General features: G+C 71.6%; 108 protein-coding genes and 1 pseudogene (1 of these 109 only partly in view). 56 read left to right on the top strand and 53 right to left on the bottom strand.

From position 1 onward, the window contains the following. Positions 1–94, bottom strand: the beginning of a protein-coding gene (locus tag NAG42_RS14210) for a hypothetical protein (protein WP_250030701.1). Its footprint begins 158 nt before the window's first position; the window shows 94 of its 252 coding nt (coding positions 1–94); the start codon lies at positions 92–94; its stop codon lies off the left edge, out of view. Positions 95–245: 151 nt separating this feature from the next. Between NAG42_RS14210 and NAG42_RS14205 the strand changes: the two genes are divergently transcribed. Together NAG42_RS14205 and NAG42_RS14200 are read left to right on the top strand one after the other, a co-directional pair. Next, positions 246–686 carry a hypothetical protein gene (locus NAG42_RS14205; protein WP_250030700.1) on the top strand — a complete coding sequence of 147 codons (441 nt, stop codon included), beginning with the start codon at positions 246–248 and terminating at the stop codon, positions 684–686. Then, entirely contained in the window at positions 683–988 is a 306-nt protein-coding gene (locus tag NAG42_RS14200) for a transcriptional regulator (protein WP_250030699.1), read from the top strand. Before NAG42_RS14205 ends, NAG42_RS14200 begins: the two co-directional genes overlap by 4 nt. Here NAG42_RS14200 and NAG42_RS14195 read toward each other — a convergent pair. Then, on the bottom strand, positions 972–3578 hold the full coding sequence (locus tag NAG42_RS14195) for an MGH1-like glycoside hydrolase domain-containing protein (RefSeq protein ID WP_250030698.1): 2607 nt from the start codon (positions 3576–3578) through the stop codon (positions 972–974). The two genes, NAG42_RS14200 and NAG42_RS14195, sit on opposite strands and share 17 nt — an antisense overlap. A gap of 152 nt (positions 3579–3730) precedes the next feature. Next, positions 3731–6697: a sensor histidine kinase gene (locus NAG42_RS14190; RefSeq protein ID WP_250030697.1), complete on the bottom strand. Its 2967-nt coding sequence runs from the start codon at positions 6695–6697 to the stop codon at positions 3731–3733. A 278-nt stretch (positions 6698–6975) separates the two neighbouring features. Between NAG42_RS14190 and NAG42_RS14185 the strand changes: the two genes are divergently transcribed. Further along, positions 6976–8352: an FAD-dependent oxidoreductase gene (locus tag NAG42_RS14185; RefSeq protein WP_250030898.1), complete on the top strand. Its 1377-nt coding sequence runs from the start codon at positions 6976–6978 to the stop codon at positions 8350–8352. An 18-nt stretch (positions 8353–8370) separates the two neighbouring features. Here the strand turns inward: NAG42_RS14185 and NAG42_RS14180 are convergent, their stop codons facing one another. Then, entirely contained in the window at positions 8371–9201 is an 831-nt protein-coding gene (locus tag NAG42_RS14180; RefSeq protein ID WP_250030696.1) for a metal-dependent hydrolase, read from the bottom strand. A 69-nt stretch (positions 9202–9270) separates the two neighbouring features. Next, a complete protein-coding gene (locus tag NAG42_RS14175) occupies positions 9271–9774 on the bottom strand; it encodes a DUF1707 SHOCT-like domain-containing protein (protein ID WP_250030695.1) in 504 nt (167 codons plus the stop codon). A 214-nt stretch (positions 9775–9988) separates the two neighbouring features. On the opposite strand from NAG42_RS14175, the gene NAG42_RS14170 reads away from it, so the two are divergent. Beyond that, positions 9989–11386, top strand: coding sequence for a sensor histidine kinase (locus NAG42_RS14170; RefSeq protein WP_250030694.1), 1398 nt, complete (start codon positions 9989–9991; stop codon positions 11384–11386). Further along, entirely contained in the window at positions 11383–12057 is a 675-nt protein-coding gene (locus NAG42_RS14165; RefSeq protein ID WP_250030693.1) for a response regulator transcription factor, read from the top strand. Before NAG42_RS14170 ends, NAG42_RS14165 begins: the two co-directional genes overlap by 4 nt. Before the next feature lie 63 nt (positions 12058–12120). Here the strand turns inward: NAG42_RS14165 and NAG42_RS14160 are convergent, their stop codons facing one another. Both NAG42_RS14160 and NAG42_RS14155 read right to left on the bottom strand, forming a co-directional pair. Further along, entirely contained in the window at positions 12121–12360 is a 240-nt protein-coding gene (locus NAG42_RS14160) for a FitA-like ribbon-helix-helix domain-containing protein (protein WP_250030692.1), read from the bottom strand. A 108-nt stretch (positions 12361–12468) separates the two neighbouring features. Continuing rightward, on the bottom strand, positions 12469–15111 hold the full coding sequence (locus NAG42_RS14155) for an ATP-binding protein (protein ID WP_250030691.1): 2643 nt from the start codon (positions 15109–15111) through the stop codon (positions 12469–12471). Between the two features lie 89 nt (positions 15112–15200). Between NAG42_RS14155 and NAG42_RS14150 the strand changes: the two genes are divergently transcribed. The 4 genes from NAG42_RS14150 (at position 15201) to NAG42_RS14135 (ending at position 18816) form a co-directional block, all read left to right on the top strand. Then, a complete protein-coding gene (locus NAG42_RS14150) occupies positions 15201–15830 on the top strand; it encodes a hypothetical protein (protein ID WP_250030690.1) in 630 nt (209 codons plus the stop codon). A gap of 51 nt (positions 15831–15881) precedes the next feature. Beyond that, on the top strand, positions 15882–16931 hold the full coding sequence (locus NAG42_RS14145) for a glycoside hydrolase family 43 protein (RefSeq protein ID WP_250030689.1): 1050 nt from the start codon (positions 15882–15884) through the stop codon (positions 16929–16931). A gap of 105 nt (positions 16932–17036) precedes the next feature. Further along, positions 17037–18485 carry a beta-1,3-glucanase family protein gene (locus tag NAG42_RS14140; protein ID WP_284045279.1) on the top strand — a complete coding sequence of 483 codons (1449 nt, stop codon included), beginning with the start codon at positions 17037–17039 and terminating at the stop codon, positions 18483–18485. Between the two features lie 145 nt (positions 18486–18630). Beyond that, the gene (locus NAG42_RS14135; protein ID WP_250030688.1) at positions 18631–18816 is read left to right on the top strand and encodes a hypothetical protein; all 186 of its coding nucleotides are present in this window, start codon (positions 18631–18633) and stop codon (positions 18814–18816) included. A gap of 51 nt (positions 18817–18867) precedes the next feature. Here NAG42_RS14135 and NAG42_RS14130 read toward each other — a convergent pair whose 3' ends face one another. The 3 genes from NAG42_RS14130 to NAG42_RS14120 form a co-directional block, all read right to left on the bottom strand. After that, positions 18868–20043, bottom strand: a complete 1176-nt coding sequence (locus tag NAG42_RS14130; protein WP_250030687.1) for a serine hydrolase domain-containing protein — start codon at positions 20041–20043, stop codon at positions 18868–18870. 166 nt (positions 20044–20209) lie between these two features. Next, positions 20210–20770, bottom strand: a complete 561-nt coding sequence (locus NAG42_RS14125) for a hypothetical protein (RefSeq protein WP_250030686.1) — start codon at positions 20768–20770, stop codon at positions 20210–20212. A gap of 10 nt (positions 20771–20780) precedes the next feature. Continuing rightward, positions 20781–21914, bottom strand: coding sequence for a zinc-dependent alcohol dehydrogenase (locus tag NAG42_RS14120; protein ID WP_250030685.1), 1134 nt, complete (start codon positions 21912–21914; stop codon positions 20781–20783). 178 nt (positions 21915–22092) lie between these two features. Here NAG42_RS14120 and NAG42_RS14115 point away from each other — a divergent pair, with 178 nt between their 5' ends. Further along, the gene (locus NAG42_RS14115; RefSeq protein WP_308201153.1) at positions 22093–22902 is read left to right on the top strand and encodes a DUF4142 domain-containing protein; all 810 of its coding nucleotides are present in this window, start codon (positions 22093–22095) and stop codon (positions 22900–22902) included. 29 nt (positions 22903–22931) lie between these two features. Next, positions 22932–23474, top strand: a complete 543-nt coding sequence (locus tag NAG42_RS14110; protein ID WP_250030684.1) for a hypothetical protein — start codon at positions 22932–22934, stop codon at positions 23472–23474. Positions 23475–23477: 3 nt separating this feature from the next. Here the strand turns inward: NAG42_RS14110 and NAG42_RS14105 are convergent, their stop codons facing one another. From NAG42_RS14105 to NAG42_RS14090, 4 genes are all read right to left on the bottom strand, one after another. Then, positions 23478–23810, bottom strand: coding sequence for a gamma-glutamylcyclotransferase family protein (locus tag NAG42_RS14105; RefSeq protein WP_250030683.1), 333 nt, complete (start codon positions 23808–23810; stop codon positions 23478–23480). Continuing rightward, positions 23810–24223: a rhodanese-like domain-containing protein gene (locus tag NAG42_RS14100; RefSeq protein ID WP_250030682.1), complete on the bottom strand. Its 414-nt coding sequence runs from the start codon at positions 24221–24223 to the stop codon at positions 23810–23812. Before NAG42_RS14100 ends, NAG42_RS14105 begins: the two co-directional genes overlap by 1 nt. A 17-nt stretch (positions 24224–24240) precedes the next feature. Beyond that, positions 24241–27894: a methionine synthase gene (gene metH, locus NAG42_RS14095; RefSeq protein WP_250030681.1), complete on the bottom strand. Its 3654-nt coding sequence runs from the start codon at positions 27892–27894 to the stop codon at positions 24241–24243. A 168-nt stretch (positions 27895–28062) separates the two neighbouring features. After that, entirely contained in the window at positions 28063–29742 is a 1680-nt protein-coding gene (locus NAG42_RS14090) for a bifunctional 3'-5' exonuclease/DNA polymerase (RefSeq protein ID WP_250030680.1), read from the bottom strand. On the opposite strand from NAG42_RS14090, the gene NAG42_RS14085 reads away from it, so the two are divergent. Continuing rightward, positions 29627–30769, top strand: coding sequence for an NAD(P)-dependent oxidoreductase (locus tag NAG42_RS14085; protein WP_284045278.1), 1143 nt, complete (start codon positions 29627–29629; stop codon positions 30767–30769). The two genes, NAG42_RS14090 and NAG42_RS14085, sit on opposite strands and share 116 nt — an antisense overlap. A gap of 4 nt (positions 30770–30773) precedes the next feature. Here the strand turns inward: NAG42_RS14085 and NAG42_RS14080 are convergent, their stop codons facing one another. Then, positions 30774–31934, bottom strand: coding sequence for a methyl-accepting chemotaxis protein (locus tag NAG42_RS14080; RefSeq protein ID WP_250030678.1), 1161 nt, complete (start codon positions 31932–31934; stop codon positions 30774–30776). 256 nt (positions 31935–32190) lie between these two features. Next, entirely contained in the window at positions 32191–33048 is an 858-nt protein-coding gene (locus tag NAG42_RS14075) for an aldo/keto reductase (protein ID WP_250030677.1), read from the bottom strand. A 166-nt stretch (positions 33049–33214) separates the two neighbouring features. On the opposite strand from NAG42_RS14075, the gene NAG42_RS14070 reads away from it, so the two are divergent. Continuing rightward, a complete protein-coding gene (locus NAG42_RS14070) occupies positions 33215–33919 on the top strand; it encodes a hypothetical protein (RefSeq protein WP_250030676.1) in 705 nt (234 codons plus the stop codon). On the opposite strand, the gene mgrA is transcribed toward NAG42_RS14070, so the two are convergent. Further along, positions 33920–34909, bottom strand: a complete 990-nt coding sequence (mgrA, locus tag NAG42_RS14065; RefSeq protein WP_250030896.1) for an L-glyceraldehyde 3-phosphate reductase — start codon at positions 34907–34909, stop codon at positions 33920–33922. Between the two features lie 186 nt (positions 34910–35095). On the opposite strand from mgrA, the gene NAG42_RS14060 reads away from it, so the two are divergent. The 4 genes from NAG42_RS14060 to NAG42_RS14045 all read left to right on the top strand — a co-directional run bounded on the left by NAG42_RS14060 (position 35096) and on the right by NAG42_RS14045 (position 39831). Then, positions 35096–35779 (top strand): hypothetical protein, encoded by a 684-nt coding sequence (locus tag NAG42_RS14060; RefSeq protein WP_250030675.1) that lies wholly within the window; start codon positions 35096–35098, stop codon positions 35777–35779. A 5-nt stretch (positions 35780–35784) separates the two neighbouring features. After that, positions 35785–36906 (top strand): 5-methyltetrahydropteroyltriglutamate--homocysteine S-methyltransferase, encoded by a 1122-nt coding sequence (locus tag NAG42_RS14055; protein ID WP_250030674.1) that lies wholly within the window; start codon positions 35785–35787, stop codon positions 36904–36906. An 18-nt stretch (positions 36907–36924) separates the two neighbouring features. Continuing rightward, entirely contained in the window at positions 36925–39549 is a 2625-nt protein-coding gene (locus tag NAG42_RS44880) for a LuxR C-terminal-related transcriptional regulator (protein WP_308201151.1), read from the top strand. 90 nt (positions 39550–39639) lie between these two features. Next, a complete protein-coding gene (locus NAG42_RS14045) occupies positions 39640–39831 on the top strand; it encodes a hypothetical protein (RefSeq protein ID WP_250030673.1) in 192 nt (63 codons plus the stop codon). Positions 39832–39890: 59 nt separating this feature from the next. Here NAG42_RS14045 and NAG42_RS14040 read toward each other — a convergent pair whose 3' ends face one another. The 8 genes from NAG42_RS14040 to murD form a co-directional block, all read right to left on the bottom strand. Continuing rightward, positions 39891–40796: a carbohydrate ABC transporter permease gene (locus NAG42_RS14040; protein WP_250030672.1), complete on the bottom strand. Its 906-nt coding sequence runs from the start codon at positions 40794–40796 to the stop codon at positions 39891–39893. A gap of 18 nt (positions 40797–40814) precedes the next feature. Continuing rightward, positions 40815–41723, bottom strand: coding sequence for a carbohydrate ABC transporter permease (locus NAG42_RS14035; protein ID WP_250030671.1), 909 nt, complete (start codon positions 41721–41723; stop codon positions 40815–40817). Between the two features lie 46 nt (positions 41724–41769). After that, entirely contained in the window at positions 41770–43206 is a 1437-nt protein-coding gene (ngcE, locus tag NAG42_RS14030) for an N-acetylglucosamine/diacetylchitobiose ABC transporter substrate-binding protein (protein WP_250030670.1), read from the bottom strand. Between the two features lie 49 nt (positions 43207–43255). Next, entirely contained in the window at positions 43256–44170 is a 915-nt protein-coding gene (locus NAG42_RS14025) for a carbohydrate ABC transporter permease (protein WP_250030669.1), read from the bottom strand. Beyond that, the gene (locus tag NAG42_RS14020) at positions 44170–45159 is read right to left on the bottom strand and encodes a carbohydrate ABC transporter permease (protein ID WP_250030668.1); all 990 of its coding nucleotides are present in this window, start codon (positions 45157–45159) and stop codon (positions 44170–44172) included. Before NAG42_RS14020 ends, NAG42_RS14025 begins: the two co-directional genes overlap by 1 nt. 71 nt (positions 45160–45230) lie before the next feature. Continuing rightward, complete coding sequence (locus NAG42_RS14015; RefSeq protein WP_250030667.1) at positions 45231–46544, bottom strand: extracellular solute-binding protein; 1314 nt, start codon at positions 46542–46544, stop codon at positions 45231–45233. 42 nt (positions 46545–46586) lie between these two features. Further along, a complete protein-coding gene (locus NAG42_RS14010) occupies positions 46587–47570 on the bottom strand; it encodes a MurR/RpiR family transcriptional regulator (protein ID WP_250030666.1) in 984 nt (327 codons plus the stop codon). A gap of 621 nt (positions 47571–48191) precedes the next feature. Further along, positions 48192–49541 (bottom strand): UDP-N-acetylmuramoyl-L-alanine--D-glutamate ligase, encoded by a 1350-nt coding sequence (gene murD, locus NAG42_RS14005; RefSeq protein WP_250030665.1) that lies wholly within the window; start codon positions 49539–49541, stop codon positions 48192–48194. A gap of 63 nt (positions 49542–49604) precedes the next feature. Between murD and NAG42_RS14000 the strand changes: the two genes are divergently transcribed. Both NAG42_RS14000 and NAG42_RS13995 read left to right on the top strand, forming a co-directional pair. Next, positions 49605–50912, top strand: coding sequence for a MurL-like N-terminal domain-containing (locus tag NAG42_RS14000; RefSeq protein ID WP_498370592.1), 1308 nt, complete (start codon positions 49605–49607; stop codon positions 50910–50912). A 227-nt stretch (positions 50913–51139) separates the two neighbouring features. Next, positions 51140–51559, top strand: coding sequence for a cupin domain-containing protein (locus NAG42_RS13995; protein WP_250030664.1), 420 nt, complete (start codon positions 51140–51142; stop codon positions 51557–51559). A gap of 744 nt (positions 51560–52303) precedes the next feature. Here NAG42_RS13995 and NAG42_RS13990 read toward each other — a convergent pair. Then, positions 52304–53788: an FAD-binding oxidoreductase gene (locus tag NAG42_RS13990; protein ID WP_250030663.1), complete on the bottom strand. Its 1485-nt coding sequence runs from the start codon at positions 53786–53788 to the stop codon at positions 52304–52306. 993 nt (positions 53789–54781) lie between these two features. Here NAG42_RS13990 and NAG42_RS13985 point away from each other — a divergent pair. Then, positions 54782–54922 carry a hypothetical protein gene (locus NAG42_RS13985; protein ID WP_250030662.1) on the top strand — a complete coding sequence of 47 codons (141 nt, stop codon included), beginning with the start codon at positions 54782–54784 and terminating at the stop codon, positions 54920–54922. Positions 54923–55187: 265 nt separating this feature from the next. Here NAG42_RS13985 and NAG42_RS13980 read toward each other — a convergent pair whose 3' ends face one another. Next, positions 55188–56324 carry a MalY/PatB family protein gene (locus NAG42_RS13980; RefSeq protein WP_250030661.1) on the bottom strand — a complete coding sequence of 379 codons (1137 nt, stop codon included), beginning with the start codon at positions 56322–56324 and terminating at the stop codon, positions 55188–55190. Between the two features lie 148 nt (positions 56325–56472). Between NAG42_RS13980 and NAG42_RS13975 the strand changes: the two genes are divergently transcribed. The 3 genes from NAG42_RS13975 to NAG42_RS13965 all read left to right on the top strand — a co-directional run bounded on the left by NAG42_RS13975 (position 56473) and on the right by NAG42_RS13965 (position 58744). Next, positions 56473–57138, top strand: coding sequence for a hypothetical protein (locus NAG42_RS13975; protein WP_250030660.1), 666 nt, complete (start codon positions 56473–56475; stop codon positions 57136–57138). A gap of 206 nt (positions 57139–57344) precedes the next feature. Further along, on the top strand, positions 57345–57932 hold the full coding sequence (locus tag NAG42_RS13970; RefSeq protein ID WP_250030659.1) for a dihydrofolate reductase family protein: 588 nt from the start codon (positions 57345–57347) through the stop codon (positions 57930–57932). Positions 57933–57946: 14 nt separating this feature from the next. Continuing rightward, complete coding sequence (locus tag NAG42_RS13965) at positions 57947–58744, top strand: TrmH family RNA methyltransferase (RefSeq protein ID WP_250030894.1); 798 nt, start codon at positions 57947–57949, stop codon at positions 58742–58744. A 120-nt stretch (positions 58745–58864) separates the two neighbouring features. Here NAG42_RS13965 and NAG42_RS13960 read toward each other — a convergent pair whose 3' ends face one another. Beyond that, positions 58865–59983, bottom strand: coding sequence for an SPFH domain-containing protein (locus tag NAG42_RS13960; protein WP_250030658.1), 1119 nt, complete (start codon positions 59981–59983; stop codon positions 58865–58867). Positions 59984–59994: 11 nt separating this feature from the next. Continuing rightward, positions 59995–60444, bottom strand: a complete 450-nt coding sequence (locus tag NAG42_RS13955; protein ID WP_250030657.1) for an NfeD family protein — start codon at positions 60442–60444, stop codon at positions 59995–59997. Positions 60445–60600: 156 nt separating this feature from the next. Here NAG42_RS13955 and NAG42_RS13950 point away from each other — a divergent pair, with 156 nt between their 5' ends. After that, entirely contained in the window at positions 60601–61905 is a 1305-nt protein-coding gene (locus NAG42_RS13950) for a serine hydrolase domain-containing protein (protein WP_250030656.1), read from the top strand. Here the strand turns inward: NAG42_RS13950 and NAG42_RS13945 are convergent. Beyond that, the gene (locus tag NAG42_RS13945) at positions 61877–62788 is read right to left on the bottom strand and encodes a DMT family transporter (protein WP_250030655.1); all 912 of its coding nucleotides are present in this window, start codon (positions 62786–62788) and stop codon (positions 61877–61879) included. The genes NAG42_RS13950 and NAG42_RS13945 overlap by 29 nt on opposite strands. A gap of 66 nt (positions 62789–62854) precedes the next feature. On the opposite strand from NAG42_RS13945, the gene pdxR reads away from it, so the two are divergent. Continuing rightward, complete coding sequence (pdxR, locus tag NAG42_RS13940; RefSeq protein WP_250030654.1) at positions 62855–64243, top strand: MocR-like pyridoxine biosynthesis transcription factor PdxR; 1389 nt, start codon at positions 62855–62857, stop codon at positions 64241–64243. On the opposite strand, the gene NAG42_RS13935 is transcribed toward pdxR, so the two are convergent. Next, positions 64230–65030: a DUF3097 domain-containing protein gene (locus tag NAG42_RS13935; protein WP_250030653.1), complete on the bottom strand. Its 801-nt coding sequence runs from the start codon at positions 65028–65030 to the stop codon at positions 64230–64232. The genes pdxR and NAG42_RS13935 overlap by 14 nt on opposite strands. Before the next feature lie 89 nt (positions 65031–65119). Here NAG42_RS13935 and NAG42_RS13930 point away from each other — a divergent pair, with 89 nt between their 5' ends. Further along, positions 65120–65902: an Rv1486c family protein gene (locus tag NAG42_RS13930; RefSeq protein ID WP_250030652.1), complete on the top strand. Its 783-nt coding sequence runs from the start codon at positions 65120–65122 to the stop codon at positions 65900–65902. Beyond that, entirely contained in the window at positions 65895–66395 is a 501-nt protein-coding gene (locus NAG42_RS13925; protein WP_250030651.1) for an NUDIX domain-containing protein, read from the top strand. The genes NAG42_RS13930 and NAG42_RS13925 overlap by 8 nt, the downstream gene beginning before the upstream one ends. Here the strand turns inward: NAG42_RS13925 and NAG42_RS13920 are convergent. Beyond that, on the bottom strand, positions 66373–66777 hold the full coding sequence (locus NAG42_RS13920) for an NUDIX hydrolase (RefSeq protein WP_250030650.1): 405 nt from the start codon (positions 66775–66777) through the stop codon (positions 66373–66375). The two genes, NAG42_RS13925 and NAG42_RS13920, sit on opposite strands and share 23 nt — an antisense overlap. Before the next feature lie 55 nt (positions 66778–66832). Here NAG42_RS13920 and NAG42_RS13915 point away from each other — a divergent pair, with 55 nt between their 5' ends. Then, entirely contained in the window at positions 66833–67366 is a 534-nt protein-coding gene (locus NAG42_RS13915) for a GNAT family N-acetyltransferase (protein WP_250030649.1), read from the top strand. On the opposite strand, the gene NAG42_RS13910 is transcribed toward NAG42_RS13915, so the two are convergent. Beyond that, complete coding sequence (locus tag NAG42_RS13910) at positions 67336–68565, bottom strand: MFS transporter (protein WP_250030648.1); 1230 nt, start codon at positions 68563–68565, stop codon at positions 67336–67338. The genes NAG42_RS13915 and NAG42_RS13910 overlap by 31 nt on opposite strands. A 120-nt stretch (positions 68566–68685) precedes the next feature. Between NAG42_RS13910 and NAG42_RS13905 the strand changes: the two genes are divergently transcribed. Then, on the top strand, positions 68686–68994 hold the full coding sequence (locus NAG42_RS13905) for a hypothetical protein (RefSeq protein WP_250030647.1): 309 nt from the start codon (positions 68686–68688) through the stop codon (positions 68992–68994). Here the strand turns inward: NAG42_RS13905 and NAG42_RS13900 are convergent. Next, a complete protein-coding gene (locus NAG42_RS13900; protein ID WP_250030646.1) occupies positions 68978–69817 on the bottom strand; it encodes a L,D-transpeptidase in 840 nt (279 codons plus the stop codon). The genes NAG42_RS13905 and NAG42_RS13900 overlap by 17 nt on opposite strands. Before the next feature lie 43 nt (positions 69818–69860). Here NAG42_RS13900 and NAG42_RS13895 point away from each other — a divergent pair, with 43 nt between their 5' ends. Continuing rightward, complete coding sequence (locus tag NAG42_RS13895; protein WP_250030645.1) at positions 69861–70388, top strand: alpha/beta hydrolase; 528 nt, start codon at positions 69861–69863, stop codon at positions 70386–70388. Here the strand turns inward: NAG42_RS13895 and NAG42_RS13890 are convergent. The 5 genes from NAG42_RS13890 to fabG form a co-directional block, all read right to left on the bottom strand. Then, on the bottom strand, positions 70378–70776 hold the full coding sequence (locus NAG42_RS13890; RefSeq protein ID WP_250030644.1) for an MmcQ/YjbR family DNA-binding protein: 399 nt from the start codon (positions 70774–70776) through the stop codon (positions 70378–70380). The genes NAG42_RS13895 and NAG42_RS13890 overlap by 11 nt on opposite strands. A 3-nt stretch (positions 70777–70779) precedes the next feature. Continuing rightward, positions 70780–71559 (bottom strand): HAD-IIA family hydrolase, encoded by a 780-nt coding sequence (locus tag NAG42_RS13885; protein ID WP_250030643.1) that lies wholly within the window; start codon positions 71557–71559, stop codon positions 70780–70782. Next, positions 71559–72572, bottom strand: coding sequence for a ferrochelatase (locus NAG42_RS13880; protein WP_250030642.1), 1014 nt, complete (start codon positions 72570–72572; stop codon positions 71559–71561). The genes NAG42_RS13885 and NAG42_RS13880 overlap by 1 nt, the downstream gene beginning before the upstream one ends. 88 nt (positions 72573–72660) lie before the next feature. Beyond that, positions 72661–73428, bottom strand: a complete 768-nt coding sequence (gene fabI / locus NAG42_RS13875) for an enoyl-ACP reductase FabI (protein WP_250030641.1) — start codon at positions 73426–73428, stop codon at positions 72661–72663. A gap of 26 nt (positions 73429–73454) precedes the next feature. Then, positions 73455–74171: a 3-oxoacyl-ACP reductase FabG gene (fabG, locus tag NAG42_RS13870; protein WP_250030640.1), complete on the bottom strand. Its 717-nt coding sequence runs from the start codon at positions 74169–74171 to the stop codon at positions 73455–73457. Between the two features lie 72 nt (positions 74172–74243). Here fabG and NAG42_RS13865 point away from each other — a divergent pair, with 72 nt between their 5' ends. The 3 genes from NAG42_RS13865 to NAG42_RS13855 all read left to right on the top strand — a co-directional run bounded on the left by NAG42_RS13865 (position 74244) and on the right by NAG42_RS13855 (position 77260). Beyond that, a complete protein-coding gene (locus NAG42_RS13865; protein ID WP_250030639.1) occupies positions 74244–75653 on the top strand; it encodes a sensor histidine kinase in 1410 nt (469 codons plus the stop codon). After that, the gene (locus NAG42_RS13860) at positions 75650–76300 is read left to right on the top strand and encodes a response regulator (protein WP_250030638.1); all 651 of its coding nucleotides are present in this window, start codon (positions 75650–75652) and stop codon (positions 76298–76300) included. The genes NAG42_RS13865 and NAG42_RS13860 overlap by 4 nt, the downstream gene beginning before the upstream one ends. A 63-nt stretch (positions 76301–76363) precedes the next feature. After that, positions 76364–77260: an alpha/beta hydrolase gene (locus NAG42_RS13855; protein ID WP_250030637.1), complete on the top strand. Its 897-nt coding sequence runs from the start codon at positions 76364–76366 to the stop codon at positions 77258–77260. 396 nt (positions 77261–77656) lie between these two features. Here the strand turns inward: NAG42_RS13855 and NAG42_RS13850 are convergent, their stop codons facing one another. From NAG42_RS13850 to NAG42_RS13840, 3 genes are read right to left on the bottom strand one after another with little or no spacing between them, the layout of a single operon-like run. Next, complete coding sequence (locus NAG42_RS13850; protein ID WP_250030636.1) at positions 77657–78607, bottom strand: VWA domain-containing protein; 951 nt, start codon at positions 78605–78607, stop codon at positions 77657–77659. Then, the gene (locus tag NAG42_RS13845; protein ID WP_250030635.1) at positions 78604–79698 is read right to left on the bottom strand and encodes a DUF58 domain-containing protein; all 1095 of its coding nucleotides are present in this window, start codon (positions 79696–79698) and stop codon (positions 78604–78606) included. The genes NAG42_RS13850 and NAG42_RS13845 overlap by 4 nt, the downstream gene beginning before the upstream one ends. After that, complete coding sequence (locus tag NAG42_RS13840; protein ID WP_250030634.1) at positions 79680–80798, bottom strand: AAA family ATPase; 1119 nt, start codon at positions 80796–80798, stop codon at positions 79680–79682. Before NAG42_RS13840 ends, NAG42_RS13845 begins: the two co-directional genes overlap by 19 nt. A 270-nt stretch (positions 80799–81068) precedes the next feature. Between NAG42_RS13840 and NAG42_RS13835 the strand changes: the two genes are divergently transcribed. Genes NAG42_RS13835 through NAG42_RS13820 form a run of 4 tightly spaced genes read left to right on the top strand, consistent with a single transcriptional unit; the run spans position 81069 to position 83557 of the window. Beyond that, positions 81069–81290: a hypothetical protein gene (locus NAG42_RS13835; protein WP_250030633.1), complete on the top strand. Its 222-nt coding sequence runs from the start codon at positions 81069–81071 to the stop codon at positions 81288–81290. Positions 81291–81299: 9 nt separating this feature from the next. Beyond that, on the top strand, positions 81300–81794 hold the full coding sequence (locus tag NAG42_RS13830; RefSeq protein WP_250030632.1) for a PH domain-containing protein: 495 nt from the start codon (positions 81300–81302) through the stop codon (positions 81792–81794). Next, entirely contained in the window at positions 81791–83158 is a 1368-nt protein-coding gene (locus tag NAG42_RS13825) for a PH domain-containing protein (protein WP_250030631.1), read from the top strand. Before NAG42_RS13830 ends, NAG42_RS13825 begins: the two co-directional genes overlap by 4 nt. A 9-nt stretch (positions 83159–83167) precedes the next feature. Beyond that, positions 83168–83557 (top strand): thioesterase family protein, encoded by a 390-nt coding sequence (locus NAG42_RS13820; protein WP_250030630.1) that lies wholly within the window; start codon positions 83168–83170, stop codon positions 83555–83557. Here the strand turns inward: NAG42_RS13820 and NAG42_RS13815 are convergent. Further along, a complete protein-coding gene (locus NAG42_RS13815) occupies positions 83554–84489 on the bottom strand; it encodes a carbohydrate kinase family protein (RefSeq protein WP_250030629.1) in 936 nt (311 codons plus the stop codon). The genes NAG42_RS13820 and NAG42_RS13815 overlap by 4 nt on opposite strands. 96 nt (positions 84490–84585) lie before the next feature. Between NAG42_RS13815 and NAG42_RS13810 the strand changes: the two genes are divergently transcribed. Further along, positions 84586–85233 carry a superoxide dismutase family protein gene (locus NAG42_RS13810; RefSeq protein ID WP_250030628.1) on the top strand — a complete coding sequence of 216 codons (648 nt, stop codon included), beginning with the start codon at positions 84586–84588 and terminating at the stop codon, positions 85231–85233. Positions 85234–85283: 50 nt separating this feature from the next. Next, complete coding sequence (locus tag NAG42_RS13805; protein WP_250030627.1) at positions 85284–86753, top strand: aminopeptidase P family protein; 1470 nt, start codon at positions 85284–85286, stop codon at positions 86751–86753. Here NAG42_RS13805 and NAG42_RS13800 read toward each other — a convergent pair. Next, complete coding sequence (locus tag NAG42_RS13800; RefSeq protein ID WP_250030626.1) at positions 86750–87226, bottom strand: hypothetical protein; 477 nt, start codon at positions 87224–87226, stop codon at positions 86750–86752. The genes NAG42_RS13805 and NAG42_RS13800 overlap by 4 nt on opposite strands. A gap of 153 nt (positions 87227–87379) precedes the next feature. Here NAG42_RS13800 and NAG42_RS13795 point away from each other — a divergent pair, with 153 nt between their 5' ends. After that, the gene (locus NAG42_RS13795) at positions 87380–87799 is read left to right on the top strand and encodes a YciI family protein (RefSeq protein ID WP_250030625.1); all 420 of its coding nucleotides are present in this window, start codon (positions 87380–87382) and stop codon (positions 87797–87799) included. After that, entirely contained in the window at positions 87796–89025 is a 1230-nt protein-coding gene (locus NAG42_RS13790) for an RNA polymerase sigma factor (protein WP_250030624.1), read from the top strand. The genes NAG42_RS13795 and NAG42_RS13790 overlap by 4 nt, the downstream gene beginning before the upstream one ends. An 11-nt stretch (positions 89026–89036) precedes the next feature. Here NAG42_RS13790 and NAG42_RS13785 read toward each other — a convergent pair whose 3' ends face one another. From NAG42_RS13785 to NAG42_RS13775, 3 genes and pseudogenes are all read right to left on the bottom strand, one after another. Next, the gene (locus NAG42_RS13785) at positions 89037–89789 is read right to left on the bottom strand and encodes a class I SAM-dependent methyltransferase (RefSeq protein WP_250030893.1); all 753 of its coding nucleotides are present in this window, start codon (positions 89787–89789) and stop codon (positions 89037–89039) included. 96 nt (positions 89790–89885) lie between these two features. Further along, positions 89886–92720 (bottom strand): annotated as a pseudogene (gene pulA / locus NAG42_RS13780) (pullulanase-type alpha-1,6-glucosidase); the annotation flags it as partial. A 56-nt stretch (positions 92721–92776) separates the two neighbouring features. Next, complete coding sequence (locus tag NAG42_RS13775) at positions 92777–93166, bottom strand: DUF6841 family protein (protein ID WP_250030623.1); 390 nt, start codon at positions 93164–93166, stop codon at positions 92777–92779. 184 nt (positions 93167–93350) lie between these two features. Here NAG42_RS13775 and acnA point away from each other — a divergent pair, with 184 nt between their 5' ends. The 7 genes from acnA (at position 93351) to NAG42_RS13740 (ending at position 100482) form a co-directional block, all read left to right on the top strand. Then, a complete protein-coding gene (gene acnA / locus NAG42_RS13770; RefSeq protein ID WP_250030892.1) occupies positions 93351–96128 on the top strand; it encodes an aconitate hydratase AcnA in 2778 nt (925 codons plus the stop codon). A 99-nt stretch (positions 96129–96227) separates the two neighbouring features. Continuing rightward, positions 96228–96644, top strand: coding sequence for a pantetheine-phosphate adenylyltransferase (gene coaD, locus NAG42_RS13765; RefSeq protein WP_250030622.1), 417 nt, complete (start codon positions 96228–96230; stop codon positions 96642–96644). A 194-nt stretch (positions 96645–96838) separates the two neighbouring features. Continuing rightward, the gene (locus NAG42_RS13760) at positions 96839–97378 is read left to right on the top strand and encodes a sigma-70 family RNA polymerase sigma factor (RefSeq protein ID WP_250030621.1); all 540 of its coding nucleotides are present in this window, start codon (positions 96839–96841) and stop codon (positions 97376–97378) included. Next, positions 97375–98430: a hypothetical protein gene (locus NAG42_RS13755; protein WP_250030620.1), complete on the top strand. Its 1056-nt coding sequence runs from the start codon at positions 97375–97377 to the stop codon at positions 98428–98430. The genes NAG42_RS13760 and NAG42_RS13755 overlap by 4 nt, the downstream gene beginning before the upstream one ends. Beyond that, complete coding sequence (locus NAG42_RS13750) at positions 98427–99323, top strand: ABC transporter ATP-binding protein (RefSeq protein ID WP_250030619.1); 897 nt, start codon at positions 98427–98429, stop codon at positions 99321–99323. Before NAG42_RS13755 ends, NAG42_RS13750 begins: the two co-directional genes overlap by 4 nt. Next, positions 99320–100162 carry a DUF2705 family protein gene (locus NAG42_RS13745; RefSeq protein WP_250030618.1) on the top strand — a complete coding sequence of 281 codons (843 nt, stop codon included), beginning with the start codon at positions 99320–99322 and terminating at the stop codon, positions 100160–100162. Before NAG42_RS13750 ends, NAG42_RS13745 begins: the two co-directional genes overlap by 4 nt. A gap of 74 nt (positions 100163–100236) precedes the next feature. Then, the gene (locus tag NAG42_RS13740; protein WP_250030617.1) at positions 100237–100482 is read left to right on the top strand and encodes a DUF2630 family protein; all 246 of its coding nucleotides are present in this window, start codon (positions 100237–100239) and stop codon (positions 100480–100482) included. 58 nt (positions 100483–100540) lie between these two features. Here the strand turns inward: NAG42_RS13740 and NAG42_RS13735 are convergent, their stop codons facing one another. Then, a complete protein-coding gene (locus NAG42_RS13735; RefSeq protein WP_438872404.1) occupies positions 100541–101458 on the bottom strand; it encodes a serine protein kinase RIO in 918 nt (305 codons plus the stop codon). Between the two features lie 145 nt (positions 101459–101603). Further along, positions 101604–102257 (bottom strand): HAD family hydrolase, encoded by a 654-nt coding sequence (locus NAG42_RS13730; RefSeq protein ID WP_250030616.1) that lies wholly within the window; start codon positions 102255–102257, stop codon positions 101604–101606. A gap of 163 nt (positions 102258–102420) precedes the next feature. Here NAG42_RS13730 and NAG42_RS13725 point away from each other — a divergent pair, with 163 nt between their 5' ends. The 4 genes from NAG42_RS13725 (at position 102421) to NAG42_RS13710 (ending at position 105217) form a co-directional block, all read left to right on the top strand. Next, positions 102421–102999 carry a TetR/AcrR family transcriptional regulator gene (locus NAG42_RS13725; RefSeq protein WP_250030615.1) on the top strand — a complete coding sequence of 193 codons (579 nt, stop codon included), beginning with the start codon at positions 102421–102423 and terminating at the stop codon, positions 102997–102999. 67 nt (positions 103000–103066) lie between these two features. Then, complete coding sequence (locus NAG42_RS13720) at positions 103067–103966, top strand: TIGR04222 domain-containing membrane protein (RefSeq protein WP_250030614.1); 900 nt, start codon at positions 103067–103069, stop codon at positions 103964–103966. Then, on the top strand, positions 103959–104777 hold the full coding sequence (locus NAG42_RS13715) for an MbnB/TglH/ChrH family RiPP precursor modification enzyme (RefSeq protein ID WP_250030613.1): 819 nt from the start codon (positions 103959–103961) through the stop codon (positions 104775–104777). The genes NAG42_RS13720 and NAG42_RS13715 overlap by 8 nt, the downstream gene beginning before the upstream one ends. Then, a complete protein-coding gene (locus tag NAG42_RS13710) occupies positions 104774–105217 on the top strand; it encodes an SCO6045 C-terminal-like domain-containing protein (RefSeq protein ID WP_250030612.1) in 444 nt (147 codons plus the stop codon). Before NAG42_RS13715 ends, NAG42_RS13710 begins: the two co-directional genes overlap by 4 nt. 47 nt (positions 105218–105264) lie before the next feature. Here NAG42_RS13710 and NAG42_RS13705 read toward each other — a convergent pair whose 3' ends face one another. After that, positions 105265–105633, bottom strand: coding sequence for a nuclear transport factor 2 family protein (locus NAG42_RS13705; protein WP_250030611.1), 369 nt, complete (start codon positions 105631–105633; stop codon positions 105265–105267). A 119-nt stretch (positions 105634–105752) separates the two neighbouring features. Between NAG42_RS13705 and NAG42_RS13700 the strand changes: the two genes are divergently transcribed. The 4 genes from NAG42_RS13700 (at position 105753) to NAG42_RS13685 (ending at position 108695) form a co-directional block, all read left to right on the top strand. Then, positions 105753–106502 carry a helix-turn-helix domain-containing protein gene (locus tag NAG42_RS13700; RefSeq protein ID WP_250030610.1) on the top strand — a complete coding sequence of 250 codons (750 nt, stop codon included), beginning with the start codon at positions 105753–105755 and terminating at the stop codon, positions 106500–106502. Positions 106503–106566: 64 nt separating this feature from the next. After that, positions 106567–107325 (top strand): SDR family oxidoreductase, encoded by a 759-nt coding sequence (locus NAG42_RS13695; protein WP_250030609.1) that lies wholly within the window; start codon positions 106567–106569, stop codon positions 107323–107325. Between the two features lie 236 nt (positions 107326–107561). After that, the gene (mug, locus tag NAG42_RS13690; protein ID WP_250030608.1) at positions 107562–108107 is read left to right on the top strand and encodes a G/U mismatch-specific DNA glycosylase; all 546 of its coding nucleotides are present in this window, start codon (positions 107562–107564) and stop codon (positions 108105–108107) included. A gap of 30 nt (positions 108108–108137) precedes the next feature. After that, positions 108138–108695, top strand: coding sequence for a TIGR03086 family metal-binding protein (locus NAG42_RS13685; protein ID WP_250030607.1), 558 nt, complete (start codon positions 108138–108140; stop codon positions 108693–108695). 120 nt (positions 108696–108815) lie between these two features. Here the strand turns inward: NAG42_RS13685 and NAG42_RS13680 are convergent, their stop codons facing one another. From NAG42_RS13680 to NAG42_RS13670, 3 genes are all read right to left on the bottom strand, one after another. After that, positions 108816–110747, bottom strand: a complete 1932-nt coding sequence (locus NAG42_RS13680) for an ABC transporter ATP-binding protein (RefSeq protein ID WP_250030606.1) — start codon at positions 110745–110747, stop codon at positions 108816–108818. Between the two features lie 80 nt (positions 110748–110827). Continuing rightward, positions 110828–111613 (bottom strand): enoyl-CoA hydratase/isomerase family protein, encoded by a 786-nt coding sequence (locus NAG42_RS13675; protein WP_250030605.1) that lies wholly within the window; start codon positions 111611–111613, stop codon positions 110828–110830. Further along, complete coding sequence (locus tag NAG42_RS13670) at positions 111610–111837, bottom strand: helix-turn-helix domain-containing protein (protein WP_127501473.1); 228 nt, start codon at positions 111835–111837, stop codon at positions 111610–111612. The genes NAG42_RS13675 and NAG42_RS13670 overlap by 4 nt, the downstream gene beginning before the upstream one ends. Positions 111838–112183: the final 346 nt, after the last annotated feature.

Genomic DNA, 112183 nt, shown 5'->3' with positions numbered 1-112183 from the left:
AGAAGACCGCCACGGCGGCGAAAACGAACGCGATGATCGTGCACACGCGGGCACCGGTCATGCTGCCACTGCGGCGGGTCGTCACCTGAGTCATCGGATTCCCTTTCCCCGTAACGATTTACTGATGTCCTGTGTGTACCCCGGCGGCCGGCGCGAGAAACCCGCGGCCGACTGTTGCCGTCACGGAAAGAGTTCTGATAGTTTCCTCCATGGAAACAGTTGGACTTCTCTCCGGGAGGCAGCACATGGACATCGACGAGGCCTCGAACGCTCTGGCCGAGATCGAGAAGCGCCGGCAGGAGACGCTCGACCGGGGCGGCCCTCTGCACATCCCGGCCTGGTTCACCTATGGCGGCGCGGCTGCGCTGGCCCTCGCCTGGGCCGGCTCCGACGTGACCCGGCCGGCGTCGACGGTGATGACGGCCGCCGGCTTCGTGGCGGTCCTGTCGCTGGCCTGGGCACTGGAGCGCTCCACCGGCATCCGCCTGCGGATGTCGAGTCTCCGGTTGGCGCCGATCCTGCTCTTCGGGGTCGCGGTGGTCGGCACGGGGATCGTCATCGGCACGATTCTGCGCCTGCTCGACGTCCCCGTCGCCGGCACGATCAGCGGCCTGGCGGCCGGCGCGGTGTGGGTGGCGGCCATGGGGCGTACGCAGGCGGCGGCCACCCGGCGGCGGCCGGCATGAGCTCGCTGCATCCGCCGGGCTTCAACGAGCTGCTGCACGCGCCGGTGCGGCTGACCATCGTGTCGCTGCTCGCGCCGGCCGTCCACGTCGAGTTCGGCTATCTGCGCGAGGCCACCGGGCTCAGCGACTCGGCGCTCAGCAAGCAGATCGGCACGCTGCAGGAGGCCGGCTACGTCGAGTTGCACCGGAACGGCCGCCGCGCCACCGTGGCGCTCACCGCCGGGGGCCGGGAGGCTCTCCGGGCCCACGGGGCAGCCCTGCGGGCGCTGCTGGGCGAGAGCTTCGTCAGCGGCGCAGGGTGAGGATCAGGTCGACGACCAGGGCGGTCCAGCCGGTCTGGTGCCAGGCCCCGAGGCCGGCGCCGTTGTCGCCGTGGAAGTACTCGGGGAAGACGATCAGGTCCTTCCAGTCGGGGTGGGACTGCAGGATCTCGCTGGCGCCGTAGATGGGGCGCCGGCCGTCCGGGCCGGGCAGGAAGAGGGAGATCAGGCGGCGCGAGATGTCGTCGGCCACGTCGGCCAGCGGCATCTTGCGTTGCGAGCCGGTCGGGTACTCGGCCTTCATGTCGTCGCCGAAGAAGTCCGCGTACTCCCGCAGGGCCTCGATGAGCAGGTAGTTGACCGGCATCCAGACCGGGCCGCGCCAGTTCGAGTTGCCGCCGAACAGCCCGCTCGTGCTCTCGGCGGGCTCATAGCCGACCGTGAAGTCCGACCCGCCCAGCGAGACGGTGAACGGTTTCTCCAGGTGACTGCGGGACAAGGTCCGGATCCCGTACGCCGAGAGGAACTCCTCCGGGTCGAGCATGCGGGCCAGGATCCGCAGCAGCTGGTCCTGCCCGACCATGGCCAGCAGGCGCTGCTGGACACCCTGGGCCGACAGCCGGCGGGCGCTGATCACGTCGGCGTACTCCCCCTGCGACGCCTGCAGCCACCGCAGCCGGGCGTGAAGCTCGGGCAGCCGGTCGAGGGTCGTCTTGGTCAGCCGGGTGGTGGCGGCCAGCGGCAGCAGCCCGACGATCGAGCGCACCTTGAGCGGCAGCTTGTGCCCGTCGGGCAGGCGCAGCTGGTCGTAGAAGAAGCAGTCCTCGTCGTCCCACAGGCCCTGCCGGTAGGCCGCCTCGGCGATGTACGCGAAGTGCTCGAAGAACTTCGTCGCCATGTCCTCGTAGGTGCGGTCGTGCAGCGCGAGCCGGATCGCCATGTCGAGCAGGTTGAGCGCGTACATCGCCATCCAGCCCGTGCCGTCGGACTGCTCCAGCACACCGGCGACCGGCAGCGCCGCCGACCGGTCGAACGGGCCCACGTTGTCGAGCCCGAGGAAGCCGCCCTCGAACACGTTGTTGCCGCCCACGTCCTTGCGGTTGACCCACCAGGTGAAGTTGAGCAGCAGCTTGTGCATGACGCGGCCCAGGAAGTCGTGGTCGCGCCCGCCGTCGATCTCGAACACGCGCAGCGCCGCCCAGGCGTGCACCGGCGGATTCACGTCCCCGAAGGCCCACTCGTACGCGGGAATCTGACCGTTGGGGTGCATGTACCACTCGCGGAGCAGCAACAGCAGCTGGGACTTGGCGAAGGACGGGTCGACCCGGGCGATCGAGACACAGTGGAACGCCAGATCCCAGGCGGCGTACCAGGGGTACTCCCACGGGTCGGGCATCGAGATGACGTCGAAGCTGTTCATGTGCCACCAGGCGTTGTTGCGCCCGTAGCGCCGGCCCGGGGGCGGCGGGGCCGAGCCGGGGTCGCCGGTGAGCCACTGCTTCACGTCGAAGTGGTAGAACTGCTTGCCCCACATCAGCCCGGCGATGCCCTGGCGGGCCACGGTGGCCTCCTCGGGCGAGGCCCCGGCCGGGATCACCTCGGCGAAGTAGTCGTCGGCCTCGGCTTTGCGGCCGCGCATGACGTACGCCCAGTCGTCGCCCAGGTCGAGGCCGTCGATCGGGTCGTCGTCCTGGGTCAGGCGCAGCCGGATGGTCCGGCTCTCCCCCGGCCCGAGCGTGAGCACGTAATGCAGCGCGCCCTTGGTGCCCACCCCGGCCGGGTTGACCGTCGGTGCCCCCGCGACGACGTGGTCGTTGATCCCGTCCTTGGGGAACAAGCTCTTGCCGGGCTGGCCCCACAGCCGCTGCGCGTTGGTCTCGTTGTCGCACAGCAGCGCGGCGGCCTCGCCCTCCCCTTCGAGCACCAGGTGGCCGAGCGTGCGGTGGGCGCCGGCGAGGCGGCCCGGGCGCCCGGTCAGGCTGGGCACGGGACGGTTGGGCAGGCCCCACGACCAGGTGTTGCGGAACCAGAGCGTCGGCAGCACGTGCAGGGTGGCCTCGTCGGGGCCGCGGTTGGCGACGGTGACGGCGACGCACAGGTCGCGGGGGGAGGCCTTGGCGTAGTCGACGGTCACCACCCAGAAGCGGTCGTCGTCGAAGACCCCGGTGTCGACCAGTTCGTACTCGGCCTCGGCGCGGGAGCGCTGCCCGTTGACGCGCACCAGTTCGTCGTACGGGAAAGGGTCTTGCGGATAGTGGTAGCGCCAGCTCATCCACGAGTGGGTGGGCGTGGAGTCCTGATACCACCAGTACTCCTTGGCGTCCTCGCCGTGGTTGCCGCCGTCGCCGCCGAGGCCGAACATGCGCTCCTTGAGGATCGGGTCCTGCCCGTTCCACAGGGCGAGCGCGAAGCAGAACGTCTGCCGCTCGTCACAGACCCCGGCCATGCCGTCGTCGTTCCACCGGTAGGCCCGGGAGCGCGCATGGTCGTGCGGGAAGTAGTCCCAGGCGGTGCCGTGCTCGCTGTAGTCCTCGCGAACCGTGCCCCACGCCCGCTCAGCCAGGTAGGGCCCCCAGGCCCGCCACGGCTGCTCGCCCGAGTCGGCCTGCGCCAGCCGTAAGCGCTCCGCCACGCCCTGCCTCACCCCCGTCAGCCGTCGACCACCATCAGCGTGCCACTGCCGTGTGTCACATGTGTTGACACAGCCGATTGTGCACGACAACAGGGGGTCAGCCGACGTCAGTACAGCGTGCCCGGACGATCACCCCAAACGGGCACGAACGACTACCGCTGACGCTCGTCGAAGGTGAGCTCCGACGCCGGCAGGGACAGCGCGAACTCCGTACCGCCGCCGGCCGCCGGCCGGGCCGTGAGCGAGCCACCGTGGGCGTCGATGATCGCCTTGGTGACGGCCAGGCCCAGACCCGTGCCCTTGATGCCGGCCTTCTGGGCGTTGCTGGCCCGGAAGAAGCGGCTGAACAGGTGCGGGTACTGCTCGGCGGGGATGCCGATGCCGTTGTCGCTGATCGTGATCACCACGGCGTCACCGTCGTGCTCGGCGGTCACCGACACCGTGCCGCCCTCGGGCGTGTACTTGACGGCGTTGGAGATCAGGTTGTCCAGGGCCTGGCGCAGGCGCTGGGCGTCGGCCAGCACGTCGAGCTCGGGTTTGATCGCCGCGTTCAGGGTCAGCTTCTTGGCGGCGGCGCTGAGGTGGTGGCTGTAGAGCACGTCGCGCAGCACGGTGTCGGCCGCCATCGGGGACGGGTCGATGCTGATGTGGCCGGCGTCCAGCCGGGCCAGGTCGAGCAGGTCGTCCACCAGCCCCTGCAGGTGCCGGGTGGTCCGCTCGACGACGGTGGCGTGCTTGCGCTCGGCGCCGGCCAGCACCGGGCTCTCGAGCAGGACCTCGGTGTACGCCTTGATGACGCCCACCGGGTTGCGGAGTTCGTGGATGACGACAGCGGACAGCTCGTCCTTCATCCGGTCGAGCTCGCGCAGCTTCTCGACCTGCTCACGCTCCTGGTCGAGCAGGCGCTCGCGCTGCTCGGAGAGCTCGTGGCGCTCGGTCACGTCGGTCGAGAGGCCGTCGACCAGGAACCGCTCACCCTCGAAGCGCGCGGCGGCGCGGGTCCAGATCCAGCGGACCACACCGTCCAGACCAACGACCCGGCACTCCATCTCGGCGTGCTCACCGTCGAGCAGCTTCCGGTTGAACTCGGCCAGGATCTCCAGGTCGTCCCGATGAGTCTGGTCGGCCAGGATGACCGGTTCCGAGATCGTGACCGGGCCGCCGAAGACCGCCGCGCCGTTCGGGCTGGCGTAGACCAGCCGCGGCTCGCCGCCGCCGGCCACCTCGACGGTCCAGACGTAGTCGTTGACCTGCGCGACGATCCGGTCGAAGTTGCGCCGGGCGTCGGCCAGGGCCAGCGACATGTCCTCGGCCCAGCGGCGCTCGACGAAGCGGCCCAGGTGAGCGGCGGCCGCGTCGAGCATCTGCACGGTGTCGGAGTCGAACGGCAGATCCTGGTCGGTGTAGAAGGCGAGCACGCCCAGGGTCCGCCGGCCGGAGCGCACCGGCACGCCGACCGCCACCCGCATGCCGACCTCGTGCAGCGTCGCGCGCCCCTGGTCGACCATGTCGGTCGGCATCTCGCTGGTGTCCCACCACACCTCACCGTTGCGGGCCCAGACCAGCCCGGGCAGGCCCTCACCCATCACGAAGGTGAGCGCGTCGTCGCCGGTGAAGGCGGACAGGTCCCGGTCCCCGGTGGTGTGCGAGCTGTGCCGCACGATCGACTTGCGGTCCTCGGTGACCTGCCAGTACTCCCCGCACAGCCAGCCGAGCGACTTGGTGATGGCGGCGACCGCCTCGATGCCGGCGTCCTTGGCGTTGGTGGCCTCGGAGAGGACCTGCGCCACCGCGTGCCGGGCGCGGCGCAGCTCCTCGGCCCGGTGCGCCTCGGTGATGTCGTGGAAGGCCACGACGGCGCCGAGCCGGCGGTGGTCGCCGGTCTCGATCGGCCGGCCGTTGGTGACGAACCGGCGCCACGAGTCCGGCGTCTTGACCAGCATCTGCCGGCCCTCGACGATCTCACCGGCGTGGGCCCGGGTCAGCGGCATGTCCGTCACCAGCGTGCGGCCGTCCGGCTCGTACACCGGGAAGGCGGCCAGCCAGTCGTCGACCGGCGTGTCGGGCGTGGTCTCCCGGCCGGTGAGAGTCCGGGCGGCCCGGTTGAGCAGGGTCATCCGGCCGTCGACGTCGCAGGCCGCGATGCCGACGTCGACGCTGTCGAGCACGGCCTCGAGGAAGGCGTGCTCCTCGTCGAGCTTCTTGCGGTGCTGCTCCATCTCGTTGGTGGCGACGAGACGCCCGGTGATGTCGTGCACGAACGCGTGGCAGACCGGGCCACCGGGCTCGGCCACGACCTGCAGCGTCATCTCGGCCGGGAACTCGCGGCCGGTGCTGGTCAGCGCGGCGATCCGCAGGTGCTGCCCGGAGAGCTGGGAGTCGCCGGTGGCCCGGACCCGCGTCAGGCCGGCCAGGTGGTCGGCCCGGAAGCGCTCGGGGATGATCAGGTCGGCGACGTTGCGGCCCACCGCGTAGGCGACCGGATATCCGAACATCCGCTCGGCGGCGCCGTTCCAGGCGAGCACCTCGCCGGTCAGGTCGGTCGAGATGTACGCGTCGTGGGTCGCGCCCAGCACCGCGCTCAGCCGGGCCGACGAGATCTCCTGCTCGGCCCGGGCCAGCCGCAGCGCCACCTCGGACTCGGCCGACTCGGCCAGGTCGCGCAGCACGGCCAGGTCGTCGCGGCTCCACTGGCGCGGCACCGAGTCGGCCACACAGAACGACCCGAGCACGTAGCCGTCGGGCGAGCGCAGCGGCACGCCGGCGTAGGCGATCGCGCTGTAGTCGCCGATCGCCGGACTGTCGTGCAGGCGGGCGTCGAGCCGGGCGTCGGGCACGACCAGCGCGGCCTGGTCCTCGACGACGTACTTGCAGTACGAGTGGGACAGCGGGGTCTGCCGGGTCTCGGCGAGCTCACCGGTCAGGCCGTACGCGCTCGCGAAGCGCTGCCGGTCCTCGTCGACCAGCGACACGAGGGCGGTGGGCGCTTCGAGCATGCGGGCGGCCAGCTTGGTCAGCCGGTCGAGCGCGTGCACGTCCTGGGATTCGAGCAGGCCGGTGGCCCGCAGCGCCCGCAGGCGCCCGGAGCTCGGCGGCGACGTACCCGGTGAGTTCAGCACGGAGCTTGGTATCGGTACCGCCGTCGCCTACTTGAGGCAAGCCGGCCGGGACTGGACGGGGCACTGCCCGGGCCGATAGCTTGCAGCTGACCGTGACCGGCCCGAGGAGGTGAGACCCATGACCGCTGTATCGATGTGGGTGCTCCCCCTGCCGTCACGGCCGGGCGATTGACATAGGTGTCGCCGGGAGCGCCTCCCCCACCGGGCACTCCCGAAAGGCACCACCTGTGCACTCTGTTGTCGACGTGATCATTGCCGGATGCGGACCGGCCGGCGCGATGCTGGCCGCCGAGCTCCGGCTCCACGACGTCCGGGTCCTCGTCCTGGAGAAAGACACCGAACCCACGTCCGCCGTCCGCATCGTCGGTCTGCACATCCGCAGTCTCGAGCTGATGGCGATGCGCGGGCTGCTGGACCCCCTGCTCGTGAAGGGACGGCGTCGTCCGGCCGGCGCCTACTTCGCCGCCATCGACAAGCCCGCGCCCGCGGGCCTGGATCCGGCCTACGCCTTCCTGCTGGGCATCCCGCAACCAGTGGTCGTCCGTCTGCTCGAGGACCACGCGACAGCGCTCGGCGCGGAGATCCGGCGCGGGTGCCCGGTGACCGGCCTAGACCAGGACGAGGACGGCGTGACCGTCCGGACGGCCGACGGCGAAACGCTGCGCGCCCGCTATCTCGTCGGCTGTGACGGCGCGCGCAGCACGGTACGCAAACTCGCCGGCATCAGTTTCGACGGCGAGCCCGCGCGCACAGAGACGCTGATGGGCGAGGTGGAGGCGAGCGCGCCGCCGGCCGAGATCGCGGCCACCGTGGCCGAGATCCGCCGGACCGATCAGCGGCTTGTCGTCGGACCCGCGGGCGCCGGCGTCTATCGGGTCATCGTCCCGGCCGCGGAAGTCAGCGACCGGGCCGAGCCACCCACCCTGGAAGAGTTCCGGCGCCAGTTGCGGGCCCTCGCCGGAACCGACTTCGGCGTGCACTCCGCGCGCTGGCTGTCCCGCTTCGGCGACGCCACCCGCCTGGCCGGCCAGTACCGGGCCGGGCGGGTGCTGCTGGCCGGCGACGCAGCCCACATCCACCCGCCCATCGGCGGGCAGGGCCTCAACCTGGGCCTGCAGGACGCCGTCAACCTCGGCTGGAAACTGGCCGGGCGGATCCGCGGCTGGGCGCCGGACCGGCTGCTCGACACCTATCAGGCCGAGCGCCGCCCGGTGGCCGAGGACGTACTGGACAACACCCGCGCGCAGACGGAGCTGCTGTCGCCCGGGCCGGGCCCCCGGGCCGTCCGCCGGCTGCTCACCGAGCTGATGGACTTCGACGAGGTCAACCACCACCTGCTCGAGAAGATCACCGCGATCGGTGTCCGCTACGACTTCGGACCGGGCCCCGACCTGCTCGGCCGCCGCCAGCCCGACCTCGACCTGCGACCGGGCCGCCTCTACGGCCTGCTGCACCGCGGCCGGGGTCTCCTGCTGGACCGCACCGCCCGGCTGACCACCGGCGGCCGCCCGGACCGGGTCGACCACCTGGCCGACCCCACCGCACCCTTGGACGCTCCGGCCGTCCTGCTCCGGCCCGACGGCCACGTCGCCTGGATCGGCGACGACCAGGCGGACCTGGACGACCACCTCGCCCGCTGGTTCGGCTCCGTCTGACGCCGGCCGCGGGGGCTGTCAGCGGCCCCCGCGGCCGGCCCAGGCCTCGGGCGCGATCTGCTGGAGCAGACCCGGCGCGTAGATGCCGGCGATGGCCAGCAGCGAGATGATGATGAAAGCGCTTCGCAGCACGACCGTCTCGACCTTGCCGCCGACCTTGACCGCCATGCCGTTGGGCACGCCGACCATCCGCCACAGCCGGCGCCCGGTGGGTATCGGCCACAGGATCGGCACGCCGGCCGAGGTGATGATGTCGCCCAGCAGGTGCACGAAGCAGCCGACCGCGACCGCGAACCCCAGCATCGGGTAGCCCCGGTCGCCCGGCAGGTTGGCCACGGTGAAGAAGGCGATCACGGCCGAGCAGATCGTGACGATGACCCAGCCCGCCCGCTGGGCCCACTGGTCGAACAGTCCCCGCAGGGCCAGACCGGCCATGAAGAACACGATGCCGATGACCGCCCACTTGCCGTAGTGCCCGGCCAGCCACGTCGTGCCCCAGCCGACCAGCGCCGCGAACGGCAGGGTGTGGGTGAACGTGCGGTGCCCGTTGGTGCGCCGCGGGTCGCGGCTGAGCCGGGTCGCCGTATAGATGCCCAGCGAGACCTTCTCGATCACCTCGGCCACGAAGAGGGAGAACACCCCGAACGTCCGGGCGACGGTCGCGCCGCCCTGGTTGCGGGTCACCTTGCCGGACAGGTCCAGGTCGGGCAGCAGCGCGCCGCCGGCACACACCAGGGTGCCGACGGCGACGGCCAGGGGCGACTGCTCGTACCCGGCGAAATGGTCCAGGGCCCAGGTGCCGGCCAACCAGGCGGTCGCCCCCGAAAGAGCGTGCGACGGACCCATCATGCGAGTGTTGCCCTCCCCGAGCTGAACAGCGCTGAAACTAAGTCAACCTGTCAGAGCGGGGCCGGTTGATCAACAACCTCGATGTCCACTGTGGAAACGCGGGTGACCGCCCCAGCCGGGGGCGTTCCACGGCGCGACACCGTGACCGAGGCTGTACTCGGCCTGCCAGCGGCGGTACCGCGCGTGCTTGAAGAAGCCGATGACCAGGAAGGTCAGCGGAATGGCGGGCCAGAAGAACTGCGCCCCCGAGATGATCCACAAACCGGTCAGGATCATCGCGATCGAGACGATGATCCCGGCGTGCCGGCGCAGGCCCCGGCGTGTCGCGTCCCGGGCCTCGGGAGTGTTGGCGAGGGCACTCAGGCCTCCGCCGGGCAGGTCGGCGGTGAGCGGGCCGAGCTCGTCGCGGAACTTCGAGGCGTACGCCCGGGCCAGCCGCTCCTCGCCCTCGGTCAGGTCGAGCCGGCCCTCGGTCATCGCGGCCCGCAGGATCTCGGCGACCTGCTCACGCTCCTTGTCGGAGGTCCGCATCCGCTTGGTGGCGGTGGACCAGGTCGAGTCATCGGGTTGCATCGCATCCTCCTCGGTCGTGTTCCCAGCATCGGCTTTCGCCCGGCGCGGGGCGTCGGCCCGGCGGAGCATCTTCCGGGCGGCCTCCGGGAGGGTTCCGGCCCTCCGGCGTACGACCGGGGGCGCACGACCTCGACCCGGAGTACTACGCCGGGAGTACCGGAAACCCACCCGTGCACCGATGCCCACCGGCCCCGCGTGCCGTAGCTTCGGCAGCGTGAGACACACGCACGGGCCGCCGATGCCGCCCTGGGCGCGGGACAACCGCACCGGGCGGTTCCCCGGGCCGGCGTCGATCCCCGGGCACCCCCGCGGGCCGGGCGCCGGCGCGGCGATCGGTGCCGGGCTGTTCCAGGCGCTGGGGGCCAAGCAGCAGGCCGGCCAGGGGCACCTCCTCGTCACCATGCGGCCCGCGCTCTACCTGTTGCTGCTGGTCGGGCCGGTCGCGCTGCTCCTGCGCCGGCGCTACCCGGTCGCGGTGTTCGTGCTCGCCGCGGCCACCTCGCTCGGCTTCGCGACGGTCGCCCAGCCGCACTGGTTCTGGGCGGTCGCGCCGATCGTCGCGCTGTTCAACCTGGCCTGCCGCGGGCGGCGCACCGCCGCGCTGATCAGCGCCGGGGCGGCCTATGCGGTCTATCTGCTGGTGTTCTGGATCTTCCCCGGTCAGCTCGGGCTCCCGGCCGGCACCCGCCCCGGGCTGCGTGAGGTGCTGCTGCTCGGTCTCGCGCTGGGCGCCACGATCTTCCTGGGCGGTGCCGCCAAGATCCGCGCCGAGCAGATGGCCCAGACGATGAAGGTGCGGGCCGAGCGCGAGCGGGCCGAGCAGGAGCAGCAGCGTCGTCAGGCGTCCGAGGAGAGGCTGCGCATCGCCCGCGAGCTGCACGACGTGATCGGCCACCACCTGTCGCTGATCAACGTGCAGGCCGGCGTGGGCCTGCACCTGATGGACAGCCGCCCCGAGCAGGCCCGCGAGGCCCTCTCGGCGATCAAGACGGCCAGTTCGGAGGCGTTGCGGGAGGTGCGTTCGGTGCTGGGCGCGCTGCGCACCGAGGACGAGGCGGCGCCGAGACAGCCGGCGCTGGGCCTGAGCCGCCTGGACGATCTGACCGCCGACGCCGGCCTGCCGGTCGCCACCAAGGTGACCGGCGAGGTGCGCGCGCTGCCGGCCGAGGTCGACCGGGCGGCCTACCGCATCGTGCAGGAGGCGCTGACCAACGTCCGCCGTCACGCCGGTCAGGGCGCGACCGCCGCCGTCTCGGTCGACTACCTGCCCACCGCCCTGCACCTGGCGATCCGCAACGACACGGCGAACGCGCCGGCCCCGGCCGAGGGCGGCCCGCCCGGCACGGGCATCGCGGGGATGCGCGCCCGGGCCCAGAGCCTGGGCGGCACGCTCGAGGCGGGCCCGGTGCCCGACGGCTTCCTGGTCTCGGTCCTGCTACCGACCGGCGACGAGCCACCCCCGGCCCGGGATGAGCATGCGGCAGCCCGGGACGAGCATGCGGCAGCCCGGGACGAGCGCGCGGCGGCCGGGGAAGCACGCGCCGCGGCCGGAGATGGACGGGCGGCGGCGACCTCCGCCGAGTGCGCGCGGAGCGAAGGAGCGACGGAGTGATCTCGATAGTGCTGGCGGACGACCAGCTTCTCGTCCGCGCCGGTTTCCGGGCGCTGCTCAACGCCGAGCCCGACATCGAGGTGGTGGGCGAGGCCGCCGACGGCCTGGAGGCGGTGGCCCAGGCTCAGAAGACCAAGCCCGACGTCGTCCTCATGGACATCCGCATGCCCGGCGTCGACGGGCTCGAGGCCACCCGCCGGATAGCCGCCGACCCGTCCCTCACCGGCACCCGCGTGGTCATCCTGACGACGTTCGAGCTCGACGAGTACGTCTTCGAGGCGCTGCGGCTGGGCGCCTCCGGCTTCCTGGTCAAGGACACCGAGCCGGTCGAGCTGATCCGCGGCGTCCGAGCCGTGGCCGCCGGCGACGGTCTGCTCTCACCCGGCGTGACCCGCCGCGTGATCGGCGAGTTCGCCGGCGGCACCCACGGCCGCTCCGCCGCCACCCCACCGGCCACCCTCGACCACCTGACCGACCGCGAACGCGAGGTCCTGGTCCTGGTGGCCGAGGGCCTCTCCAACGACGAGATAGCCGCCCGCCTGGTGATCAGCCCGGCCACCGCCAAGACCCACGTCAGCCGCACGATGATCAAGCTAGGCGCCCGCGACCGGGCCCAACTGGTCGTCTACGCCTACGAGGCAGGCCTGATCCGCCCCGGCTGGCTGGCCTGACCGCCCTCCGCGCGGGCCTCGGCCGGCTCGGCGCACCTGAGCTCCGCCCCGGCATCGAGGACATCAACACCCGGCGCGGCCGGGCGCCCGCACCGCGGCCGGCAGATCGAGCTCGACTCCGCCGAGCTGAGTGAACCGGTCGGCGAGAGCAGTGAACAGATCGGTGTCCGGCACGTAGCCATCGACCGCCGCAGTCAGAATGCTACGGATCTCAGCCTCCAACGACCTGCCGTGCCGCTCGGCACGAAGGCGAAGCTTCTCGTGCACCGAGTCGTCCAGATCACTGATGCCCAGCATCTCCATACTCACCCGCCGCCGTCCGCTCTTGATGACAGCAAGACTGGCGCCGTGACAAGGTCGGCCTCTGGAGACGACGACGATGTGCGTACCGCTCGGAGGCTACGGGGCCGGTCAGACGGTCAGTTGCTGGACGGCTGCTTCCAGCGAGGTGGCCGACGCCGTACGAAAGGCTTGGGCCACGCCGTCGGGGGTGAGGGCGTTGCGGGCGCGGTGTTCGGCGTCCTCGCGGTCGGCGATCTCGTCGGGGGTGAAGATCGGGGAGCCCAGGTCGGCGCGCTCGCGGTCGGCCACGGCCAGCAGGGTCAGGCCGGGCAGCGGGTCACCGGCGAGGATCGACAGCTGGGCCAGGCCCTCCAGCGCGTCGAGCTGGCCCTCGGCTATGCCCAGGTCGGCGTAGATGCGCAGGGCTCGGCGCATGTAGTCGCCGGACTCGCCGAGGCGGCCGCGGCGGCGGGTCACGATGCCCAGGTTGGTCAGGGCGGCCGCCTCCCCACGCTGCTCGCCGACCTCGCGGAAGCGGGCCAGCGCCCGCTCGAACAACGGCTCCGCCTCGTCCAGGCGGTCCTGGCAGCGCAGGGTGCCGGCGGTGTTGTTCAGGGTGGCGGCGATCGCTCGCACGGCGCCCGCCTTCTCGGCCAGCGCGAGTCCCTCGTACCCGAAAGCCAGCGAAGCCTCGTAGTCGTGCTGGGCCTGGGCCGTGATCGACAGGTTGTTGAGCGCGGCGATCGCGCCGGGGCCGTCGGCGAGCTCGCGGAACACCGCCAGCGCCTGCTCACCCAGCTCGCGGGCCGCGGGCAGGTCGCCGGAGTTACGGGCGAGTGAGGCAGCCGCCCGTAACGCCTGACCCCGCAACGGTGTCGGGTCGGCCGGCACGGCTTCGAGCGCGCGGCCCAGCCACGACCGGCCCTCGGCCATCCGGCCGGTCACCCACCAGTACCACCACATGCCGGCCGCGATGCGCAGGCCCTGCTCGGCCTGGCCGTGCTCGAGCGACCAGGTCAGGGCGGCCTGGATGTTGTCGTAGTCGTCGGCCGTGGTGGCCAGCCAGCGGGTGTGGGCCGGGCCGTCGGTGGGCGGCGCGACGGCCAGCTGTCCGACCCGCAGGGCCACGTGCCGCTCGCGGGCCGGGTCGTCCTCGGCCAGGCGGTCCAGCGCGTACTCGCGCAGCGTCTCGATCAGGGCGTACCGGCCGTGGCGTCGCTCCACCATGGAACGCTCGACCAGCCTGGTCAGCGGGTTCAGGGCGTCGGCGCCCGCGACGGCGGAGGCGGCGGCCAGGTCGAAGCTGCCGGCGAAGACCCCCAGCCGGACGAGCAGCTGCTGCTGGCCGGCGTCGAGCAGGTCGAAGCCCCAGTCGATCGCCGCCCGCATGGTCTGGTGCCGGGGCACCGGCGAGGTGCCGACCAGCAGCTCGAGCCGGCGGTCGAGCCGGACCATGATCTCGGACAGGGCGAGGGCCCGCAGCCGGGCCGCGGCGAGCTCGATCGCCAGCGGCAGGCCGTCGAGCCGGCGGCACAGCTCGGCCACGACCGGTGCCTCGCCGGGTTGCAACCCGGCCCCGCCGCGGGCGGCGGTGACCCGGTCGGTGAACAGCCGCACCGCGTCCGGCGTGCCCAGGCCCTCCAGCGAGAACACCACCTCGCCGGCCAGGCCGAGCGGCTCCCGGCTGGTGGCGACGACCCGGATGCCGGGCACGGCCGGCAGCAGGTCGTGGACGAACCGGGCGGCGGCGGCGCGGACGTGCTCGCAGTTGTCCAGCACCAGCAGGGTCCGGCCGGCCAGGTGCCGGGCCAGCACGTCGAGCACCGGCACACCCTGCTCCTCGCGGGCGCCGGTGGCGGCGGCGACGCGTTCGGCCAGCAGCTCGGTGGTCAGACCGGCCAGCTCGACGATGTGCACGGTCTCGTACTCGGACGTGATCTCGCGGGCCAGCTCGACCGACAGCCGGGTCTTGCCGCAGCCACCGGGCCCGGTGACGGTGAGCAGCCGGGCCCCGCCGAGCAGGTCGATCACCCGGTCGAGCTCGGCCCGCCGGCCGATGAACCGGTTGCGGGACCCGGGCAGTCCGGGCGCCGGCCGGTCGAGGGTCGGGTCGCCGCGCCGGATCGCCTCGGCCAGGGCGGTCGGCGCGGGGCGGGGCGTCGTCCCGTAGTCGGCCAGGGCCAGCACGGTCCGCTCGTAGAGCTCGAGGGCGGCACCGGCCCGTCCGGCCCGGTACAGCGCCAGCATGAGCCGCTCGACCAGGGGCTCGGCGACCGGCTCGGCGGCCACCCAGCCGCTCAGCTCGGCCACCACCGGGCGGGCCGCGGCCAGTTCCCGGTCGGCCCACCGCAGCCGCGCGGCCAGCAGCGCCTCGGTCAGCCGGGCCGATGCCGCCGCCACGATCGGACCGCTGCCACCGCCCTCGAAGGCGGGCCCGCGCCAGAGTGCGAGCGCCTCGTCCAGCGCGTCGCCGGCCACCCGGGCGGTGAACTCGTCCGCGTCCGAGGGCGCGCGCAGCCGGTAGCCGCCCGGCGTCGTCTCCAGCACGGCGCCGACGATCTTGCGCAGCCCGGAGACGTGCACCTGCAGGGCGCCGGCCGCCGTGGGCGGGACCTCGCCCGGCCACAGCTCGGCGATCAGCCGCTCGGCCGAGACCGGGTGCCCGGCCGCCGCGATCAGCACGGCGAGCAGGGCCCGCATGCGGGGCGGCAGCGGCACGGCGGCGCCGTCGCCGTCGAGCGCCCGGACCGGGCCGAGGACCTCGAAGCGCATGCGTCTCCGCTTCTTAAGCGTTCCTTCAGTGCCGGCCCTCAGGCTAGCGGCGCTGATCAATGAGCTCATCGGGCAAGGGACGGAAAGAAATGACCAGGGGTAGGAAGCGGGTGGCGGCGCTCGCGCTGGCCGGTCTCATGGCCACAGCCGGCTGCGGCAGCACCGAGGCGTCCGGCGAGTCCGGCGACACGGGCATGACGGTGGGTGATCTGCACACCGAGGTCAGTGTGGAGGTGACCGGGGCGGTCGCGCTGAAGGGCACCAGCTTCGCGCCGATGGCGACGAACAACGGCGTCGACTACGAGTCCTGCGAGCAGTACGGCGGTGGGGAGTCCGACGACGAGGGCCGCAAGTATTTCGTCCTGCCGCAGATGCTGACCGAGCCGGTCGCCGGCCGGCGGGTCTTCGTGGGCGCGATGGTCGAGGACTACCTGGGGGCGGGCACGTACGGCCGGGGCACGCTGACCGACACGGGCAGCCCGCCCGGGATCAGCTTCGACGGCACCCTCTACTTCACCCAGAGCAACACCACCAGCGAGGTGACCACCGACGGCAGGGGCGGCGGGTCGTGGACCTTCACCGAGCTGTCCGTCCAGAACGACGACGGCACCACGGGTGGCGGCGGCCCCGGCGGTCTCCGGGCGGATCACGTGGTCCTGTCAGGAGTAAGCGTTGCCCGTTGGCGCCGACTCGCGCGTTCACAGTTGACAACGTTGTAACAAGAAATGGACTCTCGGGACATCCCCATCCCCTCATCCCCGGGAATCCCCATGAGAAATCGCTATCTGGCCGTGGCGGCCGCGCTCGTGCTGGCCGCCACGCTCGCCACCGCCACCCGTGCCGAGGCCGGGCAGACCCCTTTGCGGGCGGCCGATCCGAGCGTGTTGCGCGTTGGCGGCACGTACATCTCGGTCCAGTCGACCGGCGCGGGCATCGCCGTGCGGCAGGCCTCGTCGACCGACGGGCTCGCCGCGGCGCCCGCCCGTCAGGTCTGGAGCGACACCCGCAACCTGGGCGAGGTGTGGGCGCCCGAGATCACCACCGACGCCGGGCGTTACTACATCTACTTCTCGGCCGGCCGTGGCTCCGCCCATCGGATGTACGTGATCAGCTCGGCCGCCGCCGCGAGCGGTTACACCGCCGAGACGCGGATGGCGCTGCCGGACGACCGGTGGGCCATCGACGGTGCGATGTTCGTCTTCAACGGGCAGCGCTTCTTCGTCTGGTCGGGCTGGGCCGGCACCACCAACGTCGAGCAGAACCTCTATCTGGCCCGGATGAGCAGCCCGACCACGACCACCGGCGCGCGGTACGTGATCTCGCAGCCCCGGGAGAGCTGGGAACGGGTGGTCGGCAACCCGTTCATCAACGAGGGACCCGAGCCGATCCGCGACCCCAACGGGCAGCTGCACATCGTCTACTCGGCCAACGGCAGCTGGAGCGACCAGTACTGCCTGGCCGACCTCCGGCTGCGGGCGGGCGGCGACCCCACGTACGTCTGGGACTGGTACAAGTCGAACGGCTGCCAGTTCGGCTCGAACCGGGCCACCATGATGGCCGGCTGGGATCCGACGCTGTCCGCCAACGGGCCCGGTCACCACACGTTCGTACTGCTCAACGGCGACATCGCCACGAGCCCGCCGGCCGGTCCGCGGTTCCCGATGATGTATCACGCGGTTCCGAAGGGCACGCCGTACGCCTGGGAGAACCGCTACTGGTACACCGGCACCTTCGCCTGGTGGGGCAACAGCACCTACACCAGGGCGAACGTGCCCGGCGCGACGTCCAGCACGGGGTTCGGGCTCAAGTTCTTCGAGTGAGCGTTCGGGCACCGTTCGATCGGTTCCATTGACAACTGTTAACTTTCCAAAACATTCTGCGAGAGCGCTCTCATCCCCCGGAGCCAGCAGAGTCAAGGAGCCGACTTGCGTAAACGAACCGCATGGCTGAGCGCGGTGGCGGCCCTGGCCGTCGCCGTGCCCGTCGCCGCGGTGGCGATGCCCGCCTCGGCGGCGTCACCCGCCATCCTCCCCGTCACCGTCACCAACAACACCGGCCGCGGCGACGCGGTCCACCTCTACGTCATCGGCGTCATGAACGGCCGCTGGGGCTCGGTGAACAGCGGCGGCACGTTCACGCCGTGGCCCGCCGGCGGCCTTCCGCCGACCCCGGCCCCGGACGTGTCGATGCCCGGCCCGGGCAACGGCGGCAGCACGACGATCCGCATCCCCAAGGGCTTGTCCGGCCGCGTCTACCTGGCGATGCGCGACAAGATCAAGTTCTTCATCACCCCGGACGGCTTCGTGCAGCCCGCGCCCTGGGCGCCCGGCGACCCCAACTTCAACACCCTCTTCGACACCAGCGAGTTCACCTTCAACGACTCCGGGCTGTGGCTGAACAGCTCGCAGGTCGACTTCTTCGGCATCCCGCACGCGGTCACCGTCACCAACGGCGCCGGGCAGACCAAGCGCACCGGCGACGTGGTCAACGACGGCCGCAACAAGGTCATCAACGCGATCAAGGCGCAGCCGGGCTGGGAGCGGTCGGTCATCACCCGCTCCGACGGCACGGTGCTGCGGGTGCTCGCGCCGGGCAAGGCCACCGACGCCGGCCTCTTCCCGGCCAACTACCTCGACGCGTACATCACCTCGGCCTTCGCCTCGTACACCAACCGGACCCTGACCGTGCAGCCGCGGCAGGCCGAGCCCAACCGCAAGTTCTTCGGGCGCACCGTGGGTAACACCCTGCGGTTCACCGACAGCTCGGGCGCCGAGGTGGCGACGGTCGACAAGCCCAGCACGGCCAACGTCTGGGGTTGCGACGGCGTCTTCAACGCACCCAACGTGGCGCCGTTCATCCAGAGCGAGGTCCGGCGCACCATCTGCACGGCGCTCGTGCGGGGCACGCTCGGCACGTCGACGGTCGAGCCCGTGTACGACGCGAACGCCTTCTACAAGAACGCCGCACCCAACCACTACTCACGGATCATCCACGCCAACATGGCCGACGGTAAGGCCTACGGCTTCGCGTACGACGATGTCGGCGGCTTCGAGTCGCTGGTCAACGACGGCGACCCGCAGCGGGCGGGCATCATCATGAGCCCGTTCGGCGCCGGTGGGAACCCGCCCACCCAGCCGCCGGCGACCACCCCGCCGACCACCGCACCGCCGACCACCCGCCCGCCGGCGACGACCCCGCCGACGACCCCGCCCACGACGCAGCCGCCGGCCGGCACCACCTGGGCCGCCGGCACCCCGTACGCCGTGGGTCAGGTCGTGACCTACAACGGGGTCCGATACCAGTGCCGGCAGGCGCACACCTCGCTGCCGGGCTGGGAACCGCCGAACGTCCTGGCGCTCTGGCTGCCCCTCTGAGATCCACCCGCACCACTCTCGTGACGACGGGCCGTCCGGTCCGTCGTCACGACGTGGGGACACGCCGGGCATCACCGTTTCGGTTGATGCATTCGGTCGCTCGACGGCGCATCATTGGCGGTCCGTAGATCGAGAAAGTGTGCCCATGTTCAAGACCGCCGACACCGACGCCCGTCTCACCCTCGCGAACGAGATCGCCGCGCTCCTGCGCGCCGAGTACGTCGCCAGCGGAGACCGCGCCTACCTGCGAGCCGCCACCATTGCCCTGAGCAAGGCGCGGCCCGCGGGCACTCCCCACTCCGACGAATTGTCGGCGGTCTTCTCCTCCTGACAAGCGCTCGCCCGGTGCCCAGCCTCGCGGCGGGCACCGGGCGGGCGCCGGTCAGCAGATGACGTCGTTCACCAGCCGGATGATCCGGTTGTCCACGGCCGCCGAGCGGGCCTCGTCGGCCAGCCCGGTGGTCCGGTAGAGCACCACGGCCCGGTCACCCGGGCCGGTGACGCCGTTGAAGGTGCTCGTGCCCACGACGTCACCGGGGTGACCCCAGAAGCCGCCGCACGCGTTCGGCACCCAGAAGATCCCGAGCCCGTACCGGATGCCCGGCAGCAGATCCTGCATGCCGTCGGCGAGCACGGTCCGGTGCATCTGGGCGGCCTGCGCCGGCCGCAGCAATTCGCCGCGCTGCACCGCGCGCCAGAACCGGGTCAGGTCGGCGGTCGTGCTCACCATGCCCCCGGCCGCGCCGGCCGCGGTCGGGTTGAACTCGGTGACGTCGACCAGCGGGGCGCCCGGGGCGAACTGCTGATAAGCCCGGGCGTACGGGCGCGGCAGGGTGCGCCGGTCCCCCGGGTACGACGTGTCGTGCAACCCGAGCGGGCGCAGGATCCGCGAGCGCACCTCGGACCCCCAGGACCGGCCGGTGACCCGCTCGATGATCATGCCGGCCAGGATGTAGTTGGTGTTCGAATACTCCCAGCGCGCGCCGGGCGCGAAGCTGGGCTCGTGCTTCATCGCCAGGGCGACCAGGTCGGCCGGCTCGTAGTGATCGAACCGGTGCGCCTGATAGGCCTCGGCCGAGCCCAGCGCGGCCAGCTCGTTCGTGTAGTTGTGCAGGCCGCTGGTGTGCTGGAGCAGCTGCCGGACGGTGATCCGGCGCCCGTCGTTGCCGTTGCCCGACACCACGCCGGGCAGCCACCGCCCGACCCTGTCGTCCAGCGACAGCTTCCCCTCGCCGGCCAGCTGGAGCACCACGACCGAGACGAACGTCTTGGTGTTGCTGCCGATCCGGAACCGGCCGTCGGCCGGCATCGGCCGCCCGGTCCCGCGATCCGCCACGCCGCTGCGGGCCACCAGCTGCCGGTGGCCCTGCGAGACCTCCGCCTGCACGCCGGTCATGCCCAGATCCCGCAGATCGTCGACCGCGGTCTGCAACTCCGCCCGGGGCGGGCCGGCCGCCACGGCCGGGACGGCGCCGATCGCCGGCACGGCCAGGACGGCCGCGGTGACGACCGCGCCGGCCCGCATCGCCGTGCGGCGGTGCCGAAAGCTCGCTTCCATGTCGATCCCCCTGTTTCCACATCGGAACGAGGTCTCAACCTATGAATTCGCGGCTCCGGCGGACATCCGGCTGACCCCACACTTCGCGGTGGTGCTAGCACCATGGCGCGCAGCACTGTGCGCCGGTGCCCGCCCCGGGGCACCGGCGCACAGTCGGATCGGACGATCAGCCGCGGACGCGACGGACCACGGCGTACACGAGACCGGCGCCCAGCACCCACGGAGCCGCCACGATGATCGGGTCGAGCGGGTGGTGGACTTTGTCGGAGCGGCGGCCCCGGCGCGACGACAGCCCGTGCCGCCGCCCCTCGCTGAGGACACCGGTCTCGGTGATCGGGTTGTCCGGGCGGCGGGACACGAACGAGCGCAGCGTGCTCTCCACCGCGTCGACCCGGTCCGAGGCGAGCAGCAGCAGCCAGTGCGCGGCGCGGCCCTCGCTGTACTTGGCGTACGAGTAGCGGCGGATCCGGCCGGAGAGTCCCTTCGGCGGGCAGGACGTGCCGAAGACCGGGGTCAGGAAGGCATGCTCGATCGACCGCTCGCGCGGCCACCGCTCGGGCTGACGCTCGGGGAACTCCCAGTGCGCACCGCCGAACGTCGGGTCGAACTGCTCCCGTGGCACCGACGGGCGGTCCTTCGGGTCCAGGTCGGCACCCCAGCCGGGGATGCGGGCGCGCAGCTGCTCGCTGTTCTCGGCGAGTTTGGGCTTGTCGGGTGTATAGGCCATGGCTTCCCCCTCAGGACGGGATGATGAGCGGCTTGATGCAGCCGTCGAGCTTGGCCGAGAACATGTGGTAGCCCTCGGCGATGTGCTCGAGCGGGATCCGGTGGGTCACCATGTCGCGCGGCTTGAGATAGCCGTTGCGGACGTGCTCCAACAACCGCGGCCACTGCCGCTTCACCGGGCACTGGTTCATCCGCAGCGTCAGCCCCTTGTTCATCGCGTCGCCGAACTTGACCGCGCTGAACATCGGGCCGTACGCGCCCATGACCGAGATCGTGCCGCCCTTGCGCACCGAGTCGATCGCCCAGTTGAGCGCGATCGGCGAGCCGCCCTGCAGCTTGAACTTGGCCGCGGTGACGTGCTGCACCAGGTTGCCGTCGGCCTCGGCGCCGACCGCGTCGATGGCCACGTCGGCGCCCAGGTGCTCGGTCAGCTTCTTCAGGTGGACGACGATGTCGTCGTACTCGGTGAAGTTGATCGTCTCGGCGTGGGCGAAGGTCCGGGCCTTCTCGAGGCGGTAGTCCAGGTGGTCGATGACGATCACCCGGCCCGCCCCCATCAGCCACGACGACGCGGCGGCGGCGAGCCCGACCGGTCCCGCGCCGAAGACGACCACGACATCGCCCTCCTTGATGTCGCCGAGCTGGGCGCCGAAGTAGCCGGTGGCCATCGCGTCGGTGAGCAGGACCGCGTCCTCCTCGTCCAGCCAGTCGGGGAGCAGACTGGGGCCGACGTCGGCGAACGGCACCCGGACGTACTCGGCCTGGCCGCCGTCGTAGCCGCCGCACGTGTGCGAGTAGCCGTAGATGCCGCCGACCGCAGTGGCGTTGGGGTTGACGTTGTGGCAGTTCGAGTACAGCCCGCGGGCACAGAAGAAGCAGGTGCCGCAGAAGATGTTGAACGGGACCATGACCCGGTCGCCGACCTTGAGGTTCCGCACCGAGCCGCCCACCTCGTCGACCACACCGACGAACTCGTGGCCGAAGGTCATGCCGACCCGGGTGTCCGGCATCATCCCGTGATAGAGGTGCAGGTCGGAACCGCAGATGGCCGCCCGGGTGACCCGCACGATCGCGTCGTTGGGATGCTCGATCGACGGCCGGTCCTTCTCCTCGACCCGCACCCGATACGGGCCCCGATAAGTCATGGCTCGCACCTGGACCTCCTGATCAGTCGTGATTCAGCGGAGTCGGGCTACCCGCCCGGTTCGCGAGCAAACGGGTCCGCCCGGCGGCATCCGGTGGGTCCCCTTTGATCCGCTGCGGGCTCCGGTCCGTATCACCGCCCGCAGGGGGCCCGCTGTCAGTGCATTGGAGGAGGTTGACGTGTCCGCCGTCGATCGCATGTCCCGCCGGAGGCGGCTGGCCCTGATGGCGTCCGCCGTCATCGCCGCCGTACTGCTCGAGCCGGGCACGGCTCGGGCCGAGCCGGGCGTGCCGCTGCCACCGAACGGGCTGATCAAGGACACCGGCTCGGGCGACGTCGCCGCCGCCGACCGGGATTTCGCGGTCAAGGTGCGCCTGGCCGGGCTGTGGGAGATCCCGGCCGGCGAGATGGCCCAGAAGCAGTCGGACGACCCGCGGATCAGGGCCATCGGCAAGGACATCGCCGCCCAGCACGTCGTGCTGGACCGGATGGTCCGCGAGGCGGCGCGGAAGCTGACCATCAAGCTGCCCGACAAGCCCAATCAGGACCAGCAGGGCTGGCTGGCCGAGATGCGCGACGCGCAGGGCGAGGATTTCGACCAGATCTACATCGACCGGCTGCGGGCCGCGCACGGCAAGATCTTCCCGGCCATCGCGACGATCCGGACCAGCACCCGCAACGACACGATCCGCAAGCTGGCCCAGCGGGCCAACCAGTTCGTCATGACCCACCTGACGCTGCTGGAGAGCAGCAACCTGGTCGACTACGAGGCCCTGCCGACCGCCCCGCCGCCGGCCGTCGCCACCCAGGGCGGGGGTGGTGGGGGCCCGGCGCTGTCCGCCGCCGCGCAGAGCGCGCCCGCCTCGACGATCAACCTGCCGCTGGTCGGTGGCCTGCTGGCGGTGATCGTCGGCCTGGCCTTCTTCGTGGGCCGCAGCGTGCTCGGCGACCCCCGCCGCCGGCGCCGGCGCTATCGATCCCGGTATTGACGACGGGCCGTCCTGGGTATTGGGCGGCCATGACTACCGGCTCCGGCTCGTCCAGGACCCGCGACAGCGAATCAGCCCAGCGCCTTCGCCTCGCGGTCACCGTCGTGATCGTGCTCAGCGTGATCGGCATCGCGGGCGGCCTCCTGTTCTCGCGAGGTGAAGGCCTGTCGGCCGGGGACGTCGGCCTGCTGCTGGTGCCGGCCACGGTGGGCCTGCTGATCGTGGCGTTGGTGTTCCGGCCGCGCGCGGGACGGGGCCGGCCGCCGGTCAGTGTCGAGCCGGGCGTTCAGGACGCGGTGGTGCGGGCGCTCGACAACGGCGGCACGACGGATCCCCGCATCGACGCGCTGGCTCGGCAGAACGCCGAGTGGGAAACCGGCCGGGGCTGGTTCATCGGGCTCACCGGCGCCGGCGCGGCGCTGCAGGCGGGCGCCGCCGTCTTCCGCGCCGTGGTGGACGACAACTGGTTCCAGGTCGGGCTTTCCGTCCTGCTCGCCGTCTGCTTCGGCCTGACCTGCTGGACGGCGGTCAAGGGCCGCCGGCGTGCGCTGCGCTATCTGGCGGGCGGCTGAGGGTCACTGCGCGACGTAGACCCAGGCCGTGCCGCCGGCGGCCAGGGGTGCCTCGACGCGCTGGTAGTCGTCGACCTCGTAGTCGTCGGCCCGCCGCAGCTCGTCGTCGGTGAGCTCGAGGACCGAGCCGTCGACGGTGTCGTCCGGGGAGCCGGTGGCGACCAGGATCGGATGGTGCGTCTCGCCGCTGAGCGCCACCACCTCGGCGTCGGCGATCTGCAGCATCTCGAGGCGGTAGCCCACGATGCGGTCGTCGCGGCCGGTGAGCGTACGCCCGAAATTGGCTCTCTGCACGGCCGGGTCGCGCAGGGTTCCGTACGAGAAGAGCAGCGGCATCAGAAACGCACGTCCTCGGGGTCGGTGGTGGTCGGCAGGCCGGCCGCCAGCCACGCCTCGACGCCGCCGGCCAGGTCGGTCGCGTTGCGCAGGCCGACCGCGCGCAGGCTGGCGGCGGCCAGGCTGGAACTGTAGCCCTGCCGGCACACCACGATGATCACCCGGTCGGCGCCGGTGGCCTCGGGGATGCGGTGCGGCGAGGCCGGGTCGAGCCGCCACTCCAGCACCGTGCGGTCGATCACGATGGAGCCCGGCAGCCGGCCCTGGGTTTGGCGCTGCACATCGGTGCGGGTGTCGATGAGCAGCGCGCCGGCCGCGACGGCCGCCCGCGTCTCGTGCGGGTCGAGCCGTCGCATGCCGTCGCGAGCCCGGGCCAGGAGGGCGTCGACGCCCTGGAGATCGACGGTGGTCATCCGACGATCATGCCCGATCAGTCGATCTCGTACGCCAGATTGGGACGCAGCCAACGCTCGATCTCGTCCTGCGGCATGCCGCGGCGACGGGCGTAGTCGGCGATCTGGTCCCGGCCGAGCCGACCGACCGTGAAGTAGCGCGACTGCGGGTGGGCGAAGATGAGACCGCTGACGGCGGCGGCGGGCGTCATCGCGTACGACTCGGTGAGCTCGACCCCGATCTCGGCCGCCCCCAACAGCTCGAAGAGGTCCTTCTTCTCGCTGTGGTCGGGGCTGGCCGGGTAGCCCAGCGCGGGCCGGATGCCCCGGAACCGCTCGGCGTGCAGATCCTCGAGCTTGGGCTCGGAGCCGGGCTCGAACCACTCCCGCCGGACCTGCAGGTGCAGGAACTCGGCGAACGCCTCGGCCAGCCGGTCGGCCAGCGCCTTGACCATGATCGCGCGGTAGTCGTCGTTCTCGGCCTCGTACTTGGCGGCCAGCGCGTCGGCACCGTGGATGGCCACCGCGAAACCGCCCAGGTGGTCGCCCTTATCCGGGTTTTCCTTCTGTTTTCCGCCGCGGGAAGGAGCAGGGGCGATGTAGTCGGCCAGGCAGCGGTTGGCGCGGCCGGCCGGTTTCTCGGTCTGCTGGCGCAGCATCGGGAAGGTGACGCCGTTGTCGAGCACGATGTCGTCGCCCTCGCTGTGGGCCGGCCAGAACGCGTAGCGCCCGCGCGCCTCGAACGAGCCGTCGGCGATGATCTGGTCGAGCAGCACGTTGGCGTCGTCGAACAGCTCGCGGGCCACCGGCTGCTCGAGGATCGCCGGGTACTTGCCCTTGAGCTCCCAGGCCAGGAAGAGGAACTGCCAGTCGATCATCTTGCGCAGCTCGGCGATGGCCGGCCGGACTTCGCGGACGCCGGTGAAGGCGGGCGTGGGCAGGTCGGTGAAGTCGACCGTCTCCCGGTTGGCGCGGGCCTGCTCGACCGTGAGCAGGGTCTGGGAGCGCCGGTTGGCGTGCTGCTCGCGCAGCCGCTCCTGGTCGGCCCGGTTCGCCGTGTCGAGCCGCTCGGCCCGGTCGGGTTCGAGCAGGTCACTGACGACGCCCACGACCCGGGAGGCGTCGAGCACATGGACGGTCGAGCCCTCGTACGCCGGAGCGATGCGCACCGCCGTGTGCTGCTTGGACGTGGTGGCCCCGCCGATCAGCAGCGGCAGCTTGAGCCCGCGGCGCTGCATCTCGGCACCGACCGAGACCATCTCGTCGAGCGACGGGGTGATCAGGCCGGAGAGCCCGATGACGTCGGCCCCCTCGCTGATCGCGGTGTCCAGGATCCTGGCCGCCGGCACCATCACGCCGAGGTCGATCACCTCGTAGTTGTTGCAGCCCAGCACCACGCCGACGATGTTCTTGCCGATGTCGTGGACGTCGCCCTTGACCGTGGCCAGCACGACCTTGCCCTGCCCGCGGTTGGCCTCGACGCGCCCCTCCAGGCGGGCCTGCTCCTTCTCAGCCTCCATGAAGGGCTCGAGGTAGGCCACCGAGCGCTTCATGACACGGGCGCTCTTGACCACCTGGGGCAGGAACATCTTGCCCGAGCCGAAGAGGTCGCCGACCACCTTCATGCCGTCCATCAGCGGGCCCTCGATCACCTCGAGCGGCCGGGCCTTCTGCTGCCGGGCCTCCTCGGTGTCGGCCTCGATGTAGTCGACGATGCCGTGCACCAGCGCGTAGGACAGGCGCTCGCCGACCGGGGCCTCCCGCCACGACAGGTCGACCTCGCGCTGCTTGCCCTTGCCGGTGACGGTGGACGCGAACGTCACGAGCCGGTCGGTGGCGTCCGGGCGGCGGTCGAAGAGCACGTCCTCGACCAGCTCGAGCAGGTCGGCCGGGATGTCCTGGTAGACGGCGAGCTGACCGGCGTTGACGATGCCCATGTCGAGGCCGGCCTGGACGGCGTAGAACAGGAACGCCGAGTGCATGGCCTCGCGGACCACGTCGTTGCCGCGGAAGGAGAACGACAGGTTGGAGATGCCGCCGCTGGTGCGCGCGCCCGGGCAGCGCTCCTTGATCAGCGGCAGGGCCTCGATGAACGCCTTGGCGTAGCCGTTGTGCTCGGCGATGCCGGTCGCCACGGCCAGCACGTTGGGGTCGAAGATGATGTCACCGGGTGCGAAGCCGGCCTCGTTGACCAGCAGGTCGTAGGCGCGCCCGCAGATCGCCACCTTGCGGTCCCGGGTGTCGGCCTGGCCCTGCTCGTCGAAGGCCATCACGACCACGCCGGCGCCGAAGTCGCGGATGCGGCGGGCCTGCGCGAGGAACTGCTCCTCGCCCTCCTTGAGGCTGATCGAGTTGACCACGCTCTTGCCCTGCACGCACTTGAGACCGGCCTCGAGCACGCTCCACCGGGAACTGTCGATCATGACCGGGATGCGGGCGACCTCGGGCTCGGTGGCGATCAGGTTGAGGAAGGTGGTCATCGCCTGCTCGCTGTCGAGCAGGTCGGCGTCCATGTTGACGTCGAGCAGGTTGGCGCCGCCGCGCACCTGGTCGAGCGCCACGGCCACCGCGCCCTGGTAGTCGTCGGCCTCGATGAGCCGGCGGAACTTGGCCGAGCCGGTGACGTTGGTCCGCTCACCGATCATGACGAAGCCGGTGTCGGGGCCGATCGCGAACGGCTCGAGGCCGCTGAACCGGGTCGTCTCGGCCGGTGGGTTGATCAGGCGCGGCTTGGCCGTCCGCACGGCCTCGGCGATCCGCCCGATGTGGGCCGGGGTCGTGCCGCAGCAACCGCCGACGATGTTGACCAGGCCGGCGGCGGCGAACTCCTCGATCAGGCCCGCGGTCTGGGCCGGGGTCTCGTCGTAGCCGCCGAACGCGTTGGGCAGCCCGGCGTTCGGGTGGGCGGCGACATACACATTTGCCAGGCGGGCCAGCTCGGCCACGTGCGGCCGGGCCTCGGTCGCGCCGAGCGCGCAGTTCACCCCGACGATCATCGGCTCGGCCCGCTCGATCGAGCGCCAGAACGCCTCGACGGTCTGACCGCTGAGCGTCCGGCCGGACAGGTCGACGATCGTCACCGAGATCCACAGCGGCAGGTCGGGAGCCACCTCGCGGGCGGCGGCGATGGCGGCCTTGGCGTTGAGCGTGTCGAAGATCGTCTCGACCAGCAGCAGGTCGACGCCGCCCTCGGCCAGGGCGGCGATCTGCTCGGCATACGCCGCCTTGACCTGGTCGAACGTCACCGCGCGGTAGGCCGGCTCGTCGACCTTGGGCGACAGCGACAGCGTCACGTTGAGCGGGCCGACCGAGCCGGCGACGAACTTGCCGCCGGCCTCGTCGGCGGCCTGACGGGCCAGTTGCGCGCCGCGGACGTTCATCTCCTTGACGTACGACTGCAGGCCGTAGTCGGCCTGGGCGATGCTCGTCGCGGTGAACGTGTTGGTGGTGGTGATGTCGGCGCCGGCCGCCAGGTATTGCCGGTGGACGTCCAGGATCACGTCGGGCCGGGTGAGGATCAGCAGGTCGGGGTCGCCCGTGACGTCCTGCGGGTGATCAGGGGAGATCAGGTCGCCGCGGTAGTCCTCGGGCTTGAGCTGGGCCCCCTGCAGCATCGTGCCCCACGCGCCGTCGAGCACGAGGACGCGCTCGCTGAGCAGGCGCTCGAGCTCGGCGATTCTGTTCTTGTCCATACCGACCACCTCCGGTTAACGGAGGCGCCCTTGGTCGGTTTCCACCGAGCGAGCGTGGCGGGTGTCACCCCGTTGCAGCGCCTCTCGCTTCGGACCAACAAAACTACCCGATTTTCGTTCCCCGCCGGCGGCAGCTCCATCTACTGAGACGTCGCCGACAAACCGGGTCTATTTCGCCGTCGCGTAGGCGTCGACCACCGCCACCTCCAGCGGGAAGCGCACGGTGGTGTCGCCGAAGAGCAGCCGGCCCGCCCGCACGGCGCACTCGTTGACCGCCGCCACAACCTGCTCGGCCTGCTCAGCCGGGCAATGGATCACCACCTCGTCGTGCACGAACAGCACCATCTCGGCCTTGCTGCCCTCCAGCGCCGTGCGCAGCGTGGCCAGCAGGACCAGGGCCCACTCGGCCGCGGTCGCCTGGACGACGAAGTTGCGGGTGAACCGTCCGCGGGCCCGCCCCGAGGCGCCGCCCTGCGGCAGCTCCGCGCTGCCCGCCTCCTCCGGCGGGTCGAGCCCGGCGTCGCGCCAGGCCGTCGACGAGGGCGGGCACGTGCGGCCCAGCCAGGAGCGGACCAACCCCCCGGCCTCGCCCACCCGGGCGGCCTGCTCGACGAACTCGAAGGCCGTCGGATAGCGCTGCCGCAGCACCGCGAGCGCCGGGACGGCCGCCCCGCCGGTCTGCCCATACATGGCGCCGAGCAGCGCCACCTTGGCCTTGGCCCGATCACCGTCGAACGAGTCCCGGGCCAGCGCGGCATACAGATCCCCGGCGGCCGCCGCCGCGGCCAGCCGCTCATCACCCGAGATCGCGGCCAGCACCCGCGGCTCGAGCTGACCGGCGTCGGCGACCACGAACCGCCAGCCCGGATCGGCCACAACGGCCCGCCGCACCGCCTTGGGCACCTGTAACGCCCCGCCCCCGCGGGTGGCCCACCGGCCGCTCACCACGCCGCCCGGCACATACTCCGGCCGGAACCGGCCGTCACTGACCCAGGCGTCACACCACGACCAGCCGTGCGCCGTCCAGATGCGGTAGAGCTCTTTGTATTCGAGCAGCGGCCGGACGGCCGGGTGATCGACCTGTTTGAGCACCCAGGCCCGGGTGCTGGGGATGTCGACGCCGGCCCGGGCGAACGCGCGGACCACCTCGGCCGGCGAGTCGGGATGCAGCCCCCACGTGCCGAAGGCCGCGTTGATCTCGGCCGACAGCTCGGCCAGGCGGCGCGGTGGCCCCACCGGCTGCGGTGGCCCGAGCAGCTCGCGCAGCAGGGCGTCGTGCAGATCGGCCCGCCACGGCAGCCCGGTGTGCCCCATCTCGGCCCCGACCAGGGCACCGGCCGACTCGGCGGCCACGAGCAACCGGAACCGGCCCGGATGCCCGGTGCGGGCCAGCCGGGTCAGCTGGTCGGCGTAGACCTCCTGGACGACCTCGATCGCCACCGGGGCCGAGTGGTCGCCCGCCGTCTCGAACAGCGACGCCTGGGCGAAGCCCGGCGGCTCGGCGACCCGGGGCGGCGGATCGGGCGGCACCGGCAGGCCGTGCAACCGGGCGTGGGCCGCGGCCGGTGATCGCGGCTCGCCCCAGCGCCCGGCGTGCCCGGAGAGCAGCGCCTCGGTGAGCTCGAGGTCGTGACAGCGGGCGACCCGGACCCCGGCGCGCAGCAGCGCCGGATAGAGATCGGCGGTGGCCGGCCAGACCCAGCGGGGATGATCGGCGGCCTCCCGCTCGCCGATGGCATCGGCCAGGTCGTCGGCCGGCCGGACCGGACCGGCGGCCGAGCCGTCGGCCCGCAGATCCACCAGGCGGCCTCCTCGGCCACCCGCATCCGCCACCACCGCTGTCAGCACCTCATCATTCTCGCCCGGGGGTACGACAAGTTCCGACGGGTCCACGCCCTGGGCCTTCCCGGCGGCCCGGGGCCTTTTCCCGCCGCATGCGGCCGGCGGGGGGACGCCATGCGCGAACGGCGTGGCGGAAGGCCGAGGCGCGCGCCAGGATGGCCGGATGACCGAAACACTTACCGTGGGCGTGCTGGGCACCGGCATCATGGGCGCCGCGATGGCCCGCAATCTCCTGAAAGCCGGGCACACCGTACGCGTCTGGAACCGCAGCGCCGACAAGGCCGCACCGCTCGCCGGCGACGGGGCCGTGGTCGCGCCGAGCGCGGCCGAGGCCGTGCGGGACGCCGATGTGGTGCTCACCATGCTCTATGACGGCGACGCCGTCCGTGAGGTGATGAGGGAGGCGTTCCCGGCCGTCAAGCCCGGGGCGCTGTGGGTGCAGTCGACGACCGTGAGCCTCGAGGACGTCGACCGGCTGGCCGCCGACGCCGCCGAGCACGGCCTCGCCTTCTACGACGCTCCGGTGCTCGGCACCCGGCAGCCGGCCGAGGCGGGTCAGCTCACCGTGCTCGCCGCCGGACCGGCCGAGCGCCAGGACGACCTGACGCCGGTCTTCGACGCGGTCGGCAGCCGCACGGTGTGGCTCGACCAGCCCGGCGCGGCGACCCGGCTCAAGCTGGTCGCCAACAGCTGGGTGCTGGCGCTGACCCACGCCGGCGCCGAGACGCTGTCGCTGGCCGAGGCGCTCGGCGTCGACCCCGACAAGTTCCTCGAGCTCATCCAGGGTGGTCCGCTCGACAACGCCTACCTGCGCACCAAGGTCGGACTGGTGCGGGGCGACCAGCTCTCCCCGGCCAGCTTCGCGGTGACCACGGCCGAGAAGGACGCCCGCCTGATCGCCGAGGCCGGCCGGCGGCACGGCGTCCGTCTCGACCTGGCCGAGGCCGGGGCCGAGCGGTTCCGCCGCGCCGCCGAGCAAGGCCACGGTGACAAGGACATGGCCGCGTCGTACTACGCGAGCTTCGACAAGTGAGCGGTCAGACGCGGTAGACCGAGATCGTCTGGTGCAGCTCCTCGGCCATCCGGGCCAGGTCCTGAGCCGTCGCCTGGGTCTCGGTGGCACCGGTGGCGGTGGCGCCGGCCGCCTGCGACACCCCGGCGATGGTGCCGGCGATGTCCTCGGCGCCGGCCGACGCCTCGGCGACGCTGCGGGCCATCTCGTTGGTGGTGGCGGTCTGCTCCTCGACGGCGGCGGCGATGGTGGCCGCGTGGTCGTTGATCCGCGCGGTCACCTCGGTGATCTCGCCGATCGCGACCACGGCCTGGCCGGTCTCGCTCTGGATCGCGCCGATCCGGCGGGAGATGTCCTCGGTGGCCCGGGCGGTCTCCTGGGCCAGGTCCTTGACCTCGGAGGCGACGACGGCGAAGCCCTTGCCCATCTCGCCGGCCCGGGCCGCCTCGATGGTGGCGTTCAGGGCGAGCAGGTTGGTCTGCTGGGCGATCGACGTGATCAGCTGCACCACGCCGCTGATCTCGGACGACGACTGGCCGAGCTTGGCCACGATCTCGTTGGTGCGCTCGGCGGTTTGGGCCGCCTGGGCCGAGACCGAGGCGGCCTGGGTGGCGCTGGTCGCGATCTCCCGGATCGCCACGCCCATCTCGTCGGCGCCGGCCGCGACGGTCTGCACGTTCTGCGAGACCGTGCCGGCCGCGGCCGCGACGGTGCCGGCCTGGGCCGAGGTCTCCTCGGCGGCCGAGGACATCTGCACCGAGACGGCGGACAGCTCCTCGGAGGCCGCGGCCACGTGGTGGGCGTTGTCAGTCACCTGGCGCACCATGCCGGCCATGGCCTCGGTCGAGGTGTCGAGCGCCTCGGCCAGCTGACCCAGCTCGTCGCGGCCGTGCAGGCCGGTGCGGGCGGTCAGATCGCCGTCCCGGATCCTCATCAGCACCTGGACGCAGCGGGCCAGCGGCTTGGTGATCAGGCGGGCCACGCCCATCGCCAGGGCCACGCCGAGCAGCAGCCCGGCGACGATCAGTCCGATGATCAGGTCACGGGCGGTGTCGTAGGCGGACTGGGCGGTGGCCTTCTCCTCCTGCGCCTTGGCGACGGTCTGGGCGGCGAGCGTGTCCATGGCCTCCCGGGCCTGCGCGACCAGCGGGTCGACCTCGGCCTTGCGGACGGCCGCGATCTGCACGTCTTTCCGAGCGCGCCGACGACCAGCACCGCCGTCATGATCTTGGTGCTGACCCGCAGATCGGACAGCCGCCCGATCAGTCCTCGCGGGTGTTCCGGCCCGTACGACGGGGTCGACCCCATGAGCAGCTCCTCGAAGTGGCAGCCCCCGAGGTGTTCCGGGCCGCGTCGAGGAGTCACATCGTCGCCGGGCGGGCGTGATCGGAGGAGTCGGGCGGCACGCACCCAAATGCCACCGTGCCGCCCGGCTCCGCCGCTCAGATGCCGATCTCGGCCAGATCGTCCGGCGTCAGGGTCAGCTCGGACGCCGCGGCCGAGTCCCGGATCGTCTCGGGCCGGCTGGCCCCCGGGATCGGCACGACGACCGGCGACTTCGCCAGGTGCCAGGCCAGGCAGACGCGCTGCGGGCTCACCCCGTGACGCTCCGCCACCCGGGCGAACGCGTCGGCCTGCCCGCCGAGCTCGGCCGCCTTGCTGATGCCGCCCAGCGGCGACCAGGGCAGGAAGGCGATGCCCAGCTCGTCGCAGAGCTGCAGCTCGGGCTCGGACGACCGGAACGCCGGCGAGAACTGGTTCTGCACCGAGGCCAGCCGGCCGCCGAGCACCTCCTGCGCCTCGCGGATCTGCCCCAGGTCGGCGTTCGAGATGCCGGCCATCCGGATCTTGCCCGCGTCGAGCAGGTCGCGGACGGCGCCGACCGCCTCGGCGTAGGGCACGCCCGGGTCGGGGCGGTGGAACTGGTAGAGGCCGATCGCCTCGACGCCGAGCCGCTTGAGCGAGGCCTCGCAGGCCTGCTTGAGATAGTCGGGCGAGCCGTTCACCGTCCAGCTGCCGTCACCCGGGCGCAGGTGGCCGCCCTTCGTGGCGACCAGCACGCCGGAGGTGTCTCCGCCATAGGTGGCCAGCGCGCGGGCGATCAGCGTCTCGTTGTGCCCGACCTCGTCGGCGCCGATGTGATAGGCGTCGGCGGTGTCGATCAGCGTGACGCCGGCGTCGAGCGCGGCGTGGATCGTGCGGATCGACCGCTCCTCGTCGGGCCGGCCCTCGATCGACATCGGCATGCCGCCGAGGCCGATCGCGCCGACCGTCGCGTCACCGATGCGGCGACTCTGCATGATCAAAACCTTCTCTCGCGTACGGGGCGGGTTGCCCCTGACCCCATCCTGGTACCCCTGACGGGCCGGGTCGAACGAGGGAAATATCGGCACTCGGTACTTCACTTTCCGGATCGACGATCGACTACAGTTGCCGCGTTCTGACGGCGCGGCTGAACGAGGCGACATGCGGTGGTTCCGGCGGGGTTCGGCCAAGCAGAAGACTCCGGGCGTCGAGCAGGCCCTCGTCGACGACGTCCGGGATCGTTTCGGCCCGCACCTGCCCGGGGCGTTCCACGACCAGGCCGCCGCGGTCGTCCCGCTGCTGGCCGGGGATGACGGGGTGGCGGCGGCCGCGGCCATCCTGCGCGAGTTCGCCGACGCCGCGCACGCCGACCTGTGGGCCCAGGCCGCCGAGCTGTCCCGCCGCACCGGTTACGCGTTCCCGGTCGACCGGGCCAATTACCGCCCGCTCTGGCGCGACACGCAGGGCCAGTTGCGGTGGTCGCTGTTCACGCTGCCGGCCCAGCTCCACCCGTACATTCAACTCAGCGCGGCCGCCACGGTGATCAGCGCCGAGGCCAAGCGGGCCGTGCGCACCACCGACACCCGGGCGCTGCTGGCCCACCTCTTCGAGATCCTCGACCTGGTCGTCGACGGCTGGGAGTTCGCCCGCGTGCGCCCCGACACCGACGGCGCCACCCTGGCCCACCGGCTCATCCTGGCCGCCCGCGACCTGCGCAACGCGATGAGCGACGAGCCCCCGCTCCCCCAGCCGGTCCGCGAATGGATGCGCCGCAACACCACCATCGACGTGTACGACCCGGCGTCCCCCGCCGTCGTCGCCGGCTTCAACCCGGGCCGGGAGATGCGCGAAGCCCTGCTGGCGTGATCAGGATTCGCTGGAGCGCGCCCAGAGGTTGATCCCGGCCTCGGTGGCGTACTTGTCGATCTCGGCCAGCTCGTCCGGCGAGAAGGCGGTGTTGCCGAGGGCGGCCACGTTGTCCTCCAGCTGGGCCACGCTGCTGGCGCCGAGGACGACCGAGGTCATCCGCGGGTCGCGCAGCGCCCAGGCGATCGCCATCTGGGCCAGTGACTGGCCGCGCCGCCGGGCGATCTCATTGAGCGAGCGGATCTTGCCCAGGTTGTCGTCGTTGATCCAGTCCGGTGTCAGCGACTTGTCCTCGGTGGCCCGGGAGCCCTCGGGCACGCCGTTCAGATACCGGTCGGTCAGCATGCCCTGGGCCAGCGGCGAGAACGCGATGCAGCCGGCACCGTCCCGCTCCAGCTGGTCGAGCAGACCGCCCTCGATCCAGCGGTTGAACATCGAGTACGACGGCTGCGAGATCAGCAGCGGGATGCCGAGATCCCGCAGGATGGCCGCGGCCTCGGCGGTCTTCTCCGGCGAGTAGGACGAGATGCCGGCGTACAGCGCCTTGCCGGCCCGGACGGCGGCGGCCAGCGCGCCCATCGTCTCCTCGAGCGGCGTCTCCGGGTCGTGCCGGTGCGAATAGAAGATGTCGACGTAGTCGAGGCCCATCCGCCGCAGCGACTGGTCGAGCGAGGCGGTCAGGTATTTGCGCGAGCCCCAGTCGCCGTACGGGCCGGGCCACATGTCGTACCCCGCCTTGGTCGAGATCACGAGCTCGTCGCGGTAGGGGGCGAAGTCCGTGGCGAGCAGCCGCCCGAAGTTGCTCTCGGCCGAACCGTACGGGGGTCCGTAGTTGTTGGCCAGGTCGAAGTGCGTGATGCCCAGGTCGAAGGCGCGCCGCAGGATGGCCCGCTGCGTCGCGAGCGGCCGGTCGTCGCCGAAGTTGTGCCACAACCCGAGTGACACGACGGGCAGCTTGAGGCCCGAGCGTCCGGTGCGGCGGTACTCCATGGACGCGTAACGGCCGGCGTCGGCGGTGTAGATCTCAGGCACAGCGATTCCCCTGCGAGGCGAGACGAACATGACCAGCTAAGCCTCGTCCGAGATCGGGCCGCTGTCCACGGGCTTGGGAGATTCGGCGGGTATCTCCGACCGTGGTCCGATGCCGTCCGGTGATCGCCCCGGCACACTGGTCCGGTGAGATTGCGTTGGATCGCCGCCGGCATCGTCGTTGTCCTCGCGGCGCTGGTGGGCGGCCTGGCGTTCGCCTATCCGTCGGCCGCGGCGACCACCTGTCCCGGCTGCTACGGCCTGACCCGGGTCGGCGACGGCCTCTGGAGCGAGCGCGGCCTCACCGCCGCCCAGCAGGACCAGCTGATCGGCCTCGCGACGGAGGCCCGGCGCCGGGTCGGCGACTTCTACGGTGGCCGCGAGTCCGATCCACGGCTCGTCGCCTGTTTCACCGACGACTGCTACGACCGCGTCGGAGGCGGCGGGGAAAAGGGCATCGCCGTCCTCAACCGCGCCGTCATGCTCTCGCCGCGCGGGCTCGACGCGGTCATCGCCTCGCACGAGATGTCCCACGTCGAGCTGCACCAGCGGCTCGACGGCGACGTCCCGCAGTGGTTCGACGAGGGCCTCGCCGTCGTCGTGTCCGGCGACCCGCGCTACCTGGGCGAGCATTGCCGCCGGCCGGACGACGGCACGGCCCTGCCCGCGACGCTGCCGGCCTGGCTGGAGGCGGCGAGCGCCGATCAGCAGGTGTATTCCCGGGCCGCCTGCCGGGTCAGCCGGTGGCTCGACGCGAACGGCGGCCCGCCGGCCGCACTGGAGCTCATCGATCGGCTCAACCGCGGCGAGCCGTTCCCGGCGTTACGGTGAGCGGCATGACGCTCCGCGACACGCCACCGTTCCGGGCCGACCACGTCGGCAGTCTGCTCCGCCCCGCCCGGCTGCTCCAGGCGCGCGAGCGCCGCGCCACCGGCGAGATCGACGCCGCCGAGCTGCGGGCCGTCGAGGACGACGCGATCCGCGACGTCGTGCGCATGCAGCGCGACGCCGGCCTGCGCTCGGCCACCGACGGCGAGTTCCGCCGCACGTCGTGGCACATGGACTTCATCTACCGCCTCGGTGGCATCCACCCCACCGACGAGAAGATCCAGGTGCACTTCCGCAACGCCGAGGGGGAGATCGACTTCGAGTCGGCCGCGCTCGCCGTCGACGGGCCGATCCGCCTGACCGAGACCGTCTTCGGCGACGACTTCAGCTACCTGCAGTCCATCGTGGACCCCGGCGTCACCGCCAAGCTGACCATCCCGTCGCCCAGCATGGTCCACTACCGCGGTGGCCGGGCCGCGATCGACCCGGCCGTCTACCCCGATCAGGACCAGTTCTGGGCCGACCTCAGTGCCGCGTACGCCGACCAGGTGCGCCGCGTGGCCGGCCTCGGCTGCCGCTACCTGCAGCTCGACGACACCAGCCTGGCCTACCTCAACGACCCGGCCCAGCGCCGCCTGCTGACCGAGCGCGGCGACGACGCCGACCATCAGCATCTGCGCTACATCCGGCAGATCAACGCCGCGATCGCCGACCGCCCCGAGGGCCTGGCCGTGACCACCCACATGTGCCGCGGCAACTTCCGCTCGTCGTGGACGGCCGAGGGCGGCTACGACTTCGTGGCCGAGGCCCTGTTCAACGAGCTGGCCGTCGACGGCTTCTTCCTCGAGTACGACGACGACCGCTCCGGCGACTTCGCCCCGCTCCGCTTCGTCCCGCCCGGCAAGATGGTCGTTCTGGGCCTGGTGACGACCAAGCGCGGCGCCCTGGAGTCCAAGGACACCCTGAAGCGCCGCATCGACGAGGCCGCCCGCTACGTCCCGCTCGACCAGCTGTGCCTCTCCCCCCAGTGCGGCTTCTCCTCCACCGTCGAGGGCAACACCCTGACGTACGACGAAGAGGTGGCCAAGCTGGCTCTGATCGTCGAGACCGCCGAGGAGGTCTGGGGCTGAGAGCAGGGCTCGACACGCGTGGCGGCGCGGCGGGAGACGCTGTGGGCCGGATGCCTGCCGCTGACGTCGATGACCGCCCCGCTGCTGCCGCTGCGCGAGGTGCTGCGACGGGCCGGTCTGAGCGACGACGTCACGCTCGTCGCGTTCGACGCCTGGCTCGACCGGGCCACCGCCGACCGGCCGGTGGTGCTGGTCGTCGACGATCTGCAGTGGGCCGACCGCAGCACCCTCGACGTCCTGCTCTACACGATCGCCGGGCGGGCCGACCGGGGTCTCGGGCTGATCGCCACCGTGCGGGCCGGCGCCGAGGGTGACTGGCTGTCCTGGTGGTTCGCCGACGTCCTGCGCCTCCCGCGCGTCCGCGAGCTGCCCCTCGGGCGGCTCGACCGGGCCGGGACGGACGAGCAGATCGCCGGCGTTTTCGGCCGGCCGGCCGATCAAGGGCTGGTCGACGAGGTGCACACCCGCACCGGCGGCAACCCCTACCTGACCGACCTGCTCGTACGCGACCTCGATCCGCGCGCGGTGACGCTGCCGCCGACCCGGCCCGCACATCTGCGCGACGCGGTGATCCGGCCGTGGCGGTCGATGTCGGCGCCGGCCCGCGAGCTGACCCGGATCGTCGCCGTCGGCGGGCATCCCCAGGCCTACGAACCGCTCGTCCGGACCGCTCCTTCGCTCGGGTTCGCCGATCCCGTGCTGCCGGCGCTGCGGGAGGCGGTCGACGCCGCGGTGCTGCTGGCGACCGCGGACAGGCGTTACTGGTTCACCCATCCCCTCCTGGCCGAGGTCCTGGACGACGAGCTGCTCCCGGATCAGAGGCGGCAGATGCACGCCGCGTACGCCTCGGTGCTCGACGACACCGACCCGGTGAACCGGGCCGACCACTACGCGCGAGCCGGGCTGACCGAACCGGCCTTCCGCTGGGCGCTGCGGGCGGCCGACGCGACCACGCGGCCGGCGGAACAACTCCGCCTGTTCCGCCGCGCCCTGTCGTTGAGGGCGAGCCTCGACGATCCCGGCCTGAGCGAAGCCGATTTGTGGGAGCGCATCCGGCTCGCCGCCGATCGGGCCGGGCTCTATCAGGCCGAACTGGAGGCGGTCGAGGCGCTGATCGGACTCGTGCCACCGGGCAGTCAGCCGTTGCGATCGGGTCGTCTGATGAGCCGGCGGGCGGTGTTGCGCATCGCGGCCTGTCTGGACGGGCCGAACATCGAACTGCGACGCGCGGCGCACGCGATCACCGCGTCCCACCCGGACAGTGCCGACCACGCGCGGACCACAGCCCAGCTGGCCCAGGGCCTGTTGTGGGCCGGCGACCCGAGCGGGGTGCCACTCGCCGCACGGGCCCTCGAACTGGCCGAGCGGTGTGGTGACGAGGAAACCGTCGCCACCGCCCTGCTCCCCTCGGCCTCCGCCAAGTTCCTCACCGGCGACCCGGGATTCGCGCGGGACGCGCAACGGGCCTGGGAGCTCGGACTGCGCCTGGGGCGGCCCGAGATCCTCAAGGGCGCCACGTACGCCGTCGTCAACACCTTCCAGGGACCGTTCCGGGAGATGCCGGGCCTCTATCGGAGGGCCGCCGAGGAGCTCACCGCTCGCGGCGCCGCCCACACCCACGTCGCCGAGATGTGCGCCTGGGAGGCGTTCTGTCTGTTGTGGACCGGTGATTGGCGCGCCTGCCGGCAACGGTTACGCGTGGCGCTCGGCGCACAGCCGGGGGTGCGGGCCGATGCCCTCAGCCGGCTGACCGCGGCCAAGCTCGCCTGCCTGCAGGGCCGCCAAGCCGAAGCCGAGGCCCACGTGGCCCGAGCCGACGAGGTCTTCACGGCGCCGCCCGCGGCCCGGTCGTTCCTGGGCTTCGTCGAGGTGCAGGTCCACGTGGCCCTGGGTGGGCACGAGCCGGAAGCGGCGTTCGAGAACGCGGTGGCCGAGATGGAACGGACCGGGTACGCCGAGGAGTTGCTTCCGCTGGCGGCGCGGGCCCTGGCCGACCGGGCCGAGGCCGACCGGGATGCCGGCCGCGACCCGGCACCCGTGCTGGAGCTTCTCGCCGAGTTCGGCCGCCGCTTTCCCGCCGTCGCGCCGGATCCGAACGCGGAACTGGCCGAGGGTGTGGCACACGCATACCAATTGCTCACCGCGGCCGAGACCGCCCGGGCCACCCGCGATCCCGGCGAGCTCGCCCTCTGGCGCTCCGCGGCGGAAGCGTTCCACCGGGCTGAGTTCCCGTGGGACGAGGCCTACGCGCGGTGGCGGCAGGCCCAGGCCGCCCTGCGCGACCGGCGCACGCACCGCCTGGCCCCGGACGCCTTGCGGCACGCCCACCGCCTGGCGACCGACCTCGCCGCGGTGGGTCTGCTCACCGACCTGGAACGGCTGGCCCGCACTGCCCGCATCGACTTGACCGAGGCCGATCGCGCCGCGACCCCGCCGCCCGACCTGCCCGGACTCACCAGCCGGGAGCGTGAGGTGCTCGCCCACCTGCTGACCGGTGGCACCAACACCGAGATCGCCAAGGCGCTCGTCCTGAGCGAGAAGACGATCGGCGTGCACGTCTCCAACATGTTGCGCAAGACCGGGACGGCCAACCGGATCCAGCTCGCGGAGCTGGCCCGCAGGCATCGGAATCGCAAGATCTGAAGAGGACCGGCCCGAGATCTGAACAGTCCCTCCCGATGTGGGGCGCCCGGCCCGGAGGGGAGCGTGGAGTCATCCGACGAGGAGGACTCCATGGTCGTTCGCTACGTACCTTTCGCCCTGGCCCTGACCGCCGTGGCCACCGCCTCGCCTACCGTGCCGGCCTGGGACGACCCACGGCCCGCGGTGGTGCGGGACGGACCGTGGGTGAGCGGGGGCTGTGCGCCGGCCCCGGCCGCCGGATGGCCCGGCCCGTGGTGGGACAGCACCGGCCGGAGCCGCTGAGTAAAGAGGGAACGGCTCCCCGGGCCGAAGCCGACCGGGGAGCCGTTGCCGGTTGAGAGCTACTTGACGGCGCCCGCGGTGAGGCCGGCCTGGATCTGCCGCTGGAAGATCGCGTACACGATGATCATCGGGAGGATCGTGAGGACGAGGGCGGCGAAGAGCGTCGACCACTCGGCCTGATAGCCGGCCGACACGCTGATCTGGGCGATGCCCTGGGTGAGCAGCAGCTTCCGGTCGGCGCCGGGGCCGCTCATGATGACCACCGGCAGCAGGTACTGGTTCCACTGGCCGACGATGTTGAAGATCGTGATGCTGACCAGGCCGGAGCGGGCCATCGGCATCATGATCTGGAAGAACTTACGGGTGTGCGAGGCGCCGTCGACGGTGGCGGCCTCCTCGATCTCGTACGGCAGCGATTTGAAGAAGGCGGCCAGGAAGAAGATCGTGAAGGGCAGCGAGTAGGCGATGTACACCAGGATCAGGCCGGTGAAGGAGCCCAGCAGTCCCATCCCCTTGAGGATGTAGAACAGCGGCGCCAGCGCCATGAACGTCGGGAAGGCCAGGCCCGAGACGAACAGGTAGTAGATCGCCCGGTTGCCGGGGAACTTGTAGCGGGCCAGCACATAGGCCGCCATCGAGCCCAGCAGCATCGTGCCGGCGGTGCTGATCAGCACCACGAAGACGCTGTTGATGAAGTAGCGGCCGATGTGCGCGTCGCTCCACGCGTTGACATAGGTGCTGAACGAGAACTCGTTGGGCAGCGCGAACGGCTTGCCCAGGAAGATCTCGGTGTTGCTCTTGAACGACGCGAGCAGCACCCAGAGCAGCGGGCCCGCCGTGATCACGGCCCACGCGACCAGGGCGACGTGCGAGAGGCCGGTGGCGATCTTGAGATCGCGCTTGGGTTCGGGCGCGCGGCCCGCGGAGGGGGCCGTGGTGCCGGGGGTCTTCGTGATGGTGGTCATCGTCTCGCCTCTCGCCGCTCAGGCTTCGACGGATTCGCGCCGGGTGGCCGAGAGGGTCACCCAAGCGAAAGTCAGGGTCAGGAAGAAGAGGACCACACCCAGTGCGGAGGCGTAGCCGGCCTGCGAGAACTCGAAGGCGTTGCGGTAGATCATGAGGCTGAGCACCGAGGTCGCGCCGTCGGGTCCGCCGCGGTCGACGGTCATGATGTTGACCAGCGCGAAGGCGTCGAAGGCGGCGATGCCGAGGTAGACCCAGGCGACCTGCACCGTGTTCCACAGCAGCGGGATGGTGATCTTGAAGAACAGGGTGACCCGGCTGGCGCCGTCGATCGCGGCCGCCTCGTACACCTCGGTCGGGATGTTGCCCATGCCGGCCGAGAACAGGACGACGTAGAAGCCGACCGCCTGCCAGACCAGCACGACGAGGATGCAGCCCATCGCGTAGCGCTCGTCGGCCAGGAACAGCCAGGGTGACCACGACTCCGGCAACAAACCGTTGATCATGCCGCTCTTGTCCGGGCCGAACACCCGGCCGAAGATCACCGCGACGATGGCCAGCGCCAGCAGTTGCGGGAAGAAGAAGATGATCCGGTAGACCTTCGAGCCCCAGACACCCCGGATCACTCCGCCCTTGTGCCCGCCACCCACATTGAGCAGGAACGCGAAGATCAGGGCGAGGACGACGGTGATGATCGGCAGGAAGACCAGCAGGAACACGTTGTGCTTGATCGACTGCCAGAAGGTCGTGTCGTCCCACATCTTCCGGAAGTTGCCGAGGCCGACGAAATTCTCGACCGGGCCCAGGCCCGACCATTCGTAGACCGACAGGTAGAACGCCTGGATGTAAGCCCAGACCACGAAGACCGCGTAGAGCGCCACCGGCACGACAAGAAAGCCGATGATGAAGGGATACTTGCCGTGCCGCATGGCGTCTACCGTCCTGCCTTCGTGCTTTGGATCAGTTACCGATTGATCAGCTGCGGGTGAACTTGGTGACGGAGGAGTCCTTGGCCACGGCCTGGGACGCCTTCTCCATGCGGTCGCAGAACTTGGCCGCGTCGTAGTCCTTGAACATCAGGTCGTTGGCCGCGGCGCGCGACTCGTCGTCGAGCTTCTTGTACCAGGTGTCGAACAGGTAGCCCATGAAGATGTCCTTGCCGGCCTTGGTCACCGCGTCGTTCGCGCTGGTCAGTCCGGGGGAGATCGTCTGGCCGTCGGACGCACCCGCCACCACCGTAAGCGACTTCGTGAGCTTCGTGAACTCCAGCGCCGCCTCCTTGGAGAGCATGGTGCGCAGGTATTCCTTGCCGCCCTGCGGGTTCTTGCCCTTGGCCGCGGCGAAGTAGATCTCACCGGCGGCCGCGTTGATGGCGGTGGCCGGCAGCTTGTCGGCCGCGGTCACGCTCGGGTACGCCGCGATCGCGTACTCGAAGCCCTTGGGGGTGTCCTTGGCCTGCTCGTTCTCGAGCCAGGAGCCGCACGGGTAGAACCCGACCTTGTCCTGGTTCTGCTGGAGCTGGACCTCGGTGTGCCGCAGGCCGAGGAAGGTCTTGTTGATGTACTTCTGGCCGATACCCGCCCAGGCCTGCGCGGCCTGCTTGATGGCGTCGTTCGTCCAGGCGCCTTCCTTCAGGTTGTCGATGTCCTTGAGAACCTGCTCGCTGCCGATCTTGCCGGCGCTGGTCAGGATGGCCCGGACCATGTAGTACGACGCGTTGGCACCGGCGTAGCCGAACGGCACGACGCCCGCGGCCTTCATCTTGTCGCACAGCGCGGTGAACTCGGCCCAGGTGGTCGGCGGGGTCCAGTTGTTCTTCTTGAACAGCGCCGCGTTGTACCAGAGACCGAACACGGTGTACGAGTAGTTCACCGCGAACGGCTTGCCGTCGTAGCTGCCCTGCTCGATCGCGCCCGGCACCAGGGTGTCGGCCACGGTCTTGCCGGCGATGTCGAGCGACGGCGCCGCGAACAGGTCGGTCAGCTCGGCCGCCTGGCCGGCCTTGACGATCGCGCCGAAGTCCATCAGCTTCGAGCCCGAGTTGTTGATCATGTCGGGCGGGCTGCCGGCGTTGATGCGCGGCTGCACGACCGTCGAGATCTCCTCGGCCTGCGAATACGTGATCTTGGCTTCGGGCCACTTCTTGTTGAACAGCGGCGTGTCCACCTTGGTGGCGTAGTCGGTGCCCAGACCACCGTTGAAGATCACGATCTCGACGCCGGCCTTGGGGTCGATGCCGAGCGGGTTGTCCGCCGACTTCGTCCCGGTGGCCTGCTCCGGGGTGTCCTCGTCGGAGCTGCCGACGCAGGCGCTCAGCATGCCCACGGCGGGGGTGGCCAGCAGACCGACCGCGGCCGCGCGGCGCAGCAGCGTACGGCGGTCGAGCTCGGGCTTGGTGAATATGTCGGTCACAGCATCTCCTCAGTGCTTGCCGTACTGCCTTACTGGTGTTGAGTCCTGATCATCCCTTGACGGCACCGGCGGTGAGGCCGGTGGCGATATTGCGCTGGATGATCAGGAAGAAGATCACCACAGGGATCGAGGTGATGATCGCACCGGCCATGAGGGGCCCCCAGGCGGTACCGCGCGTTGTCTGGTTCTGCAGCAGCCAGGCCATCAGATTCTGCTTGTCCGGGCTGTTGAGCGTGTTGATGATGATGAACTCGTTCCAGGCCTGGATGAACCCGTACACGCTGGTGGCCACCAGGCCGGGACCGGTCAGCGGCAGGATGATGCGCCAGAACACCTGCCCCCGGGTGCAGCCGTCGATCATCGCCGCCTCATCGAGCTCCCTCGGAATGCCGGAGATGAAGCCGCGAAGCGTCCAGACGGTGTAGGGCAGGATCAGCACGAGGTAGGTGATGCTCACACCGATCAAACTGTTGGTCAAGTCCGCGCTCTGCAGCATGAGGAACAGCGGGATGAGCAACGACAGGAACGGGATCAACTGCACCACGAGGACGACCAGGATGATCGCCTTGCGGCCGTAGAACGAGAACCGCGCGATCGACAACGCCCCGAGGAAGCCCACCACCAGGGCGCCGGCCACCGCCAGCAGGGTGACGATGACGCCGTTGAGCATGTCCTTGAGGAACAGCGGGGCCTTGAAGGCGGAGACGAAGTTGTCCAGGGTCGGGCTGGTCGGCCAGAACGTCGGATCCAGCGCCAGCACCTCGTCGGCCGGCTTGAACGCGGTGTTCAGCACCCAGTAGACCGGGAAGAGCATGAGTACGGAGAAGACGACCCCGGCGGTGTTGGCCAGGATGGTGCCGGTGCGGCTGCGCCCGACGGTGATGACGCCGTCGTCGGTCCGGGCCCGGCGGGGCCGGACGGGGACGGTGGACGCGGGCGCGGGGCTCGCGGTGGGGGCGACCATCAGTCCACCTCTCCGATCCTGAACATCTGCTTGATATAGAAGATCATCACGCCGAGCATGAGCAGCACGGTGATCACCGCGATGGCCGAGCCCAGGCTGTAGCGGGACTGGCCGAACGCCTGCGTGTACGAGTAGGTCGCGAGCGTCTGGAACTGCGGCTCGGGGTGACCGTCGCGCAGCACCCAGGCCTGGGTGAACAGGCCGAAGTTCCAGATCACCGAGAGCGTCGTGACGATCATGATCAGCGGCTTCAGGATCGGCAGGGTGATGTTGCGCAGCGACTGCCAGGGCGTGGCCCCGTCGACGGTGGCCGCCTCGAGCAGCTCCTTGGGCACCTGGGTCAGGCCGGCGTTGAGCGTGATCGCCAGGAACGGGATGCCCGCCCAGACGACCAGCGTGGTGATGACGCTCCAGCCCTGCCACGGGTTCACGAACCAGCTGTGGTTCTGGTAGTTCACGCCCGGCAGCTTGTCGATCAGGTAGTTGACGACGCCGAAGTCGGAGTCGGTCATCCACCGGAAGATCTGGGCCGCGACCAGCTGCGGCAGCGCCCAGACGAACATCATGGCGACGACCATGAACAGCCGGACACCCCGGCTGACCCGGCGCATCAGCAGCGCGATGCCGAGGCCGAAGAACACCGAGATCAGCACCGAGACGACGGTGAAGGCGACCGTACGCCCGACCACCGCCCAGAAGACGCTGTCGCTCAGGACCCGGGTGTACTGGTCGAAGCCGACCCACGGGGGTGTGCGCCCACTGAGCAGCTCGCGCAGGCGCATGTTCTGGAAGGACAGGACGACCATCCGGACCAGCGGGTAACCCAGCAGGCCGGCGATCAACAGGAGGGCGGGCAGGGCGAGCAGCCACGGGGTGCGGCCGCTCCCACGCCGGCGGCGCTTGGGGGCGGCGTGACCGGGGACCCGGTTCTGCTGCGACCGGCCGGGGTCGTTGGGCCGCCGGGTCGCCGGGGAGTCGACGACGGACATCGGCTTTTCCCTCTCTCAAAGGGGTGGGTGGACTGCCCGCCCCTGTGACAGGGCGGGCAGTCCGGCGGATGTCAGCTCTCGTTGAGCGTCGAGTTGATCTGGTCGTCGGCCCACTTGGCGCCGTCGGCCACCGACTTCTTGCCGGTCAGGATGTCGGTCAGCATGGTCTGCAGGATCGCGCCCTTCTCGACGTCGGCCCACTTCTCGGCGTTCGGCGGGAACCAGCTGTCCTTGGCGGCCAGCGCGGCCGGGGCGATCTTCGGGTTGTCCGCGGCGGCCTTGTCGAGCAGCGCGGTCGCGTTCGGCAGCGCGTTGGCCTTGACCAGCCCGGCCATCGAGGTGCTGTCGGTGAAGGCCTTGACCCACTGGGCGGCCAGTTCCTTGTTCTGGCTCTTCTCGGGGATGCCGAGGTTCGAGCCACCGAGGAACGACGGGATCTCCGGCATCGGCGCGGCGGCCAGCTTGCCCTTGACCTTGGTCGCGACCAGCGGCGAGTTCGGGTCGTTGGGGTCCTTCTTGGTCTCCTCGGCCGAGCCCTGCTCCCAGGCGTTGCCGTAGAACATCGCCGCGGTGCCCTGGGCGAACGTGTTGGCCTGGTCGTTCTCGTTCTTGGTGGGGTCGGCCTTCGAGTACTTCTTGGCCAGGTCGACCCAGCGCTGCAGGCCCTCGATCGAGGCCGGCTGCGAGAGCTGGCCGACCCACTTGTCGCCGTCCTGCTTGGCGATCTCGCCACCGGTCGACTTGACCCAGCTCATCGCCGCGTACCAGTACTGGCCGGGCATGTAGACGGCGCCGAACTTGCTGTTCGCCTTCTCGGCGGTCTGCACCTTGTCGGCGACCGACAGGAACTCGTCGTAGGTCTTGGGGGCGGCGGTGAAGCCGGCCTTCTTGAGCAGGTCGGTGCGGTAGATCAGCACGCGGGCACCGGCGTAGTAGGGCACGCAGTAGGTCTGGCCCTCGAAGTCGCAGGCGCCCTTGAGGCCCTGCAGCCAGGAGCCCGAGTTCTCGTAGTCAGCCGGGTTGATCGCGCCGAACGCGCCGCTGAAGACGTACTTGGGGAACTCGGTGTTGCCCAGCTCGACGACGTCGGGGACGTCGCTGCCGGCCAGGGTCGCGTCCAGCTTGGTGAGGTGGTTGGCCCACTGCTGGTACTCGACGTTCACCTGGGCGCCGGTGGCGTCGGTGAACCGCTTGGTGGCGTCGTCGACCACGCCCTTCCAGGCGGTCTGGGCGTCGACCATCAGCCAGACCTTGAGGGTCTTGCCGGTGCCGTCGACCTTGCCCGAAGCCGACGTGGTGGGGGCGTCTTCGTCGTTGGAGCCGCAGGCTGCGGCACCGAGCAGCGTCGCAGCGATGGCCGCGGCGGCAGCGATCTTGCGCTTCACGCTTCCTCCTGGGGAGTTTTATTCATGCGGGATGAGGCGATTTCAGGTGGTGCTGCCGTCCTTGACCGCCTTGTGGCCATGTACGGCCTGTGCGGTGCGCTGGAAGGCGGCGTGCGAACGTTCGTGGGTCCGCTGCGCTACGGCTACGTAGAGAAGATCGAGGACGACCAGCTGGGGATGGCGGGCGCTGAGCGCGTCCGGCCGGAAGGTCGTCGCCTGGGTGGCGGTGAGCAGGGTGATGTCGGCCAGCTCGGCCAGCGGCGAGCGCGGGAAGCTGGTGAGGGCGATGGTGGTGGCGCCCCGGCTGCTCGCCTCGGCGAGCATCTCGATCGTCTCGCCGGTCTCGCCGCTGTGCGAGATGCCGAGCGCGACGTCGCCGGGCCGCGAGAGCGCGGCGCTGGCCAGACCGTTGTGCACGTCGGTCCAGGCCCAGACCGGCACCCCGATGCGGTGCAGGCTGAACTGCATCTCCTCGCCGACCAGCGCGCTTCCGCTGGCGCCGAAGATGTTGACCCGGGCCGAGGCGGCGATCGCGGTCGCGGCCCGCGCCACCTCGGCCAGGTCGAGAAGCGCGGCCGTGTCGTGCATGGCCTGGGTGTCGGCCGCCATGATCTGGCCGAGAACCCGCTCGAGCGGATCGTTCGGCTGGATCTCGCGCCCGATGTCGACGGTCCACCCGGCGGAACGAGCCCGCCCGGTCTCGGCCGCGATGCCGAGCCGCAGATCCGCGTACCCGTCGAAACCGAGCGCCCGGCAGAACCGGGTGATCGTCGCCGGCGAGGTGCCACTGCGCTCGGCCAGCTCGACGATGGTCGCCCGGGACGCGGCGGCCGGATCGGTCAGCACGTGCTCGGCGACGCGGCGCAGCGCCCCCGTGAACTCCGGCAGCATCGACCGGACCCGGGCCAGAACCCCGTCCGAATTCAGCTGTCCGCCGTTGTTGTGGCTGCTAGTGAACCCGGCCCGAGGAACCAGGGAGTCGACGACCGCGGTCGACGCGGCGCCGTCCATCTCCGGCTCGCTCATTGGCCACCCTTTCAGGAAACAGTGTTTACTGTCGCGGTAAAAGTTCTTACTAACCGCCCCTCCGTGTCAAGGAGTTGGGCGAAGTTTTCAAACCGTTACCTGACCTGCGCCGATGAACGCGTGTTACGGCGGCACCGCTTGACGGTCATCGATCCGGAAATGTTCTTTACGGCGTGACAGCCATCACATGAACGGATTTCGTCCGGTTTGGGATGGGCCGTTTTTATGAGGCCGGCGGGATGAACAGATGAGCGGCAGGGGGCTGAAGGGGCCATCTCCTGGCGGTTCTGAAACGTAGTTTTTACGGTGGACACGAGATCAACATCGTTTCGTACGGGCTCCCGGCCCGCGCCGAGGTCGGAGCACACAGCCGAGACAGCACCGCCCAGAGGTCCGGTCACGCCGACTCACATCGGCGCCCACCGGTCTTCATTCACTCCGGCGCGACCACACCCGGCTCGCTGCTCCTGGGCCCTACTGCTCCCTGCCCTACTGCTCCCTGCCGGGCTGCACCCTGCTCGGCTGCACCCGGGAGCACGCCGCGGCCGGGCACGCTGCATCGGGGCCGCCGCGCGAATTGGCCTTCGCGCGCTCGTCAGGTTGTCGCCGGGGGCGCGTTTGTCAGGCGGTGGCCCTGATGGCTTCGGCGAAGGCTTCGGAGCGGTGCTCGAAGTTGCGGAACTGGCCGTAGCTGGGGGCGGCCGGCGACAGCAGGACCACGCCGCCCGCCGGGGTCAGTTCGCGGGACAGCCGTACGGCATCGGCCAGGTCCTCGGCGGTGGCCGCCCGGATGCCGGCCAGGCCGGACAGCTCGGCCAGGATGCGCGGGCCGCTGTCGGGGATGCCGATCACGGTGAGCTCCCGATCGGCCAGGAAGTGCCGCAGCGGTGAGTAGTCGAGGCCGCGGTCGGTGCCACCCAGCAGCACGGTGAGTGGTCGGTCGGCGTAGGCGTCGATGGCGTGCATGGCCGAATACGGGCTCGTGGACAACGTGTCGTCGACAAACGTCAGGCCGGACGGGTCGGCGATCTCGGTGAGCCGGTGCGGCAGCCCCTCGAACGAGGCGACCGCGGCCGCGAGCGCCGCCTTCTCCCCCGGGACGTCGACGCCCAGCCCGTCGAGCACGGCCAGCGCGACACACAGGTTACGGCCGTTGTGCGCACCCTTGAGGCGCAGTTTCGCGCGCGGGAAGAGCGGCTCGTCCGAGCAGTGGACGATGTCGTCCTCGACCCGGAAACGCGAGTCGTCGGCGGCGGCCGGCACCGGCGGGAAGCCGTTGGCGTCGGTCACCCCGCGGATCTCGTCGCGCAGCCGCTCGTCGACCCCGTTCACCACGATCATTTCCGGACTGTGGCGCAGCAGGTTGAGCTTGTCGCGGTAATACTCCCGCTCGCCGCCGTGCGCGTCCAGGTGCTCGGGGAAGAGCGAGGTCACCACGGCCACCCGCGGCGAGTCGGTCAGGTCGGCACACTGATAGCTCGACAGCTCGAGGACGAACTGCGGGGCGTCGGGCAGATCGAGCAGGGGCACCCCGATGTTGCCGCCGAAGACGTTGGGCCGGCCGACCGCCGCCAGCAGGTGACTGATCAGGCTCGAAGTGGTGCTCTTGCCCTTGCTGCCGGTCACGCCGATCGTGCGCGCTGCGTGATCGGCCATCCAGAGAGCACTACCACCCGTGACGGTGACCCCACGACGGCGCAGCTCGCCCATCCACGGGTGCGTCTGCGGCACCCCGGGCGAGCGCACCACGACATCCGCCGTGACCAGCGCCGGAAAGGCGTGGTCGCCGCCGGCCAGCGGGGCCGCCTCGGCCAGCGGACCCTCCCACGCGACGGAGAGGAAGTTCGCACTGTCATCGACCGCCATCAGGCGGGACGGCCCGTGCGGCGCGATCGCGGTCACCGCGGCCCGGCCCTCGCGGCCCGTGCCCCAGACCGCCACGGACCGGCCCTTCAGGTCTGCCAGGCGCACGTTTCTCTCCTCTTCGACGAGTCGCACTAGTATTGCCGGTCGGCCGTCAGTCAGGAGCTTCGGGTGCAGTTCGACGTCATGCGCTTCCCTTCGTACGCCTTCGACCCCGCGACCGGGGTGGCGACGTTCGACTACGTGCTCGACGGGCCGGAACCGCTGCACTTCACCGAGACGATCGAGCTGCCCGTCCCGGCCGGTGACCGGCGGGTCCCGCCCGCGCTGGGCCGCGTCCTTGATCTGCTGCACGTGGTGGCCGGGGTCAGTTACTACAAGGTCGGTGCCCCGGCCCGGGTCCTGGCGCCCAAGCCCGTGGCGCCGGCCGTGGCGGCCTACTTCACCGCGGTCTACACCAAGGGCCTGGCCGAGTACGCCTACCGCAACCAGCTGGCGCACGTGCTCTCGCTGGTCGTCGAGGTGCCGGAGGGTGACGTCCCGGCGGCCGAGCCGGTCGACAACAGCCAGGGGCGCCCGCTGTCGGCGGTGGGCGGTGGCAAGGACTCGATCGTCACCCTGGAGATCCTGCGCGCGGCCGGGCTCGAGCCGGTGCCGTTCTCGGTGAACCCCAACCCGGTGATCCGCAACGTCAACGCCGCCTCCGGCCTGCCGGCCCTGGCCGCCCGCCGCAAGCTCGACCCGCGGCTGTTCGAGCTGAACAAGGCGGGCGCGCTGAATGGTCACATCCCGGTGACCGCGATCAACTCGCTGATCGCGATCGCCACCGCGGTGTGGCACGGGCTCGGCCCGGTGGTGATGTCCAACGAGCGCTCGGCGTCCGACCCCAACCTGATCTGGAACGGTCACGAGGTCAACCACCAGTGGTCCAAGGGAGTCGAGGCCGAGGGCCTGCTCCGCACCGCGGTGACCACCCATGCCGGCCTGACCGAGCCGTACTTCTCGCTGCTGCGCTCACTGTCCGAACTGCACATCGCGCAACTGTTCGCCCGTCACACCCAGTACGACGACGTGGTGACGAGCTGCAACAAGGCCTTCAAGCTGCACGACCCGACGGCCCGCTGGTGCGGCGACTGCCCGAAGTGCCGCTTCGTCTTCCTGGCGATGGCCCCCGCCATGGACCGCTCCCGGCTGACCAAAATCTTCGGGCACGACCTCTTCGCCGACACCGCCCAGCTCCCCGGCTTCCTGGAGCTGCTGGGCATCGACGCGCACAAGCCCTTCGAGTGCGTCGGCGAGGTCGAGGAATCCCTGGTGGCCCTGGCCATGCTCGACGACGACGCCCCCGTCCTGGTCGCACTCCGCGCCGCGGTCCCCCCCGAGGCCTGGTCCGCCGCCTCCCGCGAGGACGTCCTCACCCCCGGCGGCCCCACCTACGTCCCCGCCGCCTACGCCAAGATCCTCACCGACGCGCTGTGACGACCCCGGACCCCCTTCCGACCACGCCTGACCCGGCAGCGGGGTCAGATGAGGGCCGGCCCGACCAGGCCGCAACCACGACTGCCCCAGCTCTGAGGCCAGGCGAGACGGACGAGGACCGAAGCCAAGCAGAAATCGCCACCACCACTGACCCGGCACCGAGGCCTGGCGAGACCGAGCCGGCCCAGAGCCAGGCACGAGCCGCCACCAACCCGGACGACCCAGCGGTGGCATCAGGCGAGGCTGAGCCACGCCGGGGCCAGGCGGAAGTCACGCCCGAGGGCATCTACGTCGGCAAGGCGGATCTGGACGCGCCCGAGGAGCAGGGCTGGCTGCTCGGGTATTTCCGCCCCGCCGACGACCCCCGCCACAGCCCCGACGTCGAGATCAAGTGGGGCCGCCACCCCAAGGGCGACCGCCGCGCCCAGTGGGTGACCGGCGAGGAACGCACGGCTCTGCTGGTCCTGATCCGCGGCCGCTTCCACATGGAGTTCCCCGACCGCACAGTGATCCTCACCGACCCCGGCGACTACGTCGTGTGGGGCCGCGGCGTGGACCATTCCTGGCTGGCCGAGGAAGAGGACACCGTGGTCCTGACCGTCCGCTGGCCTTCCGTGCCCGGCTACAAGGTCCCACTGCCGGAATAGCCGCCGACTGGCCCCGGCCGCCGTCCTCCGACCTCGGACACAGCCGCCCACAAGCCCGGCCACGCCCACCCGCCCTGCCGAACACCCGCCCCATCGGCCCAGCCAGGCTCTGCATCCCGCGAACACCTGCCCACCGGCACGGCACGCACGGCACCCCCGCGAACACCCCGCCCCACCGGCACGGCACGCACTGGCACCCCCGCGAACACCCGCCCCACCGGCACGGCACGCACTGGCACCCCCGCGAACACCCGCCCCACCGGCACGGCACGCACTGGCACCCCCGCGAACACCCGCCCCACTGGTCCGGCAGGCACTGGCACCCCCGCGAACACCCGCCCCACGGTCCGGCCAAGCTCGGTGACCCCGGCGCCACCGACCCAGCCACGCGCCTCCACCCCGCGAACACCCGCTCCACAGGCACGGCACGCTCTTGCACACCCGGCGAACAGCCACCCCACGGTCGGGCCAAGCTCTCTGGCCCCGGCGAACACCCGCCCCACCGACCTAGCCCGCTTCCCACCCCGGCGAACCCGCACACCGGCGCGGCCACGCTCGCGAGCAGCCCCCACCGTCAGGCCGCGTCTCCGCAAACCCGGGGAACGGTTGGCTCACCGCCCCGGCCGCGCTCCACCCCCGGGGAACAGCCATCCCAACGGCAGGACCACGTTTGTCCCACTGCGGGGAACAGCCACCCCGGCCGGCCACCGGTCTCCTGCGACGGAGCAAGGGTCGCGTGATCGATTACTCCGGGGCGTCGTGGTGGATGCGTTCGGGGGATACGCCGAGTTGCTGCAGGGCGAGGCTGGTGGCGGCCAGCATCAAGGGTGGGCCGGCCAGGTAGACCTCGTGGTCGGACCACTCGCCGTAGGCGGCGACCGCGTCGGTGACCAGGCCCGACGGGTACGGGCCGGGGTCGCCCTCGGAGACGACCGGGATCACTGTGGCGCGGCGGGCGGTGCGGGCCACGTCGGCGATCTCGTCGATGTCGTAGAGCTCCCCCAGGTCGCGGACGCCCCAGAACAGGACCGCCGAGCGCGGATCGTCGGTGTCGGCCAGCTCGGTGAGCAGGGCCTTGAGCGGGGCCACGCCGGTGTCGCCGGCGATCATGAGCAGATCAGGACCGGTCTCGGGCAGGGTCATCGCGCCCTCGGCCCGGCTCAGGCGTACCCGGTCGCCCACGCTCGTGCGGTGGACCAGCGCGGCGCTCACCCCCGTGGTCGTCTTGGCCCGCACGTGCAGCTCGATCAGATCGTTGCGGTGCGGTGCCCCGGCCAGCGAATAGGGCCGCCAGATCGCCGGCAGCTCGGGCACCTGGACCCGCGCGAACTGCCCCGGCCGGAACGCCATCGGCAGCTCCGGGCGCAACCGCACCACGGCCAGGTCGGGCCGGCGCAGATCGTGCTCGACCACGGTCGCGTCCCACACGGGTGGGTCGTAGGCGGCGCGGGCCGCGCCGTGCGCGATCCACTCGTACACGTGCTGCCAGGTCGACCGCCAGGCCAGATCGAAGTCCTGCCGCCACTGCCCGGGCGCCATGCCCGCGCGCATCGCCTCGGCCAGAGCCGCCCCGACCAGGTGCATCCGGCCCGGCTCGACCCCGCCCGCGGCCAGGGCCGCCCCGAGCCGCCCGGTGCCCTCGACGAGCAACGGCGGCCGGTCCAGGTGGTGCACCAGCCAGGTCAAGGCCCGCGCGAGCTGCTCGGTCTGGGTCGCCGGCCCGCCCGGCAGAGCCGCCATCAGCGCCGGGTGCGCCTGCAGCAGGGCGACCCGCAGCCGCTCGGCCACCTCGGCCGGCCCCCCGGCGAAGGTCAGACTGGTGCTCAGCAGCCGCTGCGTCTGCCGCAGCAGCGCGTCGTCGGCCGGATCCATCCCGTCCCCGGCGCCCGGACTCCGCGACACCATCGGCGGCACGACGTGCGGCAGATCGAACCCGGGCAACCGCGGCGCCGGCGCCCCGGCTGCCCGGGTGGCGTTCCCGCCCCCGTCACGCTGAGCCTCGCCTCGCAAGAACCCACCCTCATCCCGTACGTGGTCATCCCGCACCCGGCCACCAGCGGCCCACTCGGGCCGTGGCCCCGCCTCGAGCTCCGGCCCCTCCGGAACCCACGGCTCCACCACCGGCCGGACCGCCTCCACCCGCCGCCCGGAAAGCCCCGCGAACTGATTACGGCTCGGCTTCCCGACCGCCTCGACGTCCGCGTAACGCCCAGCCTCCTCGGGCGTCATCACCGCTTTGCCCGGACCACCACTGCGCGTCTCCCCGTAGCGCGCAGCATCGTCCCGAGACATGAGCTCCCGACCGGCACCAGCGCCTGTCGCCGCGTCCTCAGGCGTCCTCAGCCCCCGACCGGTCGCACGGAAAGCCTGGACCCGGCGCGCTATCTCTTCCGGCGTCACCGGCCCCGCAGCACCAGAGGCCTCGGCATACCGCGCAGCCTCCTCCGCGGTTATCAACGCCTGGCCGGGACCACCGCCCCGAGGCTCGGAGTAACTTGCGAGCTCGTCCGGCGACAGCGGCACGCCGGCGTCGGGAGTGGCGTGCGGTTCACCGGGCGGAAGCGACGAAGGATCGGCATCCTCGGCTGTGGGTCCCGGGGGCGGCGGCGGAAGACTCCGGTTGCTCGGCCGCGTCGGATCGATCGCCGGCATCCAAGGCCGTCTCGCCGCTTCGCCCGGGCCCGCGCCACCACCGCGGAGGGGGTGGTCGGCGCTGTCGGAGGCATGCTCCCGCCGGAGCGCAGGCGGCACAGCTCGCACCGAGCGCCGATCCCAGAAGGACCGCCCGGGAGCAGGCCCGGCCGCCTCGGCAGATCCGGCCGCCCCCGCGTCGTGACTGACTGACTCATCCGCGCGGGCGCCGATGGACCGCGCTCCGGGCCCCGCGCCCGTCCGGTCGTCGAGAGACGGGTCCACCCCGAAGGTGCCCGGCGCATCCCCACTCCGCTGACCAGTGCCGGGCGAACCAGCACCAGGCACATCTGCGTCCGGCCGGCCGGCCCCGGACCGACCGGCAACCGCGCCGGGCTGATCAGTGCCCGGGCGATCCGCATCGGGCTGAGTCGCGCCGGAACGGTCTGCCGCAGGGCCGGCCCAGCTCGGCCGCATCGGCTGGCCCGCTGTGGTGGGGCCGTCGTGGCGGTGGGTTGGGGCGGGAGGCAGACCGGGGCGGGAGTAACCAGGAGGAAGCGCCTCTTGCGGTGCTCCCGGTGGCATTGGGGCATGGCCGGCCTCGGCCTGCTCGCGGATGGCCTCGACGGTGTCGGCGATGCCCGCGGCGACCGCATCGGGAGCGGCCTGCCGCAGCCGGATCGCCCGCAGCAGGGCCATCAGGTGCTGATCGGCCGCGGAACCCGAGTCTGATCCGGACGACACTGGAAACACCCCCGCTCGGCGGATCAATCGACCACTACAACCGTACTTCCGGACTGGGCACCGCGCCGCGCTACCGCCAGACAACGCAGCCCCGAGCCCGACACCACGCCGCCACGCCGCCACGCGACAGCGCACCAACCGCTCACGACTCCGCCACGCTTCCGCAGGCCGACACAGGCGCGAACCGGACACCATGGCGCCGCACGACAACTCGGCCGGCGCCGCGATGGCCTGACGGTGGGAGGTGGGGCGGTCAGACCTTGACCGTGGACATGCGGGTCACCGCCTCGTCGAGGATCTCGGGGCTTGTGGCGAAGTTGAGACGGACGTATCCCGAGCCGGCCGCGCCAAACCTGGTGCCCGGCTCGAGCGCGACCAGTGCCTCGTCGAGAAAGCGGTCGCGTGGCTCCTCGTCGGGGCCCAGCGCCGACGCGTCGAGCCAGGCCAGGTAGGTCGCCTCGGGCGGGCTCCAGCGCAGGGCGGGCAGCCGGGACGACAGCAGCGCGCCGAGCTGGTCGCGCCGGGCCGACAGGGTCGTGATCAGCGCGGCGAGCCACGAGTCGCCCTCGTCGAAGGCGGCCACCGCGGCGATCAGGCCCAGGTGGCCGGTGCGCTCGGTGACCTCACGGGGCAGTCGCTCGAGGAGCTGCGCCATCCGGGTCGAGGCGGCCACGATGGCGGCGCACTTGAGCCCGGCCACGTTGAACGCCTTGCTCGCCGACACCACGCTGAGCGCGATCTCGGCCGCCCGCGGCACCGAGAGCAGCGGTGTGAAGGTCGCCCCGGGCAGCACCAGGGCTCCGTGGATCTCGTCGCTGATGATCGGCACCCGGTGGAGCCGGGCCAGCCGCACCAGCTCGGCCAGCTCGTCGGCGGTGTGGACCCGGCCGACCGGATTGTGAGGGTTGCACAGCAGGTAGGCCGCCGGGTGGGTGGCGAACACCGCCTCGAGCCCGGCGAGATCGAGCCGGCCGCCGGCCAGCGGCACCTCGACCACCCGGCCGCCGGCCTCGGGCACCCAGTCGAAGAACGGCGGATAGACCGGCGGGCTGATCACCACCGGGTCACCGGGGCGGACCAGCCGGCGGAGCAGCTCGACCACGCCGACGCCGACGTCGGTGACCGGGAGCACCCGGCCCGGGTCGGGCTCCCACCCCCAGCGCCGGGCCGCGAACCCGGCGAACGCCCGGCCGAACTCGGGGCCAGGGGTCGAATAGCCGGTGTCACCGCGCCCGACGGCCTCGGTGAGCGCCGCCGCGACCGGCGGGGCCAGCCCGTAATCCATCTCGGCGACGAACAGCGGCAGCACCTCAGCGGGAAAGCTGCGCCACTTGACGCTGCGGCGCAGGCGGAGCTCGGACAGCGGGGGGACGGTCAGTTCTGCGCTCATGCCGACATCCTGCACCGGGCCTCCGACAGTTTCCCGGCGGACGATTTCTGTGAATTCCCTGCGAGTGCGGCGGAGCTCTGCGAGGCTGCACCCAAGATCCCGACGGTGCCCCCCGGCCGCTCGGCTTGAGCCCACGCGAGGCGGAGCCATGAGCATCAGCCACCATCAAACGGCCAGCGGACGGCCGCTGCGGGTGTCCCCGACCTGGGTCGGCGGGGCCGGCGCGGCCCGGGATGAGCCTCTTCTCCCCGTACGGGAAGCGGTCTGGGTCTGGAGTGTCCGCCGCTATGCGCGTCTGGCGCTGTGGGCACTGCCGGTCGCCGCTCTGCTGCACGGCTGGACGACGCTGGGCATCGACACCCCGCCCGGCCCGCTGGTGGTGACCTTGACCGCCGGCTGGCTCGCCGCCGTCGCCATGATCGCGCTGGCCGGATTGCTGGCCGGCTCCCGCACCCGCCAGTCGGCCCTGCTCGGCCTGCTCCTCGGTCTGGGCGGCTTCGTGATGAGCCTGCCGCTGGCCGCCCTGCCGGACGGCTCGGTCGCGGCCGGTTCCCCGCTGACGGTCGAGCAGCTGCGCGTGGTCGAGCTGGGGGCCACCGCCGCCCTCGGCGCCGGCTGGGTGCTGCTGGGCTGGGCCGTCTTCCGGTCCCGGCTGGTCAACCCGGCCGACGGCGTGCTGCTGATGCTGGCCGCGGCGGCGATCGGGGCCGGCGCGCACGCCCAGCGCCCGCTGCCCACCGTCGGGGCCCTGCTGCTGCTCGCCGCGGGCACGGGCCTGGCCTGGACCGGCGGCCGGCTCATCCCGAAGCACTAGCGACCGGCGGCCGGCTCATCCCAAGCACTGAACGACCCGCGGCGCCGGCTCATCCCCAAGCACTGAACGACCCGCGGCGCCGGCTCATCCCCAAGCACTGAACGACCCGCGGTGCCGGCTCATCCCCGAGCACGGAAACGTCGGACCCCAGTGGCATGCTCGCAGTCGGACCCGGGAGATCCCGGGAACCGGTGGAAGGAGCAGCCATGGCCAAGGTGGTCGCCGACATCTCGGTGTCGCTCGACGGATTCGTGACCGGCCCCGAGCCCGGCCCGGGGCAGGGTCTGGGCCGCGGCGGCGAGAGCCTGCACACCTGGGCGTTCGAGGGCGACGCCATCGACCGGGCGGTGCTGGCCGAGTCCACCGGTGCCACCGGCGCCGTCGTCATGGGCCGCACCCTGTTCGACATCGTCGACGCTCCCGACGGCTGGAACGACGAGGTCGGTTACGGCGCCGGCCTGGCCGCGCAGCCGCCCGTCCTGGTCGTCACCCGCACGCCACCGGCCCGGGTGCGCCTGGCCGACCGGTTCACCTTCGTCGTCGACGGGATCGCCAGCGCCGTCGAGAAGGGCCGCGCCCTGGCCGACGACCGTGAGGTCGTCATCATGGGCGGCGGCGAGACCATCCGCGGCGCGATCGACGCGGGCCTGGTCGACGAGCTGCGGCTGCACCTCGCGCCGGTGCTGCTCGGCGGGGGCACCCCGCTGTTCGAGGGCGCCGCGCCGCGCAATCTGCGCCAGATCCACGTGCGAGCGTCGGGGCACGCCACCCACCTGACCTACCGGGTCGACTGAGCGCCGTGTCCGAGATCCACCTCATCACCGACCCCGCCGACGAGCGCCTCGGCGACTACCGGGCCCTGACCGACCTCGAGCTGCGCACGAAGTGGGAGCCACCCAACGGGCTGTTCATCGCCGAGGGTGAGCTGGTGCTGCGCCGCGCGCTGCGGGCCGGCTACCGGCCGCGGTCCTATCTGATCGACGAGAAGCGCACCGATCAGATCGCCGACCTGCCGGACGACGCGCCGATCTACGCGGCCACGCCCTCGGTGCTGGAAAAGGCCACCGGCTTCCACGTGCACCGCGGGGTCCTGGCCTCGTTCCACCGGGCTCCGTTGCGGACGGCGGAGGAGGTCATCGCCACGGCCCGGCGCGTCGCCGTGCTCGAGGATGTCAACAACCACACCAACATCGGTGCCGTGTTCCGGGGGGCGGCGGCGCTGGGCATCGACGCCGTGCTGCTCTCGCCGACCTCGGCCGACCCGCTCTACCGCCGCAGTGTGCGGGTCAGCATGGGTGAGGTCTTCGCCGTGCCGTATGCCCGGTTGGAGCCCTGGCCGGACGGCCTCGACCTGCTTCGCCGCGGCGGGTTCACCATCCTGGCCCTGACTCCCGACGCGGAGGCGGTGCCGCTGCAACGGCTCACCGAGGACCAGCGGCGGAAGACGGCCCTGCTGCTGGGGGCCGAGGGGCCTGGGTTGTCGAAGAACGCGCTGGCGGCCAGCGACGTCCCGGTGAAGATCCCGATGCGGCGCAACGTCGACTCGCTCAACATCGCCGCGGCGGCCGCCGTCGCCTTCTGGGAGCTCGGCCGCGACGACGAATAGGCCGGCCACGCGACGACAACCGGCCATGCGACAACCGGCCACGCGACAGCCGGCCACGCGACAACAGCCGGACAGCGAAACGGCCGGCCCCGCGGAGGGAGCCGGCCGTCTCAGGAGCAATCAGGCGCGTTCGCGGTCGACCACGCCGTTGTAGTCGGCACCGCCCAGCGCGGCCGACGGCGGGATCGGCTCCGGCGCCGGCAGCGCGGCCGTCCGGTCGGGGTCGCCGCTGACCTGGGCCTCGGCGACTCGTACCTGGTCGTTGACCTTTTCCGCCTCGGCGGCGGCGGCCTCGGCGGCCTCGACGGCCTCCCTCTCGACCGCGGCCGAGTCGACCCCGGCCCTCGGGATGTCGTTGGCCATGTTGGCCAGGCCACCCAGCGCGCCGCCCATGCCCTCGAGGGCCTTGGTCAGCTCGCTCGGCACGATCCAGACCTTGTTGGCTGTGCCGTTGGCAATCTGCGGCAGCGCCTGAAGGTACTGGTAGGCCAGCACCTTCTGGGACGGGTTGGCCGTGTGGATCGCGTCGAACACCGTACGGATCGCCTTGGCCTGACCCTCGGCCTGCAGGATGCGAGCCTGGCGGTCACCGTCGGCCCGCAGCACCTGGGACTGCTTCTCGCCCTCGGCGGTGAGGATCGCCGCCTGCTTGTGGCCCTCGGCGTTGAGGATCGTGGCGCGTCGCTCGCGCTCGGCGCGCATCTGCTTCTCCATGGAGTCGCGGATGCTCGGCGGCGGCTCGATCGCCTTGATCTCGACCCGGGTGACCTTGATGCCCCAGCGGCCGGTGGTCTCGTCGAGCACCGTGGAGAGGTGTCGGTTGATCTCTTCACGGCTGGTCAGGGCGCGCTCGAGGTCGAGCGAGCCGATGACGTTTCGCAGCGTGGTGACCGTGAGCTGCTCGATGGCCTGCAGGAAGTTGGAGATCTCGTAGGTCGCCCGCACCGGGTCGACGACCTTGAAGTAGAGCACCGTGTCGATCGACACGACGAGGTTGTCGGAGGTGATCACCGGCTGGGGCGGGAACGAGACGACCTGCTCGCGCATGTCGACCTTGCTGCGCACCGAGTCGACGAACGGGACCAGCAGGTTGAGACCCGGGGAGAGAGTCCGCTTGTACTTGCCGAGACGCTCGACCACGTCCATGCGCTGCTGCGGGACGATGCGGACGGACCGGAGCAGCGTGACGATGGCGAACACCACGATCACGATGATGAGGACGCCGATTACAGCTTCCATGGCACCCCTCTCTAAATGTTGGGCAGATCGTCGCGCCACACGATGGCCGTGGCGCCGTTGACCTTGATGACCCGGACGCGCTCGCCGGGCAGGTATTTCTCGTGTCCGTCGAACGAGCGGGCCTGCCAGTGCTCGCCGTCGATCTTGATCATGCCGTGCGCGCCGTCGACCTCTTCCAGCACGGTGGCGTGGGTGCCCTCGAGCGCCTCGACGCCGAACGGGGTGTCACCCGTCTCGAGTGCCGGCTTGGCGTGGCGCATGATGATCGGCCGCAGCGCCGTGACCGAGAGGCCGGAGACGACGGCGAAGACGATGACCTGGAGCAGAAGTGGTGCGCCGAGAGCAGCCGCACCGGCCGCGGCGAAAGCCCCGACCCCGAAGAAAATGATCAGAAATGTGGCCGTGAAAGCCTCGGCGATCGCCAGTGCGATGCCGAGCACGATCCAGAGAACCGCTTCCACGTATCGATCGTGACATGTCCGCGCACGTCCGGCGACGCTCCGTGCCCCCTTGCGGAAAATGTCATCGAACTGCCATGCAAGCCGGGGCCCGAACCGGCGTAGCCATATCGCCCGCGGGGAGTTATACCCACCAGTCACATATCGAGAGGGTCCACCGTGTCGCTGCTGCCGGAGACCGGCCGACGGGTCGAGGAGATCGCCGTCCGCGCGCAGGCCGAGGGGCGTGCGCCGTCCCTCGCCCTGGCCATCGTGCGGGATCGCGCCGTGCTGCACCAGGTTGTGGCGGGCGAGCACCCGCGGCCGGACGCGAAGACGCAGTACCGGCTGGGCTCGATCACCAAGACGATCACCGCCACGCTGGTCATGCAGCTGCGCGACGAGGGCTTCTTCGCCCTCGACGACCTGCTCTATCGCCATCTGCCGGGCACCCCGATCGGCGGGGTGACGCTGCGCCAGCTGCTGGGCCACGTCTCGGGCCTGCAGCGGGAGCCGGACGGCGCCTGGTGGGAGCGCACGACCGGCGGCGATGTCGACCAGCTGCTGGCCGCGCTCGGCTACGACAAGGTCGCCGGGCCACCGTTCCGGCGCTATCGCTATTCCAATCTGGCGTACGGGCTGCTGGGCGCCGTCCTCGAGCGGGTGACCGGCGAGAGCTGGCCGACGCTGGCCGGCAAGCGGGTGCTCGACCCGCTGGGCATGAAACGCACAACCTGCGCGCCGGTCGAGCCGTTCGCCCGGGGCTACGTGGTCCACGAGCTCGACCGGTCACTGCACGAGGAGCCCCGGCTCGACTCGGGCGCGATGGCGCCGGCCGGTCAGCTCTGGTCCACGCTGACCGACATGGCGAAGTGGGCGGCCTTCTGGACCGACCCCGCGCCGGCCGTGCTGGCCCGCGAGACGGTCGACGAGATGTGCGCGCCGGTGGTGATCAGCGACCTCGAGTCGTGGACCGCCGGCCACGGGCTGGGGCCGCAGCTCTACCGGGTCGGTGAGCGGATCTTCGTGGGGCACGGCGGCTCGATGCCGGGCTATGTGGCTCAGCTGGCCGTCCACCGCCGGAGCCGGCTGGGCGTGATCGCCTTCGCCAACTCGTACGGCCTGGCCGGCACCACGATCAAGGACGTGGCCCTGGCGGCGCTGGCCGCGGCGGTCGACGGCGAGCCGGTCGCCGTCACCCCGTGGCAGCCGCCGGCCCGGCCCACCGGCGAGGCGGCCACCCTGGTCGGCCGCTGGTGGTGGATGGGCCGCGAACACGAGATCACCCCGCACGGGGACGCGCTGATCATGACCGGCCCGCACCATCGGACCCGGTTCATTCGCGAGGCGCCCGACTGCTGGCGCGGCACCGAGGGCGAGAACGAGGGCGAGGTCCTGCGGATCCGGCGGGACGACGAGGGCCGGGTGACCGCGATCGACATCGCCACGTTCGTCTTCACACGAGATCCAGCACATCTGGCCTGAGTTCGACCGGAGCGGCGACCGGCCGGCGCGAGCGGAAGCCCAGCGCCAGCCCGGCCGAGACCACGGCGACACCCAGCCACACGGCGAGCCCGGGCATCGGGCCGCCGACGGCCACCCCGACCACCGCCGCCGAGACCGGGGCGATTCCGGTCAGCAGGCCGGCGCGGGCCGAGCCGAGGCGCTGGACGCAGGTGTACCAGAGGACGAACGCCACCGCGGTGACCGCGACGGCCAGATAGACCCCGGCCAGCACGTCGTCCGGCCGCAGGCGCAGGACCGCGCCCGGCCCCTCGACGGCCAGGCCGCCCACGCCGAAGGCCATCGCGGCCATCCACGTCGAGTGCACCGACACCCCCAGCGGACCGTGCCGCCCCAGCACCGGCACGGCCAGCAGCGTGAAACCGGCCTCGCAGGCGAACGTCACCAGCGCCCACACCAGCCCGATGCCGTCGGTGCGCCCGAAGCCCTGCACCAGTGCCGCCCCGGCCGTGACGACCAGCGCCGCCACGATCAGCCGCCGGGCGGGCGCCTGGCCCTCCAGCAGCGGCCCGACCACGGCCAGCAGCAACGGGACGCAGGCCACGGCCACCCCGAGCACGGCCGGCTCGGCGTGCCGGGAGCCCTGCACCAGCGCCACGTTGAAGATGATCATGCCGGTCAGGACCACCCCGGCGAGCCAGAGCCATTCGGTACGCCGGGGCCGCCTCAGCCGCCGGCCGGTGACCCGGGACCACAGGACGAGCAGGAGGCAAGCGACCGCGTACCGCAGGGCCTGGACGGTCGAGGACGGGGCGTCGGCCAGGAACGCGGAGACGGCCACGCTGCCGCCGACGAAAGCCATGCCCGTGGCGCCGGCGAGAGCGGGCAGCAGATTTGTCTTCACACCCTCGATGCTCGGCGCGATATGGTCCGGATTGAAGGACCAATCCCCACCGGCTCAGGAGGACCAATGTCCGGATCGGACTTCCTCCAGCTGCGTCCCGCGGACGCCCCGGCCAAGGGGCTGACCGCCTGGCTGGCCGACGGGCTGCGGTCCGCCGTCGCCGCCAAACGGCTGGCCCCGGGCGAGAGACTGCCGCCGACCCGGGTGCTGGCGGCCGAGCTCGAGGTCTCCCGGGGCGTGGTCGTCGACGCCTACCAGCGGCTGATCGACGAGGGGCTCGCGCAGGCCCGCACCGGCGCCGGCACGACGATCGTGGCCCACCCGCACGTCCGCGACGCCCCGTCCGACCGCCGGCGCGCCCTCGACACGCTGCGACTGCCCCTGCCGCCGGCCGACGGCATCGACCTCGACCTCTCCCCCGGCATCCCGGATCTGTCGGCCTTCCCCCGTACGGCGTGGTTGCGCGCCGAACGGGCCGTGCTCGACGAGATCACCGCCGCCGACCTGGGCTACGGCGACCCGGGCGGCACCCCGCGCCTGCGCGCCGAGCTGGCCGGCTGGCTCGCCCGCACCCGCGGCGTCCGCGCCGAACCGGACGACGTGATCGTGGTCAACGGCGTCGCCCAGGCGCTGGCCCTGCTGGCCCAGACGATTCCGGCCCGCCGGATCGCGGTCGAGGACCCGGGGTCGCGCGGGGCCCGCGACCAGCTCGCGCACTGGGGCGTACGCCCGGAGCCCGTACCGGTCGACGACGAGGGGCTGGTCGTCGAGGCGCTGACCCAGGAGGCGGCCGTCATCACGCCGGCCCACCAGTTCCCGACCGGGGTCGTGCTCAGCCCGGCCCGGCGGCGGGCGCTGCTGACCTGGGCGACCGCCGGCGGCCTGATCATCGAGGACGACTACGACGCCGAGCACCGCTACGACCGGCCCCCGGTGGCGGCGCTTCAGGGCTCGGCGCCGGACCACGTGGCGTACGCGGGAAGTGTCTCGAAATCTCTGGCTCCGGGCATGCGGCTGGGCTGGCTGATCGCTCCCCGCCGCCTGCAGCCCGCGCTGCTCACGGCCAAGCACGACAGCGACCTCGGCAACCCCGCGCTGCCGCAGCTGGTGCTGGCCCGGCTGCTGGCGACCGGCGACTACGAGCGGCACCTGCGCACCGTCCGCGCCCGCCAGCGCCGCCGCCGCGACGCGCTCCTGGCCGGGCTCCGCACCCACCTGCCGCGGGCCCGGGTGATCGGCGTGGCGGCCGGACTGCATCTGTTGATCATGCTCGACGGCGACGAACCGGACACCGTCACGGCCCAGCGCGCGGCGGCTGCGGGCGTCCTCGTCCACCCGCTGTCCTGGCACCGTATGACGCCCGGACCGCCCGGTCTGATCCTCGGCTACGCGGCCAACCCACCGGACCGGCTGACCGAGGCCGCCCGGCGCCTGGGTGCGGTCACGGGACGGTGACGAAGTCGATCAGCCGCTCCATCGAGTTGATGAGCGGCGTCTCGACGTCCTTGTAGCTGCTCACCGAGGACAGGATCCGGCGCCACATGTCGTACGGCTCGCGCACACCCACGGCCGCGCAGATGCCCTCCTTCCACGGCCGGCCGGGCGGGATCACCGGCCACTTCGAGAGCCCGACGCGCTGCGGCTTCACGGCCTGCCAGATGTCGACGTACGGATGGCCGGTCACCAGCACGTCCGGGTCGGTCACGGCGGCCACGATCCGGCTCTCCTTGCTGCCGGGGACGAGATGGTCGACCAGGACGCCCAGCCGCCGCCGCGGGCCCGGCCGGAACTCGCGGACCGCGCCGGCCAGGTCGTCGATGCCGTCCAGCGGCTCGACCACGATGCCCTCGATCCGCAGGTCGTCACCCCAGATGCGCTCGACCAGCGCCGCGTCGTGGACGCCCTCGACCCAGATCCGGCTCGCCTTGGCCACCTGGGCCCGGACGCCCTCGACGGCGACCGACCCCGAGGCCGTGACCCGCCGCTGGGCCTGAGCCGGCGCCGCCGCGGGCCGGCGCAGCGTGACCGGCTGCCCGTCGAGCAGGAAAGCGGCCGGCGCCAGCGGGAAATTGCGCCGCTTGCCGTGCCGGTCCTCCAGCACCACCGCGCCCAGCTCGAAGCCGATCACCGCCCCGCAGAACCCGGACTCGGCGTCCTCGACGACCAGGTCGCGTTCGGCGTCCACCTCGGGGATCACCTTGCGCCGGCGCCAGTTCCCCTTGAGCACGTCCTCCCCATACATGCAAGGCACCGTAACCCGTGCGTTGGGACACGGCGTTTCTGACGCTCCGGCCGAGACAAGGTTCCCGGCGGGCACGTACCCTTGCTCGCATGTCCCCCGCAGCTGATGCGGCCACCCGCGTCGCGCGGCGCTCCACCCGGCTCGTGTCCTGGGTCCGCGCCTGGCGCGCCGGGCTCGTCCCCTTCGACGAGCTGGCCGACGAGATCGCCCACGACGAGGAGCACCTCGTCGCCGACGTGCCCGGCACGTGGACCGACGTGCCGCTGCCGCAGGGCCTGCCCACGTTCGCCAAGCTGCACCCCGACGACATCCGCCTCGTGCTGCCGGCTCCCGGCGACCCGCGCGGGCTGCCCGGCCCGGGCCCGCTGACCGGCGCGGCCATGCTGGCCGGCGAGGCCGTGATGACGCCGTCGTTCGGCATCGTGCCCGAGGTCCGGCAGCACGTCTCCGGGTCCGGGGTCGAGTTCGAAACGGTGCTGTGGCGGTGGTTCCCGGTGGAAAACTACCGCCCGGTCTTCCAGATGGGCGCGGCCGAGGCCGAGGCCGAGCTGACCCTGGCCCTGGGCGAGGCGACGACCCAGCTGACCAAACTCGACGTGGCCCAGTGGAAACCCGAGCTGGCCGGCGCGCTGCAGGCGTTGCGCCGCCCCGAGAGCACGGCCACCCTGCCGCCCGGCTTCGACCCGCGGGCCCGCCGCCTGTTCGCCCGCGCCTCGATCCTCGACCAGGTGCTCGCGCTGGCCGAGACGAACGCGCCCGGCGGCGCCATCAACGGCTACGAGGCCCAGCAACGCGACGCCGCCCTGCGCCCGCTGATGGACGCGTGCCGCCAGGCGCTGGTCGCCGCGTGCAACTCGCCGCTGCATGCCTGACCGCTTCAAGCACTGCACGTTCTGCGGCGCGCGCTTCGTGCCGGGCCTCTCCTGGCCGCGTCGCTGCGCAGCCTGCGGCGAGATGTCCTACCGCAACCCGAGCCCGGTCGCGGTCGCCGTGCAGCCGGTCGGCGCCGGCCTGCTGGTGATCCGGCGGGCCATCCCGCCCGCCCTCGACCAGCTGGCGCTGCCCGGCGGCTACCTCGACTTCGGCGAGTCCTGGCAGGACGGCGCGGCGCGCGAGCTCTTCGAGGAGACCGGCCTGACCGCCGACCCGGCGACGGCCACCCTCTACGACGCGATCAGCGCCCCCGACAGCACATTGCTCCTGTTCGCCCGCTTCCCGGCGCTGGCTTCGGCCGACGACATCCCGCCGTCCAAGCCCAACGACGAGACGCACGGCTGGGAAGTCCTCGAAGGCCCGGCCGAGCTCGGTTTCAGCATTCACACCGCCGTCGCGGCCCGGTATTTCAGTCGATCCGATCGGCCGTGACCAGTTCGGCCAGGAGCAGCTGGATGGCCGGGGCGCAGCGGTCGGCGTCGGACGAGGTGAACCAGGCCAGTTCGGCGATCTCGTTGGCGGGAGCCGGCTGCTCGTCCGGTTTGCCGCCGGTGAAGCAGATCAGCCGCACCTCGGTGCCGGGTGGGCGGTTGTGGGCGGGGGCCACGATCTCGGTCAGCAGGGTGAGGTCGGCCGGGTCGACGGTGAGGCCGACCTCTTCCCGTGTCTCGCGGGCGGCGGCCTCGGCGTACGTCTCGAAGGGCTCCGGTTTGCCGCCGGGCAGATAGAAAGCGTCCGAACCCCGGGGACGCACCACCAGGACCCGGCGGTCGCGGACGCAGACCCAGGCCGCGGCGATCACTTCGGCTGTCACCTCGTGAGCCTAATTCGGGGGCGCCCGGACACCGCGGTCACTAGCCTGCACCACCATGGAGATTCGGGTGGAGCGGGATGGGGACGACGTCGCCGAGGTGCATCGGGCGGCTTTCGGCGGCGCGCACGGCGACAAGGTCGCCGAGCTGGTGACGGCGCTCAGACGCGACGACCCGGAGTCGCTGTCGCTCGTGGCCGAGGTGGACGGGCAGGTCGTCGGGAACGTCATGTTCACCCGGAGCCTGCTCGACGCACCGCCGCGGCTGGTCGACGTCTGGGTGCTCAGCCCGCTCGGCGTCCTGCCCGGACACCAGCGGCAGGGTGTGGGGCGGGCGTTGGTCAAGCGCGGCCTCGAAATCGCCGACGAGCAGCGGGTGCCGCTCGTCTTCCTCGAAGGGGATCCGGCTTACTACGCGAAGGCGGGCTTCCGGGCCGGCGGGGACCTCGGTTTCCGCAAGCCGTCGCTGCGCATCCCGGACGTGGCGTTCCAGGTCTTTCCGCTCACCGCGTACGAGCCGTGGATGACCGGCACGCTGGTCTACTCGGCCACGTTCTGGGACTACGACTGCGTCGGGCTGCGCGATTCCTGAGCCTGCACGTCGTCGATGTGTGGCGGGGTGTGCACCCGCGTCGCGATGAGCGCGGCCACCAGGCACGCGGCCGCGCCGACGAGCAGGGCCAGGCGCGGGCCGCCCTGGCCGCTGAGCCAGCCGCTGAGCACGCTGCCGATCGGGGTCGTACCGAGGTAGACGAAGACCCAGAGCGCCAGGACGCGGCCGCGGTACTCCGGGGCGGCGTGCAACTGGATCGCGGTGGACGCGAGGGTGGCGAAGCCGAACGCGGCCGCGCCGGTCAGCAGCAGGGTGACGGCGGCAACCGGCACGTCGGGGGCGACCGCGGTGAGGGCCATGCCGGCCGCGAAGGCAAAGGCCGTGAAGACCAGATACGTACGCCTCGGGTGCTTGATCAGTCCCACCGCGAGCGAGCCGAGAACGGCGCCGACGCTCAGCATCGTGGAGAGCAGCCCGTAGGTGCCGCCGTCGCCGTGGAAGGTCTGCTTGGCCAGCACCGGCAGCACGACGGCGAAGTTGAACGCCAGCAGGCCGACGAACGCCATCATCACCAGCGGCAGCCAGACCTGCTGACGCGTCCGGGCGTACCGGATGGCGTCGGCCACGCCGGTGTGCGAGACCGCGCGGCGGCCGGTCGTGAGCGGCCGGATGACCAGCAGCGCGGCGATGACGGCCAGATACGAGAACGCGTTCACGGCGAAGCAGGCCGTTGTGCCGGCCGCGACGATGAGCACGCCGGCCAGGGCCGGACCGACGACGCGGGCGCTGTTCATCACCACGCCGTTGAGGCTGACCGCGCTGGACAGATCCGGCGCCGGCACGAGCGAGCTCACGAAGGCCTGCCGGGCCGGTGAGTCGACGATCCCGATGACGCCACCGGCCACACTGACCGCGATGATGAGCGGCACCCCCGCATGTCCGGCCATCGCGGCCAGCCACAGGATCAAGGCCAGGACGCCGTACGTGGCCTGGGTGACGAGGATGAGCCGGCGCAGGTCGAACCGGTCGGCGACGGTCCCGCCCCACGGCCCGAAGAGCAGCGACGGCACGCCACCGACCGCGAGCACCAGCCCCAGCGCCGAGGCCGAACCGGTCAGTTGCAGCACGAGCCACCCGATCGCCGTCTGCTGCACAAAGGTTCCACTGGCCGAGGCGATCTGCCCGCCGAAATACCACCGGAAGGGCACGGAGCGCAGCGCGCGGAAGCTGTCGGTCATGGGCGCCGCTTTGCCCCGTCCGGCCGGTCGGCGAATCGGGCTCGTGATCGACGCCTCACGCGACCCGGCTCACGCCGGTTTCCGCAGCGCCGGGTTGGCGCCGCCCTTTACGTTGACGACATGCAGATGCCGGAACTGGACGAGGGACAGCGAGTGCTGGCCGCCCGCGTCACCGCGATGCTCGAGGGGCTCGGACCGGCCGACGACCACTCGGCGGCCCTGCCCGCGCTGCGCGAGTTCACCCGCGACCGGCTGGTGCTCGGGGACGTGCTGGGCGATTACCTGCATCTGGTGATGGCCGGCAGCCAGGCCGAGACGATCTCGCACTGGCCGGTGCTCGAGCTGCTGCGCTCGGCGGGGGCCGACGAGGAGCGGGCCGCGGCCAAGGCGGCCTGGCTGCGGACCGGGGACGTCACTCCACCACGGTGAGCACGACGCCCTCGGGGATGTGGCGCAGCAGGGTGCGTTGCGCGTCCGGGGGCATCCGGATGCAGCCGTTGGAGATGGCCCGCCCGAAGGCCGACTCGTCGCTCCACGCGTGGATCGCGGTGTGCCCGTTGCGCAGCGAGGCCGACAGCGCGTCCCGGTCGTCGGGGATCGCGCCGAGCACCAGCGCGTCCAGCCCGGCATAGACGTTTCCTTGGGTGATGGTGCGCCCCATCACGAAGGTCCGTCCGAGCGGCGTCGGCGTCCGTGCGGAGCCGACCGCCACCTCCCAGTCGCCGCGCGGCTTGCCGTTGTGCAGCCAGGTGAGCCGCCGCTCACCGCGGTCGACGATGAGCTGGTCGCGCAGCGGGTGCACGGTCCCGGCACTGACCGGCACCCAGCCGATGCGGCGGTTGATCGACGGGATCAGCACCGCCAGCCAGCCCGGCCGCCGCGAGACGACCGGCGCCGTCACCGGCAGGCCGCTGATCGTGCGGGGCAGGAACGCCCGAGCCGTCCCGCCCGGTGCGTCGTAGACGGCGACCTTGCCGTGCGGTCGCAGCCCCTCGGCCACCGTTTCGAGCGAGTGCGGCGCCGGATCCGGCGGAAAGCCCCGGGCCGCGTGCCAGTACGAGATCTTGGGCAGCCCGGCGGGCGCCGGCCCGGCTTTCGGCACCGGTTCGACCGTGGGCGCCGCCACGACGGCGGCCGGCACCCGGCGTACGGTCAGGGTCCCGTCGGGTTCGCCGCGGGTGGCCGCCATGGCCGCGGTGGCTCCCAGCGCCACCACGAGCAGCCCGCCCGCCATCCCCCTACGGGTATACATCACACCACACTATGACAAATTGATCGTCTGCAAGAATGCGTCGATGCGAAAGGCGATCATCTTTCACGGCACCGGCGGCAATCCCGGCGTGGCTTGGTATCCCTGGCTCGCGGCACGGCTGACCGAGCGGGGGTACGAGGTTGAGGTTCCGCATTACCCCGGGCTCAACGTCGAGCCGGTCGCCGAGTTACTGCCCCGGGTCCTCGAGGCGCACCACTTCGACGAGCAGACCGTGCTCGTCGGCCACTCCGGCGGGTCCGCGCTGCTGCTCGCGCTGCTCGAACACGTGACCGTCGCCCAGGCGATCCTCGTGGCCGGATACTCCACGCCGCCCAACGATTCCGACGAGCCCGTGCTGCAAGCCGGCTACGACTGGGACACCATCCGGGCCCACGCCGGGGAGTTCGTGTTCATCAATTCCCGCCAGGACCCGTACGGCTGTGACGAGCACCAGGGCCGGGCCATGTTCGACCGGCTGGGCGGCACCCAGATCATCCGCGACGACGGTCACTTCGGCGACTACAACCAGGTCTACGACGAGTTCCCGCTGCTCGACCGCCTCATCCCCTGAGCTTCTCGAGCCGGGCCACCCGGCGTGGCCCGGCCGTGCGGCGATAGCTGGCGTCGAGCAGCTCGGCGACCTCGGCCCAGTCGGTGTCGTCGTCCAGGTCGACGCCGATCCACCCACTGGGCCCGAGATAGGCCGGCACGTAACAGCGCGGGTCGTCGGTCAGCGCCACCCGCTCGTCCGCATCGAGCAGCACCAGCAGCGACTGGTGATGCCGCCGATACTCCCCGTCCACCTTGACCGACCCGCCGTAATAGGCGAACACCTTGGTCGTGAAGAACGCCGGGATCCCGTGCGACACCTTCTCCGCCGCGTCGGGAAAGGCCAGGGCCAATTCCCGTACGCGGTGAAGCACCTCATCCGACTCGTCGAACATGAGTGGATGAGCCATGGGTCAGATCTCGTCGATCAGGTCGGCGACCGAGTTGATGATGCGGGACGGGCGGAACGGATAACGCTCCGCCTCCTCGCGGGTGCTGATGCCGGTGAGCACGAGGATCGTCTCCAGGCCGGCCTCCAGCCCGCAGAGGATGTCGGTGTCCATCCGGTCGCCGATCATCGCCGTACTCTCGCTGTGGGCCTCGATGGTGTTGAGGGCCGACCGCATCATCATCGGGTTGGGCTTGCCGACGAAATACGGGTCGACGCCGGTGGCCTTGGAGATCATCGCGGCCACCGAGCCCGCCGCGGGCAGCGCGCCCTCGTTCGAGGGGCCGGTCGCGTCCGGGTTGGTGCAGATGAAGCGGGCACCGCCGTCGATCAGCCGGATCGCCTTGGTGATCGCCTCGAAACTGTAGGTGCGGGTCTCCCCCAGCACCACGTAGTCGGGGTCGAACTCGGTCAGTACATAACCCGCCGCGTGCATGGCCGTGGTCAGACCGGCTTCGCCGATGACGTACGCCGTGCCGCCCGGCCGCTGGTCGGCCAGGAACTGCGCGGTGGCCAAAGCGGCCGTCCAGATCGACGTCTCGGGCACGTCGAAGCCCATCCGGGTGAGCCGGGCCTGCAGGTCACGCGGCGTGTAGATCGAGTTGTTGGTGAGGATCAGGAACGGCTTCCCGGAGGTCTTCATCCGGTTGACGAACTCGGGGGCGCCCGGCACCGGCACACCCTCGTGGACGAGGACCCCGTCCATGTCGGTGAGCCAGCTCTCGACGGCCTTGCGCTCGGGCATCATGCTCCTCGTCGCTGTGGGGGTGGGCAGCACGGGACCGGGCAGTCGTCCCAGACCGGCAGCGTACCGAGCCGTTCGAGCGGCGCACCGCCGGTGCGCTCCTGCACGAGCTGGCGCACCATCGTCACGAAGCGCGGATCGGTGCCGGGCGTCGCCGCCCGCGCATACCCGAGACCCAGCCGCTTGGCCGTGTCGGCCGCCTCGTTGTCGAGGTCCCAGAGCACCTCGAGGTGGTCGGAGACGAAGCCGATCGGGCTGACCACGACGTCGGTGACGCCCTGCTGCTGGAGCGTCTCGAGGTGGTCGTTGATGTCGGGCTCCAGCCACGGCACCTGCGGCGGGCCGGAGCGGCTCTGCCAGACCAGGTCCCAGTCGTCGTTCCCGGCCACCAGCCGCGCGGTCTCGTGCAACTGCGCCTCGTAGCGCCCGCCGGTCGGGCCGGCCGTGCGGGCCATGCTCGACGGGATCGAGTGGGCGGTGAAGACCAGGCGCGTCGTGGCGCGCCGGCTCTCGTCCAGGGTGGCCAGTGCGGACCGGACGGCCGAAGCGTGCGGCTCGACGAAGCCGGGGTGATCCCAGAACTGGCGCAGCTTGGAGATCACCGGGGCGCCCGGACCAACCTTGGCCCGGGCGTCGGCGATGTCCTCCCAGTACTGCTTGCACGACGAATACCCGCCGTAGGCGCTGGTCGCGAACCCGAGCGCGTGCGTGATGCCGTCGTCGCGCATCTGCGCCACCGTGTCGGCCAGCATCGGCTGCCAGTTGCGGTTGCCCCAGTAGGTGGGCAGGCCGACGCCGTTCTCCTGGAAGTCCTTCTCCACGGCGGCGAGCAGGTCGCGATTCTGCTGGTTGATCGGCGAGACGCCGCCGAAGTGGTAGTAGTGCTCGGCCACCTCGGCCAGGCGCTCGTCGGGGACGCCCCGCCCGCGCACCACGTTGCGCAGGAACGGCATCACATCGTCGGGCTTCTCGGGGCCACCGAAGGACAGCAGAACAAAGGCGTCATAGACCACCGCTCCACTATCCCACCGGGCTGAGCTGAGTTAGCAGTTGGCATGCCTTCCTGGCCCTACGTACGCTCCGCTCCTCCGGTGCAGTCAGTCATGCCCCCAGCGCGTGGTAACCCCCGTCGACGTGCACAACCTCACCGGTGGTGGCGGGGAACCAGTCGGAGAGCAGCGCGCAGATCGCCTTGCCGGTGGCCGTGGTGTCGTGCAGGTCCCAGCCCAGCGGCGCCCGGGCGGCCCACGCGTCCTCGAACTGCTCGAAGCCCGGGATCGACTTGGCGGCCATCGTGCGCAGCGGCCCGGCGCTGACCAGGTTGCTGCGGATGCCCTTCGGACCCAGGTGCAGCGCCAGATAGCGGTTGGCCGACTCGAGCCCGGCCTTGGCCACGCCCATCCAGTCGTAGACCGGCCACGCCTTGGTGGCGTCGAAGGTCAGACCCACGATGCTGCCCCCGGCCTGCATCAGCGGCAGGCAGGCGACGGCCAGCGCCTGGTAGGAGTACGTCGACACGTGCAGCGCCTTCGACACGTCCTCCCACTGCGCGTTGAGGAACTCGCCGCCGAGCACGCTCTGCGGGCCGAACGCGATCGAGTGCAGCACCCCGTCGATCCCGTCCACGTGCTCGCGCACCTTGTCCGGCAGCGCGGCCAGGTGCTCCGGGTCGGTGACGTCGAGCTCGATCACCGGCGGCGGCTCGGGCAGGCGCTTCGCGATCCGCTCGACCAGCGACATCCGGCCGAAGCCGGTCAGCACGACGGTCGCCCCGTTCTCCTGGGCGGTCTTGGCCGCCGAGAACGCGATCGAGGCGTCGGTGATGACGCCGGTGATGAGCAGCCGCTTGCCGGCCAGCAATCCAGACACTTCTCTCATGCTCCTTGTTGTGAAGGTCAGTGACCCATGCCGAGGCCACCGTCGACCGGGATGACGGCGCCGTTGATGTACGCGGCCGAATCGCCGGCCAGGAACGTCACCGCGGCCGCGACCTCGTCCACGGTGGCGAGCCGGCCCGCCGGGACAGCCTTGATGATCTCTGCCTGCCGGGCCTCGGACAACACCGCGGTCATCTCGGTGTCGATGAACCCGGGGGCCACCACGTTCGCCGTGATGTTGCGGCTGCCCAGCTCGCGGGTGATGCTGCGGGCCATGCCGACCAGGCCGGCCTTGCTCGCCGCGTAGTTGACCTGACCCGGCCCGCCGTAGAGGCCGACCACGGACGAGATGAAGATCATGCGACCCCACTTGGCGCGCAGCATCTTGGAGCTGGCCCGCTTGGCGACCCGGAACGAGCCCTTGAGGTTCGTGTCGATCACCCGCTCGAACTGCTCCTCGCTCATCCGCAGCAGCAGCGTGTCGTCGGTGACGCCGGCGTTGGCCACGAGCACCTCGACCGGGCCGAGGTCCTTCTCGATCTGGGTGAACGCGGCGTCGACCTGCTCCGGGACGGTGATGTCGCACTGCACGCCGTACAGCCCCTCGGGCGCCCCGCTGCCCCGGTGGGTGACCGCGACCCGGTCGCCCTGCGCCTCGAACGCCCGCGCGATCGCGAGGCCGATGCCCCGGTTGCCGCCTGTCACCAACACCGTACGCACGCCGTCGCTCCTCATACCCAGGTACGGGGTGCCGGATGGCACCGCGGGGGCACGACGGCGCGGTGGTCAGCGCCGTAACCTGCCGGAGTGGAGACTATCGGCCCGGTGACCCGGCGCAATGCCACGGGGCCGCTGCGCCGCCTGTTGTGGTCGCTGGAGACTCCCCGCCCGGCGCCGAGGGCCCGCGCCTGGATCTATGTCCAGCCCCTCGGGTTGCTGGCCCTGGCCGGCCTCGGGCTCGCCGCCGGCGCCTACCTGACCGAGACCAGGAAGCTCGACGACGTCTGGGTCTCGATCGTGGCGGTCGGCTCGGTGCTGCCGGTCGCCTTCACTCTCCGTCGCCCGGTGCTCGCCTGGCGGCTGGGTTTCGTGATGCTCTTCCTGGGCACGCTGGAACCCTCCGCCCAGGAGTCGTGGCCGTGGAACACGGTCCAGATCCTCGGCTTCCTGCTGATCCTGGGCCGCCTGGCGGTGGTCGAGGACGCCTCGCTGACCATCTGGGCGACGGCCCTCAGCCTGGTCCCGGTCTTTGTGTACGCCCCGGACGCCAACGCCTGGGGCGCGGCGATCCTGCTGGTGGCGATCGCCGCGCTCGGCGACATCGTCGCGCGCCGGCGGCGTACGCGGGCCTTGCTGGCCGAGAAAGAGGAGCTCACCGAACTCGAGCGGGCCAAACGGGCCGTGCTGGAGGAACGCACACGGATCGCCCGCGAGATGCACGACGTGGTCGCCCACCACATGTCGATGATCGCCGTCCGCGCCGAGACGGCGCCCTACCGGGTGGGCGAGCTGTCGCCCGCGGCCAAGGACGAGCTCGCCGGCATCGCGTCGTCGGCCCGGGAGGCGCTCACGGACATGCGACGGCTGCTCGGCGTGCTGCGGGCCGAGGAGGGTGAGGCGCTGCTCGCGCCGCAGCCCGGGCTGGCCGAGGTCGACGACCTGATCGCGAACGCGCTGGCCGCGGGCGTCGACGTCACGTTCCGGCGGTCGGGCTCGTTCGCCGCGGGCGCCGGCCCGGAACCGGACGGTGACCGCGGCGCCCCTGTGGATAACTCGCAGGCTCCCCGCGAGGAACCCGATAGGCTGCCCACCCTGGGTGGGGCGGCGGAATTGGCTGCTTATCGGATCTTGCAGGAGGCGCTGGCCAACGCCGCACGCCACGCGCCCGGCGCCCCGGTCAGCATCGATGCCCGCGGCCTGGCCGACCGGCTGGAGCTCATCGTGCGCAACAGGGTGACCGGCCCGGTGACGCCCAGCCCGGGCCACGGCTTGCCGGGCATGCGCGAGCGCGCCACCCTCCTGGGCGGCACGCTGTCGGCCGGCCCCGACGGCGACGACTTCGTGGTTCGGGCGGTGCTGCCGCTGACGCCCCCGGACCCGACGGCCTCGGACCAGTCAACCGACGCGACGCGTCCACCAAGCCCGCGGCGATCAGCGGACGCGGCGCCGTCAACCGAGGCTCAGCGGCCGGCCGACGCGACGCGGGAGGCGCAATGATCAAGGTTCTGATCGCGGACGACCAGGCGATGGTCCGCCAGGGCTTCGGCGCACTGCTGGCCGCCCAGTCCGACATGCTGGTCGTCGGTGACGCGGCCGACGGTGCGGCCGCCGTGACCCAGTCGCGCGAGCTGCGCCCCGACGTGGTGCTGATGGACGTGCGCATGCCGGTCATGGACGGCCTGGAGGCCACCCGCCGGCTGAACCACCAGGACGGCCCCAAAGTCCTGATCCTGACCACCTTCGACCTGGACGACTACGTGTACGCGGCCCTGCGCGCCGGAGCGAGCGGCTTCCTGCTGAAGGACGCCCCCGCCGCCGACCTCATCCACGCCGTACGGGTCGTGGCCTCGGGCGAAGCCCTGCTGGCCCCCACGGTGACCCGGCGCCTGATCGCCGAGTTCGCCGCGCGGCCGCTCGCCGACCGGCCCAAGCCCGCCGCGCTCAACGCTCTGACCCCGCGCGAGACCGACGTGTTGCGCCTGATCGCGCGAGGTCTGTCCAACCACGAGATCGCCGGTGACCTGATCGTGGCCGAGCAGACGGTGAAGACCCACATCGGACGCATCCTGTCCAAGCTCGGCCTGCGCGACCGCGCCCAGGCAGTCGTTTTCGCCTACGAGACCGGCCTCGTCATACCGGGGTAGCACCATCGACAGCGGTCTGTGGGGTGACGATCCGGGGGCCACTTCGGCCGGACGCTCCGCGGCATGCGCATCCTCATCCTGATCAGCCTGCTCGCCCTCCCGTTCTTCGCTCCCGCCCAACGAGCCGCAGCCGCTGTCCCGCCGGCCCCGAGCAGCCTCGCGGCCACCTACCGCGAGACCGCCACCCACATGCTCGCCACCGGCTGCCCCTACGCCACCTGGGCCGCCCACGGCCGCCACTTCCTCTTCTTCGACCCGGCCGGCGACGGCCGCGCGGCCGAAGTCCTCGGCGACCTGGCGACGGCCACCCGCATCGCGATCCTCGTCCCCGGCGTGGACACCACCCTGGCCGACTTCGACCGCGGCCTCGGCGGCGTCCCCCGCCGCGCTCCCGGCGTCCAGGCCCGCGCCCTGCACGACCTGCTGGCCAAGCGCGACCCGCACACCGCCGTCATCGCCTGGCTCGGCTACGACCCGCCGGAGGGCCTCGGCCCGGCCGCCGCCACCGAGGGCCGGGCCCGCGCCGGCGCCGCCGCGCTGACCACCTTCGTCCGTGATCTGGGGACGCGGCGGCCCGGCACCCGGGTCACGTTGATCGGCCACAGCTACGGCTCGATCGTGGTCGGTCTCGCCGCCCGGGAGCTTCCCGGGGTCGCCGATGTGGTCACGCTCGGCGCGCCCGGGATCGGAGCCGACCGGGCGGATGAGCTCGGCGGCGCGCGGGTCTGGTCGGCGCTCGCCCCGACCGACTGGATCCGCCGCATCCCGCAGGTGCGGGTGCTCGGGCTGGGTCTCGGCCGCCGTCCCAGCTCGCCCGGTTTCGGCGCGAACGCGCTGCCCACCGATGGTGTGGCCGGGCACGACTTCTATCTCGTACCGGGCAGTTCGACCTTGCGGGCGGTGGCTGACGTCGTCCTGACGGGTGGTCCTGAACACGACATGCCGGGCCGCGTTTCTTAGGAGCGCCTTAAGGGGTACAGTTCACGCGGTCCTGACGCCGAACGACTTGTTGGAGGTGATCGCTGTGCGAGATAGCGATCCTCCTAGTCGTGGCCGGGCCGTCAGTCAGCGAATCCGCTGACCAGCCGTCAGCCCAGCCGCTGACGAAGACAGACCAGCCCCGCATCCACCGGTCCGCCCGCGGGGGCGCGCCGGGTGAGTCGTGTGCGCCGCGACGCCGGATGCGTGGGTGCCGGCCGCGACGTGACGTGCGCTGAAAACGCCACTCACCAGCGGAAGAAGTCATTCGGATGAAGAACCTCATCGCGCCCCTGACCTTCACGGTTGCCGCCGTCTACGTCGTCGTCCTGTTCGTCCTGGCCCACAGCACGCCCTGAAAGACCGGGAAGACGAAGGTCAGGGCAGCCGGGACGTCCAGATCAGCGACAGCCCGGCCGCGGCCAGACCGAGCAGCAACGCGAGCCCCGCATACCACTGAGTGACCTCGCGGGGCTCCACCCGGTGCCCGATCGAGCTGCCCATGTCCTCGTAGACCTGCTTGAGCTCACTGACCGAGGCCGCCTCGTAGAAGTAGCCCTTGGTGTTCTCGGCCAGCTGCTGCAGTGACAACCGGTCGACCGGCACCCGTTGCAGCGCGCCGCGGATGTCGACCACGCCGGTGTCCGTGCCGAACGCGATCGTCGAGACCGGCACGTTGGCCTGGGACGCCGCGGTGGCCGCGTCCTCGATCGAGCGGCCCGAGGTGCGGTAGCCGTCGGACAGCAGCACGATGCGGGCCGGGGGCGCGCCGTCGGCCCCGTCGGCCGGCACCGAGCGGATCGCGTCGAGCGAGGTGAAGACCGCCTCGCCGGTCGCCGTCGCCTCGGCCAGGGTCAGCCCGTCGATCGCCGACAGCACCTCGGAGCGGTCCTTGCTCGGCGACACCAGCACGTTCGCCGCCTTCGCGAACGACACCAGGCCCAGGTTGTAGGTCGGCGGGAGCTCGTTGACGAACGCCTTGGCCGCCTCCTGGGCCGCCTCGATGCGGTTGGGGGCCACGTCGTCGGCCTCCATCGACAGCGACACGTCGATGGCCAGCATCACCGTGGCCCGCTCGAGCGGCTCCTCCTTGTCGACCGACGGGCGGGCCAGCGCGGCGCCCAGGGTCAGCAGCGAGAGCAGCAGCGCCACCGCCGAGATGTGCTTGCGCCAGCCCAGCCCCTTGGGCGCGAGCGTGCGCAGCAGGTCGACGTTGGTGAACCGCATCGCGTACGTGCGTTTGCGGAACTGCCGCCAGGTGTAGACGCCGGCCAGCAGCAGCACCGGCACAATCGCCAGGAGCCACCACGGCTCGAGGAAACGGATCATCGGGTCGTCCCCCGGGTGCGTGCGTGTCGTTGGGCGGCCACGAAACGGACCATATCCAACAGCCAGTCGGTGTCGGTGCGCAGGCGCAGGTGGGCCGCGCCGGCCGCGCGCAGGGCGCCGGCGATCGCACCGCGTTGCTCGGCCGCCGCCTCGGCGTACCGGTGGCGCAGTTTCTCGTCGGCGGTCTGCACCTCGTGCAGCTCGCCGGTCTCGGGGTCGGCCAGGGTGAGCACGCCGACGTCGGGCAGTTCCAGCTCGCGCGGGTCGACGACCTCGATGGCGAGCACGTCGTGACGCACGCCGAGTTTGCGGACGGGCCGGGACCAGCCGTCGACGGGAGACATGAAGTCGGAGATCACGACGGCCACGCCGCGGCGGCGGGGCGGCCGGTTGAGCATGTCGATCAGCTCGCCGAGGTCGGTCCGGCCGGGGCGGATGCGCGTGCCGGCGATCGCGCGCAAAAGGCCCTGGGCCTCTTTGCGGCCGGGTCGCGCGGGCATCCGTACGACCGACGGGGCGGTCGCCGCCGGCGGTCCGGTCTTGTCGCGGCGCCAGCGGCGCGGCTGCGCCTCGGCGAGAGAGCCCGTGCCCACGACGGCGCCGATGCGGTTGCCGCCGCGCACGGTCAGGTGGGCCATCGCCGTGGCCGCCGCGAGCACCAGGTCGCTCTTGAGCCACTGGGCGGTGCCGAAGTCGAGGCTGGCGCTCAGGTCGATCGCCATCCAGGTCTCGAGCTCACGGTCGGCCACTGTACGGCGTACGTGCGGCATCGTGGTGCGGGCGGTGACCGGCCAGTCCATGCGGCGCACGTCGTCGCCGGGCCGGTATTCGCGGGATTCACCGGCCTCGCTGCCGGGGCCGGGCAGCAGACCGGCGTAGTCGCCCTGGAGCAGCCCGTCGAGTTTGCGGGTGACCAGCAGCTGCAGCCGGGACAGGACGGCCTCGGCCCGCGCCGTGCCGGCCTCGCCCCCCAGCGCCGCGGCCCGGGCGGAGCCGCCCAGCGCCGCGGTCCGGGCGGAGCCGCCCAGCGCCGAGCCGGTCCGGCCGCCGGGGTCCGGGCCGGGCCGGCCGTCTAGTGCTGGGCCGGCCATACCGCACCGGACTGGGGCTGCGGGCCGCCGCTGACCGGGGCGGCCGGGTGGGTGCCGTTGGGCGAGGTGCCCTGGCGGGCCGCGACCGAGGGCAGCGGGACGCTCTGCATGATGCGGGCCACGATGTGGTCGGCCGGGATGTCGTCGGCCAGCGCGTCGTAGCTGAGCACCAGCCGGTGGCGCAGGATGTCGGGCGCGATGTCCTGCACGTCCTGCGGCAGCGCGTAGTCACGGCCGCGCAACAGGGCCAGGGCCCGGGTCGCGCGGACGATGCCCAGCGAGGCGCGCGGGCTCGCGCCGTACTGGATCAGCTGGGCCACGTCGGGCATGCCGTGCTGAGCCGGGGCGCGGGTGGCCAGGACCAGCCGGACCGTGTAGTCGACCAGGGCGTTGTGCACAAACACCTGGTCGGCCCGGCGCTGCAGGCCGAGCAGGTCCTCGGTGGTGAAGACCGTCTTGGGCTCGGGGGCGCTGACCCCCATCCGGTAGACGATCTCGCGCTCCTCGGCGTCGGTGGGGTAGCCCACCAGGATCTTCATCAGGAAGCGGTCGCGCTGGGCCTCGGGCAGCGGGTAGACGCCCTCCTGCTCGATCGGGTTCTGGGTGGCCATCACCAGGAACGGGGTCGGCACCTCGTGGGTCTGACCGCCGATCGACACCTGGTGCTCGGCCATGACCTCGAGCAGCGCCGACTGCACCTTGGCCGGCGCCCGGTTGATCTCGTCGGCCAGCAGGAAGTTGACGAAGACGGGGCCGAGCTCGACGTCGAACTTCTCGTTGCTCTGGCGGTAGATGCGGGTGCCGACGATGTCGGCCGGCACCAGGTCGGGGGTGAACTGCACGCGGGAGAAGCTGCCGCCGACCACCCGGGCCAGCGTCTCGACGGCCAGGGTCTTGGCGACGCCGGGGACACCCTCGAGCAGGCAGTGCCCGCGCGCGAGCAGCGCCACGAACATCCGCTCGACCATCCGGTCCTGGCCCACGATGACCCGCTTGACCTCGAACATCGCCCGCTCGAGCTGGGACGCGTCCTGAGCCGGGGGCACGGGGGCACCGGCACCGGAGTTGATCTCGGTCTCGGGCGTGAACGGCTGAGCCACCGGTCCTCCACAGCGATCGAAAAGCCAATGCCGACGCTCAAGACTTACACGACCGACCTGAGAGCGTCCTTCTGGTGTCGCATTACGCGCCGCCGGTGCTCCTCGCCATGGGTCGACGGAGTCGATCTTTCTGCGCGATACGCCGGATCGGGCACCTCCGCGGGGAGGATGCGCCGCGCCCCGAAGCGTGTAACATCGTCCCCGTCGCCGGGCGACTTCCCCCGTGGTCGCCCGGCGCTCATACACTTCAGAGTTCCTATACTTCAGAGCATGGATGGCCCCGTCGAGCCCCAGTGCTCATCCAAGAGATGTCGCGCTGACGCCGTCTGGCAGCTCCGGTGGAACAATCCCAAGCTGCACACCCCTGACTACCGCAAGACCTGGCTGGCCTGCGACGAGCACCGGGTCACGCTGGGTCAATTCCTGGACGTCCGCGGATTCCTGCGCGAAGTGACGCCCTTCGGTGCGGCGTCCGATGCGCCGATCTCCTAGGCTCAGGGGGTGACCGTCGACGCCCTGACCCCCTGGCCCGACACCGTCGAGTGGCGGACGGTCTCGCCCAAGCTGATCACAGTGGAGCTGATCGTCCGCTGGAGCTGGACGATCATCCTGGTCGCCGGCCTCGTCGTCGGCCTGGTGCTGCAGGGCCACTGGCTGTGGCAGCTCGGCATCGCGCTGGTCGTGCTCAACGCGATCTGGCGCTCGTTCGTCACGGTCCGGGCCGTCCGGGCCTGGGGCTACGCGGAACGCGACCAGGACCTGCTGGTCCGGCACGGCCTGCTGGTGCGGCGGCTCTCGATCGTCCCGTACGCCCGCATGCAGTTCGTCGACGTGACGGCCGGCCCTCTCGAACGGGCTTTCGGGCTGGCCACCGTGCAGTTGCACACCGCCGCGGCGGCCAGCGACGCCCGCATCCCCGGGCTGCCGCCGGCCGAGGCGTCCCGGCTCCGCGACCGGCTCACCACGCTGGGCGAGGACCGGGCCGAGGGCCTGTGACCGCCGCCGGCCCCCCGCAACCGACCGCGCCGCCCGAGGCCGCCGTCGCCGAGCCCCGCCGCCGGCTCCACCCGCTCAGTCCGGTGCTGCACGGCGCCAAGAGCATCGCCGTGGTGGTCGCCGCCCTCTCCTGGCAGACGCTGTCGCAGGTCGGGCTGGAACGGTTCGCGCTCGTCGTGCTGGTCATCGCGGTCGCCGTGGTGGTCTTCTCGATCTTCGGCTGGCTGACCACGGGTTATCAGGTGGTCGGCCGCGAGCTGCGCATCACCGACGGTGTGGTGTGGCGGCGCAACCGGGCCATCCCGCTCGAGCGGCTCCAGGCGGTGGAGCTCCGGCGGCCGCTGCTGGCCCAGCTCACCGGGCTGGCCGAGCTCCGCCTCGAGGTGATCGGCGGCGGCAAGACCGAGGCTCCGCTGGCCTACCTGACGGTGCGCGAGGCGGCGGCGCTCCGGCAGCGGCTGCTCGCACTGGCCGGCCGTACCGCGCAAGCTCAGCCCACCGACCAGCTCGAAACCGCGGCAGCGCCGATCGCTCCCGCCCTAGAACGCGCTCTGCTCCGGGTCCGTAACCGTGATCTCGTGGTCAGCCAGCTGCTCACGCCGCAGGCGTTCTTCCTGCCGGTCGGCGTGGCGTTCGTGGTGCTCCAGTTCGTGATGGAGGGGTCGTGGACCTTCGTCGGCATCGCCAGCACGGTGACCGCGATGGCCGGTGTGCTGCTGCAGCCGGTGCGCCGCGTCCTGCAGGACTGGGATTTCCGGCTGGCCCGGGACCCGGAGGGCCGGCTGGTGGTGCGCTACGGGTTGCTCGAGACGCGCAGCCAGGTGGTGCCGCTCAACCGGGTGCAGGCGGTCGGCGCGACGTGGCCGCTGCTCTGGCGCGGGCAGGGCTGGCTGCATCTGCGGCTCGACGTCGCCGGCTACGCGGGCGAGGGTGGCGGGGACTCGAAACGCTCGGACCGGCTGTTGCCGGTGGGCGAGTTCGCCACCGCGCGCGGGCTGGTGTGGGAGGTGCTGCCCGGTGTCGACCTGGCCGCGCTGGCCACCTCGCCGCCGCCGCGACGGGCCCGCTGGCTCAACCCGCTGGCGCTGCGGTCGATCGGCGTCGGGCTGACCCCCGAGGTGCTGGTGACCCGCTGGGGGCTGCTGACCCGCGAGATGCACCTGGTGCCGTACGCCCGGCTGCAGAGCGTCCGGGTGGTGCAGGGCCCGCTGCAGCGCCGGCTGGGGCTGGCCACCGTCTATGCCGACACCGCGCGGGGCCGGTCCGGCCAGGCCAAGGACCGTGATCTGGCCGAGGCGTACGCGCTGGCCGCCGAACTGGCGGTCCGGGCCCGGCGGGCCCGGACCCCGGAGCCGACGCCCTAAGCTCGGGCCATGGAGATTCCGGAATTCCCACCCGGTCTCAGCGCCCGGGTCGAGCTGACCGTCACCGACGCCGACACCGCCCAGACGCTCGGCTCGGGTGACGTGCCGGTGCTGGCCACGCCCAGGGTTCTGGCGCTCGCCGAGGCCGCCACGGTGGCCGCCACCGCCCGCCACCTGCCCGGCGGCATCACCACGGTCGGCGTGCGGGCCGAGATCGCCCACCTGATCCCGAGCCCGGTCGGCCACCACGTGCACGCCCTGGCCACGCTGACCAAGGTCGAGGGACGCAAGCTGTATTTCGACGTCGTCGTGCGCCACGACGACGACCTCGTCGCCGAGGTGCGGGTCGAGCGGATGGTGCTCGACCGTCAGCGCTTCATCCAAAGGGCGATCGGCTAGAGCGCGCCCCAGCGTGCGGTGACCTCCTCGTTGGTCGGCATGGCCACGGCGCCCCCGCGGCGCTCGCAGACCAGGCCGGCCACGGCCAGCGCGTAACGCACGTTGCGCTGCCAGCCGTCCAGATCCTTGGGCCGGCCCTCGGCCAGCAGGCGGCGCACGAGGGCACCCATCACCGAGTCGCCGGCACCGGTCGCGTCGATCGCGTCGACCTGCGGCGCGGGCAACATGACCGAGCCCTCGGCGGCCGACACGAAGGCCCCCTGGGACCCCCGGGTGACCACCACCGCCTCGGCCCCCAGCCCCCGGATGCGCTCGGCCGCCTGCTCGGGCGTGGCCCCGTCGTAGAGCACCTCGGCGTCGGCCGCGCTCAGCTTGACCAGGTCGGCCGTCGCGAAGAACTCCTCGGACAGCTCGCGCAGGTGGGTCACGGCGGCGCCGTCGGGCAGCAGGGTGGGCCGGGCGTTGGGGTCGAAGACGCGCAGCGGCCCGGGCACCGCCCACGCGGCCCGGGCGGCGGCCCGGAACGGCTCGCGCAGCAGGCAGATCGAGCCCGTGTAGAGCACGTCGGCCCCGCTGACGACGGCCGTGTCGAGGTCGGCCGGGCCGAGCAGTGCGTACGAGGGTGGCTCGCCGTAGAACGTGAAGGTCGGCTCGGCGCCCACGAAGGTGGTGACCGCGAGCGTGGTCGGCACGGACACCCGCTTGACCCCGGTCGTGCCGACGCCGCGCTCGGTCAGGAAGACGGCGAGCCGGTTGCCCAGCACGTCGTCGCTCAGCGAGCCGACATACTGCACCTGACCCCCGAGCCGGGTCGCCCCGACCGCGACGTTGAGCGGCGCGCCGCCGACCGCCTGACGGTAGACCACCTCACCGGCCTGCTCGGCCTCCTGGAGGTCGATCAGCGCCTCGCCGAGCACCACCGCGTAGCCCATGCCATGCCTCCTGTGTCGTGATGGCAACAGCCTTCCGTCCGGGAACGCGCAGCACCAGAGCTCGCACGATATGTCCATTTTTGGGATGATCGTGGAATGTTTGCTCGCGTAGCTGCCCTCACCGTGCCCCTGTTCATGATCACCGGTTGCACGAACGCCGCGGAGATCGGCCCGGCGGCCCCCGCGTCGATGATCACCACCGCCTCGGCCTGGACGCTCCACCAGGGCCCGTCGAGCCCGGCCCCCACCGCCTCGTGGGCGCCGGACACGGTCGCGTCGGGCACCTTCCTGCCCTACCGGTCCGGCTCGACCGCGATCACCTACGACCCGGCGGTGGTCCCGCCCGGCGCGACGGCCTCGGTCGCGATCGCGCAGACCCCCGGGAAGACCGAGGTACGGCTGGAGACCGGTGGCCTGATCCCGCGCAAGACGTACGGCGCCCACCTGCACACCGAGCCCTGCACCGCACTGCCCGACCAGGCCGGCCCGCACTATCAGCACGACAAGGACCCGAAGAAGCCGTCGGTCGACGCGTCCTACGCGAACCCGCGCAACGAGGTGTGGCTCGACTTCACCGTCGACGGCTATGGGACGGCGACCGTGTCGGCCGTGCAGCCCTGGACCTTCCCGGCCGGCCAGTCGGCGCGGTCGCTCATCCTGCACGCCGAGCAGACCAGGACGGCCGACGGTGTCGCCGGGACGGCCGGACCGCGGGTGGCCTGTCTGACCCTGCCGCGACGCTGAGCCTCCGGGGGAGGCGGTAACGTCGGGGTCACACGATCGGAGGCGCCACCATGGCCGAGCAGAAGGCCGCGCAACCCGCGGCCAAGACGGAATCTCACGACCCCGCCTTCCCCGAGGCCTTCCTGCAGTTCATGCGGTCCGGGTGGCGTGAGGACCCGCTGGCCGTCAGCCCGCAGCCCGAGGTGCCCAACTACGCGAAGCGCCGCAACGCGCTCTCCGAGGCCTTCCCGGGCGAGACGCTGATCATCCCGTCCGGCAACGAGAAGGTCCGGGCCAACGACACCGACTACCCGTTCCGCCCGGGCAGCGACTTCGTCTACCTGACCGGCGACCGCGACCCCGACAGCGTGCTCGTGCTGCGGCCCAGCGGCTCCGGCCACGACGCGACGCTCTACACCCACCAGCGCAACTCCAAGGACACCGACGCCTTCTTCCGCAGCCGCAACGGCGAGCTGTGGGTCGGCCGCACCCGCACGCTGGCCGAGAAATCGACCGAGCTGGGCGTCGAGACGGCCTCGCTGGGCGAGCTGGGCACGGCTCTGGCCGGTTCCGCCCCGGGGCGCACGAGGGTGCTGCGCGGCCTCGACCCGGCGGTCGACCGCACCGTGCTGGCCTACGAGCCCGACCGCGACAAGCCCCGCGACCGCGAGCTGGCCTGGGTGCTCAGCGAGCTCAAGCTGGTCAAGGACGAGTGGGAGATCGCCCAGCTGCAGGCCGCGATCGACGCCACCGTCCGCGGCTTCGAGGACGTCGCCCGCGTGCTGCCGGCCGACCGCGGGGTCAAGGAGCGCCTACTCGAGGGGGTCTTCGGCCTGCGCGCCCGGCACGACGGCAACGACGTCGGCTACGGCTCGATCGTCGGCGCCGGCGCCCACGCGACGATCCTGCACTGGGTGCGCAACACCGGCGTGACCATGCCCGGCGAGCTGCTGCTGATGGACATGGGCGTCGAGGGCGACAACTTCTACACCGCCGACGTGACCCGCACGGTCCCGGTGAGCGGCCGGTTCACGCCGCTGCAGCGCCAGGTCTACGACATCGTGCACGCGTCACAGCAGGCCGGCATGGACGCCATCAAGCCCGGCGTGCTGTTCAAGGATGTGCACAAGACCTGCATGCGGGTGCTCGCCGAGGGCCTGCACGACCTCGGTCTGCTCCCGGTCAGCGTCGACGAGGCGATGAGCGACACGAGCACCGTCTACCGCCGGTGGACCCTGCACGGCTTCGGTCACATGCTGGGCATCGACGTGCACGACTGCCACGCCGCCCGCAACGAGACCTATCGTGACGGCCCGCTGCAGGAGGGCTACGTGCTGACGGTCGAGCCCGGGCTCTACTTCCAGCCCGAGGACGATCTGGTGCCGGCCGAGCTGCGCGGCATCGGCGTCCGCATCGAGGACGACGTGCTGGTCACCGCCGACGGCTGCACCAACCTGTCGGCCGGCCTGCCCCGCTCGTCGGCCGACGTCGAGACGTGGATGGACGCGCAGCGCGAGGCCGGCCCCCGGCTGCCCGGCTAGGCCGGCTGGTAGTCGCTGACGGTCCAGCACTCCGGGCCCGAGCCGACATCGATGGTCACCTTGACCGGGTGACCATCGGTGGTGTCCAAGGCCTTGGTGACCTGGCCGCCGTCCTCGGAGGCGGTCTGGGCCATCTCGAGCAGGTCCTTGAGGGTGAAGGCCTCGATCTCCTCACCGGTGTCGCCGGTGGCCGGGCCGAGGTCCTCACCCGAGCCGCTCGACGGTTCGACCGGCGCGGCGTCCAGCCGGTTGGACTCGGCGACCGCCCCGGCCTTCACCCGCACCTCGTAGCGCCCGGCGGGCGCGGCCGCGTCGCAGCCCCGGGCGAGCACGTAAGAGTAGGCCGCCGGCTCGGTCCACGCCGGAGGTGAGGCGGGCGCGGCCGGGGGGCTCTTCGCGTCATCCGACGACGACGTGCACCCGCCGGCCAGTGCCACCAGAGCGATGCCGCCCCAGGCCCATTGCAACCGCACAACGTCTCCCCTCGCCGAAAACCGACCCGCACGGTAGCGCAACGACGCTTCCCGAAATTTGTCGTGGGTGGTGTCGATCGCCGGCTCACCCGTTCGACCAGTGGATGAGAAGGTCGACAAGCGACCGGATCGGACACCGAGGAGAACGTCACCATGACGAAGTACATGCTGATCATGAGGAACACCGACGAGAGCCTGGCCACGATGATGGAGACGCCCTTCGAGGACATGCTCGCCTCGGTGGGCCGCTTCAACGAGGAGCTCATCAAGGCCGGCGTGCTGGTCGCCGCCGAGGGCCTCGACGACGCGGCGAAGGGCGTGGTGGTCGACTACAGCGGGGAGACGCCGGTCGTCACCGACGGGCCCTACGGGGAGACCAAGGAGCTGTTCGGCGGCTTCTACATCCTCGACGTCGCGTCGCAGGAGGAGGCGATCGAGTGGGCCAAGCGGATGCCGGCGATCCCGGGCTCGAAGTCCGAGATCCGCCGCGTGCCCGGCATCGACGAGTTCCCGCAGGACAACGAGTTCGTTCAGCGGGAGCGCGCCTGGCGTGAGCAGACCGGCCAGCTGTGACCGCTCTCGAGGCCGTCTGGCGCATCGAGTCGGCCCGGATCGTCGGCGCGCTCACCCGCTACACCGGCGGTGATCTCGAGCTGGCCGAGGACGTGGCCCAGGAGGCGCTGGCCGAGGCCTTGACCAGTTGGCCGCGGGACGGCGAGCCGGCCAATCCGGTCGGCTGGCTCCTCAACACCGCCCGGCGGCGGGCCATCGACAGCTTCCGCCGCCGGGCCGCCCGGGACGAGAGATACGCACTGCTGGCCGCGGAGGACACCGACGGCGGCGACGGCCACCTGTGGGATCCGGACCGGATCGACGACGACGTGCTCGCGCTGATGTTCGTCGCCTGTCATCCGGTCCTCTCCCCCGAGGCCCGGGTCGCGCTCACCCTGCGGACGGTCGGCGGCCTGTCCAGCGAGGAGATCGCCCGCGCGTTCCTGGTGCCGGTGCCGACGATCCAGGCCCGCATCACCCGGGCCAAGAAGACCATCGCGGCGGCCCGGGTGCCGTTCGAGATCCCTCCGGCCGACGAGCGCCGGGAGCGCCTGGGCGGCGTCCTGAGCGTCCTCTATGTCATCTTCACCGAGGGCTCGACCGCCACCGCCGGTGACAGCCTGCTGCGCACCGGCCTGGCCTACGAGGCGACCCGTCTGGCTCGCACCCTGGCCGCCCTGCTGCCCGGCGAGCCGGAGGTGTTCGGCCTGATCGCCCTGTGCGAGCTGACCACGTCCCGTTTCCCGGCCCGCACCACCCCCGACGGCGACGCGATCCTGCTGGAGGACCAGGACCGCCGTCGCTGGGACCGCTCGGCGATCCGCCGCGGCCTGGCGGCTCTGGGTCAGGCCACTGCCGCGGGTCGCGGCCTCGGCCCGTACGGCTTGCAGGCCGCGATAGCCGCCTGCCATGCCGTCGCCGGATCGGTCACCGACACCGATTGGGAGCGCATAGTGCTGCTTTACGAGGCGCTGGGCCGGGTCGCCCCGTCCCCCATCGTCGACCTGAACCACGCCGTGGCCGTGGCGATGGCCACCGGCCCGGGCCCGGCTCTGCTCCTGGTCGACGAGTTGGTGGCCACCGACCGCCTGCCCGGCTCCTACCTGCTGCCGAGCGTCCGGGGCGAGCTGCTGCGACGACTGGGCCGGACCGCCGAGGCCCGCGCCGAGCTGGAACTGGCCGCCCGCCTGTGCACCAACACCCGCGAGCGAACCGTCCTGCTGGCCAAGGCCGCGACCCTCACCTGACTCCCGGAGGGTCAGGCCCGCGCGAGCACCAGCAGGTCGCTCTCCTCCTCGACCGGCCGGGGGCGGCGCTCGGCGCGCACCGCGGCCTCGAGCGCGTCGAACCCCTCGACGATCTCGAGCTCGGTCAGGCGCTCGAACGTCGACGAGCCGCGCAGCTTGAGCCGGACCTCGTAGTCGGCCAGGCTGTCGGCGATGCGCTCCTGCACCCGGTCGACTGTCACGAAGCGCAGACCGGCGGCCGCGAACGTCTCCAGCAACGGGTCCATCCGCGGGAAGACCTGCTCGTCGATGTCCCGGGCGCCGGGGAAGTAGCTGTACCACGGCAGCTCGGGCATGCGGTCGGGGAACAGGCTGCGGATCAGCACACGGCCGCCCGGGCGCAGGACTCGGGCGATCTCGGCCGCCGCGGTCGCGTGGTCGCGGACGTGGTGCAGCACCAGGAACACCAGGACGAGGTCGCAGCTCGCGTCGGGCAGCGGGATGGCAGTGGCCGAACCGGCCAGGTAGGTCACGGCGGGATGGGGCGCGTGCTGCTCGGCGCCGGCGCGCATGTGGTCGGACGGCTCGACGCCCCAGACCGGCCCGCCGAACTCAGCGGCCAGCTCGGGGGTGAACCGGCCGGTGCCGGAGCCCAGGTCGAGCACGGCCAGCGGGCGCCGCTCGGGAGCGTGCCGCGCGAACACGCGCAGCCACTCGGTCAGCCTCTCGGGGGTCAACGCACGAGCCCGCGCATAGACCAGATGCTGCCGATCGTCGTAGTTCACCTCGCGCAACAGCCCACCTCCCGCGCCCATCCTTTCGCAGGGCGGGGCTGAGCGCGACCCCGCCCAGCCATCCGGGAGGGGACTCACAGCGGAACCTCAGACGGCGTCGGCCACGAAGACCGCCACCGATCGGGCGGGAACGGTCAGATTGCCCACGGCCGCCTTCGCCGTGCGCAGCAGCGGATCGGCCGACTCGACCAGCTCGGGATGCGGGCGCAGGCTCTCGGGGACGCCCGGCACCGTCTGCACCGTGTCGTCGCCGGTCGCGTTGAAGACGACCACGAGCTGGCTCCAGCGGGGGTCGAGACCGGTGCCGTCGAGGCACATCACGATCACCCCGGGGGTCTCGCCGGGGCCGCCGAGCGGGAACGTCACCCGCCGCTGCACCTCGTCGGCCGTGGGCAACCCGAACACCGGGGACGACCGGCGGATGCGCAACAGCTCGCGATAGCGGTCGGCGGTCAGCTCGATCACGTCGGGCGGCGGGATCAGCGCGGGGTCGGCCAGCAGCGGCGCGGCCAGCGGCCAGCGGTCCTGGTTTTCCGGCGCGGGCGGCAGGCCGACGCCGAAGCCGTTGCCCAGGGCCGGGTCCCAGCGGATCTGGTTGAACCAGTCGCCGGAGTTGTGCGAGTTGCGGTCGAGCGATTTGGAGCGCAGCCGCTCGCTGCCCAGCGCCACGAAGCCGGCCCCCTGCCCGAGCACGACCAGCGACAGCGCCAGCACCTGCAGCCGGGCCCGGTCGAGGGCGGCGGTCGCAATCGGCAGCTTGAACGCCATCGCGTCGTACAGGATCTCGTTGTCGTGGGCGTCGACGTAGTTGACCGTCTCGCCCGGGGACATCGCGTAGCCGCTGGGTGAGCCGTTGTAGTCGATCTGGGCGCCGCTCTGCTCGGCGCCGGTGTGGGTGACGAAGCGGTAGGCCGCCAGTCCGCCGGCCAGGCCCACCTTGATCTGGTCGTGCACGAACAACGGCGTCTGCGAGCCCAGCCCGGTGGCGAAGCCGGGCACGGTCGGGTCGCCGAACGAGCCACCGCCGCGGGCGGCGTCGCGCATCCGGTCGTTGAACGTGCCGATGCCGGTGCCGGCCAAGTTGATCTGGGTGGCCTGGGCGAACCGGGCGTCGTTGGCCACCTCGCCGAAGTTCCAGCCCTCGCCGTACAGGTGGATGTCCTTGCCGTTGACCCCCTCGACCTCGGCCGTGAGGTGGTCGAGGTTGACCCGGACCTCGAGGATGTTGGCCCGCGGGTGGTGGCCCATGAGATCGAACCGGAATCCGTCCACCTTGTAGTCACGGGCCCAGGTCAGCACCGAGTCGACGACCAGCCGGCTCATCATCATGTGCTCGGGGGCGGTGTTGGGGCAGCAGGTGGACTCGGCGGTCGAGCCGTCGGCCAGCAGGCGGTGGTAATAGCCGGGGACGAGACGATCGAGCACGCTGAACCGGTCGAGGCCGTCGCCCATGGTGTGGTTGTAGACGACGTCCATGACCACGCGCAGACCGGCCGCGTTGAGCGCGGCGACCATGCGGCGGAACTCGAGCACCCGCGACGGCCCGGAGGGGTCGACGGCGAAGCTGCCCTCGGGGGCGGTGTAATGCCACGGGTCGTATCCCCAGTTGAACCCGTCGGACTCGGCGACGGCCATCACCGCGCGCTGCTGCTCGGGTGAGTCGGGCGCGAAGGCGGCCAGGTCGCAGCCGGGCGTGGCCTGGTCGGTGCGACGATCGGGCACGCTGCCGAAGTCGAACGCGGGCAGCAGGTGCAGGTGGGTCAGCCCGGCCTCGGCCAGTGAGCTCAGGTGGCGCATCGACGCCGACCCGGCCCGGGTGAAGGCGGCGTAGGTGCCGCGCTCGGCCGGGGACAGCGAATGGTCGAAGATCGAGAAGTCGCGGATCGACACCTCGCTGATCTGCATCCGGGCCGCGGCGACCGGGGGCGGCTTGACCAGCGTCTCCCAGCCGGACGGCTTGAGCGCGGGGTCGTCCAGGTCGACCAGCAGGCTGTGGGTCGAGTCGGTGGCCAGCGCGACCGAGTAGGGGTCGGTGACGCTGGTGGTGACCACGCGCTGGGCGGCCGGGTGCCACACCTCGACGCGGTAGCGGTAGTAGCGGCCCAGCCATTTCGGCTTGAGCGCGGCCGCCCACACGCCGGTCAGGGCGTCCCGCTCCATCGGCACCAGCTTGGGCTCGTCGTCCGGCGCCTTGAACACCTCGAGCTCGACCCGGCGGGCGGTGGGGGCCCAGACCGACAGCCGTGGCCGGTCGTCACCGAGGACCAGGCCCAGCTCGGCGTCGGCGGCGTCGGCGTAGAGGTCATCCAGAACGCCCGGGAGCTGGACGCCGGTGAGCGCGGTGACCTGCCCCTCGGCGTCGCGGCCCTCGACCACCACCGGGCCGCGCAGCAGCTCGCTGAGGGCGGCGTCACCCATCTCGCGGACGGAATGAGCGCGATAGGCCCGCAGATGGGGGAATCGGCGGCTCTGCGCCTGGAAGAGGCCGCCGGGACGGGCGGTCAGCGGGACCGCGGTCTCACCGATCAGCGCGAACGTGACGGCCCGATCGGCCAGCCACGAGGGCAGGGCGATGGTCGTGCGGTCGACGAACACCGCGAACGCCCGGGCACGGTCGAGCTCGGGGCCCAGCGAGCCGAGATCGGGGCGAACCGGGGCGACGGTGCCGGCCCGCAGCCACACCTCACGGGTCACGGTGAGGTCGAGACGCTGGTCGTCGGGCAGATCCTTCTCGTCGCCGCGGTGGAGCACGTAACGAAGGCCGACCGCGTCATCGCCCACCGGAACGTGGAAGACCGCACCGAAGTCGTCGAACGCCTCGGGGGCGAGTGGCCGGTGCCAGTCGGGTTTGACCAGCGTCCCCTCCCAGGCGTGCAGACCCCAGCCGGCGTAGTCGCCGGCGGGGCGCTGATAGTGGATCACCACGGTGGAGGGAGAGCTGATCACCTGGCCATACTCGCATCAGGGCCCGACAGTTTTCAGTGGGTGGCAATCACCGTGGTGATTCTTGGCCCGCCCGGGCCCACCCGCAGCAGATAGCTGTAGCGCTCGCCCGGAACGGCATTTCCCCGCGAATCGAGATATTCCCACAGGACCGACACCAGGCTCAGGGCCGGCGACAGCTGCTGCACGTCGAGCAGCTGAGCGTGGGCGGCGACGATCTGCTGGTCGTCATAGGTCGCGGCGGCACCCAGGAACGACAGGGCGACCGCGGCCGGCGAGGCGAAGGTGAAGCTGTACGCATCGGCCACCACCATGCCCGGCAGCGCGTAGCAGTTCGCGATCGAGGCAACGTCTCCGCTGGTCAGAGCGTTGCCGTACCGGTCGAAGAAATCGCTGAGCTGGGCCAGGTCGGCAGGCGCCTTCACGGTTCGAGATGTGCCCGGGCCAGGAGCGGGGTAAACGTGAAGGACAACGACCCCGCCTTGCGCAGTCTTACAAGACGGACGTACGGTTTACGAGCGAACGTGAACCGAGAGTTAGGTATGCCTAACCAGAAGGCCGCCCTTTCGGTGCGAAAGACTTGAACGACAGTCGCTGGGTGTGAAGGAGATGACGGTGGCCAGCCTCGACACCTTTGGTGCGAAGAGCGAGCTCCGCGTCGGTGACGCGAGCTACGAGATTTTCACGATCGACAAGGTCGAGGGGCACGACCGGCTGCCCTACTCCTTGAAGATCCTGCTGGAGAACCTGCTGCGGACGGAGGACGGCGCCAACATCACGGCCGACCACATCCGGGCCCTCGGCGGGTGGGACCAGACGGCCGACCCGAGCGTCGAGATCCAGTTCACCCCGGCCCGGGTCCTCATGCAGGACTTCACCGGCGTGCCCTGCGTGGTCGACCTGGCCACCATGCGCGAGGCCGTGAAGGATCTGGGCGGCGACCCGACCAAGGTCAACCCCCTCGCCCCGGCCGAGCTGGTCATCGACCACTCGGTCATCGCCGACCTGTTCGGCCGCGAGGACGCCTTCGCCCGCAACGTCGAGCTGGAGTACCAGCGCAACCGCGAGCGCTACCAGTTCCTGCGCTGGGGTCAGACCGCGTTCAACGAGTTCAAGGTCGTGCCGCCCGGCACCGGCATCGTGCACCAGGTCAACATCGAGTATCTGGCCCGCACGATCATGGAGCGCAACGGGCAGGCCTACCCCGACACCGTGGTCGGCACCGACTCGCACACCACGATGGTCAACGGCCTGGGCGTGCTGGGCTGGGGCGTCGGCGGCATCGAGGCCGAGGCGGCCATGCTGGGCCAGCCGGTCAGCATGCTCATCCCCCGGGTGGTCGGCTTCAAGCTGTCCGGCGAGATGCCGGCCGGCACCACCGCCACCGACCTCGTGCTGACGATCACCGAGATGCTCCGCGAGCACGGCGTGGTCAGCAAGTTCGTCGAGTTCTACGGCCCCGGCGTGAGCGCGGTGCCGCTGGCCAACCGGGCCACCATCGGCAACATGTCGCCCGAGTACGGATCGACCGTCGCGATCTTCCCGATCGACGACGAGACGATCAAGTACCTCAAGCTGACCGGCCGCTCCGAGGAGCAGGTCGCGCTGGTCGAGGCGTACGCGAAGCGGCAGGGCCTCTGGCTCGACCCGGCCGCCGAGCCCGACTACTCGGAGCGCCTCGAGCTCGACCTGTCGACCATCGTGCCGTCGCTGGCCGGCCCGAAGCGCCCGCAGGACCGCGTGCCGCTGAACAACGCCAAGCAGATGTTCCGCGACGCGCTCAGCAACTACGTCTCCGACCAGGGCCCGGCCGACGAGGCGAGCGAGGAGTCGTTCCCGGCCAGCGACCCGCCGGCCAACCACGAGGACTCGGCGGCCGACAAGCCGCACGTGTTCAGCGCGGCCAACGGCGCCGACGGCCGCCCCTCGAAGCCGACCCGCGTGGTCGGCGAGGACGGCGTCGAGTACGAGCTCGACCACGGCGCCGTGGTGATCGCCGCCATCACGTCCTGCACCAACACGTCGAACCCGCAGGTCATGATCGGCGCGGCGCTGCTGGCCAAGAAGGCCGTCGAGCGCGGCCTGACCCGCAAGCCGTGGGTCAAGACCACGCTGGCCCCCGGCTCCAAGGTCGTCTCCGACTACTACGACCGCTCCGGCCTGACGCCGTATCTCGACAAGCTCGGCTTCAACCTGGTCGGCTACGGCTGCACCACCTGCATCGGCAACTCGGGCCCGCTGCCCGAGGAGGTCTCGGCGGCGGTCAACGAGGCCGACCTGACCGCGGTCAGCGTCCTGAGCGGCAACCGCAACTTCGAGGGCCGGATCAACCCCGACGTCAAGATGAACTACCTGGCGTCCCCGCCCCTGGTCGTGGCGTACGCGCTGGCCGGCTCGATGGACATCGACATCACCACCGAGCCGCTCGGCACCGGCTCCGACGGCCGGCCGGTCCACCTCGCCGACATCTGGCCCAGCGCCAAGGAGATCGACGACGTCATCGCCTCGGCGATCGGGGCCGAGGGCTTCAGCACCGCCTACGCCGACGTCTTCGCCGGTGACGAGCAGTGGCAGTCGCTGCCCACGCCCGAGGGCAAGACGTTCGAGTGGGCCGACGAGTCGACCTACGTCCGGAAGCCTCCGTATTTCGAGGGCATGTCCGCCTCGCCGTCGCCGGTCAACGACATCAGCGGCGCCCGCGTGCTGGCCAAGCTGGGCGACTCGGTCACCACCGACCACATCTCCCCGGCCAGCTCGATCAAAGCCGACTCCCCGGCCGGCAAATACCTGGCCGAGCACGGCGTCCCGCGCCACGAGTTCAACAGCTACGGCTCGCGCCGCGGCAACCACGAGGTCATGATCCGCGGCACGTTCGCCAACATCCGGCTGCGCAACCAGCTCGTGCCGGGCGTCGAGGGCGGCTTCACGGTCAACCACCTCACCGGTGACCAGACCACCATCTACGACGCCTCCACGGCCTACCAGGAGGCCGGCATCCCGCTGGTCATCCTGGCCGGCAAGGAGTACGGCTCGGGCTCGTCGCGCGACTGGGCGGCCAAGGGCACGATGCTGCTGGGCGTGCGGGCCGTCATCGCCGAGAGCTACGAGCGCATCCACCGCTCCAACCTGATCGGCATGGGCGTGCTGCCCCTGCAGTTCCCGCCCAAGACCAACGCCGAGTCGCTCGGGCTCACCGGCACCGAGACGTTCACGATCACCGGCGTGACCGCTCTCAACGACGGCGACACCCCGCGGACGGTCAAGGTCCGCACCGACACGGGCGTCGAGTTCGACGCCGACGTGCGCATCGACACCCCCGGCGAGGCGGATTACTACCGCCACGGCGGCATCCTGCAGTACGTCCTGCGCAAGATGCTCGAGAGCTGAGCTGAGCGTTCCGCACGCCCCGTCCCCCGCTTGCGGGAGGCGGGGCGTCGCGCTTTCCCGAGGTTCCCGTACGCCGCGACGACGGCCTACGCTCGGGCCATGCCCCGCGCGGTCTTCCCCGGCACGTTCGACCCGATCACGCCGGGTCACCTGGATGTCGTCGATCGCGCCCGCCACCTCTTCGACGAGCTGGTGGTGCTCGTGGCCGTCAACGCCGACAAGCGACCCACCCGGGCCGGTCTGATCCGGGCCGCCGCCGTCCGGGCCACACTGCCGTCCAGCTGGCACAACGTCTCCGTGGCGGCGTGGCGCGGCCTGACCGCCGACTACTGCCACCGGCACGACGCCCCGGTGATCGTCCGCGGGGTCCGCAACGCCCGCGACGTGCGCCACGAGCAGGAGCTGGCCGCCATGAACGAGTCCCTCGGCGTGACCACGCTCCTGCTGCCCGCTCGCCCTTCGCTGGCCTCGGTGTCATCCACGGCCGCCCGGATTGCCGGGGACAGCTTCGGGTAAGCCCCGCGCCATGCGTATCGGAAACATGGAAGTGCGAGTTCTGGGCGGCCCGCTCGGCTGCCTCGGCATGATCCTGCTGTCGGTGGTCGCCTCGATCGTGCTGACCCTGGTGCTCAACGTCCTTCTCTGAGGCGCCCGCCTGCCGCAAGCCGGTGACCGTGTCACATGAGCCGCCCCGGCGGTGCTTACCTGGCATGGACTCAGCACTGGCCCACGGCAGGAAGGACGGCGTGGCGCTCACGAGATCTCCGAGGGCCGTCCGGCCCGATCTGGAGCAGGTCTTCCGGACCTCCTACCCGCGCGTGGTGGCCGTGGCGGCCCGCGTGCTGGGCTCGCGCGACGAGGCGGAGGACGTCGCGCAGGAGGTGTTCCTGACCTTCGGGCGCTCCGATGTCCCGGCCGGTGAGGCGCTGCCCTGGCTCTCGGTCGCGGCCGCCCACACCGCGCTCAATCACCTCCGTACGGGAAAACGCCGCACCGGCCGCGAGCAGGCCGCCCGGCCCGAGGCCACGGCCGTGCCCGACGTCGCCGACGCGGTGGTGGCTTCGGAGGAGCGCCGGCGGGTGCGAGCGGCCCTCGCCCGGCTTCCCCGCAAACAAGCCATCGCCCTCGTCCTGCGGCACAGCGGCCTCAGCTACGCCGAGGTGGCTGCCGCCCTCGACCTCTCCCCCGGCAGCGTCGGCACCACCGTGCGACGCGCCGAGTCCGCCCTGCGCAAGGAGTTGAACGCATGAGACGCCACCCGAACGACGGCGTGCTGCGCCGGCTGGTGGACGACCCGGCCGGGGTCACCGACGCCGACCGTGAGCACATCGAGAGTTGCCCCACCTGCGGGGAAGGTCTGGTCGACGCCCGCCGCGACGCCGCCTTCGCCGCCCTGACCCTGTCCGCGCCGGCCGACCCCGACATCGACGCCGCGTGGAACCGCCTGCGGGTCACCGAGCCGAACCGGAAGGCGCACCGGGTACGAGCCCGTCTGCGCAGCCCGATCATCGCCGGCGCGGCCGTTGCTGTGCTGCTCGCGGGGGCGGGCGCCGCGGCGGCAGCCGACTGGTTCCCCATCTTCCGCACCGAGCGGATCGCCCCGGTCACCGTGCACCAGGCCGACCTGATGAGGCTGCCCGACCTCTCCTCGTGGGGGGATGTCGAGATCACGTCGCGGCCCGAGATCCACGCGGTCGCCGGCCTGGCCGCCGCCGAGAAGGAGAGCGGACTCGACGTGCCGGGGGTCGCCGAGCTGCCGCGCGGGGTCACCGGTGAGGCGCAATATCAAGCGGGCAAGCGGATCAGCGCCCAGTTCACCTTCCGGGCCGCGAAGGTGGCCGCGTTCGCCCGGGGCACGGGCCGGGCCGCGCCACCCATGCCCGCCGGCCTCGACGGCAGCAGCTTCCGGCTGACCGCCGGGCCTGGCGCCGCCGCGGTGTGGTCGAGCAACCAGGGCGTGCCCTCGCTGATCGTGGCCCGGGCCGTCGCCCCCACGGCGTACTCGACGGGGGTTCCCTTCACGACGGCCCGCGACTATCTGCTGTCGCTCTCCGGCCTGCCCGCCGACGTCGCCGGCCAGTTGCGGAGCTTCACGGCCGACGGGACGACGCTGCCGCTGCACGTGATGCCCGAGGAGATGACCAGCCGGCCGACCGAGGTCGGCGGCGCCCCGGCGACCCTGCTGACCTCGAGCGACGGGGCACTGAGCGCCGTGCTCTGGGTACGCGACGGCGTGGTCACCGCGGTGGCCGGGTCACTGAGTGCCGATGAGGTGCTGTCGGTGGCGCGGGGGCTGCGGTGACCTCACCCGCGGTGTGGACCTCCGGGCTGCGCAAACGCTACCGCCGCAGGCAGGCCGTCGACGACGTGTCGTTCACCGTGGGCCGCGGCGAGGTGGTCGGCCTGCTCGGCCCCAACGGCGCGGGCAAGACCACGGTCATCAAGATGCTGCTCGGTCTGGTCCGGCCCGACGCGGGCGAGGTCATGCTGCTCGGGCGGCACGGCACCGACCCGCGCTCCCGGACGGCGGTCGGCTATCTGCCCGAGCTGTTCCGCTACCAGCCCTGGCTGACCGCGGCCGAGGTGCTGCGGCTGCACACCCGGCTGGCCGGGGTCAGCGTGCCGGCCGCCGAACAGCAGGAGTGTCTGGGGCTGGTCGGGCTGGCCGATCGCGCCGGCGACCGGGTGGGCGGTTTTTCCAAGGGCATGCAGCAACGCCTGGGGCTGGCCGTCGCGCTGGTCGCACGGCCCGAGCTGGTCGTCCTCGACGAGCCGACCAGCGCGCTCGACCCGATCGGCCGGGCCGACGTCCGGGATCTGCTCCTCTCACTGCGCGAGCGGCAGGTCGCCGTGCTGCTCAACTCGCACCTGATCGGCGAGGTGGAACGGGTCTGCGACCGGGTCGTCATCCTCGACCACGGCCGGGTCGCCGCCTCGGGGACGCTGGCCGAGCTCCTCGGTCAGCGCGAGCTGCGGTTGCGGCTCGACGGGATCACCGCGGCGGCCGAGGCGCTGCTGGCGAAGGCCACCCGGGAGGGTGACACCTTCGTCGTGCCGATCACGGACTTGGACGAGGTTCCCGACCTCGTGGCCGAGCTGGTCAAGCTCGGCGTCCGGGTGCACGCGGTCGAACCGGGCCGGATCACGCTGGAGGAACGGCTGCTGGACATCATCCGCGGAGGGGAGGCCTCATGAGAGTCGTGCTCACGGTCGCCGGGCTCACGCTGCGGGAAGCGGCCCGCCGGCGGGTGCTGCGCTCGCTGGCCGTGCTGACCGTCCTGCTGCTGTCGTTGAGCGCCTGGGGCTTCTCCCGCATCGACGCCGAGTTCGGCGGCCTCACGAGCGGCGAGTCGAAGTTCGCGGCCGCCCTGGTGCTCAACCTGGTGATGTTCGGCCTGAGCCTGATCGCCGCGCTCGGCACCGCGTTCCTGGCCGGCCCGACCGTGGCCGGTGAGTCGGAGTCGGGCATCGCGCTCGCCGTGCTGGCCCGCCCGGTCCGCCGGGCCTGGGTCCTGCTCGGCAAGTGGCTCGGCCTGGTCGCCTTCGGCGCCGGATTCGTGGCCGTGGCCGGTGCCGCTCAGCTCGTGATCGTGAAGGTCACCACCGGCTACTGGCCACCTGCCCCGGTGACCGGTCTGGCGCTGCTGGCCGCCCAGACGGTCACGCTGCTGACGCTCGGTCTGCTGCTGTCCACGGTCATCTCCCCGATGGCCTCGGGCGTGGTGGCGGTCGGCCTGTTCGGCGCCACCTGGATCGCGGGCGTGGTCGGCGGTCTCGGCCAGGCGCTGGGCAACGAGAGCGTCGAGCGCATCGGCACCGTCTCGCAGATGCTGCTGCCCACCGACGGCCTGTGGCGGGGAGCGATGCGCTCGTTCCAGGACCCGTCGCTGGTGACGCAGTTCAGCGAGGCGTTCGAGGGGCACCCGTTCCTCAGCGCGGCCCCCTTGACGGGCGCCTACCTGCTCTGGGCAGCCGTCTGGGTCCTTCTCGTCCTGGCCCTGGCCGGGCTGGCCTTCCAGCGCCGGGATGTCTAAGGCGTGTCCTCGAACACGCCTTGGTGACCACGGTGACGTAACGGGCTTGGGCAAGTGCGCATAGGCTTCCCCGCATGGATGACAAGACTGTTCTGAGCCGGATCCACGGCTTGGTCGATGAGGAGCACACGCTGCGCGGGCAGCTGGCCAAGGGCGAGATCTCGTCGAGCGAGGAGCACGCCCGGCTGAAGGATCTGGAGGAGGCCCTGGACCAGTGCTGGGACCTGCTGCGCCGGCGCCGGGCCGCCCGCGAGGTGGGCAACGACCCGAACGCCGAGCAGGCGCACAGCGTCGGCGAGGTCGAGGGCTACCTGCAGTGACGCGGCCCCGGCCGCGGCCGCCGGCATTTCGGCGGCCGCGGCCGGAAGCCCGTGGTTCTCATTTGAGGCCGGCCTCGTAGAGCAGCCGGTCCAGCAGCTCGTCGGCCTGGACGGTCAGCCCGCGCTGGGTGAACCAGGCGGCCACGTTGCGCACGTCGCGCGCGATGAAGTCGCCGCCCTGCGGGTTGGCGACCACGTCCACGATCTGCGGCAGGTCGATGAGCACCAGCCGCCCTTCGTGCACCATGGTGTTGTAGGGCGAAAGGTCACCGTGCGCCACCTGCGCGCGGGCCAGCACCGACAGGGCGTCGGTCATCTGCCCCCACAGGTCGGTGAGCTGGTCGGGGTCGGCCCGCACCTGCGCGAGCCGGGGCGCCGCCTCGCCGGTCTCCCAGTCGCCGATGAACTCCATCATCAGCTCGGTGCCGATCAGCTGCACCGGGTAGGGCACCCGCACCAGGCCGCTCTCCTGGCCGATCTGCCACAGATGGCTGAGCGCGCCGAACTCGGCCACCGCCCACTGCCCGGCGATCATCTCCTTGCCGAACGACGTGCGGTTGGTCATGGCCCGCATCTCGCGGGAGCGGCGGACCCGGCGGCCCTCGAGATAGCCGGCGTCGCGGTGGAACAGCCGGTGGTCGCCGTCGCGGTAACGCTTGGCGGCCAGCATGCTGACCTGGTCGGTGCCGGGCAGCGCCCGCCGGACGAGGAAGACGTCGGCTTCCTTGCCGGTCTTGAGCATGCCGAGCTCGGTGTCGACCGCGCCGTGCTCCGTGCGGACCCACTCGGGCCGGGGCACGGGCCCGTGCAACGCGCCGTCCCACGTGGACCAGCGGTCGCCGGAATCCGGCAGGTCGGGATCCTCCTGAAGCTGCGGCCCGGGGCCGCTCCGCTTCTCGAAGGTCAGATCGTCGTCGTCGAACTTGCGACGGCCGCGGCGCATGGTGGCCGGGCCGAAAGAGTCGTGCTCGCGCACTGGAGGGTCTCCTTGAGAGAGAAGAAAGGAAGGCGGATCTGGACACGAGGCAGCACAACGACAGCCATGTGTTCCACCCCCTTCTCTCTCGGGCCCGGTGCGGGCGACGCGCTTACTTTCCCGGACGCCGTCCGGACCGCGCAACCTATTTGTTGGCGGCGGCCATGATGGCCGAGATCCCCTGGATCACGTTGCCGACGACCTCGGTCGGGGCGAACCGGTTGTCGACCCACTCGCGGCCGCGATGCAGCCACACACTGGGCAGACCCATCGCCGCCGCACCGCCGATGTCGGCCTCGGGGCTGTCCCCCACCACCCAGGCCCCGCCCAGCCGCATCCGCACCCGCTGGGCGGCGAGCGCGAAGATGCGGGGGTTGGGTTTGCTCACCCCGGCCCGCTCCGAGATCACCCAGTCGGCTACATAACGGTCCAGCCCGGTACGCCGGATGCGGCTGTCCTGGATCTCGGCCTGGCCGTTGGTGACCACGACCGGGACCAGTCCGGCGTCGCTCGCGATCTGCAGCGCGCACCCGACCAGCGGGTCGAGCTTCTCGAAAGCCAGCGGTCCCTCGTGCAGTTCCTCGACCAGGTCGATCGACGGAATGGAAAGCCGATAGCGGTCCCGGATCAGGTCGGCCAGGTCCCAGCGCGAGGTCAGGCCGTCGGCGTCGACCGAGAGTAACCAGTCGAGATCGTCCTGGGCGGCACCGATCTCATCGAGGAATCCCTTTGCCCACAGCCGGAACGCACCGCTGCGGTCGAGCAGAGTGTCGTCGAGGGCGATCAGGACAAGAGGCACCCGGGCACTTTACGTGAGCGGGTAGGGCAGCGAACAGCCCAGGACTGTTAACAAATCCGGGCGGGATGGCGGATTCGCAGCATCCGCCCGCGCGCTGTGACCCACTTGCCAAGACGTACGTACGGATTGCCTGCGAAAGGGGACCCGTGACACGATCCAGATCGTGCCCCGAGTAAGTCAGGACCAGCTGGACGCCCGCCGCTCCGAGATCCTCGCCGCGGCGCGCGACTGTTTCGCGCGGTTCGGCTACGAGGGTGCGACAGTCCGGCGGCTCGAGGACGCAACCGGGCTGTCCCGCGGTGCGATTTTCCACCATTTTCGTGACAAGGAATCGCTCTTCCTGGCCGTCGCCGAGGACGACGCGGCCGCGATGGTCGAGACCGTGGCCCGCAACGGCCTCGTTCAGGTGATGCGCGACCTGCTCGCCCGGGCCGGGGGCAGCGAGGGCGACACGGCCGGCTGGCTCGGCACCCAGCTCGAGGTGTCCCGGCGGCTGCGCACCGATCCGGCGTTCGCCAAGCGCTGGGCCGAGCGGTCCGCGGCCATCGCCGACGCCACCCGCGACCGCCTCCAGCGCCAGCGGGAGGCCGGGGTGCTGCGCGACGACGTCCCGGTCGAGGTGCTCACCCAGTTCCTCGAGCTGGCCTACGACGGGCTCGTGCTGCACCTGGCCACCGGCCGCCCGCCCGGCGAGCTGAGCCGGGTCCTCGATCTGGTCGAGGAAGCCGTCCGAAGGGCCTGATCACAATGCTTGCGCGGGTCTGCACAATAAGGCTCAGCACGCCGCGACGAGCAGGAAGGCCCAGTCCATGAACGACACCTGGGGCATCTCCGGCCCGACCTTCCTCACCTACTTCATCGGCGCCATGATCGCGATCGCGATCATCGCCGCCGTCCACCGCAAGGCCCTGTTCCGCGGCAACCGCTCGTCCCGGGTCGACAACCTGGGCCCGCAGCAGGTGGCCTATCTCAACGGCGGCGACCGGCTGGCGATCTACTCGTCGATGGGCGGCCTGCGCGCGGCCGGCGCCCTGGGCACCGGCCCCGGCCGCACCCTCGTCCGCACCGGCCCGCTGCCGGCCGGCGTGACACCGCTCGACAGCGCGATCTACAACGCGGCGGGCAACGGCGTCCGCACCCGTGACCTGCACAGCGATCAGTGGGTCGCCTCGGCCGTCGAGCAGCTGCGCGACACCCTCGAGCGCAACGGCCTGGCGGTCAGCGCGGGCAAGATGCGCGAGGCTCGGCTCTGGGTGCTCGGCGGTGTCGCCCTCGTCGTGATCGGCATCGCCCGCACCCTGGCCGGCCTGGGCAACAACCGGCCGGTCGGCTTCATCATCCTCGCCACCATCGCGGCGTTCATCCTGACGTTGACCATGCTGCGCACCCGCCGCTGGGCGACCGACGCCGCGCACAAGGGCATGCGGGAGCTGCGGTCCCAGCACACATATCTCTCGCCGGCCAACTCCCCGGCCTACGCGACCTACGGCGCCACCGGTGCTGCGATGGGCGTCGCGCTGTTCGGCGGGGCCGCGCTCTATTCGATGGACCCGGCGTTCGCGGCCGAGGCCGAGGTGCAGCGCATCGCGGCCACCGGCGGGAGTGTCGGCAGCAGCGGCGGCGGCGACAGCGGCAGCTCCTCGTGCAGCAGCGGTTCCTCGTGCAGCAGCGGCAGCTCCTGCGGTGGCGGCGGCGGTTGCGGTGGCTGAGACCTACGGCGTCGGGATCGGGTGGCGGCCCGAGATCGCCGGCTTCGTCGAGGGACTGCCCGGCCTGCGCTTCGCCGAGGTGGTGGCCGAGTCGGTGCACGCCCACGGCGAGCTGCCCACCGGCCTGCAGGTGTTGCTCGACCGGGGTGTCACCGTGATCCCGCACGGCGTCCGGCTCTCGCTGGGCGGCGCCGAGCCGGTCGAGGAGGCGAGGGTGGAGCACCTCGCCGCGGTCGCCGAGCGGCTGAACGCACCCCTGGTCAGCGAGCACATCGCGTTCGTGCGGGCGGGCGGCATCGAGGCGGGCCACCTGCTGCCGCTCCCCCGCACCCGCGAGGCGGTCGACGCGGTCGTGGCCAACGTCCGGCGGGTGCAGGCGGCGGTGCCGGTGCCGATCGCGCTGGAGCCGATCGCGGCCCTCTTCGACTGGCCCGACGACGAGCTGACCGAGGCCCAGTTCCTCACCGAGATCCTCGACCGCTCGGGAGCCCAGCTGCTGCTCGACGTGGCCAACGTCTATGCCAACGCCCGCAACCGCGGCACCGACCCGGCCGACCTGCTCGACCACCTGCCGCTGGACCGGGTCGCCTACGTCCACGTGGCCGGCGGCGCCGAGCACCAGGGCCTCTATCACGACACCCACACCGACGCGGTCCCGCAGCCGGTGCTCGACCTGGTCACGGCCCTGTGCGAGCGTCACCGCCCGCCGGCCCTGATGCTGGAGCGCGACGGCGACTATCCGCCGGCCGCCGCCCTGGCCGGCGAGCTCGACGCCATCGCCCGGGCCTCCGGTTACCCCGCCGTCACATGAGCACGCCGAGTCTGGGTGACCGGCAGGCCGCCCTGGTCGAGGCGCTCACGGCCGGTCGCCCCGTACCGGAAGGGTTCGACGCCTTCCGGTTCGAGGCGGCCCGGGTGGCGCTGCTGCGCAAACGGGCGGGCGAGGTGGCGCGTCACTGGCCGATGCTCGCCACGAGCCTGGGCGACCGGTGGAAGCACGAGTTCGCCACCTGGGCCGCGGCCCGCCCGACCCGGGGCTCGCTGCGCGACGGCTGGGACCTGGCCCGCGAGAGATCCCGGCACGGCGCCCTGGCCCCGGTCGCCGCCGTCGAGCTGGCCGAGCGCGAAGCCGCCTGGCGCTACGACGGCACCTCGGGCCCCCGCTCCCGCCGTACGCCGACTCTGGGAACCGCCTCGGGCGCCGTGGCCGTGCAGGTGGCCGGCCGGGTGTGGCTGCTTCGCCGCCCTTAGCCCGCCGCCGCCGCCTTCAGCCCGCCGCCGGCGCCTTCGCGATGCCCTCAACCCGCCGTCGGCGCCTTGTCGATGAAGCCGAGAACCCGGCGGATGCGGCCGTCGGCGTCCAGCTCGGCCACGTCGAACCCGACCACCAGCGGCTCGTTGTCGCCGGCGGCCAGGTTCCAGGTGAACCGCACCTGTTCGTGGTGGCCGTCGACCGGCCCGCCGACCGTGAGGGTGTGCCCGGGGAACTGCTGCCGCATGGCTCCGATCAGGCCGTTCAGTTCATCGTGGCCCTCCACCGCGGCCATCGGATCGACGTAGCGCACGTCGTCGGCGAACGCGTCCCGCACGGCCTGGCGCCGTGCTTCCGGGTCCGGCTCGTTCCACACGGCGAGATAGCGGTCCACCACGGCATCGAAGTCACTCATCGTCCGGTCCTTCCGTTGTCGACGTGCTGACGTGGACCACCCTCACCCGCCGGCCGGACGACGGTCGATTACCCGCGAGGTAATGGCCCGGCCTCCCCCGAGCTGCCTAGGCTGCGGCCATGAGCGGGGTGGGAGTGCTTCTGCGGGAATGGCGGACGGACCGGCGGCTGAGCCAGCTGGAGCTGTCGGCGCGGGCCGGGGTGTCGGCCCGGCACCTGTCGTTCCTCGAGACCGGGCGCTCCCGGCCGACCCGCGAGATGATCCTGCGGCTGGCCGAGGAACTGAGCGTGCCCCTGCGGTCCCGCAACGACCTGCTGCTGGCCGGGGGCTTCGCACCGGCGTACGCCGAATCGGCTCTGCACGGGCCGCCGCTCGCCGCCGTGCTGTCGTCGCTGCGCGATGTGCTCGCCGGGCACGCGCCCTACCCGGCCGTGCTGATCGACCGGCACTGGACGATGGTCGACGCCAACGACGCCGTGGCCCGTTTCACCGACGGCTGCGCGGCATGGCTGCTCGAACCGCCGGTCAACGTGCTGCGCCTCTCGCTGCACCCGGACGGGATGGCTCCCCGCATCGGCAACCTTCCGGAGTGGCGTACGCATGTGCTGCACCGCCTCAGCCGGCAGGCCGCCGCGACCAACGACCCGGTGCTGCGCGAGCTGCACGCCGAGCTGACGGCCTACCCCGGCGGCGGATCCGGCCCGGGCGAGGCGCCGCACGGGCTGGTCGTGCCGTTGCGCTTCGACGACCTGGCGTTCTTCAGCATCACGTCGGTCCTCGGCACACCCCTGGACGTCACCCTGGCCGAGCTGGCCATCGAGTCCTTCCTGCCCGCGGACGCCGCGACGGCCGCCGCCCTGCAAAGCTGACCGTCCCTGCGGCCAGCTGACGCCGCTCGGCACGGCTGACCCGCGCGGTGGCAGGATCGTCAGCATGGATCTCGGGCTGACCGATCGCGTCTACGTCCTCACCGGTGCCTCGCGCGGGCTCGGCTTCGCCACCGCCGAGGCCCTGGTCGCCGACGGCGCCAAGGTGGTGATCTCCGCGCGCGACGGGAAGCGGGTCGCCGAGGCGGTCGAAGCCCTCGGCGACGACAACGCGGCGGGCGTGATCGCCGACCTGGCCGATCCGGGAGCACCCCGCACGCTGATCGACACGGCGAGCGAGCGCTTCGGTCGCTTCGACGGCGCCCTGATCTCGGTGGGCGGCCCGAAGCCGGGCAGTGCCGCCTCGATGACCGACGAGCACTGGCGCGACGCGTTCGAGACGGTCTTCCTGGGCTCGGTCCGGGCCGCCCGGGTCTTCGCCTCGGCGCTGCCCGAGAGCGGGGCGATCGCGCTGGTCCTGTCGACGTCGGTCAAGACGCCGCTGGCCGGTCTCGGCCTCTCCAACGGGTTGCGCCCCGGTCTGGCCATGGCCGCGAAGGACATGGCGGGCGAGTTCGCCCCGCGCGGCATCCGCATCCTGAGCCTGCTGCCCGGCCGGTTCCTGACCGACCGCAACGCCGAGCTGTTCGCCGCCTCCGGCGACGCCTCGGCGGCCGCGTCCGAGGCCGCGGCGAGCATCCCCCTGCGGCGCCTGGGTGAGCCGGCCGAGTTCGGCCGGGTCGCGGCGTTCCTGCTCTCCCCGGCGGCCAGCTACATGACCGGCAGCACAGTAGCCATCGACGGCGGCATCCTGCACACCCTCTGACCCGCCGCCACACCCTCTGACCCCGCGACCCGCACGAGCCGCACCCGCACCCGCGCCCCGCACCAGCCGCACCCGCACCCCCGCTCCGCACGAGCCGCACCCCCGCTCCGCACGAGCCGCACCCCCGCTCCGCACGAGCCGCACCCCCGCTCCGCACGAGCCGCACCCCCGCTCCGCACGAGCCGCACCCCCGCTCCGCACGAGCCGCACCCGCGCGGGGTGGCTACGCTCGAGCCGTGCCTGCGCCCACCCCCGCGGAGGTGGCCGCGGCCGCCGGCCGCACCATCCCCGATCTGATCGGCCCTGATCTCCGGGTGTTGTTCTCCGGCATCAACCCGAGCCTGTACTCGGCTGCCACCGGCCACCACTTCGCCCGCCCCGGCAACCGCTTCTGGCCGGCCCTGCACCGCTCGGGCTTCACCGATCGGCAGCTTCACCCGTCCGAGCAGTTCGAACTGCCCGCACTCGGCCTGGGTATCACCAATGTGGTGTCCCGCGCCACGGCCCGGGCCGACGAGCTGTCCCCCGCGGAGCTGGTCGCGGGCGGTGAGATCCTGGCCGCGCTGGCCGGCCGGTGGCAGCCCCGCTACCTGGCCGTCCTCGGCGTCACGGCCTACCGCGCCGCCTTCGCCCACCCCAAGGCCGCGATGGGGTTGCAACCCGAGCAGATCGGCGGCGTCCCGGTCTGGGTCCTGCCCAACCCGAGCGGGCTCAACGCGCACTACACCGTGGACACTCTGGCCGCCGCCTACGCCCAGCTCCGCGAGGCAGCGGGCGGTTGAAGCGGCACCGTCTTCGTTACGGTCGAAGTCATGACTACTGAGACCAGCACGTTGATGGCCGCGGCGGCCGAGCGAACCGTCCCCATCGTCCGGGGCGTCGGTGACGACCAGCTCGGCAACCCGACACCGTGCGCCCGATGGCAGGTACGAGACCTGCTCAACCACCTCTTCCACGTGGTCGTCACCATGCAGGGCGCCGCGCGCAAGGAGGCAGTCGACATGTCGAACGTGCCCGACTACCTCACCGGCGGCTGGCGTGACCGCTTCGCCGCCGAAACCGAGCGCCTGATCGCCGCCTGGTCCGACCCGGCCGCCCTCGACGGTGTCTCGCCCGGCCTGGGTCTCCCCCAGCCGATGGTCGGCAACCTGGCCCTGGCCGACCTCACCGTGCACGGCTGGGACCTGGCCACGGCGACCGGTCAGCCCTACCGCCCGGACGACGCCGCCGTGGAGGCGCTGCTGCCGTTCATCGAGCAGATGGCCCCGACCGGCCGCCAGATGGGCGCCTTCCTCGACGAGGCGAAAGCCCCGGCCGACGCCGGAGACTTCGAGCGCCTGCTCGCCGTCAGCGGCCGCACCCCGGCCTGAATACCAGGCCGGGCGATCGATCCGGCCGGACCGACCGAGCCGGGCGATCGGGCCGGGCGGCCGAGCCGGGCGGCCGAGCCGGGCGGCCGAGCCGGGCGGCCGAACCGGGCGGCCCGGCGGTCAGGGTTCGATCTGACCGGCCGGGACCGTGACGATCTCGACGTTCTCGGTGAACGCGGCCGCGGGCGACGCGGTCGCGAACTGCGTGCGGTAGAGCTCGGCGTAGAGCCCGCCCGCCGTCACGAGCTCCTCGTGACGGCCGCGCTCCACGACGCGGCCCTCGTCGAGCACCAGGATCTGATCGGCGTCGCGGACCGTGGAGAGCCGGTGGGCGATCACCAGCGCCGTGCGGCCCTCGAGCGCCGTGGCCAGGGCCCGCTGCACCGCGGCCTCGGACTCGCTGTCGAGGTGGGCCGTGGCCTCGTCGAGCACGACGATCGACGGGCGTTTGAGCAGCAGCCGGGCGATCGCCAGGCGCTGTTTCTCGCCGCCCGAGAAGCGGTAGCCACGCTCACCGACCACCGTGTCGAGCCCGTCGGGCAGAGCCGCGACCAGCTCGGCGACCTGGGCACCGCGCAGCGCCGCCCAGATCTCGTCGTCGGTCGCCTCGGGGCGCGCATAGCGCAGATTCTCCGCGATCGTCTCGTGGAACAGATGCGCGTCCTGGGTGACGACGCCGATGGTGTCGCGCAAGGAGTCGAGCGTCGCGTCGCGGACGTCGACCCCGTCGATCCGCACGGAGCCCGAGGTGACGTCGTAGATCCGGGAGAGCAGCATCGACGTCGTCGACTTGCCGGCGCCGGACGGGCCGACCAGCGCGACCATCTGACCGGGCTCGACGGTGAAGTCGACCCCGCGCAGGACGGGAGCGTTCTCCGTCCGGTCGAGGGTCGCGACATCCTCCAGCGTGGCCAGCGAGACCTCGCTCGCGCTCGGGTAACGGAAGTGCACGTCGCGGAACTCGACCCGGCCCGCACCGGGAGGCAGCTCGACCGCGTCGGGGCGCTCCTCGATGCCCGGCTTGAGGTCGAGCACCTCGAAGACCCGGTCGAACGACACGAGCGCGCTCATCACGTCGACCCGCACGTTGCTGAGCGCCGTGAGCGGCCCGTAGAGCCGGGTCAGCAGCAGCGCGAGGGTGACCACGGTGCCGGCGGTGACGCTGCCGGTGACCGCGAGCCAGCCGCCGAGCCCGTAGGTCAGGGCCTGGGCCAGCGAGGCGACCAGCAGCATGGCGACGAAGAACGTGCGCGAGAACATGGCCTGCTGGATGCCGATGTCACGGACCCGGGCGGCCCGCTCACCGAAGCGGTCGGCCTCGGCCCCGGGCCGGCCGAACAGCTTGACCAGCATCGCGCCGGCGACGTTGAACCGCTCGGTCATCGTCGCGTTCATCTTGGCGTCGAGGTTGTAGGACTCGCGGGTGATCTCGGCCAGGTGCTTGCCGACCCGGCGCGCCGGGATGATGAACAGCGGCAGGAGCATCAACGACAGCGTGGTGATCTGCCACGACAGGCTGAACATGACGGCGGCCGTGAGCACGAGCTGGATGACATTGCTGACCACACCGGACAGCGTGGAGGTGAAGGCGCGCTGGGCACCGGTGACGTCGTTGTTGAGCCGGCTGACCAGGGCGCCGGTCTGGGTGCGGGTGAAGAACTGCAACGGCATGCGCTGCACGTGGTCGTAGACCTTGGTGCGCAGGTCGAGGATGATGCCCTCGCCGATGCGGGCCGAATACCACCTCTGGGCGAGCGACAGGAAAGCGTCGGCGACCGCGAGGACCGCGATCATCACAGCGAGCCGGATGACCGTGGACGCCGCGTCGGGGCCGGCCCCGGTGATCGCGTTGACCACGTGGCCGGCGAGCAGGGGTGTCGCGACGCCGATGCCGGCCGCGATCACCACGGTGATCAGGAAGACCAGGATGTCCCGGCGATAGGGCCGGGCGTAACGCAGGATCCGCCGGGTCGTGCCGCGGCGCAGGCTGTGTTCGGCCACCCGGTCCGAATTCTGGATCGAGCGCAGCATGTTCCAGCTGGACATGCTCATCTCGGCACCTCCCGGGGGTCATTGAAGCGGGCAGAGGGGAGTCTGCCCGCCGGGTATGACAACTCCGGGTGGCGAGGAGCCTATTCCGCCAGATCGTGCAGGCGGCGGGTCTGCGCCTCGCGCTCGGCTCGATCCTGGTCGGCGTACGTCCGCTGGGTCGCCCCGGCGAGCAGCGCCTTGATCTCGGCGACGGCACCCCGGTCGGCCGCGAGCACCGCGGCGGTGAGGTCGGCGACGGCGGCCTCGAGGTCGTCGCCCGGCACGACGGCGGTGGCGAGCCCGAGGGCGAGTGCCTCGCCGGCCTCGATGCGGCGCCCGGTCAAACAGATCTCGAGTGCGCGCGAGGGCCCGACCAGCTCGGTGAGCCGCTTGGTGCCGCCCAGATCGGGCACGAGACCGAGGGTCACCTCGGCCATCGAGAATCGGGCGTTGTCGGCCAGCACTCGCATGTCGCAGTTGAGCGCCAGTTGAAAACCGGCACCGATCGCATGCCCGTGCACCGCCGCGATCGTCACGATGGAGGGGTTACGCAGCCAGGTGAACGCCGACTGGAAGCCGGCAATCCGATCCGCGCACTCCTCGGGTGACAACTGTGAAAGCTTCGCCAGTGAAGAATCGCCTTCACCCCGCGCGACCGACAGATCCAGGCCGGCGGAAAAAGCGCGTCCGGCGCCCCGGACAATGACGACTCGTACGTCACCCGATAATTTCCGCGAAATGTTCGCGAGCTCGGCCCACATCGCGGGCGTCTGCGCATTGAGCACCTCGGGCCGGGACAACGTCACCGTTGCCACCGGCCCGTCCAGGTCGAAGCGAACGCCCGACTCGTCGGCGGGGAGGCCGGGTGCGGCGTCGCCGGTCGTCACGCCTTCTTGCGCCGACGGGCGCCACCGCGCTGGCGGAGCTGCACGCCCGACTCGGTGAGGACGCGGTGCACAAATCCGTAGGAGCGGCCGGTCGAAGCGGCGAGGGCACGAATACTCTCCCCCGACGTGTATCGCTTCACCAGATCCTTCGCCAATGACTGGCGCTCGCTGCCGACGATTCGGCGACCCTTCTCAGTGCTGGTGGCAGTGCCCGTGGCTGGCATCTTGAATCCTCACGTCCCAGACTGTGCGGTTCATACGGTCTCACCTATTAGACCGCCTCCAACGATCATGCGCTAGGTATCCAGGCCTAGCCAACGTGCCCATTTATCACTGTCAGGAACTTGACGATGACGGCGGCCATCAATGTCAGACAGTTAACAGTCGTTTCGCATGAAAGCTTTCACCGCGACGGAGGCCCGGGACGGCCTTTCTCCCAAGACCATCGATCACCTGCGGAAACTCCTGATCGAGGACCGTCACCCGGCAGACATGACTGAGCGTCGATGCGGCGCCTACCGACCGCTGCCGGGCCGGTCGTGCCATCTTGGTGTTGCCCGGATCGATGCC

The sequence above is a fragment of the Paractinoplanes maris genome, assembly GCF_023544465.1.
Classification (GTDB): Bacteria; Actinomycetota; Actinomycetes; order Mycobacteriales; family Micromonosporaceae; genus Actinoplanes; species Actinoplanes maris.
The sequence above is the reverse complement of the archived record's forward strand: the minus strand, read 5'-3'. Positions and strand labels throughout refer to the sequence as shown.

Bases quoted from the DNA above. Each gene is read 5' to 3' on its own strand.
- NAG42_RS14205 (WP_250030700.1), top strand. From the start codon at position 246: ATGGACATCGACGAGGCCTCGAACGCTCTGGCCGAGATCGAGAAGCGC.
- NAG42_RS14200 (WP_250030699.1), top strand. From the start codon at position 683: ATGAGCTCGCTGCATCCGCCGGGCTTCAACGAGCTGCTGCACGCGCCG.
- NAG42_RS14185 (WP_250030898.1), top strand. From the start codon at position 6,976: ATGCTGGCCGCCGAGCTCCGGCTCCACGACGTCCGGGTCCTCGTCCTG.
- NAG42_RS14180 (WP_250030696.1), bottom strand. From the start codon at position 9,201: ATGATGGGTCCGTCGCACGCTCTTTCGGGGGCGACCGCCTGGTTGGCC.
- NAG42_RS14175 (WP_250030695.1), bottom strand. From the start codon at position 9,774: ATGCAACCCGATGACTCGACCTGGTCCACCGCCACCAAGCGGATGCGG.
- NAG42_RS14160 (WP_250030692.1), bottom strand. From the start codon at position 12,360: ATGGAGATGCTGGGCATCAGTGATCTGGACGACTCGGTGCACGAGAAG.
- NAG42_RS14155 (WP_250030691.1), bottom strand. From the start codon at position 15,111: ATGCGCTTCGAGGTCCTCGGCCCGGTCCGGGCGCTCGACGGCGACGGC.
- NAG42_RS14150 (WP_250030690.1), top strand. From the start codon at position 15,201: ATGACCAGGGGTAGGAAGCGGGTGGCGGCGCTCGCGCTGGCCGGTCTC.
- NAG42_RS14145 (WP_250030689.1), top strand. From the start codon at position 15,882: ATGAGAAATCGCTATCTGGCCGTGGCGGCCGCGCTCGTGCTGGCCGCC.
- NAG42_RS14135 (WP_250030688.1), top strand. From the start codon at position 18,631: ATGTTCAAGACCGCCGACACCGACGCCCGTCTCACCCTCGCGAACGAG.
- NAG42_RS14130 (WP_250030687.1), bottom strand. From the start codon at position 20,043: ATGGAAGCGAGCTTTCGGCACCGCCGCACGGCGATGCGGGCCGGCGCG.
- NAG42_RS14125 (WP_250030686.1), bottom strand. From the start codon at position 20,770: ATGGCCTATACACCCGACAAGCCCAAACTCGCCGAGAACAGCGAGCAG.
- NAG42_RS14120 (WP_250030685.1), bottom strand. From the start codon at position 21,914: ATGACTTATCGGGGCCCGTATCGGGTGCGGGTCGAGGAGAAGGACCGG.
- NAG42_RS14110 (WP_250030684.1), top strand. From the start codon at position 22,932: ATGACTACCGGCTCCGGCTCGTCCAGGACCCGCGACAGCGAATCAGCC.
- NAG42_RS14105 (WP_250030683.1), bottom strand. From the start codon at position 23,810: ATGCCGCTGCTCTTCTCGTACGGAACCCTGCGCGACCCGGCCGTGCAG.
- NAG42_RS14100 (WP_250030682.1), bottom strand. From the start codon at position 24,223: ATGACCACCGTCGATCTCCAGGGCGTCGACGCCCTCCTGGCCCGGGCT.
- metH (WP_250030681.1), bottom strand. From the start codon at position 27,894: ATGGACAAGAACAGAATCGCCGAGCTCGAGCGCCTGCTCAGCGAGCGC.
- NAG42_RS14085 (WP_284045278.1), top strand. From the start codon at position 29,627: ATGGCATCGGCCAGGTCGTCGGCCGGCCGGACCGGACCGGCGGCCGAG.
- NAG42_RS14075 (WP_250030677.1), bottom strand. From the start codon at position 33,048: ATGCAGAGTCGCCGCATCGGTGACGCGACGGTCGGCGCGATCGGCCTC.
- NAG42_RS14070 (WP_250030676.1), top strand. From the start codon at position 33,215: ATGCGGTGGTTCCGGCGGGGTTCGGCCAAGCAGAAGACTCCGGGCGTC.
- mgrA (WP_250030896.1), bottom strand. From the start codon at position 34,909: ATGGAGTACCGCCGCACCGGACGCTCGGGCCTCAAGCTGCCCGTCGTG.
- NAG42_RS14055 (WP_250030674.1), top strand. From the start codon at position 35,785: ATGACGCTCCGCGACACGCCACCGTTCCGGGCCGACCACGTCGGCAGT.
- NAG42_RS14045 (WP_250030673.1), top strand. From the start codon at position 39,640: ATGGTCGTTCGCTACGTACCTTTCGCCCTGGCCCTGACCGCCGTGGCC.
- NAG42_RS14040 (WP_250030672.1), bottom strand. From the start codon at position 40,796: ATGACCACCATCACGAAGACCCCCGGCACCACGGCCCCCTCCGCGGGC.
- NAG42_RS14035 (WP_250030671.1), bottom strand. From the start codon at position 41,723: ATGCGGCACGGCAAGTATCCCTTCATCATCGGCTTTCTTGTCGTGCCG.
- NAG42_RS14025 (WP_250030669.1), bottom strand. From the start codon at position 44,170: ATGGTCGCCCCCACCGCGAGCCCCGCGCCCGCGTCCACCGTCCCCGTC.
- NAG42_RS14020 (WP_250030668.1), bottom strand. From the start codon at position 45,159: ATGTCCGTCGTCGACTCCCCGGCGACCCGGCGGCCCAACGACCCCGGC.
- NAG42_RS14010 (WP_250030666.1), bottom strand. From the start codon at position 47,570: ATGAGCGAGCCGGAGATGGACGGCGCCGCGTCGACCGCGGTCGTCGAC.
- NAG42_RS13990 (WP_250030663.1), bottom strand. From the start codon at position 53,788: ATGACGCCCGAGGAGGCTGGGCGTTACGCGGACGTCGAGGCGGTCGGG.
- NAG42_RS13985 (WP_250030662.1), top strand. From the start codon at position 54,782: ATGGCCGGCCTCGGCCTGCTCGCGGATGGCCTCGACGGTGTCGGCGAT.
- NAG42_RS13980 (WP_250030661.1), bottom strand. From the start codon at position 56,324: ATGAGCGCAGAACTGACCGTCCCCCCGCTGTCCGAGCTCCGCCTGCGC.
- NAG42_RS13975 (WP_250030660.1), top strand. From the start codon at position 56,473: ATGAGCATCAGCCACCATCAAACGGCCAGCGGACGGCCGCTGCGGGTG.
- NAG42_RS13970 (WP_250030659.1), top strand. From the start codon at position 57,345: ATGGCCAAGGTGGTCGCCGACATCTCGGTGTCGCTCGACGGATTCGTG.
- NAG42_RS13960 (WP_250030658.1), bottom strand. From the start codon at position 59,983: ATGGAAGCTGTAATCGGCGTCCTCATCATCGTGATCGTGGTGTTCGCC.
- pdxR (WP_250030654.1), top strand. From the start codon at position 62,855: ATGTCCGGATCGGACTTCCTCCAGCTGCGTCCCGCGGACGCCCCGGCC.
- NAG42_RS13935 (WP_250030653.1), bottom strand. From the start codon at position 65,030: ATGTATGGGGAGGACGTGCTCAAGGGGAACTGGCGCCGGCGCAAGGTG.
- NAG42_RS13930 (WP_250030652.1), top strand. From the start codon at position 65,120: ATGTCCCCCGCAGCTGATGCGGCCACCCGCGTCGCGCGGCGCTCCACC.
- NAG42_RS13925 (WP_250030651.1), top strand. From the start codon at position 65,895: ATGCCTGACCGCTTCAAGCACTGCACGTTCTGCGGCGCGCGCTTCGTG.
- NAG42_RS13915 (WP_250030649.1), top strand. From the start codon at position 66,833: ATGGAGATTCGGGTGGAGCGGGATGGGGACGACGTCGCCGAGGTGCAT.
- NAG42_RS13910 (WP_250030648.1), bottom strand. From the start codon at position 68,565: ATGACCGACAGCTTCCGCGCGCTGCGCTCCGTGCCCTTCCGGTGGTAT.
- NAG42_RS13905 (WP_250030647.1), top strand. From the start codon at position 68,686: ATGCAGATGCCGGAACTGGACGAGGGACAGCGAGTGCTGGCCGCCCGC.
- NAG42_RS13900 (WP_250030646.1), bottom strand. From the start codon at position 69,817: ATGTATACCCGTAGGGGGATGGCGGGCGGGCTGCTCGTGGTGGCGCTG.
- NAG42_RS13895 (WP_250030645.1), top strand. From the start codon at position 69,861: ATGCGAAAGGCGATCATCTTTCACGGCACCGGCGGCAATCCCGGCGTG.
- NAG42_RS13890 (WP_250030644.1), bottom strand. From the start codon at position 70,776: ATGGCTCATCCACTCATGTTCGACGAGTCGGATGAGGTGCTTCACCGC.
- NAG42_RS13885 (WP_250030643.1), bottom strand. From the start codon at position 71,559: ATGCCCGAGCGCAAGGCCGTCGAGAGCTGGCTCACCGACATGGACGGG.
- fabG (WP_250030640.1), bottom strand. From the start codon at position 74,171: ATGAGGAGCGACGGCGTGCGTACGGTGTTGGTGACAGGCGGCAACCGG.
- NAG42_RS13860 (WP_250030638.1), top strand. From the start codon at position 75,650: ATGATCAAGGTTCTGATCGCGGACGACCAGGCGATGGTCCGCCAGGGC.
- NAG42_RS13855 (WP_250030637.1), top strand. From the start codon at position 76,364: ATGCGCATCCTCATCCTGATCAGCCTGCTCGCCCTCCCGTTCTTCGCT.
- NAG42_RS13850 (WP_250030636.1), bottom strand. From the start codon at position 78,607: ATGATCCGTTTCCTCGAGCCGTGGTGGCTCCTGGCGATTGTGCCGGTG.
- NAG42_RS13845 (WP_250030635.1), bottom strand. From the start codon at position 79,698: ATGGCCGGCCCAGCACTAGACGGCCGGCCCGGCCCGGACCCCGGCGGC.
- NAG42_RS13835 (WP_250030633.1), top strand. From the start codon at position 81,069: ATGGATGGCCCCGTCGAGCCCCAGTGCTCATCCAAGAGATGTCGCGCT.
- NAG42_RS13820 (WP_250030630.1), top strand. From the start codon at position 83,168: ATGGAGATTCCGGAATTCCCACCCGGTCTCAGCGCCCGGGTCGAGCTG.
- NAG42_RS13815 (WP_250030629.1), bottom strand. From the start codon at position 84,489: ATGGGCTACGCGGTGGTGCTCGGCGAGGCGCTGATCGACCTCCAGGAG.
- NAG42_RS13810 (WP_250030628.1), top strand. From the start codon at position 84,586: ATGTTTGCTCGCGTAGCTGCCCTCACCGTGCCCCTGTTCATGATCACC.
- NAG42_RS13805 (WP_250030627.1), top strand. From the start codon at position 85,284: ATGGCCGAGCAGAAGGCCGCGCAACCCGCGGCCAAGACGGAATCTCAC.
- NAG42_RS13795 (WP_250030625.1), top strand. From the start codon at position 87,380: ATGACGAAGTACATGCTGATCATGAGGAACACCGACGAGAGCCTGGCC.
- acnA (WP_250030892.1), top strand. From the start codon at position 93,351: ATGACGGTGGCCAGCCTCGACACCTTTGGTGCGAAGAGCGAGCTCCGC.
- coaD (WP_250030622.1), top strand. From the start codon at position 96,228: ATGCCCCGCGCGGTCTTCCCCGGCACGTTCGACCCGATCACGCCGGGT.
- NAG42_RS13760 (WP_250030621.1), top strand. From the start codon at position 96,839: ATGGACTCAGCACTGGCCCACGGCAGGAAGGACGGCGTGGCGCTCACG.
- NAG42_RS13755 (WP_250030620.1), top strand. From the start codon at position 97,375: ATGAGACGCCACCCGAACGACGGCGTGCTGCGCCGGCTGGTGGACGAC.
- NAG42_RS13745 (WP_250030618.1), top strand. From the start codon at position 99,320: ATGAGAGTCGTGCTCACGGTCGCCGGGCTCACGCTGCGGGAAGCGGCC.
- NAG42_RS13740 (WP_250030617.1), top strand. From the start codon at position 100,237: ATGGATGACAAGACTGTTCTGAGCCGGATCCACGGCTTGGTCGATGAG.
- NAG42_RS13720 (WP_250030614.1), top strand. From the start codon at position 103,067: ATGAACGACACCTGGGGCATCTCCGGCCCGACCTTCCTCACCTACTTC.
- NAG42_RS13710 (WP_250030612.1), top strand. From the start codon at position 104,774: ATGAGCACGCCGAGTCTGGGTGACCGGCAGGCCGCCCTGGTCGAGGCG.
- NAG42_RS13705 (WP_250030611.1), bottom strand. From the start codon at position 105,633: ATGAGTGACTTCGATGCCGTGGTGGACCGCTATCTCGCCGTGTGGAAC.
- NAG42_RS13700 (WP_250030610.1), top strand. From the start codon at position 105,753: ATGAGCGGGGTGGGAGTGCTTCTGCGGGAATGGCGGACGGACCGGCGG.
- NAG42_RS13695 (WP_250030609.1), top strand. From the start codon at position 106,567: ATGGATCTCGGGCTGACCGATCGCGTCTACGTCCTCACCGGTGCCTCG.
- NAG42_RS13685 (WP_250030607.1), top strand. From the start codon at position 108,138: ATGACTACTGAGACCAGCACGTTGATGGCCGCGGCGGCCGAGCGAACC.
- NAG42_RS13680 (WP_250030606.1), bottom strand. From the start codon at position 110,747: ATGAGCATGTCCAGCTGGAACATGCTGCGCTCGATCCAGAATTCGGAC.
- NAG42_RS13670 (WP_127501473.1), bottom strand. From the start codon at position 111,837: ATGCCAGCCACGGGCACTGCCACCAGCACTGAGAAGGGTCGCCGAATC.